This is a genomic window from Streptomyces flaveus (assembly GCF_014647675.1).
Taxonomy (GTDB): Bacteria; Actinomycetota; Actinomycetes; order Streptomycetales; family Streptomycetaceae; genus Streptomyces; species Streptomyces flaveus.
Window position 1 is genome coordinate 545,071 of sequence record NZ_BMPQ01000002.1, and the last position, 96,918, is coordinate 641,988.

Genomic DNA, 96,918 nt, shown 5'->3' on the forward strand with positions numbered 1-96,918 from the left:
CGTGCGGAGCCGATAGACCGTCACCGTGAGCAGCAACGTCACGGCGAGCAGCAGGGCGGAGGCAGCGGAGGCGCCGCCGATGTCGTTGCGGGTGAAGCCGAGGGTGTAGGCGCGGGTCATCCAGACCTCGGTGGAGCCGGCCGGGCCGCCGCCGGTGAGGACGTACACCTCGGTGAAGACGCGCAGGCTGCGGATCACGGCGAGCGTGACGACGATGGCGAGCGCGGGGCGGATGGCGGGCAGGGTGACATGGCGCAGCCGCTGCCAGAGTGAGACGCCGTCCATCGCGGCGGCCTCGTACAGCGTCCGGTCGACGCCCGCGAGACCGGCGAGGATGATCACCATGTTGTACGGAGCGCCGATCCAGACGCCCATGGCCATCACGGACCACAGGGCGGTGTCGGGGTTGTCCAGGAAGGGCACAGGGCCGAAGCCCACCACACCCAGCACGCTGTTGAGGAAGCCGTCGGAGGTGGGGTAGTACAGCAGCCGCCACATCTCGCCGACCACGGCCGTCGCGGTGACGACGGGCAGGAAGACGGCGGTACGGAGGAACTTCAGGGAGCGGGTCTGGCCTTCGAGCAGCAGAGCGAGCACGAAGCCGACGAGGATCGCGCCGGCCGCCTGACCGATGCCCAGGATCAGGGTGTTGTTGATGGCGTCCAGGAAGCGGTGGTCGGTCAGGACCCGGGTGTAGTTGTCGAGGCCGACCCACTTGTCGCCGAGGAAGGGCCGTACTTCGAAGAGGCTGAGCCAGAGGCCCTTGCCCATCGGGACGAACTTGAAGACGAGGGCGAGGAGGAGACCGGGGGCGAGGAACAGCCAGGGGAGCGCGGCCCGCCGATAGCCGCCCCGGCGACGGGACTTGGGCGCCTCGGACTTGGGCCCTGGGGACTTGGGTACGCCCGCGGGGGTCAGGGTTGCGGTCATGAGATCAGGTCCTGGTCCTTGAGATCACCGGTCAGCGTCTCGTTGAGCTCCTGCAGACCGGCGCGGACGTCGCTGCCGCAGTAGGTGAACACCGCGTTGAGGCTGTCGGCGGTGTCCTGCCTGATCGGGGCGAAGTCCAGAGCGGCGGGGAACTGCTTCGAGGCGTCGCGGTACGCCTGCTGCACGGTGGCCCAGCGTTCGTCGTCCCGTACCTGCGCCGCGTCGAGCGTGGTGTTGACGGGGATGCGGACGACGGGCTGGTTCTCACCGGTCATCGCGAGCTGCTGCGCCTCGGGCGTGATGAGGAACTCGGCGAGGGCCTTCTCCTGCTCGGCCTTGCCGGTCTTCGCGCCGAAGTAGATGTTCTCGCCCTCGGCCAGCGCGGTGGCGCCGTCGGGGCCTGCCGGGGCCTGGACGACTTCGTACTTGTCCTTGCCGGGCGTCGCGTCGAAGGTGGCGATGTTGTACGGGCCGGTGAGGTACATCCCGGCGGTGCCGTCCTGGAAGTTGGTGGCGTTGCCCGTGGTGGAGGTCAGGGCGCTGGGCTGGACGATGTTCTTCGCGCCGCAGAAGAGGTTGTCCTTCAGCCAGGACACGGTGCGTACGGCGGCTTCCGAGTCGGCGACCGCGCGGTACTTGCCAACGTTGTCAGGGTCGGGCTCGACGAGTGAGGCGCCGCCCTGCCAGAGGAAGGTGGCGGCCCACCAGGCGGCGTACCCGTTCTGGGCACTGCCGGGGACGACCATGCCGTACGTGTCGTTCTTGCCGTTGCCGTCCGGGTCACGGGTGGCGAATGCCTTGGCGAGGGTGAGCAGGTCCTGCCAGGTCCTGGGCTGCGGAAGGCCGACCTTTTCGCGCCAGTCCTTGCGGACCATGAGGGTCATGGCCTGGCGGGAGTACGGGATTCCGTACGTACGCCCGTCGAGTCCTCGAGCCGTGCCCCAGGTCTCGCCGTCGATCTGCTCGTGGCCGGCTATCGCGTCGGGGTCGATGGGCTTCAGCAGGCCCTGGCGCTGGTAACTGCCCAGCGAGCCGCTGTCGTTGATCATGACGTCGGGCAGGTCCTTGATGGAGGCGCGACTCTGGAGTTGCTGATCGAAGTTGACGATCGGCTGGAAGTCGACCTTGATGCCGGTCTTCTTGGTGAAGGCGGCGAAGACCCGTTCGTAGGTGGCGGCGGCGTCCGGATTGCTCCGGGTCCAGACCTCCAGGGTGTTCGGATCACCGGAGTCCGCGGTGTCCGATCCGGATCCGCAGGCGGCGGCCGAGAAGACGAGTGCCGTGGCGGCGAGTGTGGCGGCTGTGCGGCGGCCCCGTTGCTGTCGCTGAGCCATGCGCCACCTCCATTCACATACGCGAAAGCGATTCATGAATCTAAAAGGTTGCTGCAACGTAGAATGGTTTCGGCCACGTGTCAAGGAATGTACGGTTCCGTATCAGCCGCCAATTCAGCCGTCACCACTGGCCGCACATCTCGGGAGGAGCGCACATGTCCGCCGTCGCGGAGGAGCCGAGGATGGTGAAGTCGGCGCAACGAGCCCTGGTGGTCCTGGAGGTGCTGGCCGACGCGAAGGGGCTCATCCCCGTCACCGAGCTGCACCGGCGCACCGGCTTTCCGCGCTCCAGCCTGCACCAGCTGCTGCACACGATGATCGCGATGCACTGGGTCGAGCCGTCCGCCGACGGTACGTCGGTCCGGCTGGCCAGCAGGGCGCTGCTCGTCGGCACCTCGTACCTCGATGCCGACCAGGCGTTGCCGTACGCCGTCCACACCCTGGAGGAGATCCGCGAGGACACCGGCTACACCGTGCACTACGCCCGGCTGGACGGCTCCCATGTCCTCTACCTCGCGACCCGCGAGACCACCGAACCGCACCGGGCCACTTCACGCGTGGGCCGCCGCCTCCCCGCGTACGCCACAGCCCTCGGCAAGGCCCTGCTCGCCGAACTGACGGCGGCCGAGGCGGACGCCCTGCTGCCGTCGGGCCCCCTCACCGCCCTCACCGAACGCACGGTCACCGACCGGGACACCTTCGCCCGCGAACTGCGGGAGACCCGGGAGCGCGGGTACGCCGTCGAACACGAGCAGAACACCCGGGGCATCGGCTGCGTCAGCGTCACCGTCCCCTACCGCATCCCGGCCACCGACGCGATCAGCTGCTCCATGCCCCTCGCCGACGCCGAAACCGCCGAGGCGACGGCCAAGGTCGCCACGGTCCTCCAGGAGCACGCCCAGCGCCTGGCGACCCGGCTGCGCGCGGAGGGCATCCGCTGACCGGCACCCGAGGGCTCCCTCAGGTCGCCGACTCCCGGTAGGCAGCCGCCTCCTCCAGATCCAGCCGCCGCAGCAGCGTCCGCAGCATCTCGTCGTCGATGAAGCGAGCGTCGCGCAGCTTCACGAACACCTCCCGCTCGGCGCCGATCATCTCGCGCGCCAGGCGGCGGTACGTGTCGTCCACGGTCTCCCCGGTCACGGGGTTCACCGAGCCGAGCCGCTCCCACACCGCGTTGCGGCGCCGCTCCAGAACCGAGCGGAGGCGCTCTTCGAGCGGGGGCGGCAGGGCGTTGCGCTCGTCCGCGAGGAGTTCGTCCAGGTGCCGCTCGGCGGCCCGGGACGCCTGCGCCTGGGCGTTCGCCTCCGCGAGCGTCTCCGCCTGCACGTCGCGCCCGGGCAGCTTCAGCATCCTGATCAGCGGGGGCAGCGAAAGGCCCTGCACGACCAGCGTCCCGATGACCGTCGTGAAGGTCAGGAACAGGATGAGGTTACGTCCGGGAAAGTCCTCGCCGCCGTGCATCGTCAGCGGGATCGAGAACGCGATGGCGAGCGAGACGACACCCCGCATCCCGGCCCAGCCGACGACGAACGGCCCCTTCCAGCTGGGGTTCTCCTCCCGCTTCCGGATCCGCGGGGACAGCATGCGCGGCAGGAAGGTCGCCGGATACACCCACACGAACCGGGCGGCGACGACCACCAGGAAGAGGGCCACCGCGTACCAGGCGGCGCTGACACCCTCGTACTCCCCGAGCCCTCTCAGGACGACGGGCAGTTGCAGGCCGATCAGTGCGAAGACCGCCGACTCCAGGACGAACGCGACCATCTTCCACACCGCCTCCTCCTGGAGCCGGGTGGCGAAGTCGACCTGCCAGGAGCGGTGCCCGAGATAGAGGGCGACGACGACCACGGCGAGCACTCCGGAGGCGTGCACCTGCTCGGCGACCGCGTACGCGAAGAAGGGGATCAGCAAGGAGAGGGTGTTCTGCAGCAGCGCCTCCTTCAGGTGCGTACGTAGCCAGTGGATCGGCACCATCAGCAGGAGCCCGATCCCGATGCCGCCGAGCGCCGCGATCAGGAACTCGCCGATGCCGCCCGCCCAGCTCGCGCCCTCCCCGACGGCGGCGGCGAGCGCCACCTTGAAAGCGGTGATCGCGGTCGCGTCGTTCACCAGGGACTCGCCCTGCAGGATCGTGGTGAGCCGCGAGGGCAGCCCGACCCGGCGCGCGACCGCCGTCGCCGCCACCGCGTCCGGCGGCGCCACCACCGCGCCGAGCACCAGGGCCGCGGTGAGCGGCAGGTCCGGCACGATCAGATACGCGGCCCAGCCGACGACGAGCGTCGCGAACAGCACGTACCCCACCGACAGCAGCGCCACGGGCCGTATGGACGCCCGCAGATCGAGATACGAGCTGTCCGTGGCCGCCGTGTACAGCAGCGGGGGCAGCAGCAGCGGCAGCACCACTTCGGGGTCGAGGGTGTACTCGGGCACCCAGGGGACGTACGAGACGGCCAGGCCCACCGTGACGAGCAGCAGGGGCGGCGGGACCGGGGTGCGGCGGGCCACACCGGCGATCGCGGCGCAGCCCGCGATCAGCAGAAGCAGGGGCATCACATGCATCGGTTCCGGCCCGCCTTCGTTCTTGAAATGTTTTCACCGCGCCCGTCGTAACCTGGCCATCATGAAACAGTGCACGCACACCGCCTCGCTGCCGCGTCCGGAACCCGGACCGCTGAGCGAGACCTGCCTCGAGTGCCGTGCCGCGGGTACGCACCCGGTGCAGCTCCGGCTGTGCCTGGACTGCGGTCACGTAGGCTGCTGCGACACATCGCCGATGCGGCACGCGACAGAGCACCACAAGGAGACGGGACATCCGATGATGCGCTCACTAGAGCCCGGTGAGAGCTGGCGATGGTGCTTCGTCGACCACGTCATCGTGTGACCCCGGATCCGTGAGATTCGACGGTCCGACGCCTGGGTACGTCAACCCGGCGCGCGTTCTTCCCAATTGGGCCCGCAGACCCCCTAGCCACTGTGCGTATAACTATGTTTACTATGAGTGACAACAACGGGGTTGGGGTCCCGGGGACAGAAAACCTGAGAGCGCGGTAGCGTCACCGCTGAACCACGTAGCGCGTTACCCCGAGGGGCGACCCTCGGTCCCCGATAGAGCTTGTACCACCTTGGAGGTGAGGGTGTCCCAGATCGCAGGCGAGCCCGCGACCCAGGACTTCGTGGAAGTCCGGCTGCCGGCTGCGGGTGCCTACCTGTCGGTGCTGCGTACGGCCACGGCCGGCCTCGCGGCGCGTTTGGACTTCACCCTCGACGAGATCGAGGACCTGCGCATCGCGGTCGACGAGGCGTGCGCGATTCTGCTGCAGCAGGCCGTGCCCGGTTCGGTACTCAGCTGTGTCTTCCGCCTGATCGACGACTCGCTGGAGGTGACGGTCTCGGCCCCGACCACCGACGGCCACGCCCCTTCGCGGGACACGTTCGCCTGGACCGTGCTGTCGGCCCTCGCGGGCAAGGTGTCCTCCTCGGTCGCCGACGACAAGACCGTTTCGATCAGCCTCTACAAACAGCGCGGCGCGGGACCCGGGCCGGCGTGAGGAACGGGGACGGGCCGGTGCGGGACGAAGAGCGCGGCACAAGGAAACTTCCCGCTGAGGGCGTCGGCAGCCCCAGCGGGCCCCGACGCATGGCGTCGGAGGGTGTCGACGGCATCCCCGAGCAGCAGGCCCGGCCGCATCCGGAGGACGACTCCTCGGCGGCCGGAGCCCCTCTGCTCGGGGGTCCAGGGGGATCTCCCGGGACGGAGTCTGGGGGATCGCCCCCGGAAGGGCGGCTGCGGGTGACGGGCGGGACTATGAGCGAGCAGCACGAGCGACACTCCGGTAACGGCACCGAGGGCGCCTCGGTCGTACAGCACGTACGGCACGACCATCAGGACCGCAGCGGCGCGCGGGCCAAGTTCATCGAGCTGCGCATGCTGCCGGAGGGCAGCCCGGAGTACGCGGAGCTGCGCAACCAACTGGTCCGGATGCATCTCCCGCTCGTCGAGCATCTCGCGCGCCGCTTCCGCAACCGCGGCGAGCCGCTGGACGACCTCACGCAGGTCGCCACCATCGGCCTGATCAAGTCGGTCGACCGCTTCGACCCGGAGCGCGGCGTCGAGTTCTCCACGTACGCGACGCCGACGGTCGTCGGTGAGATCAAGCGACACTTCCGCGACAAGGGCTGGGCGGTGCGCGTCCCGCGCCGGCTCCAGGAGCTGCGCCTGTCGCTCACCACGGCCACCGCGGAGCTCTCGCAGCAGCACGGCCGCTCCCCCACCGTGCATGAGCTGGCCGAGAAGCTGGCCATCTCGGAGGAGGAGGTCCTGGAGGGCCTGGAGTCGGCCAACGCGTACTCCACGCTCTCCCTGGACGTTCCCGACACGGACGACGAGTCCCCGGCGGTCGCGGACACACTGGGCTCCGAGGACGAGGCCCTGGAGGGCGTCGAGTACCGCGAGTCCCTGAAACCGCTCCTGGAGGACCTGCCGCCGCGCGAGAAGCGGATCCTGCTGCTGCGCTTCTTCGCCAACATGACCCAGTCGCAGATCGCCCAGGAGGTCGGCATCTCCCAGATGCACGTCTCACGCCTCCTGGCCAGGACACTGGCCCAGCTGCGGGAGAAGCTGCTCGTCGAGGAGTAGGAACCGGTACGGGCTTGTTCTCGTACGAACCTGTTCTTGTACGGGCCTGAATGCGCCGGTTACTTCTGGTTCTGCACGTTCCCGGGTCCGCGGATCCCAAGGGCCCGGGTCGTCTCCGGGTTCAGCAGGAGCACCAGCGCCGCGACCGCGACGACGGCCAGGGCGATGCCGCCCGGGATGGCCAGACTGTCGGCCTGGAGGAGCGTCCAGGCCACCGGCAGCGCCATGATCTGCGTGATGATCGCGGGACCCCGGCTCCAGCTGCGCTGCTTGAGCAGACCGCGCGCGGCCAGCAGCGGCAGCAGCGCGAGCACGACCAGCGTGATCCCGCCCGTGACGGCCTGCTGCCGGTCGTCCGGGTCACCGGCCAGACCCATCACCAGGATGTAGACGCCTGCCGCGACCAGGGCGAGGCCCTCAAGGGCGGCCAGCGCCGCCGCGGCGGTCAGCCGTCCGGGGCGGGGGCCTGTCTCGGGGGCGTCCGGGGTGGGGGTCTTCGCAGAGCTCACACCTGAAGGGTAGCCCTCGGCCCCCTTCCCGCGGCTGCCCGATCCCCCTTCCCGATCCCCTCGGTATGGGCCGAGTACACCCAGGTAGGTACGCTGCATCGCATGCGTGCACTTCTTGTGGTCAATCCGGCAGCTACTACCACCAGCGCACGCACGCGTGACGTCTTGATCCACGCCCTGGCGAGCGAGATGAAACTCGAGGCGGTCACCACCGAGTACCGCGGGCACGCCCAGGACCTCGGCCGGCAGGCGGCGGAGAGCAAGGACATCGAGCTGGTCGTGGCCCTCGGCGGCGACGGCACGGTCAACGAGGTCGTGAACGGCCTGCTGCACCAGGGCCCCGCCCCCGACCGTCTGCCCCGCCTCGCCGTGGTCCCCGGCGGCTCGACCAACGTCTTCGCCCGCGCCCTGGGTCTGCCCAACGAACCCGTGGAGGCCACCGGCGCCCTGCTCGACGCGCTGCGCGAGAGCCGGGAACGTACGGTCGGCCTCGGTATCGCGGCCGGCACCGCGGGCACGGAGGACGAGGCGGTCCCGTCCCGCTGGTTCACGTTCTGCGCGGGCTTCGGCTTCGACGCGGGCGTCATAGGCCGGGTCGAGCAACAGCGCGAGCGCGGCAAGCGCTCCACGCACGCCCTTTATCTGCGCCAGGCGGTACGCCAGTTCCTGGACGAGCCCCATCGCCGGCACGGCATGATCACCTTGGAGCGGGCCGGTGAGGATCCGGTGTCCGATCTGGTGATGTCCATTGTCTGTAACACCTCTCCGTGGACGTATCTCGGCAATCGCCCGGTGTATGCGTCACCTAAGGCCTCGTTCGAAACTGGCCTGGACGTACTGGGTCTCAGCCGGATGTCCACGCCGGCGGTCGCCCGATATGCCACGCAGTTGCTCACTTCGTCCCCCGAGAAGGGCCCCCATGGCAAGCACGCCCTCTCCCTGCACGATCTGACGGACTTCACCTTGCATTCGAAGGTGCCACTCCCCCTTCAGATGGACGGCGACCATCTGGGGCTGCGTACGAGCGTGACGTTCACAGGCGTTCGCCGTGCACTGCGTGTGATTGTGTGAGCAGAAGGGGCTAAAGTCCTTTCACTCGAACGTTTAGGCCAGGGTCCACCCCATGGAAGTACGGCTGTGACCTAGTCGACACCGAGGAATCAAAAAAAACTTTCCAGAAGGGGTTGTATCCGCCGCTGAGGTTTGCGAGTCTCTACGTGGCGCTCGGGGCGGCCCGCAGAATCGGCCCCACAGAGAGCCAGAACCCCTCCTCACATCAAGGACGACGCCAGTCCATCTGGTAGTCGACCCTTCACTTGTTGAGGGATTCGTGAAAGCGTTCACATTCACAAGCAACCTGTATGTAATACCAAGGAGAGGTAGCAGCCATGGACTGGCGTCACAACGCCGTTTGCCGCGAGGAAGACCCCGAGCTCTTCTTCCCCATCGGCAACACCGGTCCTGCGCTGCTGCAGATCGAGGAAGCCAAGGCCGTCTGCCGCCGCTGCCCCGTCATGGAGCAGTGCCTGCAGTGGGCGCTCGAGTCCGGCCAGGACTCCGGCGTCTGGGGTGGTCTCAGCGAGGACGAGCGCCGCGCCATGAAGCGCCGCGCCGCCCGCAACCGGGCCCGTCAGGCCTCCGCCTGACAACCCACCCCGCAACAGCCTGAGCTTGGCGGCGCGTACGGCGAGTACGCATCTCCCGCCCCCGAGCCGCAGCGCGCAGTACCCCGCCGATGCGCAAGCGCATAGCACACGAGCACTGGCCCCGGATCACTCAGTGATCCGGGGCTCATTGCTGTGTGTGACCACTGGTGCGACTTCTGCGTCCTACCTCCTGGTCCTACCTCCTGCGTCCGCGTGCGTTACTTACGCACCCGCACCGGGATGTCCAGGATCACCTGCGTACCGCGCTCGGGTGCCGGGACCATGTCGAACGTACCGCCCAACTCGCCCTCCACCAGGGTCCGTACGATCTGCAGGCCGAGATTGCCCGAGCGCTGCGGGTCGAAGCCCTGCGGGAGGCCGATGCCGTCGTCCTGGACGGTGACCAGGAGCCGGGTCTCCGCGGTGGTGCCGCCGCGGACCGCCGAGACCTCGACGGTGCCGCGGTCGCCCTCGCGGAAGCCGTGCTCGAGCGCGTTCTGCAGAATTTCCGTGAGGACCATGGAGAGCGGGGTGGCGACCTCGGCGTCGAGGATGCCGAAGCGGCCGGTGCGCCGGCCCGTGACCTTGCCCGGCGAGATCTCGGCCACCATGGCGAGTACGCGGTCGGCGATCTCGTCGAACTCGACGCGCTCGTCCAGGTTCTGAGAGAGCGTCTCGTGCACGATCGCGATCGAGCCGACACGGCGTACGGCCTCTTCGAGGGCTTCGCGGCCCGTGTCGGAGTCGATACGGCGGGCCTGGAGCCGCAGCAGGGCCGCGACCGTCTGGAGGTTGTTCTTCACCCGGTGGTGGATCTCCCGGATGGTCGCGTCCTTCGTGATCAACTCGCGCTCGCGGCGGCGGAGTTCGGTGACATCCCGCAGGAGTACGAGGGAACCGACCCGGGTGCCCTTGGGTTTGAGCGGGATCGCGCGGAGCTGGATCACGCCGTCGTCGCTCTCGATCTCGAACTCGCGGGGCGCCCAGCCGCTGGCGACCTTGGCCAGGGCCTCGTCCACCGGGCCCCGGGACGGGGCGAGTTCGGAGGTGGTCCTGCCGAGGTGGTGGCCGACGAGGTCGGAGGCGAGGCCCAGGCGGTGGTACGCCGACAGCGCGTTCGGCGACGCGTACTGGACGACGCCGTCCGCGTCCAGCCGGATCAGGCCGTCGCCCACCCGGGGCGAAGCGTCCATGTCGACCTGCTGGTTCGGGAACGGGAAGGAGCCCGCCGCGATCATCTGCGCGAGGTCGGAAGCGCTCTGGAGATAGGTCAGTTCGAGGCGTGAGGGGGTGCGCACGGTGAGCAGGTTGGTGTTGCGGGCGATGACGCCCAGGACGCGGCCCTCCCTGCTCACGGGGATGGACTCGACCCGTACCGGAACCTCCTCACGCCACTCCGGGTCGCCCTCACGCACGATCCGGCTCTCGTCCAGGGCGATGTCCAGCATGGGGCGACGGCCGCGGGGGACGAGGTGGCCGACCATGTCGTCCTGGTACGAGGTGGGGCCGGTGTTGGGCCGCATCTGGGCCACGGAGACATAGCGGGTGCCGTCGCGCGTGGGGACCCACAGGACGAGATCGGCGAAGGAGAGGTCGGAGAGAAGCTGCCACTCCGAGACCAGCAGATGGAGCCACTCGAGATCGGAGTCACCGAGAGCGGTGTGCTGGCGGACGAGGTCGTTCATGGAGGGCACGAGTGCGAGCGTACCTGGGCACTCGGACATGGCCCGAAAACATGGCTAGGCGAGCAAACGGCTGGGGGTCCGGGGGTCGTCCCCGGAATGATGCGGCACCCGCGGGCCGCGGCGCCTGAGAGGGACCCTCAACCCTCCCGGCACCGCAGCCCGGAGCAGCAACGGCCGTGGGGTGTGCGGTCCCGGTCGGCCGAAGGATGAGGAGCCGGCGCAGTCAGGGCAGAGAGCCCCGGTTCCTCGGTCCGCCTTCCTGTGCGGGGAAGGCGGAGGCTTGGTCGGTCAGACTGCTTGATCGTTCCGTTGCGCTTTCAAGCTTGTCTCCGCAATTGTGGACTAGACCACTCCACCGTGTCCATGCGTTGACGGATGTTTGTTGTTGTCTCTTTATCCAACAACCTCGCGCTCAGTATCCACCACGCACCCTAACCCCGGACGGTTCAGAAGCGGGAGCAGATCGCAGTTCTGCTAGATTGGTCTAAACCACAGATGTCGTTGAGTTCGTTGAGTCCCCCTCCTTCAGAACGGCAGGCCCAGCGTGGAAGTTGTCATCGTTCCGGACGCCGCGGCAGGTGGCGAGCTCATCGCCGAGGCCATGACGGCGCTGCTCCGGCGCAAGCCCGACGCCCTGCTCGGCGTGGCGACCGGCTCGACTCCGCTGCCCGTTTACGAGGCGTTGGCGGCGAAGGTGAGCGCCGGAGCCGTGGATGTCTCGCGGGCCCGGATCGCGCAGCTCGACGAATACGTGGGGCTGCCGGCCGAGCATCCCGAGTCGTACCGTTCCGTGCTGCGACGTCAGGTGCTGGAGCCGCTGGGGCTGGCAGCCGGGGCGTTCATGGGGCCGGACGGGGCGGCTTCGGATGTGCAGGGGGCGTGCGAGGCGTACGACAAGGCGCTCGCGGAGGCCGGCGGGGTCGATCTCCAGTTGCTCGGCATAGGGACCGACGGGCACATCGGGTTCAACGAGCCCTGCTCGTCACTCGCCTCGCGTACGCGGATCAAGACGCTGACCGAGCAGACCAGGGTCGACAACGCGCGGTTCTTCGACGGGGACATCAAGCAGGTTCCGCATCACGTCATCACTCAGGGGATCGGGACGATTCTTCAGGCGCGGCATCTGGTGCTGCTCGCCACGGGCGAGGGCAAGGCGGATGCCGTCGCGGCGACGGTCGAGGGGCCCGTGGCCGCGGTGTGTCCCGCCTCGGCGCTCCAGTTGCATCCGCATGCCACGGTCGTCGTGGACGAGGCGGCGGCTTCCGAGCTGAAGCTCGCGGACTACTTCCGGCACACGTACGCCAACAAGCCGGACTGGCAGGGCATTTAGGGTTCGCCTCCGGGCGTGCGAAGGTGCCGGGCCCCTTCCGTGGGGCCCGGCACCTTGTTTGTCGCTTGCCTCGCTCGGGTGGGCGTGGCCGTCGGCTCACGCCCCGGCGATGACCTCCGCCGCCGCCAGACCGCAGACACGGGCCGCCCCGTGCGTGGCGATGTGCAGCGCGCCTCGCGGCGGGGACTGGGGTACGCCCATCTCGACCACGATCGTGTCGGGGCGGGCGGCGAGGAGGGTGTCCAGGGCCCCGGCCATCCAGGCGTGACGGTGAGCATCACGCACCACGGCAACGACCCGCCGGCCCTCCGCGGCCGCGAGCGCATCGGCCCCGGCCCGCTCCCCCGCGAAACGCCCCGTCTCCGTACCCGGCAGCATCCGCCGAAGCTCGGCGGCGACTCCCCACGGCGTCTCGTCACCGACGGCGATATTGGCGACGGGCGTGAAGGCGGCGACGTACGGCGCCTCGGTGAGCGGCACGAAGTGCTCCGCACGTGTCACGGTCAGTGCACGCCGCGCCGCGACCAGGCCCACGTCGGCACGGGGCGACGTCCCGGAGAGCCCGGCCGAAACGGCCCCCGTCCCCGAAGGCGGGCCCGGCACCGAAGCCGTCCAGGCCGCCAGCTCCCGTACTCGTCCCGCCGCGTCCGCCAGCCGTTCCTCCGGCAGTTCGCCCGCACGTACCGCCGAGACCAGTGCGTCCCTGAGGCGCAGTACCGTCGCGTCGTCCGCCAGGCCTCCGCCCACGCAGATGGCGTCGGCGCCCGCGGCGATCGCGAGGACGCTGCCCCGTTCGATGCCGTACGTCGCGGAGATGGCCTGCATTTCCATGCCGTCGGTGACGATGAGGCCGTCGTAGCCCAGTTCCTCGCGGAGCAGACCCGTGAGGATGCGGTGGGAGAGGGTCGCGGGATGCGCCGGGTCCAGGGACGGGACCAGGATGTGGGCACTCATCACCGCGCGCGTGCCCGCCTCGATGGCCGCGCGGAACGGGGCCAGCTCCCTGGAGTGCAGGACCGACAGCTCGGCGTCTATGCGCGGTAGTGCGTGGTGCGAGTCGACCGCTGTGTCGCCGTGGCCCGGGAAGTGCTTGGTGCAGGCCGCCACGCCCGCGGACTGGAGTCCCGATACGTATGCGGCCGTGTGCCGGGCCACCAGGGACGCGTCGGCGCCGAAGGAGCGTACGCCGATGACCGGGTTGCCGGGGTTGGAGTTGATGTCGGCGGACGGGGCCCAGTTGAGGTTGACGCCGCAGGCGGCCAGGCGGCGGCCGAGTCCGGCGGCGACCTCCCGGGTCAGCGCGACGTCGTCCACCGCACCCAGGGCGTGGTTGCCCGGGAACGACGACCCCGTACGCACCTCCAGGCGCGTGACGTCGCCGCCCTCCTCGTCGATGGCGACCAGGACGTCGTCGCGCTCGGCACGCAACTGGGCGGTCAGGGCGGACAGTTGCGCGGGCGAGGCGATGTTCCGGCCGAAGAGGCCGACCGAGGCCAGGCCCTCTCCCAGCCGCCGCAGCAGCCAGGAGGGAGCCGAGGTTCCGGTGAAGCCTGGCTGCAGGACGGCAAGGGCGTCGCGGGTCAGGGTGGAGGTTCCATCGGTGAGTGTCGTCATCGGTGGCGTTATCCCTTCACGGCGCCGGAGGTTAGGCCCGAGGCCATCTTCTTCTGGACGAGCATGAAGAAGACGACAACCGGGAGGGCGATGAGTGTCGAGGCGGCCATCAGCGCGCCGTAGTCGACGCCTCGGGACGTGGTGAAGTTCATCAGCCACACGTTCAGGGTGTACTTGTCGTTGTCCTGGAGCACCACGTAGGCGAGCAGGTACTCGTTCCACGCGTTGATGAGCGAGAAGATCGAGGCCGCGGCGAGGCCCGGAGCGAGCAGGGGGAAGATGACGCGCCAGAAGGCGCCCATCCGGCTACAGCCGTCGACCATCGCCGACTCCTCGAGCTCCTTGGGGATGTTGATGACGAAGCCGCGGATCATCCAGGTGGCGAAGGGCAGCGCGGAGACCAGGTAGATGACGATGACGCCCCAGTACTCGTTGAGCGCGCCCAGGCCGTTGAGCTGGATGTAGATGGGGATGAGCATCGCGGTCGGCGGCAGCAGCTGGATCACCAGAAGCGCGATCATGAACGCCTTGCGGCCGGTGAAGTGGAACCGGCCGATCGCGAACGCGGCGACCGTCGACAGCAGCATCGCCCCGACCACGGCGGTGACGCAGATGATCAGGCTGGATTGGATCGCCGAGCCGAAGTTCGGAGCGTCGATCGCCCGCTTGAAGTTGTCGAAGGAGATCGAGGACGGCCACAGTGTCTGGTCGTAGCTGCGGATCTCGTGGTTGGGCCGCAGCGCGCTGACCACCAGCCAATAGACCGGGAAAGCCATCACGACCAGGGCGAGGACGCCGACGAGGTTGTAGACGTGCCGGCTCTTCTTCTTGCGGTCCGGACGCGGTGCTGGACGGCGCCCCAGGCGGGGCGGTGCCGGGCGGGTGGGCGGCCCGGGGCGCGTGGACGTCGTGGCGCTCACTCGACCTCTCCGATCTTGAGCAGTTGGCGCAGGTAGTACACGGCCACGCCGGAGAGCAGCAGCACCGTGATGAGCGAGATGGCCGCGCCCTGGCTGAAGGAGTTGGACTCGAAGGCCTTCTCGAACGAGTAGATGCCCAGGAGGCTGTACTCGGGCTCCGGTTCGTTGCCGCGCATCAGGAAGACCTGGCCGAAGACGTTGAAGTCCCAGATCACCGAGAGCGTGGCGACCATCTGGAAGACCGGCTTGATGACGGGCCAGGTGACGTAGCGGAACACGCCGAACGCGCCCGCGCCGTCCAGCGCCGCAGCCTCCTCGAGCTCCCTGGGCACCTGGGTGAGGGCGGCGTAGAGGGTGATGGTGACGAACGGGATGGCGCCCCAGATGACGACGGCGGCGATGATCAGGAAGCCCTGCTTGGGGTCGAGCCACCAGTTGTGGCCGCGGAAGTCGAGCCCCAGATACTTCGTCAGCACCATGTTGACGACGCCGTAGTCGGAGTCGGCGAACCAGCGGAAGATCGAGGTCGCCACGAGCAGCGGCATGGCCCAGGCGGCGACCAGTGCGGCGGTCAGGGCGAGCCGGATCCACGTACTCATGCGCTGCATGGCCTGGGCGAGGAACAGCCCGGCGCCCATGGTGGTGACGACGCAGGCGACCATGAACAGCACCGTGCGCCATACGACGTCCCAGAACTCGCCGTCGCCGAGGATGTTGGTGAACTGCTCGAAGCCGACCCACTCGGCAGCCTGACCCGTCCAGAGCTCCCGGCGTCCCACGTCCTGGAAGGACATGATCACCGTTTTGACGAGCGGCCAGACGAACACCGCGGCGATCGCCACGACCGTCGGGGCTATCAGGGCGTACGGCAGATAGGCGCCCGCTCGCTTCTTCGGCGCTCTCCCGGCTGCCGGCCGCGGAGTGTCGTGGTGCGCGGGGGGCGGTGGGACGGACACCGGAGGGGCGGGTGCTTTCATTTCGGCGGCACTCACTGTGCTGGCCTTCCGTTCGAACCGGTAACCGGGGGCGGGGACAGCGGGCTCAGGGGTTGGCCCGCCGTCCCCGACGGATCAAGGCGTCAGGAAGCCTCGTTGATCAGCTCGTCGATCTCCGCGTCGGCGGCCTTGGTGGCCTCCTCGACCGACGTGCCCTTGAGGATGTCGAGCAGCATCAGCTCGAGCGTTTCCTTCTTCTCGACCGCGGCCCAGCCCGGCGCGATGGGCGTGAACCAGGCGTCCGGCACGGCGTTCGCGATCGGAGCCGTCTCCGGCTTCGCCTTCAGCGGCTCCAGCTGCTTGGTGTTGTTCGGCAGGATGTCCTTCTCGGCGAGCGCGGCCTCCGACTTCTCGCTGGTGAAGATAGAGATCCAGTCCTGTGCCAGATCCTGGTTCTCCGACTTGGAGACGGTGGCCAGGTCGGAGCCGCCGATGAAGCTGGGCAGCGCCTTGCCGTTCGGGCCGGGCATGCCGGCTGTGACGATCTTGTCCTTCAGCTTGGGGTTGCCGTTGGCCGCCGGGTCGATGACGCTGCCGGACTCCCAGCCGTTGCCGTAGATCAAGGCCGTCTTCTGGTTGGCCATGACGTTGGCGTGGTCCTGCTCGTCCTTGGTCTGGTCGCCGTTGTTGTACTTCTTGACCAGGTCGACGTAGTGCTGAATGCCCTGCTGCGCCTCGGGAGAGGAGAGCGTGGCCTTCCACTTCTTGCTGCCCTCGTCGTACTCGGCGATCTGGCCGCCGTAGGCGGCGACGTACGACATGGCGGCGTACCAGTAGCGTCCCGGCAGGTAGAGCGGCGAGAACGCCTTGTCCTTCTTGCCGTACTCGGCCTCGAGTTGGCCGAGCGCCTCGGTCAGGTCGGCCTCGGTCTCGGGGATGGTGTCCTTGCCGGTGGCGGCCTTGAACATGTCCTTGTTGTAGATGGCCACGCGCGCACCGGCGTAGTAGGGCACGCAGTACATCTTGCCCTCGTAGGAGCAGGTGTCCTTCAGGCCGTCGATCCAGGTGTCGGAGTTGTCGTACTTCTTCTCATCGATCTCGCCGAGGGCCCCGTTGAGGATGTACGTCATGGTCTCGGTGTTGCCGAGCTCGACCACGTCGGGGAACTTGTCGCCGGACAGGGCGGCGTCGAGCTTCTTCGTCTTGTCGCCCCACTGCTGGTACTGGACGTTGACCTTGACGCCCGGGTACTTCTCGCTGAACTCGGCGTTGGCCTGCTTGACCAGCTCCGGCCAGCTCGTCTGGGCGTCCACCATCAGCCAGACCGTCAACTCGCCCTTGCGGTCCTTCGGATCCTCGGCCGCCTCGCTGCCGCCGCCTCCGCACGCCGCGATGGAGACCATCATGCCCGCGACACCGACGGCCGCGATGAGCTTGCGCTTCATGTCACCCCTCCTCGCCTGGCCCCCAGTGGTGTAGACCAGTTGGCGGGAGCTTGGCCTAGACCTGGAGGGGTGTCAAGGGAAGGCAGACCCGTCCGGACGTCCGTTATGGGAACTACATATTCAAGAACCTTTAAGCAAGAAAGTGGCAAAAAGAGCAGGTGAGTTCACTGACCCCGGGTGGACCACTCCAATGTGGTGGACTAGACCAGAGGGGACAGCGAACGGTATATAGGAGAGATCACGGAGCGTGCGAGGGACACTCGCACGACAGGCCGTGCCACGATGTGAGCCGTGCCGACGCGTACGTCGGCCGCATCGGCACCAGGAGCCGGGAAGGCAGAGCATGAGCACCGACGTCAGCAGTGCGGAGAACGAGGGTGGGTCCCCCATCCGTACCGCGCGTGTGCCCAAGTACTACCGCCTCAAGAAGCACCTGCTCGACATGACGGAGACGCTGCCGCCCGGAACGTCCGTACCCCCCGAGCGCACTCTGGCCGCCGAGTTCGACACCTCGCGCACCACCGTCCGCCAGGCACTCCAGGAACTCGTCGTCGAGGGGCGGCTCGAGCGCATCCAGGGCAAGGGCACCTTCGTCGCCAAGCCGAAGGTCTCGCAGGCGCTCCAACTCACCTCGTACACCGAGGACATGAGGGCCCAGGGCCTCGAACCCACCTCGCAGCTCCTGGACATCGGCTACATCACCGCCGACGACACCCTCGCCGGGCTTCTCGACATCTCGGCGGGCGGCCGTGTGCTGCGCATCGAGCGGCTGCGCATGGCCAACGGCGAGCCGATGGCGATCGAGACGACACATCTGTCCGCGAAGCGCTTCCCGGCGCTGCGCAGGTCGCTCGCCAAGTACACGTCGCTGTACACGGCATTGGCCGAGGTGTACGACGTCCGTCTCGCCGAGGCCGAGGAGACCATCGAGACCTCCCTGGCCAATCCGCGCGAGGCCGGCCTGCTCGGCACGGACGTGGGCCTGCCCATGCTGATGCTGTCGCGGCACTCGCTGGACAAGGACGGGCAGCCGGTGGAGTGGGTGCGGTCGGTGTACCGGGGGGACCGGTACAAGTTCGTGGCGCGGCTGAAGCGCCCTCAGGAGTAGAACCATCAAAGTCCCTGCGGGGCACGCCAGTTCGTGCGGCGCAAAACTACTGGTGCACGCGGTGTGGCGCTGTTCCCTCACCTGCTTTACGGTCCTCCCCGTCATCGCATGGACGGGAGGACGACCCGGTGCGCACTGCGAACACTCGATCCATCGTCATCTGGACGCTCGTCGCGCTGGTGGGCGCGGCCGGCTGGGCCGTACTGGCGCTCTCGCGGGGCGAGGAGGTGTCGGCCGCCTGGATGGTGGCGGCGGCTCTCGGCTCGTACGCCATCGCCTATCGCTTCTACTCGAAGTTCATCGCGAACAAGGTCCTCAAGGTCGACAAGACCCGCGCCACGCCCGCCGAGCGGCTCAACAACGGCATCGACTTCCATCCGACCGACCGGCGCGTGCTGCTCGGCCATCACTTCGCGGCGATCGCCGGCGCGGGTCCGCTGGTGGGGCCCGTACTGGCCGCGCAGATGGGGTATTTGCCCGGCACCATCTGGATCATCGTCGGCGTGATCTTCGCGGGCGCCGTACAGGACATGGTGGTGCTGTTCTTCTCGACGCGCCGCGACGGCAGGTCGCTCGGGCAGATGGCGCGCGAGGAGATCGGGCCGTTCGGCGGGGCCGCGGCCCTGCTCGCCGCCTTCGCCATCATGATCATCCTGCTCGGTGTGCTGGCCCTGGTCATCGTCAACGCCCTCGCCGAGTCGCCCTGGGGCACCTTCTCCATCGCGATGACGATCCCGATCGCCCTGCTGATGGGCTTCTACCTGCGGGTCCTCAGGCCAGGACGGGTCACCGAGGTCTCGCTGATCGGCATCGCGCTGCTGCTGCTCGCGCTGGTCTCCGGGCGGTGGGTCGCGGAGTCGTCCTGGGCCGACACCTTCACGCTGGAACCCTCCACACTCGTGATCTGGCTGGTGGCGTACGGCTTCATCGCCTCGATCCTGCCCGTGTGGATGCTCCTTGCACCGCGCGACTACCTCTCCACGTTCATGAAGATCGGCACCATCTTCCTGCTCGCGCTCGGCGTCGTGATCGCCCTGCCGACGCTGAAGATGGACGCGGTCACGGACTTCGCCTCACGCGGTGACGGCCCGGTCTTCGCGGGCTCGCTCTTCCCGTTCGTCTTCATCACCATCGCCTGCGGGGCGCTGTCCGGCTTCCACTCGCTGATCTCGTCCGGTACGACGCCGAAGATGATCCAGAAGGAGACGCAGGTCCGGATGATCGGGTACGGCTCCATGCTCATGGAGTCCTCGGTCGCGGTCATGGCGCTGATCGCGGCGTCCGTCATCGACCCCGGTCTGTACTTCGCGATGAACGCCCCGGCCGGGGTCATCGGCGACTCGGTGCAGAACGCCTCGCAGGTGGTGGGGAGTTGGGGCTACCAGATATCCCCGGAGGACCTTGCGGCGGCGGCGCGGAACGTCGAGGAGGCGTCGCTGCTGTCGCGGACCGGCGGCGCTCCCACGCTCGCGATCGGTATCTCGGACATCTTCTCCCAGATCACCGGGGACAGTCTGCGCGCGTTCTGGTACCACTTCGCGATCATGTTCGAGGCACTGTTCATCCTGACCGCGCTCGACGCGGGCACCCGCGTGGGCCGCTTCATGCTCCAGGACACGCTCGGAAACCTCTACAAGCCCTTCAAGAACGTGAGCTGGAAGCCCGGGCTCGTCATCACCAGTGCCATCGTCTGCGGTCTGTGGGGCTACTTCCTGTGGGTGGGCGTCCATGAACCGCTCGGCGGCATCAACCAGCTGTTCCCGATCTTCGGTATCTCCAACCAGCTGCTCGCAGCGGTCGCGCTGGCCGTCTGCACGACGCTGCTGGTGAAGTCCGGGCGCCTCAAGTGGGCCTGGGTCACCGGGGTTCCGCTCGCCTGGGACGCCACGGTCACGCTGACGGCAAGCTGGCAGAAGGTGTTCTCCAGCGATCCGCGCGTCGGCTTCTTCAAGCAGCGCTCGGTTTACCAGGACGCCATCGACCGGGGCGAGGTGCTCGCGCCCGCCAAGAACATGGACGACATGCGTACCGTCGTCACCAACTCCACGGTGGACGGCGTCCTTTCGGCGGTTCTCGCGCTGCTCATCGTGATCGTGATCGTGGACGCGACCAGGGTATGCATCAGGCATGTACGCCGTCCCGCGCTGTCCACGCTCAGCGAGGCGCCGTACGTGGAGTCGAAGATCGTCGCCCCGGCCGGGCTGATCCCGACCCGGGAGGAGAAGGAGGAGGAACACGATGCTGTCGGGGCTGCTCCGGGTTCTTAGGTCCGTGCGGTGGTACGTGCGGGAGTTGACCGACGAGTCCGCGTACGACCGTTACGTCACCCATGTCCGTACGGCACATCCGGACGCACTCGTACCGTCCCGCCGCGAGTTCGAGCGGGAGCGCACGGAGCGTCAGGAGTCGGATCCACGGCAGGGGTTCCGTTGCTGCTGATCACACGCGGTCGCCACGGAATGCGCACATTTGCTTCCGTATTCCGGACGGGGGTTCCATGAGGCGGAACTGTCCCTTAGATTTCCTGCGCGTTGCAAGGTGATCAGTGAGGGGACGGAGTCGCCATATGTCAGAAACGTCCGATGCGCCAAGAGCGTCCGAAGTGAAACCACCGGTGGTGACGCCGGTCCGTGTGGTGATCGCCCTCTGCCTGTTCGCGCCGTTCGTGGCGATGCTCTGGGTGGACTCGTACGCGAAGGTCGACCCGGCCTTCATCGGCATCCCGTTCTTCTACTGGTACCAGATGCTGTGGGTGCTCATCTCCACGGCGCTCACGATGATCGCGTACCAGCTGTGGCAGCGTGACCAGCGCGCCCGCAAGGCCGACCGGTCCGAGGCCTCCCAGAACGGGGGTGCGTCGGCATGAACGACGGCGTGAACGGCGTCGCACTCGCCGTCTTCATCTTCTTCTTCCTGGCCGTCACGGTCATGGGCTTCCTGGCCTCGCGCTGGCGCAGGGCCGAGAACGAGCACAGCCTCGACGAATGGGGCCTGGGCGGGCGGTCGTTCGGCACCTGGGTCACCTGGTTCCTGCTCGGCGGCGACCTCTACACGGCGTACACCTTCGTGGCGGTCCCGGCGGCGATCTACGCGGCGGGCGCGGCCGGCTTCTTCGCCGTGCCCTACACGATCCTCATCTACCCCCTGATCTTCACCTTTCTGCCGCGGCTGTGGTCGGTGTCGCACAAGCACGGGTACGTGACGACCTCGGACTTCGTGCGCGGGCGGTTCGGCTCGAAGAGCCTGTCGCTGGCGGTGGCCGTGACCGGCATCCTCGCCACGATGCCGTACATCGCGCTCCAACTGGTCGGCATCCAGGCGGTCCTTGACGTGATGGGTGTCGGCGGCGGCGAGAACACGAACTGGTTCATCAAGGACCTGCCGCTGCTCATCGCCTTCGGCGTGCTGGCGGCGTACACGTACTCGTCGGGGCTTCGCGCCCCCGCACTGATCGCGTTCGTGAAGGACACTCTGATCTACATCGTGATCGCGGTGGCCATCATCTACATCCCGATCAAGCTGGGCGGCTTCGACGACATCTTCGCCGCGGCCGGCGACGCGTACAGCCAGACCAACGAGGCGACAGGGGCGCCGCGCGGTGCGCTGGTCCCGGCCGAGGCGGGCCAATGGACTTACGCCACGCTGGCGTTGGGCTCCGCGCTCGCGCTGTTCATGTACCCGCACTCGATCACGGCGACGCTGTCCTCACGCAGCCGTGAGGTGATCCGCCGCAACACCACGATCCTGCCGCTGTACTCCCTGATGCTGGGCCTGCTCGCGCTGCTCGGCTTCATGGCGATCGCGGCCGGAATCAAGGTGGAGAACGGGCAGCTGGCCATCCCTCAGCTCTTCGAGAACATGTTCCCCGCCTGGTTCGCGGGTGTCGCGTTCGCGGCGATCGGCATCGGCGCGCTCGTACCGGCGGCGATCATGTCCATCGCGGCGGCGAACCTCTTCACCCGCAACATCTACAAGGACTTCATCAAGCCCGATGCGACTCCGGCCCAGGAGACCAAGGTTTCGAAACTGGTCTCGCTCCTTGTGAAGGTGGGCGCGCTGGCCTTCGTCCTGACCATGGACAAGACGGTCGCGATCAACTTCCAGCTCCTGGGCGGCATCTGGATCCTCCAGACCTTCCCGGCCCTGGTCGGCGGCCTGTTCACCCGCTGGTTCCACCGCTGGGCGCTGCTCGCGGGCTGGGCGGTCGGCATGGTGTACGGGACGGTGGCCGCGTACGGGGTCGCCTCCCCGACCCAGAAGCACTTCGGCGGCTCCAACGCGGAGATTCCGGGGCTCGGCGAGATGGGCTACATCGGGCTGACGGCGTTCGTCCTGAACGTGGTGGTGACGGTGGTGCTGACCTTCGTACTGAAGGCGGCGAAGGCGCCGGACGGCATCGACGAGACGTCTCCGGGGGACTACACGGCAGACGCGGGGGATGAGGGAGTGCAGGTGGAGCTGCCTCCGGCTACGGCTGGGGCCGGGCACTAGGTGCCGGGCCGCCAGGGGGAGTTCGCCGCCCCCTGGCGGCCCGGCTGGTCACGGCTACGCTGCCGCCGTGGCCGGGCGTGGGCTGAGATCCCCCCGTACTGACATCCTCGTACGGGAAAACCGCAGGCCGTTGTCGTACCCCTGATGCACACTGCACCGCATGGACATCGCGATCAGGCGGGCAACCCCGGAGGAGTACGAGACTCTCGGCGAGATCACCGCGCAGGCCTATCTCGGGGACGGGCTGCTCGACTTCGGGGAAAGTGACTGGTACCTGGGCGAGCTGCGGGACGTCGTCAAGCGGGCCGCCGCGGCCGAGGTGCTGGTCGCCGTCGAGCACGACCGCGTGCTGGGCGGCGTGACGTTCGTACCGTCCGGCGGGCCGATGGCCGACATCGCGGGCCCCGGGGAGGCCGAGATACGAATGCTCGCGGTCGCCCCGGAAGCCCGCGGCCGGGGCGTCGGAGAGGCGCTCGTACGCGCCTGCACAGATCGCGCACGGGCCACCGAAGGCTGCGTACGCATCGTCCTGTCGACCCAGCGCACCATGCACTCAGCCCATCGCATCTACGAACGTCTCGGCTTCACCCGCACTCCGGAACGCGACTGGAACCCGATCCCGCACCTCGACGACATCAGCCTGCTGGCCTACGAGTTGGAGCTGTAGAGGCCGTCACCACGCACGCGGCTCTTCAACCTCCGCCCGCACTTCGGCGATCTCCGCCTGGTAGGCCGGGTCATTGCGCCACTCGTCCAGCTCGGCGGCTGCGCGCCGGTACTGCTCCCGGACGTACGCCTCGTGCACAGCCATTCCGATGGCGTCCGCCGGCGTGACGCGCCAGGCGGCAGCCAGCTCTTGCAGCTCGCGATACGTCTCTTCGTCCAGGCGCAAGCTGATGGTCTCCGGCGTCATGGAGGCACCGTAACGCAACGCCTTCGCCTGTTGCGTCCCACCGAGGTTCCGCGATGCAACACAACATGTGGGGTTCACTCTCGTAGCCCGACACAACATGTATGCTCATGTTCGCTGTCGCCGCAGGGGAATCCGGTGCGAATCCGGAACTGTCCCGCAACGGTGTACTTGTGCATGCCTGTCCCCGGGACCGGCCGTGCGCGAGCGTCAGTCCGAGGACCTGCCGACAGCGCGCCCAGGCCAATCCGGTCCGGGCGACCATGACCGTCCGGGCCTCGCGGAGTGGGCCGGTGGACGCGGCGTCCCGCTGTCGCAGAGCGCGTACGCCCGTGTGCCCCGAACCCCCTCTCCCCGCAGGCCCCTTGCCGAGCGAGGGAGAGCCCCACGTGACCATCGCGCCAGCCGAACCGGTTTCAGCAGCCCCGGAGACCGACAGTCCCGGAACTGCGCTGTTGCGGACCCTGACCGGCCTCACCGCCGACCTCCCCGACACCGACCCCGGCCGGGTCGCCGCCGCCGCGTTGCGCGGCCGGTCCGCCCGCGCGGACGAGACGGAGTTGCGCGAGCTGGCCACCGAGGCGGCGGCCGGCCTCATCTCCGAGGACCCCGCCTACTCGCGGCTGGCCGCCCGCCTGTTGACCATCGGCATCCGCGCCGAGGCCGCCTCGCAGGGCGTCACGTCCTTCACCGAGTCCGTCGCCGTGGGGCACCGGGAAGGGCTCATCGCCGACCGGACCGCCGAGTTCGTACGCATCCACGCCGAGCGACTCGACTCGCTCATCGACCCCCAGGCCGACGACCGCTTCGGCTACTTCGGCCTGCGTACGCTCCACAGCCGGTACCTCCTGCGGCACCCGATCACCCGCGAGGTCATCGAGACGCCCCAGCACTTCATGTTGCGCGTCGCCTCTGGTCTCGCCGAGGACGGCACCTCCCGGTCCGTGGACGAAGTCGCGGCCCTCTACGGACTCATGAGCCGCCTCGACTACCTGCCCTCCTCCCCCACCCTCTTCAACTCCGGTACGCGGCACCCCCAGATGTCGTCCTGCTACCTCCTCGACTCCCCCAAGGACGAGCTGGACTCCATCTACGAGCGCTACCACCAGGTCGCCCGGCTCTCGAAGCACGCGGGCGGCATCGGCATCGCGTACTCCCGGATCCGTTCCCGCGGTGCGCTGATCCGCGGCACGAACGGGCACTCCAACGGCATCGTCCCGTTCCTGAAGACCCTCGACGCCTCGGTCGCCGCCGTGAACCAGGGCGGCCGGCGCAAGGGTGCCGCAGCCGTCTACCTGGAGACCTGGCACTCCGACATCGAGGAGTTCCTGGAGCTGCGCGACAACACCGGCGAGGACGCCCGCCGTACGCACAACCTGAACCTCGCGCACTGGGTCCCGGACGAGTTCATGCGCCGGGTCGACGAGGACGGCCTGTGGTCCCTGTTCTCCCCCTCCGACGTACCCGAACTGGTCGACCTGTGGGGCGAGGAGTTCGACGCCGCGTACCGCAAGGCGGAAGCGGACGGCCTCGCGAGGAAGACCCTCCCGGCCCGCGATCTGTACGGCCGCATGATGCGCACCCTCGCGCAGACCGGCAACGGCTGGATGACCTTCAAGGACACCGCCAACCGCACCGCCAACCAGACCGCCCTGCCCGGCCACACGGTCCACTCCTCCAACCTCTGTACGGAGATCCTGGAGGTGACGGACGACGGAGAGACGGCGGTCTGCAATCTGGGGTCCGTGAACCTGGGTGCCTTTGTCGACATGGCGACCGGTGATCTCGACTGGGAACGGCTCGACGCCACCGTCCGCACCGCCGTCACCTTCCTCGACCGCGTCGTCGACATCAACTTCTACCCGACCGAGCAGGCGGGCCGGTCGAATGCGCAATGGCGCCCCGTCGGCCTGGGCGCGATGGGCCTCCAGGACGTCTTCTTCAAGCTGCGGCTTCCCTTCGACTCGGCCGAGGCCAAGGCCCTCTCCACTCGCATCGCCGAGCGCATCATGCTCGCCGCGTACGAGGCCTCCGCCGACCTCGCCGAGCGCAGCGGCCCGCTTCCGGCCTGGGAGAAGACCCGTACGGCCCGGGGTGTGCTGCACCCCGACCACTACGACGCCGAGCTCACCTGGCCCGAGCGCTGGGCGGCCCTGCGCGAGCGCATCGCCACCACCGGCATGCGCAACTCCCTCCTGCTCGCCATCGCGCCCACCGCCACGATCGCCTCCATCGCCGGCGTCTACGAGTGCATCGAGCCGCAGATCTCCAACCTTTTCAAGCGCGAGACCCTGTCCGGCGAGTTCCTCCAGGTCAACTCGTACCTGGTGAACGAGCTGAAGGAGCTGGGCGCCTGGGACGCCCGTACCCGCGAGGCGCTGCGCGAGGCGAACGGTTCGGTGCAGGACTTCGCCTGGATCCCCGAGGACGTACGACGGCTCTACCGCACGGCGTGGGAGATCCCTCAGCGCGGGCTGATCGACATGGCCGCGGCCCGCACCCCGTTCCTGGACCAGTCCCAGTCCGTGAGCCTCTTCCTGGAGACGCCGACCATCGGCAAGCTCTCCTCGATGTACGCGTACGCCTGGAAGTCGGGCCTGAAGACGACGTACTACCTGCGCTCGCGCCCGGCGACCCGCATCGCCCGCGCGGCCGGTTCCTCCTCGGCCGCCGCCCCCGTCCCCGTACAGCAGGCCGTCGACCCCGACGCGGTCGCCTGCTCCCTGGAAAACCCCGAGTCCTGCGAGGCCTGCCAGTAATCATGAGTGACAAGAACCTGCTCGACCCGGGCTTCGAGCTGACCCTCCGCCCCATGCGCTACCCCGACTTCTACGAGCGCTACCGGGACGCGATCAAGAACACCTGGACCGTGGAGGAGGTGGACCTCCACTCGGATGTGACAGATCTCGCGAAACTGTCACCCGGCGAGCAGCACCTCATCGGCCGTCTCGTCGCGTTCTTCGCGACCGGCGACTCGATCGTCGCGAACAACCTGGTGCTGACGCTGTACAAGCACATCAACTCCCCCGAGGCGCGGCTCTACTTGAGCCGTCAGCTCTTCGAGGAGGCCGTGCACGTCCAGTTCTACTTGACGCTGCTCGACACCTATCTCCCCGATCCGGAGGACCGCACCGCCGCGTTCGACGCGGTCGAGAACATCCCGTCCATCCGCGCGAAGGCGGAGTTCTGCTTCAAGTGGATGGACTCGGTGGAGAAGATCGACCGGCTGGAGAGCAAGGCCGACCGCCGCCGGTTCCTCCTCAATCTCATCTGTTTCGCGGCATGCATCGAGGGCCTGTTCTTCTACGGCGCCTTCGCGTACGTCTACTGGTTCCGCAGCCGCGGCCTGCTGCACGGCCTGGCGACCGGCACCAACTGGGTTTTCCGGGACGAGACCTGCCACATGGACGCCGCGTTCGCCGTGGTGGACACCGTCCGCAAGGAGGAGCCGGATCTCTTCGACGAGGAGCTGGACCGGCGGATCACCGACATGCTCCGGGAGGCCGTCGAGGCCGAGCTGCAGTTCGCGCGCGACCTGTGCGGTGACGGTCTCCCGGGCATGAACACCGACTCGATGCGCCAGTACCTGGAGTGCGTCGCCGACCAGCGACTCGTACGCCTCGGCCTGGCGCCCGTCTACGGGGCCGAGAACCCCTTCTCCTTCATGGAGCTGCAGGGCGTTCAGGAGCTGACCAACTTCTTCGAGCGGCGGCCTTCGGCGTACCAGGTGGCGGTGGAGGGTTCGGTGGGCTTCGACGAGGACTTCTGATCCTCCGGGTGTCCCTGCTCGGCCTCCCTGAGCTGACGGTCGATGCGCCGGTCGCGCACGATGCCGATCACTGCGGGGAGGACGAGCAGGACCAGGATTCCGAGGACGGTGAGCATTCCGATCAGTGCTTCCATGTGTGTCGTTTCCATGGACACCACTGTCGCGCCGATTGCTCCTTACCGTCAGTGGCAGGACTGCCGCACACCCTCGAATTCCTGCCATCTCTCGGGCATACTGACAGGCATGCTGAAAAACGTGGCCGCAGTCCTGCTCGACGGAGTGCACCCCTTTGAACTCGGCGTCCTCTGCGAGGTGTTCGGCCTCGACCGCAGCGACGAGGGCCTGCCCGTGTACGACTTCGCGATCGTCTCCGCGGAGGGCCCGTCACTCAGCACCCATGTCCCCGGGTTCACGGTCTCCACGCCGTACGGCCTGGACCGGCTCGAAGAGGCCGACCTGATCGCCGTACCGGCCGGGAGCGACTACATCGGGCGCGAATACCCGCCCGAGATGCTCGACGCCCTGCGCCGGGCCACAGACCGCGGCGCCCGCGTGCTCAGCGTCTGCTCCGGCGTCTTCGTGCTGGGCGCGGCCGGGCTCCTCGACGGACGGCGCTGCGCGGTGCACTGGCGGCAGGCGGACGAGCTCGCTCTCCGCCATCCGCGGGCGATCGTCGAACCCGATGTGCTGTACGTCGACGAGGACCCGGTGATCACCTCGGCCGGCACCGCCTCCGGTATCGACGCCTGTCTGCACATCGTCCGCAAGGAACAGGGCACGGAGGTGGCCAACAAGATCGCCCGCCGGATGATCGTGCCTCCGCACCGGGACGGCGGCCAGGCCCAGTTCGTCGAGCGCCCGCTGCCCCTCTCCTCGTGCGACACGGTCGGCGAGGTCCTGGTGTGGATGGAGCGCCACCTCGACGAGGAGATGACCGTCGAGCAGCTCGCCGCCCGTGCGCACATGTCCCCGCGCACCTTCGCGCGCCGTTTCCAGCAGGAGACCGGCACCACGCCGTACCGCTGGATCCTGCGCCAACGGGTGCTGCTGGCCCAGCAGTTGCTGGAGGCGACGGACGAGACGATGGACGCGATCGCGGGCCGCACGGGGTTCGGTACGGCGGCGGCACTGCGGCATCAGTTCGTACGGGCGCTGGGGACCACCCCCAACGCCTACCGGCGCACGTTCAGGGGTCCGCGGGCCGAGCCCGAGGTCGCCTGAACGTGCGCCGTCCGCTGATCGGTGCGCGGTTCAGCGCGGTACGGCCTTCAGCAGCAGCCGGGTGGGCTGGAGCGTGAGGCCGATATGGGTCGAGCGGTCCGCCTCGGGCAGGAACTCGAAGCGAAACTTCGGGATCACCGTCGCCAGGATGATGGCGAGTTCGGCCATGGAGAAGTGGTCGCCGGGGCACTTGCGATTGCCCACGCTGAACGGAACGTTCGCGTACTTCGGGACGTCCTTGGCGCGTTCCGGTAGCCAGCGGTCGGGGTCGAACTCCAGATGCCGCTCGTACGACCTCGGATCGCGCTGGACGGCCATCGGGCTGTAGACGACATCCGCACCGGCCGGAATGCGGTACCCGCCGAGTTCGGTTTCGGCGAATGCCCGCCGGGTCAGTATCCACACCGCCGGGCGCAGCCGGAGTGCCTCGGTGATGACATTGTTGGTGTGCGTGAGCTTCCTGACGTCGCCGATCGTGATCGTCCGGTCACCCACGACGGATTCGACTTCTTCGCGCAGCCGCTCCGCGTGTTCCGGGTGCTCGGTGAGCAGGTCCAGGAGCCACATCAACTGGACCCCGGTCGTTTCGGTGCTTGCCGTGAGAAGCGAAATGACCTGATCGTGCAACTCCTGCTCGCTGATCGGCTCGCCATTCTCGTCCTTCGCCTCGAGCAGGGCCGACAGCAAATCGTGGCCCTCCATGGGGACGCGGCGGCGCTCGGCGATGAGTTCGTCGGCCAGTCGGTGCATTTCGGCCAGCGCGCGGTCGAATTCGCGGTGGGAGGGGAGCGGCAGCCGGTAGAACGGCCCGAACGACAGGCACATCCGCCGGAACATCCGCGTGATCACGATGTTCAGCGCGGCGTTCAGCCGGTTGGCGAGTTCGTCGATGTTCTCGGTCCTGAGCAGGCAGCGGGCCATGATGCGGACGGAGGTACGGAAGGCCTCCGCCGTGACGTCGACGGTGTCTTTGGACTCCCAGCGCTCGGCGAGGGCGCGGGCCTCCTCGACCATCACCGACTCGTACCGCTGGATCGCGTCCATGCGCAGTGGTGGCTGGATCGTCCGCCGCTGGCGCCGGTGCCGGGCACCGTTACTGGTCACGACTCCCTTGCCGAGGAGGACTTCCATGGTGTCCCACAGCGGTCCGCCGATCCCGAAGTCGGGGCTCAGGCCCAGGGCTCCGGTGTGTTCCGGACTGTTGACGGCGTACACCGTCTTCGGTCCCAGCCTGATCCGGACGATGTCGCCGTGGTCGCGCAGCCGGGTGAAGAAACCCACCGGGTCGCGCGCCATCTTCCAGCTGTGGCCGAGAACGGGCAGTGCGCCCCCGGCGAATTCGGGTTCCAGCGGCTTCGAGGCGGCCTCGGTCGCCTCGGGTTGTGCGGACTCGACGGTCATTTCTCACCTGCCGCATCATTGTTGACGTAGGGGGGTGTGGAGCGGTCGTCCCAGCTGTCGACCCGGTACCGGCCGGACTCGTGGTGGAACCAGTACACGGAACTGAACCAGTTCCGCATATTGAACAGACACGCCCTCACGGCAGCCGCTAATGCGGCGCCGCGCGCGGATCCGTTGTCGAGCCGGTCGGCGTACCGCAATACCTCCCTTTCCACGAGGAGGAATTCAGTGATGGTGCCCTGGACTCGACGCCGTACTTCCGTGATGGCCTCGTTCAGCGTCAGCCCCTCGTGGTGAATGAGGCTGATTCCGAGATTGTGGACCTCATCTCCCGCGATTTCCTTGGGGAGTGAGCACAGATCGTTGTACCAGGCGGCGAAATCCTGGCACAGAAGGGCCGCCCGCCGGTATGCGGGATTCTTCAGTACGGCGGTGGGGAGTTCGTATTCCGCGCTCGGCTCCAGCAGATCGAGCCAGATCCAGTGCGCGAACGTCAGCCGCCGCAGTACGAGATAGTCCTCGACGGTGGGCACGGTTCCCGACGTACGGTTGTGGAACTCCCGGTCGTACGCCTCGATGACCGCGTGGAAATGCCGCGCGAAGCGGGCGTTCCACCTTCTGCTCAGGTACGAGTACAGCCGCACCATGCTGTCCGCGAACCCCACGACCAGGGGGTCCCTGTGGCGCAGATAGTCCCTGGGTGAGTCGAGGGCCGCGTGCAGTTGATGTTTAAGACGTCGCCAGGCCACCGGCCTTTTGTGGATCACGTCGCGGTCGTGCCGGTCGTCCCAGACGAAGAACCACGCACTGTAGTCCGCGATCGCCTGGAGGACGTCGTCCGGGGCACCGATGTAGTAGCCGGCCATCAGGTCCGTGTAGCACAGCTCATCGGCGTAAGCCGCCACCTTGTCGGGCGGCATCAGGCGCTTTTCCAGTAGCCAGGCTCGGGTGTTCTCCTGAAGCCTGGGCCAATACGGGTGGAGTTGCCGGGGAAACTCGGTCTCGATCACCGGGAGAGTGAGCGCCGGTGGAACCGCGATCCGGGTGTGCGTTGTTGCGGTGCTCTGTGAGAAAGCAGGCACGAACAAACCCCTCTCAGCCGCCTGTTGACATATGCCCCACTCGCTCTGCTGGAGCATGTGTCGTTTGCGTATCCCCGCCCTTCCATGAAGCACCACAACCGACTGTTAGGGAACAGATCTGCTCCCCGCACTACCCCATGGTGCCGAGAACGCCCTCTTGCGTGACTTGTTTTGGTTCTATGAAGAACAAAAGGGATCGAACGTCCGACGGACACACGAACGACGCCTGGTCGGGAGGGATTCCCGACCAGGCGTCGTTCACGGGGAGATGCGCGGGCCCCAACTGTCGCTTTCTGTCCCGGTCGTTCGGCAGTCGTTCAGTCGCCGTTCACAAGGCGGTCGGCACGGGATCGGCAGCGAGCGCGCAGGGTCAGTCGTTGGCCACGACCGGGTAGCGCGGTTCGTTCTCGGCCATCTGCCGCAGCGCATCCTTGCGTTCACGCTTGGAGAGCCGGTCGATGTAGAGGTAGCCGTACAGGTGGTCCGTCTCGTGCTGGAGGCAGCGCGCGAAGTAGCCCGTGCCGCGCACCTTGATCGGGTTGCCCTTCTCGTCCTGCCCGGTGACCTCGGCGTAGTCGGGGCGGGCGAGCGGCGCGTACGCGGTCGGCACGGACAGGCAGCCTTCGCTGCCGTCGTCGAGTCGGCGCTGGTCGGCGGGCAGGTCCACCAGCTTCGGGTTGCAGACCACACCGACGTGGCGCTTGCCCTCGTCGTCCCCGCAGTCGTAGACGAAGACCTTCAGGTCGACGCCGATCTGGTTGGCGGCCAGGCCCACGCCCTCGGCGGTGCGCTGGCTGGCGAACATGTCGTCGACCAGCTTGGCCAGTTCGTCGCCGAAGTCGGTGACGTCCTTGCACTCCTTGTGCAGCACGGGGTTCCCGACGACCGTGATGGGCCGCGAGGTGCCGCGCTCGCGATACGCCGCCTCGCGCTCCTCGCAGTCCTCCGTGTCGATGACGAAGCCTTCGTCGTCCACGGGGAGCACGCCCGCGTGCTGCTGATCGGTGTCCTGCTGCGCCATGACCGACGTTTGCCTTCCTGGGATCCTCAAGAAAAAGTTCGGGTACAGCCTACGGCGATGACTGAGCGGCTTTCCGCGCCCCGCGAGGCCGCGCAGCCGTCCAGCCCTCGTAAGGTGCGCAGCCGCCTAACAGACCTCTTCCAGATCCCGCCAGTCACGGGTGTCCGGGCTGTCCGCGACCCACCCGTCCAGCAACCCCCTCACCAGCGAGGCCGGCGCAGCCAACCCGCACTCCCGCTCGGGCATCCACAGCGACCCGTCGGTGCGGTGACCGAGCGGCCCGGGATGCCCGGGCTCGCTGTGGTCGTGCGGGTCGAGATGCTCGCCGTCGCCCTCGTCGGACGGCATGCGGGACTCCGAGCACATACGGCACAGCAGCCGCACCGAGGACGACCAGTCCTCGGCGGCGAAGCCGGCGTCGGCCGCGAGCCGCTCCAGGGCGTCCCGGTCGTCCTCGGTCTCCGCTTCCAGGAGTACGACCCAGGTGGGGACCGGTGAGGGTGCCCACAGCTCGATCTCGTCGAACACGGGATACGCGTGCCCGGCAGCGGTGGTCCGCTCACCGTGCGGTACGCCGTCGTGCAGGACGACCTCGCCCCAGCGCCGCCCGGAGGACGGCAGCGGAATGGACAGCACCTCGATCCGGGCCGGGTCCAGCCGGCGCCCCCATACGACCTCGGCCTCGCCCTCGGGCGACAGCCGTACGGCCGCGCTGCCCAGCTCCATCCCGACGGGCTCTCCGGAGGCGGTGGCGCCGCCGGGCACCTTCAGCCCGTACGCCTGCCAGGCCCGGCGGGCGAGGGGCCAGTCCTGCAGGCCGGTGGCCGCGATGCCCACGTTCCACCAGTCGGGCGCCCCGGTCTCCCGGTCGAGCAGCGCCACGGCCCTGAGGCCTGCGGCTCGCGCCTGCTCCCAGTCGTGCCGGAACTTGTGCAGCAGAGCGAGGTTGAACCAGGACTCGGACAGCCAGGGCTCCAGGTCCGCCGCGCGCGTGAGCAGCGCGCCCGCGTCCTCGTACCGGCCGTCGCCGATCAGCGTGAACGCACGGTCGGTGGCCTGCCGCCATGAGGCGGAGGGCCGGTGCCGTCCCTTGCCGAAGATCCTCACGATTCCCGCCTGCCAGTTCGTCGAAGAGCGTGCAGCCTCGGGCTGGACTGTGCCCCCTGTTGTCCTCTTCCTCGCATCCAACCACGTACGGCCGGACGGGCGCTCATTACCCAGGGGTTACCCAGCCTGGACCGGGGTCAGACCGCCTGACCTCCTCTCTCCCCTCCCTCCCCCGGGTCCATGCCGGTCCGGCGGTCGACGAGGCCGCCGAGGGACGGTTCAGTGCGCCACGTCGGAGGCGAGTGCCTTGGTCAACTGTTCCACCGTGGCCGGTGACTCGCGCTGGAACGCGGCGAGATCGAGGCCGTCGTCGCCCTTGACGGTGAGCAGGGCACGGTCGCCGACGGCGACGACGATGACGTGCCCCGAACCGCAGCGGGCCACCACCTCGCGAAGCGCACCCACCCCGGCGGTTTCGGCCATGCGACGTCCCACACCGAGGGTCGCGGCGGCGAGGGCGGCGACCGACTCGGGGTGAACGGTGTCGGTGTCCGCGACGACGAGGAGGCCGTCCACGGTGGACAGGACGCTCTCGGAGACCCCCATCACCCGTTCACGCAGCGAGGCCAGAATGCCGGTCAGGGAATCGGGCGGTGGGATTTCGGTCATGGATCGTGCTCCTAGGGTTCTGGCATATGCGGCGCTGATATGTTCGATACGGGCTCGACGGAGTCAGCCGGAGGAGTCAGCCGTTGCGGTCAGTCGGAATCCGGAAGGTCGCGTAGCGCCCGGCGTACGCGCCGCAGCATTTCGATCGAGGGCGCCTCGGCGGCCAGTTCCTCGGCCGACAGCATCGACAAGAGAGCGGGCGGGAGTGCGGGCGCGACCGGGGGCGGGTTCGCGCTACAGGGTTCCGGGGGCGCGCCACGTCGGGGCAACGGTCGGCGTGCGGGCAACGGTGTCCGCACGGGTAAGGAAGCGGGTTCGGCATCCGGCGGAGGGCGGGCGTCCGTCGTGGCGCTTTCCCGCTTGTGTTCTTGCTCGTCCTTGTGTTCCTGCTCGTCCTCGTGTTCTTGGTCTTGTTCCTGCGAGGGCGCGGCGTCTTCGCGGTCCCGGGACTGTGCCGCTCGGTCGTCGTCGGTGCTCACCACCCTCCCTTCTTCTGCTGTCCGACGTCCTGTGCGGGGGACACACCGCCGGGTCTGCGCTTCGGCAGCGGCGCGGCATCGGGTGCTGCCGGTACGGGGGTGGGCGCCGGTGCGGCGGTGGTCGCGCCTGCCTGCGGCACACGAGGCGCGGTGCTCGGCCGGCCGTCGGCGGTGGTCCTGGTCTCCCACTGGACGAGGTGGAGGGCCTCCATGCGGATCAGGTCCAGCATGACCGCGTACAGTCCGCGGCCCAGCGCGAAGGCGATGTCACGTGGCGTACGACGTCCGTTGACGCTGTCCAGGACGTCCCGGTGCCGACGCGCGAGCCATCCGTCGGAGCCACGGGGCCCCGCCCCGGCGACCGGAGCGGGCCGGACACGTGTCAGCTCGCCCGGCGGCCCCCACAGACGCGACAGCAGCGTCATGCGCCGGGAGGTCTCCTCGGTCAGCTGCCGCGGCTCGACTCCCGGCTCCGCGACGAGCGCGGGCTCCCGGTCGCTCAGCTCCCAACTGCCCGGAGGGCTCAGCGCCATGGCGAACGCAGCGTCGAACACGGCTGCGGTACAGACGACTTCGAGTTCGGCGGCGCCGATCAGGCCCTCGGCCACCAGGTGTCCGGCCAGCCGGTCCGCGTCGGGCTCCGCGGCACACGCGGCCAGCCAGTCCTCGTCACCGATCCGCCCCGAGGTGAGGAGCGCCGATGTGGCGGTCGGCGCCCCCGGCGTCTCGATCGCGCCCACCAGCCCGTTCCGCAGGTGAATCGCTCCGCCCGGCAAACCGGAGACGCGCACCGTTCCGCTGAAGCCCTCTGCGCGGAGCCCCTGCAGCAGCGCGGGCACATTGCGTGCCGTGGGCGCCATCACGCCAGTACCTCCGAGGCCCGGTCGCCCAGACTGCGCAGGGCCAGTGCCATATTGACCCGGTCCCGGTCGAGGCCGGCCGCCAGGATCAGCGGATCGCCCCCCGGTCGCGCCACGGAGAACAGCACATGATGGCGTTTCGTGGTGGTGGTGACCACGCTCTCCAACTCCCCGTCGGCACCTGCCGCGCCCAGCCGTTCGGCGATGAGGGTGGCGAACTCGGAGACCTCCGGCCCGTCCCCCGCCTCGGCGATGTCTCCCGCGGTGGCGTAGGTCAGGCCGGTGACCGCGTCGACAAGAGCGACGCCGGTGACCCCCGGGGAATCGAGGAGCCGGTCCAGGGAAGCCTGGAGCGCCGTAGTCATTTCCCCCATTCGCCCTCCACCTCCCTGGGTCGCACAGTACTTTGAACGACAACTTCCATAACTCACAACAAAGTTGACCGCTTGCGACCCACAAGCACTTGCATCCGATCGTAGATGGCCGGACATCGACCGGTCAGCAGCACCGAGGAATTGGGGCAAGACCATGAACATCGACACCGCGCTCAAGGAAGCCATGGCGGTGGAGGGCGCGATCGGCATCGCCCTCGTCGACTACGAAAGCGGCATGTCGCTCGGCACGCTCGGCGGCGGCCAGGGCCTCGACCTGGAACTCGCGGCGGCGGGCAACACCGAAGTCGTACGCGCCAAGATGCGCACCCTGGCCTCACTGGCCATGGACGACGTGATCGAGGACATCCTGATCACACTGGGCAGGCAATACCACCTGGTCAGGCCGCTCACCAGCAGCAAGGGGACGCTCTTCCTCTACCTGGCACTCGACCGGTCCCGCAGCAACCTGGCGCTGGCCCGGCATGCCCTGAAGCGGATCGAGAGCGGCCTGGAGGTCTGAACAGGCCCTCGATCCGAACCCGCTGACGTACATACGCGTGGACCGTGATCCTGGTGGGATCACGGTCCACTCGTATGTACGTCACGTCTGTACGGCACGTCCGGAGATCAGGACTCCTGCGGCGTCGCCCGGGGAGAGGCCGTCACGTCGTGCTCGGGCACGGTCTCGCCGGAGCGGATCATGTCGATACGGCCCAGGACCTTCGACCGCAGATCGGTCGGCACCTCGTCATGGCCGCAGCACCGCTTGACCAGCTTCTTCACGGCCTCTTCGAGCCCGTACTTCTCCAGGCACGGCGAGCACTCCCGGAAGTGCTGCTTGTACTTGTCGCGATCGGAGGGCGGAATCTCACTGTCGAGGAACTCGTAGAGATGATCGAGTACCTCACTGCAGTCCGTCTCGTGCGGCTCTCCGCAGCTCATGACCCCGAGCCTTTCGTTCCGTCCGACTCTCCGGCGCCAGCCGGGACCAGGCCACGGTCACGGGCGTAGTCCTCGAGCATGCCGCGCAGTTGGCGGCGGCCCCGGTGCAGCCGGGACATCACCGTACCGATGGGTGTCCCCATGATGTCCGCGATCTCCTTGTACGCAAAGCCCTCGACGTCCGCCAGATAGACGGCGATGCGGAACTCCTCGGGGATCGCCTGGAGCGCTTCCTTGACGTCCGAGTCGGGCAGGTGGTCGAGCGCCTGCGACTCGGCGGAGCGCAGTCCGGTGGACATGTGCGACTCGGCGCGCGCCAGCTGCCAGTCCTCGATCTCCTCGGCCGCACTGCGCTGGGGTTCGCGCTGCTTCTTGCGGTACGAGTTGATGAAGGTGTTCGTGAGAATCCGGTACAGCCAGGCCTTGAGGTTGGTGCCCTCGCGGAACTGGTGGAAGGACGCGTAGGCCTTCGCGTACGTCTCCTGCACCAGGTCCTCGGCGTCGGCCGGATTACGCGTCATCCGCAGCGCGGCCGAGTACATCTGGTCGAGGAATTCCATGGCGTCCCGCTCGAAGCGCGCGTTGCGCTCGGCGGTCGACTCCGTACCGCTGCCCTGGCCCTCGGGCTGCTCCGCCTGGCCGTGTTCGGCCCCTGCGTCGGTCCCAGTGACCGGACCCACCTCCTCAAACGATGTAGTAGAACCGAAACCGGTCCCACTCGAATCGGAGGATAGACGACCTGCGGTCGGGGCGGCGTGCCGATTGGGTCCACCCGCTGCCCGTACGGGGACGGTCTTGGCCGCATGCAGGACGGACCAGTCCAGGTCAGTTGCACTGCTGCGGTTCGGGCAAAGGGTCGAACCCATGCGGCGGACTTCCTCTCGTACGAACGGTAAGTACTCGGTGTGAGTACTTCTGCCGCTCTCAACAGAAGCCGCTACGGCAACATTCCCGCCCCGTTACAGGGGCTTATACGAGTGACGCAAGCCACTTCACGACCTCCTCGGTGAGGATGCCCAGCGCCTGCTCCTGACCGATCTCGGCCCGCTTGGGCACGGCGAAACCGTGATCTCCGTACGGCACCTCCACAAGGTCGTACGGACCTTCCGGGAACTCCTCCGGCTTCCCGAACGGATCGTTGCCGCCCTGGACGACGAGGGTGGGCACACCGGCCCCGAGCAGCTCGTCGGCGCGCGACTTCTCCGGCTTGCCCGGCGGGTGGAGGGGGAAGCTGAGCGCGAGGACGGCGACGGCGCCCAGTTCCTTCGCCGTACGACAGGCCACACGGGCGCCCGCGCTACGGCCGCCCGCCACGACCGGCAGACCGGGCCCGGCGAGCGTCGGCCAGATCCCGCGCCAGCCCACGTCGAGCGTCTTCGGCGCGGGCGCCAGCTTCTTTCCCGCCACCCGCCAGGGCTGCTCGACGAGGGCCACGGTCACGCCGTGCGCGGGGAGCTCGGCGGCGAGGGCGCGCAGATCCCGCGCCTCGATGCCGCCGCCGGCTCCGTGGCTCACGGCGAGCACCAGCCGCGCCCGCTGCGCCCGGTGCCAGGTGAGGCGGGCCGTACCCGCGTCGGTCTCGACCGTCTCGCTGTGCGTAGTCACGTCAGACACGTCAGAAGAGTGTGCCCTCTTCGGGCGCCTCCAGCTCCTCCAGCAGCTCGGGGCCGTTGTTGCGTACGTTGCTGACCGCCGTGGAGACGGGGTAGGCGCGCATCAGACCCGGCGGGGGCGGCTCGAGCAGGGACCGCAGGTCCTCGACTTCCGTTCGGGACGGGTCGAGCCAGGAGTCCCAGCGGTCGGGGGTGAGCATCAGGGGCATACGGGGATGGATGTCGGCCAGCGTGTACGGGCCCTCGGCCGGGGCCACCGCGAGGGGCGACTTCTCCGCCTCGGTCGTGATGACGGAACAGGTCACCCACCAGGACTGCGGATGGTCGTCGGGCAGCGTCTTGTCCCGCCAGAACTCGTACAGCCCGGCCATCGCGAAGACGGAGCCGTCGGCGGGCAGCACGAAGTACGGCTGCTTGCGCGGCCGCTTCTTCTTGCCCTCGGCCTCCAGGTCGCGCTCGGCCTTGCCGGTCACCCACTCGTAGTAGCCGTCCGCAGGGATGATGCAGCGCCGGGTGGAGAAGGCCCGCCGGTACGAGGGCTTCTCGTGCACGGTCTCCGCCCGGGCGTTGATCATCCGGGCGCCGCCCTCGGGGGTTTTCGACCAGGACGGGATCAGGCCCCATTTGAGCCGGCGCAGCTGGCGAACCGGCTTGGGGTCCTCGGCGTCCTTAAGAGGACGGTCCAGTACCGCGTAGACGTCCTTGGTGGGAGCCACGTTGTAGTCGGGTTCGAACTGTTCCTCCGGCTCCCACTGCTCGACTTCAAAGATTCCTGCGAGATCCTCAGGCCTACGACTCGACGCATAACGTCCGCACATACGCCCCACCCTGCCAGACTTGGCGGATCCAAGAGGAGACCCACGCAGACAATGGACGCCATCGCAGCCACCTCCCTGGCCACCCTCTGGGACGAGGTGTTCGGCAGCCAGCCCGACCCCGACATCTGGGTGGTCGGCGCCACCATGGTCGCCGCTCTCGCCGTGATCGTCCCGCACGGCCTGTGGCGGCTCTCGCGCAACGCCATCACCATCGCCCACGAGGGCGGCCACGGCCTGGTCGCGCTGCTCACCGGCCGCAGCCTCAGCGGTATACGACTGCACTCCGACACCAGCGGCCTCACGGTCAGCCGCGGCAAGCCGACCGGCCTCGGCATGATCCTCACTGCGGCGGCCGGCTACACCGCTCCCCCGCTGCTGGGCCTCGGCGGCGCCGCGTTCCTCGCCGCGGGTCACATCACCGCGCTCCTGTGGCTGGCCACGCTGCTCCTGGTGGCGATGCTGGTGATGATCCGCAACGCGTACGGCGCGCTCACGGTGCTCCTCACCGGCGGCACGTTCGTGGCGGTGTCCTGGCTGACGGGCCCCCAGGTCCAGGCGGCGTTCGCGTACGCGGTGGTCTGGTTCCTGCTGCTTGGCGGCGTACGCCCGGCCTTCGAGCTGCAGGCGAAGCGAAGCCGGGGCGGGGCGGGCGACTCGGACGCGGACCAGCTGTCCCGGCTGACCCATGTCCCGGCCGGGATGTGGCTGTTCCTGTTCCACGCGGTGAGCCTGTGTTCCCTGATAGGCGGGGGCAGGTGGCTTCTGCAGGTCTGAAGCACGGCGCGCCCGGCGGGGGCGCGACCAGCCACAACGCTCCCGCACTCGAAGCACGGCCGACTACTAGAGTGGGGCCCATGGCCCCGAACCCCGCGAACACCGCCCTCTGGCCCGCCCCGCACGCGAGCGGAGCCGTCGACGCGACCGTCCACGTGCCCGGGTCCAAGTCGGTCACCAACCGGGCCCTGGTGCTGGCCGCCCTCGCGGCCGAGCCCGGCTGGCTGCGCCGTCCCCTGCGCTCCCGCGACACCGTGCTGATGGCCGACGCCCTGCGTGCCATGGGCGTCGGCATCGAGGAGGGCGTGGGCCCGGACGGCTCCGGCGAGGCCTGGCGTGTCATCCCCTCGGGCCTGCAGGGCCCGGCCACGGTCGACGTCGGCAACGCCGGCACGGTGATGCGCTTCCTGCCGCCGGTCGCCACGCTCGCCGACGGCCCCATCCGCTTCGACGGCGACCCGCGTTCGTACGAGCGTCCCCTGAACGGCGTGATCGACGCACTGCGCGCCCTCGGCGCCCGTATCGACGACGACGGCCGCGGCGCGCTGCCGCTGACCGTGCACGGCGGCGGGGCCCTGGAGGGCGGTCCTGTGGAGATCGACGCGTCCTCGTCCAGCCAGTTCGTGAGCGCGCTGCTGCTGTCAGGGCCGCGCTTCAACCAGGGCGTCGAGGTACGGCACACCGGCTCGACGCTGCCCTCCATGCCGCACATCCGGATGACCGTCGACATGCTGCGGTCGGTCGGCGCCCAGGTGGACACCCCGGAGTCGGGCGGCGAGCCGAACGTCTGGCGGGTCACGCCCGGCGCGCTGCTCGGCCGCGATCTGACGGTCGAGCCCGACCTGTCGAACGCCCAGCCGTTCCTGGCGGCGGCCCTGGTCACCGGCGGCCGGGTCGTCGTCCCCGACTGGCCCGCGCACACCACCCAGCCCGGTGACAGGCTGCGCGAAATCTTCACCGAGATGGGCGGTTCCTGCGAACTGACCGACCGGGGCCTGGAGTTCACCGGCTCCGGCGCGGTCCACGGCATCGACGTGGACCTCGGCGAGGTCGGCGAGCTGACCCCCGGCATCGCGGCGGTGGCGGCCCTCGCCGACTCGCCCTCCACCCTCCGGGGCGTGGCCCATCTGCGTCTGCACGAGACGGACCGCCTGGCCGCGCTCACCAAGGAGATCAACGAGCTGGGAGGCGACGTCACCGAGAGCGCCGACGGACTGCACATCCGCCCGCGTCCGCTGCACGGCGGGGTCTTCCACACGTACGACGACCACCGCATGGCCACCGCGGGCGCGATCATCGGTCTCGCCGTGCCGGACGTACAGATCGAGAACGTGGCGACGACGGCGAAGACCCTGCCGGACTTCCCCGACCTGTGGACCGGAATGCTCGGGAACTGACGGGCGGACACGGACCATGCGCCGCTACGGCAAGCACACCGACGAAGACGACATCCGCACCCGCCCGGGCCGCAAGGGCAGCAGGCCGCGTACGAACATCCGGCCCAAGCACGAGGACGCCGCCGAGGGCATGGTCCTCACCGTCGACCGGGGCCGGCTGACATGCCTCGTCGAGGACCGCGTGGTGTACGCCATGAAGGCCCGCGAACTGGGCCGCAAGGCCGCGGTCGTCGGCGACCAGGTGGCCATCGTCGGCGACCTCACCGGCAAGAAGGACACCCTGGCCCGCATCGTCCGCATCGAGCCGCGCACCTCGGTCCTGCGGCGCACCGCCGACGACGACGATCCGTACGAGCGCGTGGTCGTCGCCAACGCCGACCAGCTGGCGATCGTCACCGCCCTCGCCGACCCGGAGCCGCGCCCACGTCTGATCGACCGCTGCCTGGTGGCCGCCTACGACGGCGGACTCGACCCACTGCTCGTGCTCACCAAGTCGGACCTCGCCCCGCCGGACGAACTCCTTGAGCTGTACGGGGCGTTGGGTGTTCCGTATGTCGTGACCAGCCGTACGGAACTGGAGAGCGGGGAGGCGGTGGACCGGGTGCGCAAGCAGTTGGACGGCAAGATCACGGCCTTCGTGGGGCACTCGGGCGTCGGCAAGACGACTCTGGTCAACGCGCTCGTGGCCAAGGAGCGGCGGCGTTCGACGGGGGTCGTGAACGCGGTGACGGGCCGCGGACGGCACACGACGACGTCGGCGCTCGCGCTGCCGTTGCCGGACGACGAGGGGTGGCTGGTCGACACTCCGGGCGTACGGTCCTTCGGGCTGCACCACGTGGACCCGTCCCGGGTCATCCACGCGTTCCCCGACCTGGAGCCGGGGACCGAGGGCTGCCCGCGCGCGTGCAGCCACGACGAACCGGACTGCGCGCTGGACGAGTGGGTGGCCGACGGTCACGCGGATCCGGCCCGGCTCTACTCGCTGCGCCGGCTGCTCGCTACGCGTGAGCGGCGCGAGGGCGACTGACGGCGACTGATCGCCGGTGACCTCAGCTTTGTTTGCATCTCCGCCACGACGGTAAAGGCATAATCGCACCAAGCGGGACCCAAGCCAGACGAAGCGGTCACGGAGCGTGGGAGGGCATCACATGGCGTGGCTGCTGGTTGTCGTCGCCGGACTCTTGGAGACCGGCTTCGCGGTCTGTCTGAAGCTCTCGCACGGCTTCACCAGGCTCTGGCCGACGATCGCCTTCGCCGTCTTCGCCCTGGGCAGCTTCGGCCTCCTCACCCTCTCCCTGAAGAAGCTCGACGTCGGCCCCGCGTACGCGGTCTGGACGGGCATCGGCGCGGCCGGCACCGCGATCTACGGCATGATCTTCCTGGGCGACCTGGTCTCCACCCTGAAGATCGTCTCGATCACGCTGGTGATCGTGGGAGTGATCGGCCTGCAGCTGTCGGGCTCGTCACACTGAGCGCCCCGTAGGGGCGCTGGGCTGTATCGCGGGGGCACGACCAGCCACAACGAGCCCGCAGCTTCGAACTGCCTCAACTAACCACACGCACAGTAGCCAAGGCATCCCGGACCAGCCCCGCGGTCCCCCCCTCCCCGGCGGGAGCCAACACGCACGACAAGCCCAGCCGCACCACCAGCTCACAGGCCCGCGCCAATTCCGCCGACTCGGATTTCGTGGCCCCCGTCGCCGTAAGCACCGCGACCGCCCGGTCCCGTACCAGCTGCACGAAGTCCCCCGGCGACGGCAACGGCCCGTCGGCCCGCCGCTGAGCCGGCACAGCGGACGAGGACGGCACGGCGGACAGCGTCGGCGACGGCAGCCGATCACTCCAGCACCCGGTGAGCACGGCCCGCACCAAGGGGTTCCCGCGAGCCGCCGAAGCGGTCCACTCCGCGATCGCCGCCAACCGCTCACGCGGCTCGCCATGGCTCACCAGAGCGCGCTCCACGCCCGCGAGATACGCGTCGGCCTCGCGCCGTACAAGGGCCCGCGCGAGCCCCTCCTTGCTGCCGAACTCGTTGTAGAGGGTCTGCCGCGAGACCCCGGCCACAGCGGCCACATCGACCATCCGCACCGTGGACCACGGGCGGCGCGCAAGCGACGTATAGGCGGCATCGAGAAGAGATTCCCGGGCTGCAGGCATCGTCGCCTCCCTGGGGCGATCGGCTCTCGCTCAGAGTTGACGCGGACGGGGGCACTGTCAAGGGTTCGCGACGGCATCAAGGGGCGTACGTCGACGTCATGCGCGGACGAAGTGATCACGACTTCGGCGGGGAGGTCCTGTAGCGACCACCCGGACGGTATGGCCCCGGGCCGAACGGGGCAGATACGGTGCGGGCATGCCCGACTATCGCGATGACCTGCGCCTTGCCCATGTCCTGGCGGACGCCGCCGACGCCGCGACCATGGACCGCTTCAAGGCGCTCGACCTCAAGGTCGAGACCAAGCCGGACCTGACGCCGGTGAGCGAGGCCGACAAGTCCGCCGAGGAGCTGATCCGCGGCCACCTGCAGCGGGCCCGGCCGCGGGACGCGGTCCTCGGTGAGGAGTACGGCGTCGAGGGCACCGGCCCGCGCCGCTGGGTGATCGATCCGATCGACGGCACGAAGAACTACGTACGCGGGGTGCCGGTGTGGGCGACCCTGATCGCCCTGATGGAGGCGAGTGAAGGCGGTTACCAGCCGGTCGTCGGCGTCGTTTCGGCGCCCGCGCTCGGCCGCCGCTGGTGGGCCGCGAAGGGGCATGGCGCGTTCAGCGGGCGCAGCCTGTCCTCGGCGACCCGGCTGCATGTCTCGCGGGTCTCGCGCATATCGGACGCGTCCTTCGCGTACTCCTCGCTGGGCGGCTGGGAGGAGCGGAGCCTGCTGGACGGCTTCCTGGACCTGACCCGCGAGGTGTGGCGCACGCGCGCGTACGGCGACTTCTGGCCGTACATGATGGTCGCCGAGGGCTCGGTCGACATCTGCGCGGAGCCCGAGCTGTCGCTGTGGGACATGGCGGCGAACGCGATCATCGTGACCGAGGCGGGCGGCAGCTTCACCGGCCTCGACGGCCGCCCGGGCCCGCACAGCGGCAACGCCGCCGCGTCGAACGGCCTCCTCCACGACGAGCTGCTGGGCTACCTGAACCACCGCTACTGAGACATCCGGGGCGCTAACCGGAAGACAGCGCGCCCCAAAGCGTCCCCACGCGCCCTCTTGTTGACCCACCGTTTAACTGCGACTCTGAGAGTCCCCACACTTGTGAACTTGTGAATCCGTTAACGAACGGATTCGTAGGAGGTGGCTCCGTCCATGCTCGTCCGCGACGCCATGAGCACGGTGGTCCTCACCATCGGGCCCGATCACACCCTCCGGCAGGCCGCCGCGCTGATGTCCGCACGCCGCATCGGCGCGGCCGTCGTCCTCGACCCCGACGGCACCGGGCTCGGCATCCTCACCGAGCGCGACATCCTCAACTCCGTCGGCCTGGGCCAGAGCCCGGACGCCGAGCGGGCACACGCCCACACCACCACCGACGTCGTGTTCGCCGCGCCGTCCTGGACGCTGGAGGAGGCGGCGCACGCCATGGCGCACGGCGGCTTCCGGCATCTGATCGTCCTCGACCACGACGAGCCCATCGGCATCGTCTCGGTCCGCGACATCATCCGCTGCTGGGCCCCGCTGCGGCAGCACGCACCGGCCTGAGCGGCAGACCGGGCCGGACCCGCGCCCCGACCTGTGCAGGGGTCCGGCCCGATCGCGCCGCCACTCTGGGCCACCCTGGGCCACTCTGAATAAAGTCCAAGTCGAGTAGTGCTCCAAAATCACACCCGTTCGGGATTGGCTTCACCTGCTGTTAGACTGCGCCTTATGAGCGACCTGTTGGAACGACTGCGCGGACGCGGCTGGCGTATGACCGCGCAGCGGCGCGTCGTGGCCGAGGTCCTCGACGGCGACCATGTCCACCTGACGGCCGACGAGGTCCATTCCCGCGCCGTCGCCAAGCTGCCCGAGATCTCCCGCGCGACCGTCTACAACACGCTGGGTGAGCTGGTCTCGCTCGGCGAGGTGATGGAAGTCGCCACGGACAAGCGCGCCAAGCGGTACGACCCGAACGCACACCGTCCGCACCACCACCTGGTCTGCGCCCAGTGCGGCGCGATCCGCGACGTCCACCCGAGCGGCAATCCCCTCGCCGACCTCCCCGACTCCGAGCGCTTCGGCTTCTCCGTCTCGGCGGTCGAGGTGACGTACCGGGGAGTGTGCCCGAACTGCGCGGCGGCCTGATCCGCAGGTACGACCCCTTCAAGCCCCGGCACCCAAGACCTTGGGAGCCGGGGCTTTCTGCTGCGCGCGGACTTCCCGAATCTGACGGGTCGTCATATCGTCGACGGCGCCCACCAGTCCGTACCGCACTCCGCGAGGAGACACCGTGGGAGAGCCGCACCCGAAACTCCAAGCCACTGATCTGAGCCGGACCTTCGGCCGGGGCCCCGGCGCCGTGGACGCCCTGGGCCCGCTGGACCTGACCGTCACTCCCGGCGAGTTCGTCTGCATCGTCGGCCCGTCCGGCTGCGGAAAGTCCACGCTCCTGCGGATCGCCTCAGGCCTGTTGCGCCCCAGCACGGGCGAGTTGGCGATCCGCACCACCAGCCCCCGCCCGGCCGCCATGATCTTCCAGGACTACGGCATCTACGACTGGAAGACCGTCCTCGCGAACGTCCGCTTCGGCCTGGACATCCAGCGCCTGCCGCGCCGCGAGGCGAACGCCCGGGCCCGCGACTGGCTCGCGCGCCTGGGCCTCGCGGACTTCGCCTCCGCGTACCCCGCCACGCTCTCCGGCGGGATGCGCCAGCGCGTGGCGATCGCCCGCGCGTTGGCCGTGGAGCCCGAAATCCTGCTGATGGACGAGCCGTTCGCCGCGCTCGACGCCCAGTTGCGCATGATCCTCCAGGACGAGCTCCTGGAGCTCACCCAGACGACCCGCACGACGACCCTCTTCATCACGCACAGTCTGGAGGAGGCGATCGTCCTCGGCGACCGCGTCCTGGTGATGTCCGCGCGCCCGGGCCGCTTCATCGCCGAACGCCGCCCGCCGTTCCCGCGCCCGCGCTCCGGCGAGGTCCGCTCGGCCCCCGAATTCACCGCCCTGAAGAGCGAGTTGTGGCAGCTGCTGCGCCCGGAGGCGGTGCCTGCATGAACACGGCCGTACGCAAGGAATGTACCGATTCGACCGCCGTACTGGTCCGCCGCCCGGGCCCACGGGAGCTGCACCCCGAACGCACCCATCGCAGGCGCCGCGCCCTGGAGCTGTCCCTCGCTCTCGCCGTGCCCCTGGTGCTGGTCCTGCTGTGGCAACTGGCGGCCGCCCAGGCCTGGATCGACGACCGCGTCTACCCGGCGCCCACCACGATCCTGGCCGACGGCTGGGACCGTGCGGCGGCCGGCGACCTGTGGCCGGACGTGTGGGCCACCCTCAAGCGCGTACTGGCCGGGTACGCGATCGGTACGGCCTCGGGCTATGCGCTGGGCCTGCTGATGGGCTCGCTCTCGCTCGTACGCGCGGCACTCGAGCCGCTTCTGGACGCGCTGTACGTCGTACCGAAGCTCGCGCTGCTGCCGATCTTCCTGAACATGTTCGGGCTCGGCGAGGGCCCGCAGGTGGCGCTGGTGGCGGCCACCGTCTTCTTCTTCGTGTGGATCTCCACGATGTCGGCCGTGATGTCGATACCGGCCGGGTATCGCGACGCGGGACAGGTCTTCGGGGCCTCGTCCTGGCAGATGTTCCGGCATGTGCTGCTGCCGGCCTCGCTGCCGGCGGTGCTGGTGGGCGCGCGGATCGCGGCGGGGGTGGCGGTGCTGGTCATCGTCGCCTCGGAGCAGATCGCCGCGGCGAACGGCCTGGGCCATCTGATCTTCGACTCGCGGGCGCTCTTCCAGAACGACGTGATGTTCGTCGGGATCGTCTGCGTCGCCGTACTCGGCGTCGTGTTTTCCGAACTGGTGCGGATTCTGGGGCGGTTGCTCACCCCGTGGGCGCCGCGCGACCGGGGACGGGGGCAGTCATGAGGCGTTTCAGGCATTTCGCATGCAGTGCCGTGCTGGCTGCGGGTGCGCTGCTGGTTTCGGCGGGGTGTGCCGCCCAGGAGTCCGGGGAGGGTGCGGGGGCGTCCGAGCCGCGCACCATCAAGGCGGTGTCCGGCTGCGGGGAGGGGAGCTGGACGGATCCGGCCGACCTGGCGGCGGACCGTGCCCCCGCGCGCTGCGCCGAGGGCACCCCGGCCCCACAGCCTCTGACCGAGCGCCGGAAGCTGACGATCGCGACAGGCACGCTCAGTGCGGAGTACGTGGCTCCGCTTCAAGTGGCCGTGGCGAAGGGCGAGTTCAAGAAGGAGGGCCTCGACGTCACGCTGAAGGTGCTGCCGACGCCGGACGCGCTGCCGCTGCTCGCGAAGGGCGACGTCGACGCCCAGTGGGCCGCTCCCGAGGCCGCCGTGATCAACGGCGTCAACAGCGGCTTCGACATCAAGTGGGTCGCCGGGAACTTCTCGCCCGACCCGAAGTCGAAGAGCGGCCTGTGGGTGCGGCTGAAGGACGGCGAGAGCGCGTCGCACGTCCCCATGGCCGACCGCAAGCTCGGCACGATGATCGGCAAGGGGTCGGTCATCGCGTACCCGATGAACCAGGCCCTGAAGAAGCACGGCGGCGGCCTCGACAAGGTCCAGTTCCAGGCGCTCGGCTCGGCCGATGTCCTCACCGCTCTGCAGAACGGCGGCGTCGACTCCGCCTGGCTCCTCGACCCGGTCTGGCGCAAGGTCGACGGCGACGACCGCTACGCCTTCCTCGGCGGCCAGCCCGCGGGCGAACCGCTGGGCGGCATGCTGTTCGGCCCGAACCTGCTGAAGGACGACGTGGACGCGGGGGTCGCGCTGCTGCGGGCGTACATCCGCACGATCAACACGTACTTCGCCGGCGACTACAAGAAGGACCCGGCCTTCGTGGCCGAGCTGGCCAAGCTCATGAAGACGGACCGTACGGTCCTGGAGTCGACGCCCTCCCTCCGCATGGACTGGGAGATCCGCGCGGGGACGACGAACCGCCTCCAGTCCGCGTACCGCGCGGCGGGCGTCTCGGAGGGCGACCCGCTCCCGGAGTCCCGACTGGTGGACCGTGCGCTGTACGGGGAGGCGGTGGGCCACCGGCCGTGAACACACCCGGTCGCAGACGCGCCATCGCAAACACACCGGAGGGCCGGAACCCTTTCGGATTCCGGCCCTCCGGCCTTCAGTAGCGGGGACAGGATTTGAACCTGCGACCTCTGGGTTATGAGCCCAGCGAGCTACCGAGCTGCTCCACCCCGCGGCGATGAACTGAACACTACGTCAACAGCGTCGACCAGCGCAAATCGCTTTACGGGCGGCCTGTGAGCGGCCGGTTCGCCGGGTCTGTGGGCAGGCGATACCTCCAGACCCGGCGCCCCTGGCAGGCCTCTCAAGCGGACAGTTCGTCCTTCAGCGCATCCCGCAGTCGGGCCGCCCGCTCGGAAACTTCATCGGGCCCCAGGGCGACCGCCCGGTCCGCCCACCGCTGGCCCTCCGCAAGCTCGCCCCGACGCGCGTAGACGAGGGCAAGCCGCAAAGCCGCCCGCCCATGCCCCGCATCGGCGGCCCGGGTCCACCACAGAGCGGCCTCCGGCTCGCTGCCCTCCCGGGCGAGCAGCAGACCGAGGTTGAACGCCCCGTTCCGAGACCCCGCCTCCGCGGCCTCCCGGTACCACCGGGCCGCCTCGACGACGTCCCCGCGGGCGGACGCCAGCATTCCGACCCGCACCTGTGCCCGCCGATGCCCCTGGTAGGCAGCCCGCTCGTACCACTCCTCGCACTCGCTCTTCTCGGTGGCCGGCTCCCCCAGTTCATGTGCGGACGCGGGCGGCCGTCGGGCGTCGAGCACGGCGGCCAGCCGGTACGCCGCCTCCGGGCTGCCCCCGCCGGCGGCGCAGCGCAGATGCCGCTCGGCCTCCTGCTCGTCCCCGTCCCGCAACTGCGCGATCCCGACCTGGAGCGCGGCCTCGGTGTGCCCGGCGGCAGCGGCCCGCTCGTACCACCTGAGCGCCGCGGCGTCCTCGCCCCGGCCCGCGTGCAGGATCCCGAGGTTGAACGCGGCGTCGACGCTGCCGGCCTCCGCGGCCTTGGAGAACCAGGGCTCGGCCCCGGCCGCGTCGCCGACCTGGAGCAGCAGGATCGCCAGCGCGTTGGCGGCCTCGCGGTGTCCCGCGTACGCCGCACGCCGGTACCACTGCTCGGCCTGCCCGGTCCGCCCCTGCTCGACGCAGAGCAGCGCGAGGTTGTACGCGCCGTTCACATCGCCGGCGTCCATGGCGGCCCGGTACCAGCGCTCGGCGGTCTGCGTCTCGCCGCGCCCGGCGTGCAGCGCGCCCAGGGCGTTGGCGGCGTTCCCGTCGCCGTCCTGGGCAGCGCGCAGCCACCACACGGCGGCGCTCTCGGTGTCGCCCGCGTCCCGCAGCAGGAACCCGAGCGCGCAGGCGGCGCGTGCCTCGCCGTCCTTGGCGGACGTCAGATACCAGCGCCCGGCCTCCTTCAGCTTCCCGCGCTTCTCCAGGATGACTCCGAGGTGCAGCGCGGCCCTGCGGTGTCCGCGCGCGGCGGCCTGCCGGTACCACTGCTCGGCCTCGGCCATCAGGGACAGCCCGGCGCTCCTGTCGGCTCTGTCGGCGCCGCCCTGTTCCGTGGACTGTGCGGAGGGTTGTGCGGGCACTGTGGGCTCGCCGGCGGCAGCCCGCCGGTCCAGCGCGCGGGCGAGCCGGTACGCCGCCTCGCGGTGCCCCCGCTCGGCGGCGGCCCGCATCCACTTCTCGGCAGCGGCGTCACCGCGGTGCTCGAGGAGGTCGGCGAGCGCGTACGCACCGAGGGTGTGGCCCTGCTCGGCGGACTGGCGCAGCCAGTACTCGGCGGCGGGCTCGTCCCCGCGCTCACGGTGGTGGCGGCCGAGCGCGTGTGCGGCGGCGGCCGATCCGGCGACGGCGGCGATCCGCCACCAGCCGGCGGCCTCGTCGGCGTATCCGCGCTGATGCAGGAGGACACCCAGGTTGTTGGCGGCGGCACGGTCACCACCAGCGGTGGCAGCACGCAGCTGAGGCTCGGCTCCGTCGAGATCGCCGCGGCGCAGCAGCAGGCTTCCGAGGACGCTCATCGCCTCGACGTCGCCGGCTTCGGCGGCGAGCCGATGGCGTGCCTCCTCCGCAGCCTCGCCGGTCTCGTCCCGGTCGGAGGGCTGCACAAATCGCCCTGTCTCCAACAGAGTTGCCTTGTCCCCCATAACGTCCATCGTCGCACCACCTGCAACCTGGGTACACCTGGTATACCGCAGCCAGTGAGGTCACTTCAGCGTTTTGTCGACATGCCCACAGAGAGACAAGTCAAACACAGATTTCTCAACTCTCCCCGCATGGAGCGGCCTTTGTTGGGGCAGTTCTGCTCGGATGGGGAACACATACACGATCTCCACACGACGAAGGGCCCGAATCCCCTTGAGGATTCGGGCCCTTCGTCTTCAGTAGCGGGGACAGGATTTGAACCTGCGACCTCTGGGTTATGAGCCCAGCGAGCTACCGAGCTGCTCCACCCCGCGCCGTTGTTCGGCAACCGTATCACGGCGCGGGACGGGCCTTTCACTCAGTCGCTGACAGCCGCGCTGGTCAGCCGCTTCCGCCGCTCCCTTCGGGAGTGTCGCCGCTGTTGGCCGCGCCCTCACCACCGGTGTTGTCGGGCTGGGCCTGGGCCTCCTCGGCCCGCTGCAGCGCTTCCTCGAGGTCCTGCTGCGCCCGGCCGTACGCCTCCCAGTCGCCCTTCTTCAGGGCTTCCTGGCCGGCCTCGTAGGCCTCCTGGGCGTCGTCGAGCGCCTGTTGGAGCGTTGTGTCACCCGTTGCCGGTGGTGGCTCGGTGGTGTCGTCACCCTCGTCCGGTGGCGGGGGCGTGGCCTCCGACGCGAAGACCTTGTCGAGCGCCTGGCTGAGGGTGTCCTCGAAGGCGGTGGTGCCTCCGTACGACACCGCGACCTTCTTCAGCAGCGGATACTCGGCGTTGCTGCCCTGTACATAGATCGGTTCGACGTACAGGAATCCGGCGTCCATGGGCACCGCGAGCAGATTTCCGAAGATCATGTTCGACTTCGACGTCTCCGCGTTCCGCGTGAACTCCTGGACCGCCGGCATCGAACTCAACTTGCTCTGCCACTGCACCGGTCCGTCCACCTCGGACTCGCCGGTGACTCTGAGCAGCCGCATCGTGCCGTACTCGTCGCTGTTCGCATCGGCGTCCACCGCCATGTACGCGGCCAGGTTCGGCCGTCCGCTCGGGGTGAACGTGGTCGTCAGCGAGAACCGCTGCTGATCGTCTCCGGGCATCTTCAGCGACAGGTAGTACGGCGGTACGGCGATGCTGTCTTTTCGGCTCGTCGGGTCGTTCGGCACCTGCCACACGTCACTCGCGTTGTAGAACTGGTCGGCGTTGGTGACGTGGTAGATGCCCAGCTGCTCGCGCTGCACCTTGAACAGGTCCTGCGGGTAGCGCAGATGCTCCTTCAGCTCGGCCGGGATGTCGGCCTTCGCCTTGACCGTGCCCGGGTACGCCTTCTTCCACGTCTTCAGGACCGGGTCCTTCTCGTCCCACGTGTAGAGGTTGACGCTGCCGTCGTACGCGTCGACGGTCGCCTTCACCGAGTTGCGGATGTAGTTGACCTGGTTCTGCTGGGCGACCACCGTGCGCGCACTGTCCTCGTCCGTGAGCGCATCCGTGGTGGTGTCGCCGAGTGTCGTGCGCGATGCATACGGATAACCGTTCGTGGTGGTGTAGGCATCGACGACCCACACGACCCGCTTGCCGATGACGGTCGGATAGGCGTCACCGTCGATGGTCAGCCAAGGCGCGACCGCCTCGACGCGCTCCTTCGGCGTGCGGTTGTAGAGGATCTTCGATCCCTCGCCGATGGCGCCTGAGTACAGCATCTGCGGCTCACTGAAAGCGGCCGCGTACGCGGCGCGGTTCAGCGGGTTCGACAGGTCGATACCGCCGTTGCCCTTGTACTGGTACGTCTTCTGGCCGCCCGCCTCCTCGTAGTCGAGCTCCTTCTGGGAGCCACCCACGATCGAGTACTGGGTGGTCTTCTCGCCGAAGTAGATGCGCTGCTCGTAGCCCTTGTTGAAGGTGCCGGTGGTGGGCAGGCCCTGCTCGGTGAAGGCCGGGGAACCCTCGGAACCCGGCTGGATCTCGGTGCCCTTGGCCGCGATGGCGCCGTACCCGTGCGTGTAGATGAAGTGCTGGTTGATCCAGTTCTTCTTGTCGACGCGGTCGAGGTTCAGCTCACGCAGACCGATGATCGTGTCCTGGCCGTTGTACCGGTCGATGTCCAGCGTGGTCGGGAACTGGTAGTACTTCCGCTCCTGCTCCAGCTGTTGGAACGTCGGCGAGACCACGTTCGGGTCGTTCAGCCGGTAGCTCGCGACCGAATCGGCCTGGTCGCGCTGCTGCTTGGCGTCGCCGCCGTTGCCCGTACCCGAGATCTCGTCGATCTTGACGCCGTCGATGCCGTACGCCTTGCGCGTTGCCTCGATGTTCTTCTCGATGTACGAGGTCTCCTTGGCCTGCTCGTTCGGCTTGACCTGGAACTGCTGCACGATCGCCGGGTACAGCCCGCCGATCAGCAGGGCGGAGAGAACCAGCAGACCGAAGCCGATCAGCGGCAGTTGCCAGGTGCGCCGCCACAGCGTGGCGAAGAACAGGAGAGCGCAAATCACGGCGATGCAGAACAGGATGGTCTTGGCCGGCAGGTAGGCGTTGGCGTCGACGTACCTGAGGCCCGTCCAGTTGTCCGTCGCCTTGAAGTCGCTGGATTTCACGGCGAGTCCGTACCGGTCGAGCCAGTACGCGACCGCCTTCAAAGCGACGAACAGGCCAAGCAGCACGGAGAGATGGCCGGTGGCCGCGGCTGTGGCACGCGCTCCGGGGCTGGTGACCCGCAGTCCGCCGTACAGGTAGTGGGTCAGGGCGGCGGCGATCACCGACAGGATCGTGGCGGCGAAGCCGAAGCCCACCAGGAAGCGGTACCAGGGCAGGTCGAAGGCGTAGAAGGAGACGTCGAGGTGGAACTGGGGGTCCTTCTGGTTGAAGGACACTCCGTTCACCCACATCAGCCACGTACGCCACTGGCCTGACGCGGAGGCACCCGCGATCAGCCCGATGAGGGCGGTGATCCCGAACAGGATCCACTTCTTGTACGGGGCCACGCCCATGCGGTAGCGGTCGAGGCTCTGTTGCTCCATCGACATGGCGCTCAGTGGCGGCCTGAGCCGGTGGGCCAGCCAGATGTTCACGCCGACGGCCACGGCCATCAGCAGTCCGAAGACGAAGAACAGGCCGATCTTGGTCCACAGGGTGGTCGTGAAGACTGAGGAGTACTTGACCGATCGGTACCAGAGCCAGTCCGTCCAGAACCCCGCGAACATGACGAACGCCATGGCCAGCACGGCCAGTACGCCCAGTGTCATGAGCAGGGTCCGGACGCGCCGGGACGGTCGGCCCACTCTGATCCGTGGCCCCGTCGGGCCTCCGCCGCGGTCCGGCATCTGGAAAGCCAAGGTGTGCACCTCGAAGTTCGGTCTGGGTCTTTTTGGGCCCTGCGAACACAGGGCCACATCTATGCAACTTACTGATGCTTTACTCGGTTCCCGGTTTCGGGTCCGAACGAGGCAGGATTGTGACCATGTCCAACTCCGCCTCCACAGGCACCCCCATGGCGGCCGGTCCCCTGACCCGTGCCGTCCTCGAAATCGACGAGTACGTATCCGGGCTCGGCTGGGACCAGCCCGCACGGCTCTTCGCGCTGGTCGACACCGCTCAGCTGCGCTCCGAGGAGCCCGGCCTCGCGGCACGTCTCGGTCTCGCCGACGACGCTCCCGCCGGCGCTCTTACCCCCATCGAACAGGAGGAACTCCCCGCGGGCAGCCCTCTGGACGAGTTTCTCGGCACCATCGCCTGGCCGGACGCGGTGGCCGGCTGCGCGCTGTCCGTGGAGCGGCTGATGCTGCCGCCGTCCGCGGAGGCGTCGGTTCCGGAAGGTCTCGACGAGAAGCGTCTGGCGAAGTGGGTCGCCGAGCACCCCGAGCGCCAGGAGGTCCGGATGACCGTCGGCGTGCTGCGCGGCGGGAAGCGCGAGTCGGCGCTGCGGCTGCGCGAGAAGGACGCGGCGACCGAGGTGCTCACCGGCTCCGATCTGGTGCCGGGGCTGGCGGAGGCGCTGGTGGCGACATTCGCCGAGTAGCACTTGTAGTACTTCACGAGCCGGCTCAGCTCTTCGTGCACTGGGGCAGGTCGTCGGTGTTGCCGCCCCGGATGTCCTTGAGGGCGTTCATCGCGTCGTCGAGGGTGTCGACCTTGACGAGGGTGAGCCCGTCGGGGATGTCCCGGGCGGCTGCCGCGCAGTTGTCCTTGGGCGTCAGGAAGTACTGGGCGCCCTGGGCGCGGGCGCCGACCGTCTTCATCTCGATGCCGCCGATGGGGCCGACCTTGCCGTCGTCGTCGATGGTGCCGGTGCCGGCCACGAACTTGCCGCCGGTGAGATCGCCAGGGGTGAGCTTGTCGACGATGCCGAGGGCGAACATCAGACCGGCGCTCGGACCGCCGACGTCGGCGAGCTTGATGTCGATGGTGAACGGGAACGTGTGATCGGTCCCGGCCGCGATGCCGACTATCGCGCGCTCCTCGCCGTCGTCGTCCGACTTCGTCGTGGTGATGGTGATGTCCTCGGTCTTCGTCGCCGTCCGGTTCTCCTTCTCGGCGGCGGCCTGCTCCTTGGCGGGCACGACGGTGAAGACGACCTTCTCGCCGGGCTTGTGCTTGGTGACGAGCTTCGCCACCTCGTCGTACGCCTTGACCGGCGTACCGTCCACGGCCTTGATCACATCACCCGCGTGCAGCTTGTCCTCGGCCGGGCTGTCCTTGAGCACGGAGGAGACGATGGTCCAGGACTTCACCGCGATGTTCCGCTCCTTGAGGGCGGCGACCTTGGCGGTTTCCTGGGACTGACTGAACTCCTCGGCGTTCTCCTGCGTCGACTGCTCCTCCGTCTTGCCGTCGGGGTAGAGCGTGTCGTGCGGGACCACCTTGTTGTCGTGCGCCAGCCAGCCGTAGACGGCCTCGACGAGGTTCATCTTGTAGTCGGCGCTCGTGACACGGACCGTCGTCATGTTGAGATGGCCGCTCGCCGGGTAGGTCTTGCGGCCGGAGATCTGGAGCACCGGCTCGCCGTCGTGCTCGCCGAGCGTGTTCACCGTCGGACCCGGTGACATCTCCGAGTACGGCACATTGATGAAGACCCCTGCGCACAGGAGCGCGATCAGCATCAGGGTGGAGGCGAGCATCGTCGCGGTGCGGCGTGGCATGGAACGACAGTACGGGACCACCCTGTCAATGCACCGTCGGGGCCGCCTGTACGGGACATCGGGGCCGGGGCGCAGACGTCCTCAGGCGGCTTCGGTGCCGGTGGTCAGACGTCGGTGGGCGACTTCTCGGTGGGCTGCTTCTCCGTGTGCTGTTTCTCCATGGCCTCGCGGAAGCGCGTATAGCCCGCGAGTTCGGCGCCGTCCCCGATGGTCCTGCGGTTCCGGCTGGCCCAAGTGCCCCACACTCCGGCACCGATCGCAGCCAAAAGCGGAATCAGCAACCAGGCGAGCGCCGCCATGCCGACCTCCCAACCCCATGAAGCCACCGCAACTGACTGATCAGCAGATTAACCATGCCCGTGTCCAACGCTCACGGCAGGGGTGAGGTTACGCAACCGGAACGCGCGTGTGCGCGGATCAGCAGGCGCCCACCCATTCTTCTGTCCCGTCCGAGAACTTCTGGTGCTTCCAGATCGGCACTTCATGCTTCAGGTCGTCGATCAGCTTGCGGCAGGCTTCGAAGGCCTCGCCACGATGGGGACAGGAAACGGCGACGACGACGGCCAGGTCCCCCACCCTGAGATCCCCCACCCGGTGAACGGCCGCAAGCGCCCGCACCGGATACTCGGCGACAACCTTCTCGGCGACCCGCCGCATCTCCGCCTCGGCACTGGGATGGCAGGAGTACCCGAGCGCGTCGACGTCCGCTCCCCCGTCGTGATTCCTGACGGTCCCGACGAACAGCGCGGTCCCTCCGGAGGCGTCGTCCCCGACAGCGCGGAAAACCTCGTCTACGGAGAGGGCGGTTTCCCGGATGGCCAGGAGCTTGATCGGGTCTTGCGCCGCCTGCTCACCGGGGTGATCGTTCATAGGTGCCATGACCCCATCGTGCCCCACCCCGCTGACAGCACGGAACAGCGTTTTCCTGCCCCACGCCAACTTCAGCCCGTCCGGCGATCGAGGACGAGGCTGTTCAGGCCGATAAGCGGGGCTGGGGACGCAGCCCCAGGGATGGGTAGGGGCGGCGGGGCGAGACAACCCGGCGCACCGGCCGCGTCAGATCCGCCGTCGGGCCTTCCGCGCCCGGCGGACCAGCGCGGCCGTACCCAGCAGCGCGACCGTCGCGCCCGCGGCGCCCGCGGCGGTGGCGTCCTTGCGGCCGAGGCGGCGGCCGGCCACCGTGTGCCGCCCGGCAACCTCCTCCAGGAGCTCGGCGAGGACCTCCTCGTTGGTCCACTGCGGGCGCCATCCGGCGTCGTGGAGCCGGCTCCCGCTGACCACCCAGGGGTACATCGTGTAGGCGAGGTCTCCGGCCGGCGACGGCGTGAGTCCGATCCGGTGGAGCCGGGCCGCAGCACCCAGGGCGACGGCCGAGGGCAGTTCCATCCGCCGGATCCCGCTGAGTTCCTCGACCTCCTCCTGTTCCAGCCATCCGTCGCAGCCCACGGCCAGCTCACCGTCGGCCTTCTCCAGGACGGCGTACTCCAGGGCACTGCACAGGTCCTCGACGTGGCAGAACTGCCAGGCGGGCCGGGACCCGGCGACGACCAGCAGCCGGGGTGACTCGAAGTAGCGCGTGAGGGCCGTGTCGGTGCCGCCGACGAGCACGGCGGGCCGTACGACGGTGACGTTGAGCCCGGGATGCGCGCGGGGCGCCCGCCGGGCGAGCCGTTCGATCTCCAGGAGATCGCCGACGCCAGTGGCCTCCGCGGTGGCGCGCAGTTCGGCGTCTTCGGAGAGGGGCAGTTCGTTGTCGGGCAGCGCTCCGTAGACCATGGCCGAGGTGCACAGCACCACCCGGTGCACTCCGGCGGCGGCCGCGGCGGTGAGCACGGTCTGGGTGCCCCGCACGTTGTACGCGGTGCGCGCCGCGGGATCGGTCTCCAGGTCGAGGTCGAGCGCCAGATGGACCACGACGTCCGCGCCGCGGAGCTTCTCGGCGATCGCCGGGTCTCGTACGTCGAGGATGTGCCAGTGGGCGTCCGCGCACTCACCACGCCGCTCGTCGATGGCGATGACCTGCTTGATCTCGTCGCTGGCGGCGAGCCGCTCGGTGAGCAGAGCGCCGATGCCGTCGGCGGCGCCGGTGACCGCGACGACGGGGCCGCGCAGGGCAGTCGACTCTCCGGCGCGCAGCGCCGTCGTCGAGGGACGGTGGTCGGGCGACGGGTGGGCTGAGAGGTTTCGCGCTGCGCGAACCTGTGGATCTGGGGAACTCACCGGGCGTCTCCAGCGGTTGTCTTCAGTAAGAACGCGCGTGATGCGTACGTACCAGGTGGCATCCATCCTGCCGCAGCCCAGGAGTCGGCGAAGCATCGAGGCCTGAACCGGCCGCGGTGTCTACGCTGGGTGGTGTTGTCGGGCAACCGCGCCGTCGGAGAGAACCGGCGGCCTTACCAGCCGAGGAATCCCGTGAGTGACACCCCATTCGGATTCGGCCTTCCGCCGGAGGAGCCGGACGACGGCGACGAGGGCAAGGAGAAGGACCAGCAGAGCGGTGGTGGCCAGGGACCGGCCAACCCGTTCGGTTTCGGGTTCCCCGGAGCCGGCGGACCCGGCGCCGACAACCCGCTCGCCGCGATGTTCGGTTCCATGAACCCCAACGATCTGGGCGCCGCCTTCCAGCAGCTGGGCCAGATGCTCTCGTACGAGGGCGGCCCGGTGAACTGGGACATGGCCAAACAGATCGCCCGTCAGACGGTGTCCCAGGGCACCTCTGACGGCACGAAGGACTCAAGTGTCGGCCCAGCCGAGCGCTCGGGGGTCGAGGAGGCCGTGCGCCTGGCCGACCTGTGGCTGGACGACGCGACGTCCCTGCCGTCCGGCGCCGGCTCCGCGGTGGCGTGGAGCCGCGCGGAGTGGGTCGAGGCGACCCTTCCCGTGTGGAAGGAGCTCGTCGACCCCGTTGCCGAGCGCGTCGGCGCGGCCATGGGCGATGTGCTTCCCGAGGAGATGCAGGCCATGGCCGGCCCGCTGATCGGGATGATGCGCTCCATGGGCGGCGCCATGTTCGGTACGCAGATCGGTCAGGCCGTGGGCGTGCTCGCGGGCGAGGTCTTCGGCTCGACCGACATCGGACTGCCGCTGGGCCCGGCCGGCCGGGCCGCGCTGCTTCCGGTGAACGTCGAGGCGTTCGGCAAGGACCTCGGCGTACCGAAGGAGGAGGTGCGGCTGTACCTCGCCCTGCGCGAGGCCGCCCACCAGCGTCTGTTCGCGCATGTGCCGTGGCTGCGCTCGCACCTGTTCGGAGCGGTCGAGGGCTACGCACGCGGGATCAAGGTCGACACGGCCAAGCTGGAGGATGTGGTCGGCCAGCTCGACCCGTCCAACCCGGAACAGCTTCAGGACGCGCTCCAGCAGGGCATGTTCCAACCGGAGGACACGCCGGCCCAGAAGGCGGCGCTGGCCCGCCTGGAGACGGCGCTGGCGCTCGTCGAGGGCTGGGTGGACGCGGTCGTGCACGCGGCGGCGAAGCCGCGTCTGTCGTCCGCGGACGCGCTGCGTGAGACGCTGCGCCGCCGCCGTGCGTCGGGCGGTCCCGCCGAGCAGACCTTCGCCACGCTGATCGGCCTGGAGCTGCGCCCGCGTCGGCTGCGGGATGCCTCGCGGCTGTGGGCCTCGCTCACGGACGCGCGCGGTGTCGATGGCCGGGACGCTCTGTGGGCGCACCCGGACATGCTGCCGACCGCCTCCGACCTGGACGACCCGGACGGTTTCGTACACCGCGAGCAAATGGACTTCTCCGAGCTGGACAAGATGCTCGGGGAGGCCGCAGGCGGCTCCACCGAGAAGCCGAACCTCAAGAAGGACGACAACGACAAGAAGGACGACGGCAAGGGCGACGTCGCCGAGTGAGCCTCCATGACGACGCGGTCCTCGTGCTGAAGAGCTACGAGGACCAGGAAGAGCTGCGACAGGCGTATCTGGACCATCTTCAGGCTCATCCGGACGGCATGTGGAAGGCCTGCGAGGCCGGGCACATCACGGCGAGTGCCCTGGTCATCGATCCGGAACAGGGGCGTGTGCTGCTGACGCTTCACAAGAAACTGCGCATGTGGCTTCAGATGGGCGGCCATTGCGAGCCTCAGGACGCGACTGTGGAGGCGGCGGCCCTGCGTGAGGCCACGGAGGAGTCGGGCATCACTGGTCTGACACTGCTCCCGGGCGGGCCCGTACGGCTCGACCGGCACCCGATCCCGCCGCCGTGCCACTGTCACTTCGACGTGCAGTACGCGGTGCTGGCGCCTGCCGCCGCGGTCCAGGAGATCAGCGACGAGTCGCTCGACCTGCGCTGGTTCGCGTATGACGAGGTGGCGGACGTGGCGGACGAGTCCGTGGTGCGGCTGCTCGGGGCCACGCGGGCCAGGCTCTGAATATGTAAGGGGCGGCCGCAATGGCGGCCGCCCCTTACAACTGCCTCCTGGGAGGCTCAACTCCAGACGTTGCCCTGGTTCTGCCCCCGGGCTCCCTGCTGGCCCACTCCGTACTGGGCGCCGAGGCCGGAGCCGATCGTCGCGTTCTGCGGCGGCAGCAGCTCGCTGGGCTGGACGAGTACGTAACCCTGGCCCATGAAGCTGAGCTCCCAGCCCTCACCGGTGTTGCCGCGGCGCCGGAACACTCCGGAGGAGTGTGTCTGGGCCTGCATCTGTACACGCAGACTCGTCGACCAGGCGACGATCGCGTCGGCGTCGCAGTTGACGAAGCGGTCGGGGGTGACCTGCATCATCAGCGGCATCCCCGAGGTCATCAGGGCGGCCTTGCCCCGCCCGGAGATGTTGAGCTGGTACTTGCCGGAGCCGGAGATGCCGTACTGGCTGTCCACGGCGATCACCTCGTGGTGCAGCGAGGAGTCCATGGCCAGGACGTAGCTGCTGTCCACGGTGAGGCCGTCCTGGTCGACGTCCACCACATGGATGTGCTGGGCGAGGTTGGCCAGATAGACGGTGCCCTGCCCATGGCAACGCATCAGGTCGAGGCCTTCTCCCGTCTGTGCGCGGGAGCGCCGCTGACCGGAACTCTGGAACTCGGCGTCGAACTCCACCAGCCCCTGGTAGGCGACCATGGTGCCCTTGCGGGCGAGCACGTCGTCGTGGCCCTCCAGGGCGACGCGCAGCATCTGCTTGTTCTGGAGGCTGTAGCGCTCCTGGGACTGCTGCTCGTTGTAGGCGAAAAGCGGGCTCTGCATGATGTGTGGCTCCCCCTCAGCCCCGGAGTCGGAGGCGGTCGGTGCTGTCCTCGCTGGGCTGGACGACGACGATGCCCTGTCCGGAGAAGGCCATCTGGAACGCCTCTCCGCTGCCCCGCCCGATCAGCGACTGCGCCTTGAAGCTGCGCTTGCCCTTCACCTTGAGGTTCGGGGACCAGGCGACGAGCGCGTCCGGGTCGACGTACGTCTCGTCCTCCCCGCCGCCGCAGTCGACGACGATGGGCTTGCCCCGGGAGGTCAGCGCGACCCAGCCCTGCCCGGAGATCTTGGTGTTCCACAGGCCTTGTCCGGCGAATTTCGCCAGTCCCTTGACGCGTTCGACGCCCCACTGGAGGTGTGCGTCGAAGGCGAGCAGGTTGGTGGCGTTGACGGAGATTCCGTCGCCGTTGAGGTTGATGACGACCACGTTCGCTCCGTAGTCGGCCAGATAGAGCAGACCGTCTCCGGAGCACTTCATCAGGGGCGCGCCCTCACCGGTGGCCCAGTCGCGTGCGATCTGGCGCACGGCCGGCGGATTGGGCTCGTACTGGACGAAGCCTTCGTAGGCGACCATCGACCCCACGCGCGCGAGGAGGTCGCTTCCGCTCTGCATGGCGACCTTGAGCATGTGGTTGCCGTGGTTCTCCATGCGTGCGGCAACGGGTGCCGGGGCGAAGCCCGCGAGCTGCTGGTTCATATGACGGGCTCCCTCAGACCTCGTACGGCTGGACGACGATGAAATTGCCGGGCGCGCCGCGGAATTGGAGGTTCACGCTCTCTCCGGTGTCGCCCGGGTAGGCGTTGCGGCGCATCCGCACCTGGCTGGAGACGATCACCTGGGAGGCGGCGGACCAGGCGACGACGGCGTTGCAGTCGGCGAACGTCGTCGGCGTGACCGGCAGCACCACGGGCGCTCCCTGCGTCTTGACGATGATCGTGCCGGTCCCCTGGAACTGCATCGTGAACAGCGCGCCTCCGGGGATGCCGTGTCCTTCGACGCGGCGGACCTCGTACTGGAGTGTCTCGTCGAACGCGAGAACGTTCTCCGCGGAGACGCAGATGGCGTCGCCCTGCAGCTCGATGGGGTGCAGCATGGCGGACTTCTCGGCGAGGAACACCTGGCCCTTGCCCGAACAGCGCATCAGCTGCATCTCCTGGCCGGTCGCGTTGCCCACGATCCGGCCGGAGAATCCGGCGCTCTTGTAGCTGAAGTCGACCTTGCCCTGGTAGAGCACCATGCTGCCCTGGCGGGCGAGCACTGCCTGATCACCGCCCATGCCGAGGTCGACACGGACCATCTTCTTGTTCTGCTGGGTCCAGCGCTGCCCGGTGGGCGCCTCCTTGTACGGCTGAAGCGCCGCGGCAACACCGGCGCCTCCCTGGGGAGCGCCCTGCGGTACCGCGTACCCGGCAGGCGCGGCCGGAGCACCGGGCTGGCCGGGGACCTGGCCGAACAGCGGCTGCTGCCCGTACCCGGGAGGCGGGGTCGGCTGGCCATAGCCGGGCGGCGGGGCGGGTGCTTGGGGTGCTTGGGGTGCCTGAGGCTGTCCGTAGCCGGGCGGCAGAGGCGCGCTCGGGGCGGGGGGCTGGCCGTACGGAGGCTGCTGCTGGTCCGGCGGCTGCCCGTAGGGCGCGGGAGCGGGTGCCGGAGGCGGTACAGGGCCGCCGCCGGGCGGGGTCATGGGCGCCGCGATGGTCGGTGCGGCGTGCATGGGGGGTGTGGGCTCCGGAGGTGCGGGTGCCTGTGGCGGGGTGGCTGCCGGGGGCGGCGCGAAGCCCTGGGCGGGCTGCAGAGCGGGGGCCGGAGCCGGCGTTGCGGGACCCGACGGGGCGCCGAACGCGGGCGGCGCGGTGCCCTGCGCGGGTGGCGCGAAGGACGGAGCGCCGGCCCCCGGCTGCGGTGCGGCGGCGGGCTCCTCCTGGGCGACCTCGCCGCCGAAGTTCTTCAGCAGCGCGTCGAGTCCGCCGTCGAAGCCCTGACCGACCGCCGCGAACCGCCATACGTCCTTGAGGTAGAAGTCGCCCAGCATCACGGCGCGTTCGGTGGAGAACTCGGCGCCACTGAAGGGGTACCGGGCCACCTCTTCGCCTCCCGCGACGATACGGAGGTATCCGGGGGCGATCTGCGACAACTGCCCGGCGCCATCGAGCGTCGCCGTGAACGACAACCTCTGGATCTGCGGCGGGATCTTGTCGAGCGTGACGCGGAAGGACTCCGTGTCGCCCGCCTGCGCTCCCAGGAGCTGAACGGACTCCTCAGGAGTCTTCGGCTGGTTGAAGAAGACGAAGTACCTGTCGTCCGAAAGCCGTTCGTCGGCGTCCAGACCGAAGCAACTGATGTCGAAGGTCAGCCCGGGGCCGGTGATCTGCACGCCTACGTACAGATCGGTGCCCGCGGTGAGGTCACTGATCTTGGCCTTGTGGCCGCGTTGGAATTCCCTGGCCATGCGTAACGACCGTCCCCCATCCCGATACGAGTGCGTCGCGCGTCAGGCTAACCGCAAAATCCGGCCGCGGACGAAGCCGGTACAGACCCGGTACACAATCCCTGCTTCCGGCCCGTACCAGCACAGTCGCGCCGCCGGACCCCTGTCACTCGTCGTGCGCGGCGGGCAGATGGGGCAGCCGGTCGGCGGCGACCACCCCTTCGAGGTAGCCGCGGGCCCGCTCGGTACGCGGATAGGCATCGAGGAGCTGCCAGAAGCGGGGCCCGTGGCCGGGCACGAGCAGGTGCGCGAGTTCGTGGACGAGGACGTAGTCGACGACGTATTCGGGCATGCCCTGCAAGCGGTGCGACAGGCGGATGCTGCCCTCGGCCGGGGTGCAGGAGCCCCAGCGGGTGTTCTGGTTGGTGACCCAGCGGACCGAGGAGGGCCGGGCGAGGCCGTCGAAGTACTGGTCGGAGAGCCGGGCGGCACGCTCGGAGAGCTCCGCGTCGCCGAGTACCCGTTTGTTCTCCTGGGCGGCGAGCTTGTCGAGCATGACGCCCACCCAACGCTGCTCCTCCGCCTCGGACATCCGGGCGGGGATCAGTACGACGGTACGATCACCCTCGCGATACGCGGAGACCGTTCTGCGTCGGCGAGTGCTCCGGCGGACCTCGATCGCGCTCGCCCCCGAGCCGCTCGGCGGCTCGCTCGTCGTGCTGCGCTGTGGTTTTCCGCGGTTCAGTGGGTCGGCGGACACGCCCCGACGGTACCTGTTGCGCATGGTGGAAGTCCCGCCTCCGGGACGGTTCGATGCCGATCCGCGCTCTGCGCGCCCAGTTTGTCCATACTCCGTACGCCTGGTTTGTACGACGAATGCACCCAGCCTGTGGATAACTTTCGGCACTCGACAGCCGGGACGTGCATGCTGGCAATCCGACCGGCGGAGCAGGACGAGCACCACCGGCACAACGGGGACGTACGGGGGTCTGTCATGCATCCGATGGTGAAACCCGCGCTTCGGCGCGCCTGGCGGGATCTGAACACCGTGCAGTTCGGGATGGCACCGGCACACGCGATGATGCTCGGCCCGATGGACACGGCGACGAGCAGTTTCCTGACCTTGCTCGACGGGACACGTGGGCTTCCTCTCCTGCGCGACGAGGGGCACCGCATGGGTCTGCCCGACGGCCATGTCGACGGGCTCGTGGAGCGGCTGGCCCGAGCAGGACTGCTGGACGACACGACGGGCGGCGGCCCGGACGCGGACGCCCTGCGCGAGAAGAAGGCGGCCTTGGACCGGCTGCGGGCCGATCTCGCGTCCCTCTCCCTGGTCGCCCTCGGACCGGGCGAGGGCATGCGTCGGCTGGCGGCCCGCCGTTCCCTGCGCGTGCAGGTGTGGGGCGCGGGCCGGGTGGGTGTGGCCATGGCCTGCGCGCTGGCAGGCGCGGGCGTGGGCCATGTCGACGTACGCGACGGCGGTTGCGTCGAGCCGTGGGATGTCGCACCGGGCGGACTGCCCGCCGGCTCGATCGGCGAGCGCAGGGAAGAGGCGGCGCGGCGGGCGGTGCGCCGTTCGGCACCGAACCGCCCACCACGGCGCGGCGGCGCACAGTCACCTCCCGACGAACAGGAGCCGGGGCTCTCCCTGGTGATCCTCGCGCCACGGGACGGCCTCGCCGCCCACGCCCCCGACCCGGCCACCGCCGAGCCGCTGATCGCATCCGGGACACCGCATCTGTACGCCGGGGTGGTGGAGGGCACAGGAGTCGTCGGCCCGCTTGTCCTGCCCGGCGACACGGCCTGCGCGGGCTGCCTGGACCGGGGCCGCACCGACCGCGACCCGAGCTGGCCGCGCCTGGTCGCACAGTGGCGCTCCGGACAGCCTCGTCAGGTGCAGGCGTGCGATCTGACACTCTCGGCCACGGTCGCCGGGCTGGCCGCGGGACACGCACTCGCTTTTCTGGACGGGGAGTTGCCGTCCAGCGCGGGTGCTCGTTGGGAGACGTCGGTGCCCGGTTTCGACTGGCATGCACGCCCCGTGTGGCCGCATCCCGCATGCTCGTGCGGGACTGCGGAGAAAGCTAAGGGGGAGCAGACCTCGGAGGACGAGAGGCCGCACGAGACAATGGCCGGGCAACAGCCGCAAGCGACTCGGCTGTCCGGTACTTGGAGGGCGCATGTCTGATCTTCCCCGGAAGGCGGTCACCCGGACCGCCAAGCTCGCCGCCCTACCGCTCGGCTTCGCCGGGCGGGCCACCTGGGGCATCGGCAAACGGATAGGCGGGAAGTCGGCGGAGATCGTGGGCCGCGAGCTGCAACAGCGCACGGCGGAGCAGCTGTTCAAGGTGCTCGGCGAGCTCAAGGGCGGCGCGATGAAGTTCGGGCAGGCGCTGTCCGTCTTCGAGTCGGCGCTGCCCGAGGAGGTCGCGGGACCGTATCGCGCGGCACTGACGAAGCTTCAGGAGGCTGCACCGCCGATGCCGACACGCACGGTGCACACCGTGCTCGAGGAGCGGCTGGGCAAGGACTGGCACGACCTGTTCGTGGAATTCGAGGACAAGCCGTCCGCGGCGGCCTCCATCGGACAGGTGCACCGCGCGGTGTGGCACGACGGCCGGGAGGTCGCCGTCAAGGTGCAGTACCCGGGTGCGGGCGAGGCGCTGCTCTCCGACCTGAACCAACTCAGCCGTTTCGCCCGGCTTCTGGGGCCGCTGATTCCTGGGATGGATGTCAAGCCGCTCATCGCTGAGCTGCGCGACCGGGTGTCCGAGGAACTCGACTACGGCCTGGAGGCACAGGCCCAGCAGGCGCACGCGGAGGAGTTCGCGGACGACCCGGATGTACTGGTGCCGGCTGTGGTCCACCAGTGCGAGCAGGTGCTGGTGACCGAGTGGATCGACGGCATCCCTCTGTCCGAGGTGATCACGGACGGTACGCAGGAGCAGCGGGACCGGGCAGGACAGCTCCTCGCCCGCTTCCTCTTCTCCGGCCCGGCTCGTACCGGCCTCCTGCACGCCGACCCGCACCCCGGCAACTTCCGGCTCCTGCCCGACGAGTCCGGCGACCCCGACGGCAAGGACGGTATGGATGGCTGGCGCCTGGGCGTAATGGACTTCGGCACGGTGGACCGCCTCCCGGGCGGCCTGCCGCCGACGATCGGCGACTCGCTGCGGATGACCCTCGACGGCGATGCCGAACAGGTCTACGAACTGCTCTGCGAGGAGGGCTTCGTCAAGGAGTCGATAGAGCTCGACCCGGAGGCAGTCCTAGACTACCTGCTCCCCATCATCGAGCCGGCCAAGGTCGACGAGTTCACCTTCACCCGAGGCTGGATGCGTAGCCAGGCGGCGCGAATCGGCGACCCCCGCTCCCCCGCGTACCAGCTCGGCAAGCAGCTCAACCTCCCTCCGGCGTATCTGCTGATACACCGGGTGACATTGAGCACCATCGGCGTGCTGTGCCAACTGGGCGCCACGGTACGGCTCCGAGAGGAACTCGAGGAGTGGCTGCCGGGGTTTCTCCCGGAGGACGAAACGGCCCTGGAGGAGGGGGAGTCGGCGGCCGAGGCGTGAGGTCCGGGCGGGGGCTTGAGCGCGTACGTGCGTAAGCCGGGGTCCGACGGGGGCGGGGGGGGTGGGGCCCCCGGAGGTACAACGCACCGCGGGGGCCAGTCCGTTCGGACCAGCCCCCGCGATCAGAGGTTTGCTTCAACTGCCGTTGCCGACACCAAGGCCATTGCGGCTGTTGCGGCGATGCGGCCTTACTGCATGACCGCCATGGCCAGGGCGCGGCGAGCGCGCAGCGACGCGCGCTCGGCGCGGCGCTGCATCCGGCGGGCCGTCACCAGGCGGATCGCCTGGCGCTCGGCCTCGGCGGCGCGCTGCCGCTCGTGCATATGCGCACGAGCCAGGGCTTCTTGGATGAGTTGCATCTCACGGGTCCTGTTCTGACGCGAGTCGTTCGCGCCGGTGGTGGTGAAGTCTGGAGTCGCGGAGCCGGCGGGCTCGCTGTTGGACGGCTTCATCGGGGCCTGATCCTTGGGGTCGTGCGTCAGGGGGCGATCGATCGTTCCTGTGGTGGTCATGCCGCGACCGGGTTCTTGCGCGGGCGACCACGCGGCCGCTTCCGGGCGACAACGACACCCTGGACGAAGAGCTCGCCACCCCAGACGCCCCAGGGCTCACGCCGCTCCTTGGCGCCTGCGAGGCAGGCCTCGATCAGCGGGCAGGTGCGGCAGAGGGACTTGGCGTACTCGACATCTGCCGGCGACTCGGCGAAGAAGACCTCCGGGTCGTTGGAGCGGCAGGGGACGGGCACGCCGAGGTTCTCGATGGCGTCGTCGAGCGCGGTGAGCGCAGTGAGCGGGATCAAGGTGGAGTCCTCCGTGAGGCCGGGCGGGGGGATCGTTTCGGAAGGCGGTACGGACGGGGCGTGCGCTTCGAGTTGCACGGTTCGTCTTCCTCGTCTGGTCGTGCCGGCCGGTTGGCCGGTTGGCGGCTGGTACCGGGTTCTTTTCTTGTCCCGAGGCCCCTTCGCTCTGTCGTCCCTGGTCGGGGACAAACAGAAGGGCCGCGGATCCCGGGTGGGGTTCCGCGGCCCTGAAGGCGCCGGCCTGATCGCCGATCAGGCTGGATCACTCCAGGGTTCAGGCCCACGGAAGGCCCACATCGTGTGGTGCGTCTGCTTGGCGGCTCCGGCACCGGCGGCCGCAAAGGCATAGGCCTGCGCCTGTGCCCCTACTGCTTCCAGTGCCTTCATCGGTCGCTCATTGCGCTCACGGACAGGAAGGACCGCGAGAGACACGGAGGACGCCGGCCGGACAGCAGGAATGCCGGACAGACCGGTGCCCAGGTTCGAGACGCCGAGCAGGCACGTGGAGACGACCGAGCGATCGGTCAATTTGACGGTGCTGATGGAGCTGGTGTTGATGCTGATCACTGGAATCGCCTCCTCTCGGCGTCTTGGGGGACCGGGGTGAGCCAGTCCGACGGTTATTAAGTACAGCACGGAACCAGGGCCTTGGAGAAGGCCGCCGCTTCCGTGCTTAAGAACCTATGGGGATTCCTGGGGCATGCGCAAACTATTTTCTCGACGAGTTTGCGTCAGTCCTCATCGTTTCCCTCTTCAAGCTCCTGACCTGCACAGATGGCAAGAACTTCGGTTCCGTAGCGGTTGAGCTTGCGGTTGAGGACGCCCGGGATGCGGGCCAGTTCAGCCGGAGTGGCCGGTACCGCTTCGGCGATGGCCATCAGTGTCTTGTCCGTGAAGACGCAGAAGTCCGGTTGTCCGCTGCGCTGCGCCTGGGCCGCTCGCCAGTCGCGCAACCGCTCGTACAGCCCCTCGTCCATGTCGGAGGGGCAGTCCTCGCAGCGCATCAGTTTCATCTCACCGGCGTCGGTGAGGGTGCGGCCGCAGACCCGGCAGCGGGCGGGCTGACGGGGCACCCGCCGCACCACGCCCTCGACACCACCGGCGACACCGCGCTCGATGCCGCCGGGGCCGCCTGCGCCGCCTCGGGTCGGGGCGGCGGTGGAGCCAGGGCGCAGTCCGTCGAGAAAACGGCTGGGGCGGCGGTTGGGACGGCTTCCGGGCGAGCGGGACAGCGCCCAGGAAACGGAGAGGTGTTGTCTGGCACGGGTGACGCCGACGTAGAGAAGGCGGCGCTCCTCCTCGATCTGTTCCTCGGTCTTTGCGTAGGTGATCGGCATCATGCCTTCGGCGACGCCGACGAGAAGGACGACGTCCCACTCCAGGCCCTTGGCGGAGTGGAGGGAGGCGAGAGTCACGCCCTGGACGGTCGGGGCGTGCTGGGCGGCGGCACGCTCGGCGAGTTCCGCGACGAGATCGCCGAGCGTGGCGTCGGGCTTGGCGGCGGCGAAGTCCTGGGCAAGGTGAACCAGGGCGGCCAGTGACTCCCAGCGCTCACGGACCGCGCCGGATCCGGCGGGCGGCTCGCTGGTCCAGCCCTCGCTCGACAGGACGGCTCGTACCTGCGCGGGCAGGTCCACGACGTCGTCCAGGAGGGAGTCGTTGCCCCCGAAGCGGCCTGCCGCACGCAGACCGTGGATGGCCCTCTTCACCTCCGGGCGGTCGAAGAACCGCTCGGCGCCGCGCAGTTGGTAGGGCACCCCGGCGTCGGCGAGGGCCTGTTCATAGATCTCGGACTGGGCGTTCGTACGAAAGAGGATGGCGATCTCGCTCGCGGGAACGCCGGAGGCGATGAGGTCACGGATACGGCGGGCGGCGCCCTCGGCCTCGGCGGGCTCGTCGGTGTACTCGGTGTAGACCGGCTCGGGGCCCGAGTCGCGCTGGGAGATCAGCTCCAGACGGTGCTCGGCGGCGCGGCCGCGGGCCTGGGCAAGCAGGCCGTTGGCGAGGTGGACGACCTGGGGCGAGGAGCGGTAGTCGCGGACCAGCTTGACGACCGTTGCGCCGGGGTGGCGGGTGCGGAAGTCGAGTAGGTGGTCGGGGGTTGCACCGGTGAAGGAGTAGATCGTCTGGCTGGCGTCGCCGACGACGCAGAGACTGTCGCGCTCGCCGAGCCACAGTTCCAGGAGTCGCTGCTGGAGGGGGCTGACGTCCTGGTACTCGTCGACCACGAAGTGCTGGTATTGGGCGCGGACCGCATCGGCGATGTCGTGCCGGTCCTGGAGGATGCCGACGGTCAGCAGCAGGACGTCTTCGAAGTCGATGACACCGCGGTCGCTTTTGACGTCCTCGTACGCGGCGTAGAGCTGGGTGATCTCGCCCGGGTGGCGGGGGGCTTCCCGGCCGGTCTTGGCGGCCATCGCCGCGTAGTCGGCGGGGACGGTCCGGGTGACCTTGCACCATTCGATCTCGGCTGTGACATCGCGCAGTTCGCCCCGGTCCAGGCGGATCCCGCAAGCCGCTGCGGCGTCGGCGACGAGCTGTATCTTCCGGTCGACGAGCCGCGGCAGGCTGCCACCGACCGCCTTGGGCCAGAAGTACTGAAGTTGGCGCAGGGCGGCGGAGTGGAACGTGCGTGCCTGGACTCCGGAGGCGCCGAGCTGGCGGAGGCGGCCGCGCATCTCGCCGGCGGCGCGGTTGGTGAAGGTGACGGCCAGCACGCTGGAGGGCTGGAGAATTCCGGCGCGCACTCCGTAGGCGATGCGGTGGGTGATCGCCCGGGTTTTGCCCGTGCCGGCTCCTGCCAGTACGCACACCGGCCCGCGCAGGGCGGTGGCGACTTCGCGCTGCTCGGGGTCGAGGCCTTCGAGCACCGCGTCGGCCCCGCCCGGCGGGGCCGGGTACTGCGAGCTGCCGGAGCCCTGCGGGAAGAGGGTGGAGTGCGTTGCTGCTGTCACCCCGCCATGCTGCCAGTTCGGCGGTGACCGGTGCGCCGGTTGTCCACAGGCAAATGCTCGCAGTCGTACTAATGCGGCAGGCGCTGCGTCGGCCTCCGGGCCCCGCACCGGCGGCGTACGGGAATGGTGGAACGGTCACGTACGTTCCACTCTCTGCGAATACGCACCCTCAGCAGCAAAGGAGCGCGAGACATATGCCGGGCACTGTGACGATGTACAGCACCACGTGGTGTGGCTACTGCCGTCGGTTGAAGGGCCAGATGGACCGCGAGGGCATCACGTACGAGGAAATCAACATCGAGCAGGACCCGGAGTCGGCGGCGTTCGTGGAGAAGGCGAACGGGGGCAATCAGACGGTTCCCACCGTTCTGTTCCCTGACGGTTCGACCCTCACGAACCCTTCGCTGGCGCAGGTCAAGCAGAAGATAGGGGCCTGAGCTCTCTAAAGAGCCGTGCCCGGTTTCGGCAGGGGCTTGCCGTACCAGAGTTCGATCAGGCGGGCCGCAATCGAGATGCCGTAGGGAGGAAGCACCTCCCCGGACTCGAAGGCGGCCCGTAGCTCTTCGCGGGAGAACCAGCGGGCTTCGTGGATCTCGTCGCCGTCGACGTCGATGTGCGCCGAGGTGGCGCGGGCCATGAAGCCCAGCATGAGGCTGGAGGGGAAGGGCCAGGGCTGGCTGGCGATGTACTCGACCTCCCCGACGGTGATGCCGGCCTCCTCCAGGACCTCGCGGCGTACCGACTGCTCGATGGACTCGCCGGGCTCGACGAATCCGGCGAGGGTGGAGAACCGTCCCTCGGGCCAGTGCACTTGGCGGCCGAGCAGGATGCGGTCGTCGTCGTCCGTGACGGCCATGATCACGGCCGGGTCGGTGCGTGGGTAGTGCTCGGCGCCGCAGGCGGGGCAGCGGCGGATGTGGCCGGCCGCTGCGATCACGGTGCGTTCGCCGCAGCGGGAGCAGAAGCGGTGCAGGCGCTGCCAGTTCTCCAGGGCGACGGCGTGCACCATGAGTCCCGTGTCACGGGGCGACAGGAGCAGGCCTGCCTCACGCAGTCCCGCGGCGCGTGCGGACTGGTCCATGCGGCCGGGGAGCGCGTCCTTCTGGAGTGCGAAGTAGCTGACGCCGTCGTCGTCGGTACCCAGGAAGTAGCGGTGTGCCTCGGTGAGGGGTGCTTCGAAGGAGGGGGTCATGACGAGTTCGGTGGTGCCGTCCTCCGTCTCGTCGATGAGGACCTGGCCGCCGGAGACCACGAACGCGCGGGTTGTGGGGTGGCTCCACGCCGCGGCGAGCCAGGCCTCGTCGAGCCGGTGGTGGGCGGCCCGGTCGATGCCGCTCGGGGCGGTGAGCGAGATGGGACGGTCGGCGGTGTGATCGGTCCAGGTGGTCACGGGTGCTTCCAACTCCCCCGGTGGAACGGGTATTTCAGTGGGACGTGCGGCAGGACTCGGCGGCGTTCGGCGGGCTCTTTCAGTGTGCATCGCGCGCGTTGTCCGCTAGGTCGCCACGTCCGCGGCGGGGCCCGCACCGCCCTCGGCGGTCGGGAAGCCGGTCTCCCGGGGTTTCGCGGCAAGCCGGTCGGCGCTGCGCCGTATGTCCGCCGTGCGCTCGGGCCGGGCCGGCACGGACGGGATGCGCGGCCACTCGGTGGGGGCGCCGAGGAAGGCGGCGCGGTGATTCTCGATGTACGGGCGGACGGCGCTGTCCGAAGTCTTGCTCATGCTCACGAGCCTATCGGCCCGCACCGACATGCTGGTCCGGCGGTTCGCCCGAGGACGGCTCCTCCAGGAGCAGCCGCTCCAGTGCGGCCCGGTCCGGCAGATTCTCGGGCCGTACGATCTCGCCGCCGCGTACGTAGAGGAATGCGGCCTTGACGGACTCCAGGGGCACGCCGTTCTGCTCGGCCCAGGCGAGCCGGTAGAGGGCGAGCTGAAGGGGGTCGGCGGTGCGGCTGCGGCTGGTCTTCCAGTCGACGATCTCGTACGTCGCCCCGTCGCCGTCGCTCTCCTTGTAGACGGCGTCGATGCGGCCTCGTACGACTCGTCCGGCGATCTCGAGCTGGAAGGGGGCTTCCACGCGGTAGGGCGTACGGTGGGCGTACGGGGTGCGTTCGAAGGCGTCCTTGAGTGCCTCCAAGTCGCGTTCGTCCGCGATCTCGGCCTCGCTGCCGGGCAGTTCCTCCGGCTCCAGCATGGGCAGCCGCAGCTCTTCGAAGCGGGTCTCCACCCAGGCGTGGAAGCGGGTGCCGCGGCGTGCGGCGCGCTGTGGGGGGCGCGGCATGGGGCGCGCGAGCTCCTGTGCGAAGGCGTCCGGGTCGGCGGCCAGGCTCAGCATCTGGGACGCGGTCAGGGAGATCGGCAGGGGTACGTCCTTGACGCTCTCGCGGGCACGCAGGAGTTCTCCGGTGAGAGCGTCCAGATCGCGGTCCCAGGAGGCGATGGTGCGGGCTTCCTCGGGGGTGAGGGGCGCGGTGTCACGTGGGTGCGGGCGGGCGTCCGGGGCGGGAGCGGGGCGCGGGATCCTCGGCCGGTTCCGGGGCCATGGCTCCGGGAGGGCCGGGGACTCGTCCGCGAATTCGGCCTCTCCGTACAGCCCGTCCGCGAAGTCGGCTTCTCCATATGGCCCGTCGGCGAAACCGGCCTCTTCATGGAAGGCCTCGTCCGCGTACGGAGCTTCGTCGGCGAAGTCACCGTCCCCGTAAGGGGGTTCGTCCTCCTCGGGCGGAGGCGGCCAGTCCGGATCGTCGTACGGGGCGTGGACGTCGTGAGCCGACGAGTGAGCCGCCTCGTGGGAGTGCTCGGACTCCAGGTGGGCCAGCACCGTTGCCGCGGCTGCTCGTCGGCGGGCCAGCGCCGCGTCGTCCAGCGGGAGGGGCCACGCGTGGTCGCCGGTGGCCTCGTGAAGCGCCGGGTTCTCCTCGCCCTCCTCGGGTTCGTCCGCCCAGGCTTCGATCTCACCGTGTCCGGCCTCGCAGTGCTCGTACAGGGCCTGCAGGAAGTCGGAGGGTCCGCGTGGCTTCTTCTGGGAGGGGCCCCACCAGTGACCGGAGCCGAGGAGCAGGGAGCGGGGTCGGGTGAACGTGACGTAGCCGAGGCGGAGTTCCTCGGTGTGCTGGTGGTCCTTCATGGCCTCGTGGAAGGCCTTCATGTTCCTGGAGTCCCACGCTTCGATGTCGGGCAGTGTGTCGGCGTCGCCGCGCAGTTCGTGGGGCAGGACCTTGCCCTGGGCGGTCCACTTCTCGCGACCCTGGGTGCTGGGGAACGTGCCGGTGACCAGTCCGGGGACCGCGACGACGTCCCACTCCAGGCCCTTGGACTTGTGGGCGGTGAGCACCTTGACGGTGTTCTCGCCGCCCGGCAGGGCGTTGTCGAGGCCCTTCTCGTACTGGGCGGCTGTGCGCAGGAAGCCCAGGAAGGCGAGGAGGGTGGCCTCGCCGTCGTTGGCGGCGAAGGACGCGGCGATGTCGAGGAAGTTGGACAGGGTTTCGCGGCGGCGGGCGGCCAGGGCGTGCGGGGACGCGGAGAGCTCCACCTCCAGGCCGGTCGTGGCGAGGACTCGGTGCAGGACGTCCATCAGCGGGTCGGAGAGCGAGCGGCGCAGGTCGCGCAGTTCGGCGGCGAGCCGTGCGAACCGTACGCGCGCGTCCGGCGAGAAGGGCAGCCCGTCGTCGTCCCCGTCGCCTCCCAACGGCGTCTCCAGGAAGGTGTCGAGCGCGTCCGCGAGCGAGATCACCTCGGCCGGGTCGACCCCTTCGACGGCCGCGGCGAGCCGGCGGTCCGGGTCGTCGTCGGCGCCCACGCGTGCGTGGGACACGAGGAGCCGTGCGCGGCGTCCCAGGAGGGCGAGGTCGCGGGCGCCGATGCGCCAGCGCGGGCCGGTGAGCAGGCGGACCAGGGAGGCGTTGGCGCCCGGGTCCTGGAGGACTTCGCAGACGGCGACGAGGTCGGCGACTTCCGGGAGGTGCAGCAGCCCGGAGAGACCGACGACTTCGACGGGGATGTCGCGGGCGACGAGCGCGCCCTGGATCTCGGCGAAGTCGGTCGCGGTGCGGCACAGGACGGCGATCTCGCCGGGCGCCTTTCCGGTGCGTACGAGATGGGCGATGGAGTCGGCGAGCCAGTCCAGTTCCTCGGCGTGGGTGCGCAGCAGCGCGCAGCGCACCATGCCGTCGCGTTCGGCACCGGGGGCCGGGCGGAGGGCCTCCACGCCCGCGTGCCGGGCGCGCAGGGGCTCCGCGAGACCGTTGGCGAGGGTGAGGAGCCGGCCGCCGCTGCGGCGGTTCTCGCTGAGCGCCTGGCGGGTGGCGGGGCGGCCGTCGGTGTGCGCGAAGTGCTCGGGGAAGTCGTCGAGGTTGGCGACGGAGGCGCCGCGCCAGCCGTAGATCGCCTGGCAGGGGTCGCCGACGGCGGTCACTGGGTGGCCGGTGCCGCCGCCGAACAGGCCTGCCAGGAGGATGCGTTGGGCGACGGACGTGTCCTGGTACTCGTCGAGCAGGACCACCCGGAACTCGTCGCGCATGATGTCGCCGACCTCGGGCCGGGTGCGGGCGAGCGTCGCGGAGAGGGCGATCTGGTCTCCGAAGTCGAGGAGGTCCCGCTCACGCTTGGCCGCCCTGTAGTGGCCCACCAGTTCGGCCAGTTCACGGCGCGCGGCGGCCGTCTCCGGGACCTTGCGCAGGTCGGCGTTGGTGAGCTTGGCGCTCTCCAGGTCGCGCAGCAACGTGGCGTCGTACGCGCGCAGTTCCTCGGGGCGTACGAGGTGTTCGGCGAGTTCGGAGTCGAGGGTGAGGAGGTCGCTGACCAGGTCGGGGAAGGAGCGGGTGAGCGCGGGGTAGGGCCCAGGGGCCTCGCGCAGAACTCGGGCGGCGAGCTGGTAGCGGGTGGCGTCGGCCAGGAGGCGTGCGGTGGGTTCGAGCCCGATGCGCAGACCGTGGTCGGTCAGGAGGCGGCCCGCGAAGGCGTGGTACGTGGAGATGGCGGGCTCGCCGGGCGGGTTGTCGGGGTCGATGACCTCGGGGTCGGTGACGCCGGCCTTGATGAGGGCTTTGCGTACGCGCTCGGCGAGTTCGCCGGCCGCCTTGTTGGTGAACGTCAGGCCAAGGATCTGTTCGGGGGCGACCTGCCCGGTGCCGACCAGCCACACCACGCGGGCGGCCATCACTGTGGTCTTGCCGGAGCCGGCTCCGGCCACGATCACCTGCGGGGCGGGCGGTGCGGTGATGCAGGCCGTCTGCTCCGGGGTGAACGGGATGCCGAGGAGCTCCTTGAGCTGTTCGGGATCGGTGATACTGGCGGGCACCTCAGCGAGGCTAGCCGCGCTCACTGACAGCGGGGGCCGCCACAGCCGCCGGGCCGGAAGATGCGCTGGTCAGCACACGTGGTGCGGTACGTCACTTCCGACATCTCTTGACGACGCGGCACCCCGGTGCAGGGTCACTCGACCACGTGGCGTCCCTCGGGTTGTGCGCTGCACGACGCCCGGAACGCGCAGTGTGTGCAGTGCTGTCCTGTGCTCGGGGTGAACCGCTCGTCGAGGACCTTGCCCGCGGCGGTGGCAAGGAGGTCGCCGATCCACTCCCCGGAGAGGGGCTCTTGGGCCTGCACCTTCGGCAGGGTCTCGCCGCCGTCCTTCCTGGGGGCGCCCTGGCGGAGCTGGACGAGTTCGGCGCCGCCCGGGTCGGGGCGCTCGCCTTCGAAGGCCTCGTCGACGGCGCCCTCGCGTACGGCGAGCTGGTAGACGGCGAGTTGGGGGTGGTGGGCCACGTCGGCGGCGGTCGGTGCCTGTTTGCCGGTCTTGAAGTCGACTACGTAGGCGCGGCCTTCGGTGTCCCGCTCGACGCGGTCCATGGAGCCGCGGATGCGTACTTCGTAGGAGCCCGCTTCGAGGGTGACGTCGAAGTCGTGCTCGCTGGCCACCGGCGTACGGCCCGCACGGTCCAGCACATGCCACTTCAGGAAGCGTTCGAGCGCCACGCGTGCGTGCTCCTTCTCCTGCGCCGACTTCCAGGGGGCGTCGAAGGCGAGCGCGTTCCACACGGAGTCGAGGCGCTCCATGAGGACGGCGAGGTCGGCGGGACTGCGTCCGGAGGCGACCTCGTCGGCCAGCACGTGCACCACATTGCCGAAGCCCTGGGCGGCGGTCGCGGGGGCGTCGGCCTTCACCTCGCGGCCGAGGAACCACTGGAGGGCGCAGGTGTTGGCGAGTTGGTCGAGTGCGCTCCCGGAGAGCACGACGGGCTGGTCGCGGTCGCGCAGCGGAACCTTGCTCTCGGTCGGCTCGTACATGCCCCACCAGCGGTAGGGGTGCGCGGACGGCACGAGAGGGCGGCCGTCCTCGTCGCCGAGCGCGGCGAGCCGGGCCAGGCGGCGGGCGGCGGCCTCCCTGAGGGTGTCCGAGACGCGGGGGTCGACGATCGTGGCGCGCAGTTCGGCGACGAGGGCGGCGACGGACAGGGGGCGGCGGGGGCGGCCGGTGACGTCCTTGGGTTCGACGCCGAGTTCGGTGAGGAAGCGGGACGGCTGGTCTCCGTCGTCGGCGGGGGCCTTCACGGCGGTGACGACGAGACGTTCACGCGCGCGCGTGGCGGCCACGTAGAACAAACGGCGTTCTTCGGAGAGCAGCGCCCCTGGGGTGAGCGGTTCGGCGAGGCCGTCGCGTCCGATGCGGTCGGCCTCCAGAAGGGAGCCTCTGCGGCGCAGGTCCGGCCACAGGCCCTCCTGGACGCCCGCGACGACGACCAGGCGCCATTCAAGGCCCTTGGAGCGGTGTGCCGTCATCAGGCGTACGGCCTCGGGGCGTACGGCCCTGCGGGTGAGCGTGTCGGCGGCGATGTCCTCGGCCTCGATCTCCTCGAGGAAGTTGAGGGCGCCACGGCCACCTGTGCGTTCCTCGGCGCGGGCCGCCGTCGCGAACAGCGCGCACACGGCGTCGAGGTCGCGGTCCGCGTTGCGGCCGGCCGCGCCGCCGCGCCGGGCGGCCCGCTCCAGGCGCTGAGGCCACGGTGTGCCGTCCCACAGCTCCCAGAGCGCCTCCTCGGCGGTGCCGCCGCCGGCGAGGCGCTCACGGGCCTTGCGCAGCAACGCGCCCAGACGTTGGGCTCCGCGCGCGTACGAGGGGTCGTGTGCGACCAGCCGCTCCGGCTCGGCCAGCGCCCGTGCCAGCAACTCGTCCGAGGGCGGCGGGACGAGATTGCCCCCGGCACGCTCCTCCTCGCGCAGAGCACGGCCCAGGCGGCGCAGATCGGCGGCGTCCATGCCGGCCAGCGGGGAGGCGAGGAGGGTGAGCGCGGTCTCGGTGTCGAGCCAGGGTGCTTCCGGAACGACGACGGCCTCGGGCTCGGCGGCATCGTCGGTGGGAGCAGGGGTGACGGTGTCCGCGCGCGCGGACTCGGCACTTCCCTCAGCCGACCCCTCTCTGTCGGCACCCGCCCCGGCCCCGGCTCCGGCCCGCTCGGCTGCCCCCGCTGCATCCCGGAGTGCCGCCTCGGCCACCGCCTTGAGAGCCGTCAACAGGGGTGCCACCGCCGGTTCATGGCGCAGGGGAAGGTCGTCGCCGTCTATGTCGAGGGGGACGCCGGCCGCGGTGAGGGTGCGGCGGACGGTCGGGATGGTGCGGTGCCCGGCGCGTACCAGGACGGCCATCTCGCTCCAGGGGACGCCGTCCTCCAGGTGGGCGCGGCGGAGGATGTCCGCGATGTTGTCCAGCTCCGTGCCGGAGGTCGGGTACGTGTAGGCCTCGACGCAGCCATCGTCCTGTACGGGAGTCAGCTCCCGGTGGGCGCGGACCTTCTCCGCCGGGAGGCGAGTCAGAGGCATGCGCCGGGTCAGCAGCCGGGTGGCGGCCAGCAGTCCGGCGCCCGACCGGCGTGACGTCCTCAGGACCTCGACGGGCGCCGGAGTGCCGTCCGCGCGCGGGAAGGCCTCCGGGAACTCCAGAATGCCGTTCACATCGGCGCCCCGGAACGCGTAGATCGACTGGTCGGGGTCGCCGAAGGCTACAAGGGTGTTTCCGCCGCCCGCGAGTCCGTGCAGCAGCCGTACCTGCGCCGGATCGGTGTCCTGGTACTCGTCGACGAAGACCGCGTCGTACTGCGCGACGAGCCGCGCGGCAACCTCGGGACGGCGGGCGAGCAGCACCGCGCGGTGCACCAGTTCCGCGTAATCGAGCACTCCTTGCATATCGAGAACGTCGAGATACTCGGCGAGGAAGGCGGCCGCGGCGCGCCAGTCGGGACGGCCGATGCGGGAGGCGAACGAGTCCAGCGCGTCCGGACCGAGCCCCAGTTCACGGCTGCGGGCCAGCACCGCGCGAACCTCGTCGGCGAAGCCGCGCGTCGTCAGGCAGGCGCGCAGCTCGTCCGGCCAGCGCACATGGGCGAGGCCGAGCCGCTCCAGGTCGGGCTGGCCCGCGAGGAGTTCACGCACGGCCACGTCCTGTTCGGGGCCGGAGAGCAGCCGCAGCGGCTCCACGAAGAGGTTGCTGTCCTGGTGGGCGCGGACCAGGGCGTAGCAGAAGGAGTGGAACGTGGTCGCCTGGGGCGCGCCGGCCGCCCCTATGCGCAGCGCCATGCGGTCGCGCAGCTCCACGGCGGCCTTGCGGCTGAACGTCAGCACCAGGATCCGCTCGGGGTCCGTACCGCGCCCGATCCGGGCCGCCACCGACTCCACGAGTGTCGTCGTCTTGCCGGTGCCCGGACCTGCGAGGACGAGCAGCGGGCCCCCCTTGTGGTCAACCACTGACCGCTGAGCTGCGTCCAAAAGAGGGGGATCCACCCGGACCGGCGGGGTACGCACCAGTCGGTAAGCGCCACGGTTCCCCTGTCGCCCCTGGTGGTGCGACAGGCGCCTGGTGGAGAAAGAGGAGCTCACGTGGTTCGCCGGTCCTGGTGGGTGTGCTGGTTGGCTTACCGCCGCGCGTGGGCGGCGGTGGCCGCGTGGTGAGGGGGATGCGCGCCGTTGACGCTACGCCCGCGAGGACAGCGGAAGGAGGGCTTCCGCTTCTTCCCTCCCATCCCTCAGAACGCTTCTGTCCCCCGCATCACGAACGTACGCCATGCCACGGACGTGCCCAGTTTCCCCCGTACGGGCCGCTGATCCCCCTTTCGGGCGTCCGATGGCGGAAGCTGTCAAGTGTGACGTTCCGCGCGCTGCTCGCCGTCCCACCGCGCTCGCTTCATGTCGACGCGCGGCAGGTGGCCTTCGGAGGCCCTGCTCGCCTCCTTCAGGGGTGTGCCCTCCGCCTGGTAGTGGCCGAGGGCCTGCAGTTCGTGCCCCGGGAGCAGCACGCCGTCCGCGCGTATGACGCGCCACCACGGGACGGCTCCTCCGTAGAGGGCCATCACACGGCCGACCTGGCGCGGCCCCCCTTCCTCGAGCCACTCGGCGACGTCCCCGTACGTCATGACGCGGCCGGGCGGGATCAGCTCGGCGACCTCAAGGACTCGCTCCGCGTACTCCGGCAGGGCGTCCGCCGGAAGACTCTCCTCGCTCATCCGCCCCATCCTGCCCCACCCCACCGACAACGTGACGGAGCGGTTACGGGACGTATACCTCGCCCGGGAGCGGCACTTCGGGCAGACTGTGCGCCCCCGCAATGCCCCCTGATGCCCCTCTGTGTCGGTGGGGCATGCCACCATCATCCGGGCGGTGACTGGTGATACGAGATCAAGAAGAGACGATGAAACAGCAGGGCGTGCACCCCGAAGACGCGGAGGGCACCTCTGAGGTTTCGTCGCGCCCGGACACCGGCGACGACTCGGACGAGCGCACCTCGGACGCACACAAGAAGGGCGACCACACCTCGGACGCGTACAAGAAGAAGGGTGTCCCGGCCGCCGGCATCCCGGACTCCGAAGCCGACGACGTCCACTCCGAAGCGGTCGAGGGCGACGAACCGCTGCTCCCCGCACGCGTGCACCGTCCCTCCGATCTGATGCGTCTCCTGGTGGGCGTCCTCGCGGTCGCGGTGCTGCTGGGGATCGCCGCGTTCGCGCACGGCACGACGTCGGGACTCGCCCAGGACATCAACAAGGGCACCGACGAGGCACCCGACCTGCTGAGCGAGATCGCGGGGCTCGCGTCGAGCATCGCGATCCTCCTGGTGCCGGTCGCCTTCGCCATCGAGCGGCTGATCAAGCGGGACGGACTACGGATCGCCGACGGTGTGCTGGCCGCGGTCCTCGCTCACGGCGTGACACTCGCCACAGACCTCTGGGTCGCCAAGGCCGCCCCGGACTCGATCCAGAAGGCGCTCACGCAGCCCTTGCCGCAGGACATCCACGCCCTCACCGACCCGGTGCACGGCTATCTGGCGCCGGTCATCGCGTACATGACAGCCGTCGGCATGGCACGGCGGCCACGCTGGCGTGCGGTGCTGTGGGTGGTGCTGCTGCTCGACGCCTTCTCCATGCTGGTCACCGGCTACACGACACCCTTCTCGATCATCCTGACGGTGCTGATCGGCTGGAGCGTGGCGTACGGGACGCTGTACGCGGTCGGCTCGCCGAACGTGCGGCCCACGGGGCGGACGCTGATGGCGGGCCTGCGGCATGTCGGCTTCCATCCGGTGAGCGCCTCCCGTGAGGAGACACCGGAGTCCACCGAGAGCGGCGACCGCGGGCGCCGGTACTTCGTGACGCTGGAGGACGGCCGGCCGCTGGACGTCACGGTGGTCGACCGTGAGCAGCAGGCGCAGGGCTTCTTCTACCGCGTGTGGCGGCGTCTGACGCTGCGGGGCATCACCACGCGCCGCAGCCTCCAGTCGCTGCGCCAGGCTCTGGAGCAGGAGGCGCTTCTCGCGTACGCGGCCATCGCGGCCGGAGCCAACGCGCCCAAGCTGATCGCCACCTCCGAACTGGGCCCGGACGCAGTGATGCTCGTCTACGAGCACATCGGCGGCCGCACGCTGGACTCGCTGCCGGACGAGGAGATCACCGACGAGCTGCTGCGCGACACCTGGCATCAGGTGCAGGCGCTGCAGTCGCGGCGCATCGCGCACCGCAGGCTGGCGGGCGACGCGATTCTGGTGGATCGTTCTGGCACGGTGATCCTCACCGATCTGCGCGGCGGTGAGATCGCGGCCGGTGAGCTGCTGTTGCGCATGGACATCGCCCAGTTGGTGACCACGCTGGCCCTGCGGGTCGGCGCGGAGCGTGCGGTGGCCTCGGCGGTCGAGGTGCTCGGCCCCGACACGGTCGCCGACTGCCTGCCGATGCTGCAGCCCATCGCGCTGACGCGCGCCACGCGCGCGACGCTGCGAAAACTGGCCCGGGAGCGGGCGCAGCGGGAGCGTGAGGCCGTGCTGGAGGCCTCTCGGCATGCCAGGCTGGGACGCACCGCCGAGGAAGCCGAGGAAGACACCGGGCCCGTCGTACTCGAAAAGCCCGACAAGAAGGCCGTACGGGCCGAGAAACGCTCCGAGAAGCGGGCGATCGACGAGGCTCTGGAAGAGGCACGCGAGGAGGATCTGCTCACCCAGATCCGCCACCAGGTGCTGCTGATCAGGCCGCAGGCGCCGGTCGAACCGGCCCGCCTGGAGCGCATCCGGCCGCGCACGCTGATCAGCTTCATCGCCGGTGCCATCGGCGCGTACTTCCTGCTGTCGCAACTCACGCACATCGAGTTCGGCACGCTCTTCGACAACGCCGAGTGGGGCTGGGTCGCCGCGGCCGTGCTCTTCTCGGCGCTGAGCTACTTCGCGGCAGCCATGAGCCTGCTGGGCTTCGTGCCCGAGCGGGTGCCCTTCCTGCGGGCTGTGGCGGCGCAGGTCGCCGGGTCCTTCGTGAAGATCGTGGCGCCCGCGGCGGTGGGCGGCGTCGCCCTCAACACGCGCTTCCTGCAGCGCGCGGGAGTGCGGCCGGGCCTGGCGGTGGCGAGTGTCGGTGCCTCGCAGCTGTTCGGTCTGGGCAGCCACATCGTGTTGCTGCTGGCCTTCGGTTACCTGACCGGAACGGAGAAGACGCCGTCGCTGTCGCCGTCCCGCACGGTGATCGCGGGTCTGCTGACGGTCGCGGTGCTGGTGCTGGTGATGAGCTCGATTCCGTTCCTGCGGAAATTCGTCGTCACGCGCGTGCGGTCGCTTTTCGCGGGTGTCATCCCCCGCATGCTCGACGTGCTCCAGCGACCGCAGAAGCTCATCACCGGTATCGGCGGCATGGTGTTGCTGACGGCCTGCTTCGTGATGTGCCTGGACGCGTCGATCCGGGCGTTCGGCGGCGACGACATGCCCGCGCTCAGCCTCGCCAGCGTCGCCGTCGTCTTCCTCGCCGGTAACGCGCTGGGCTCGGCCGCTCCGACCCCCGGCGGCGTGGGCGCGGTCGAGGCGACCCTCACGGTCGGCCTGATCGCCGTGGGCCTGCCCAAGGAGGTCGCGGCGCCCGCGGTGCTGCTCTACCGGCTGCTCACGCTGTGGCTGCCGGTGCTGCCCGGGTGGCTGTTCTTCAACTACCTGACCCGCAAGGGCGCGCTCTAGGGCCTCTCCGGACAGACCCAGCCCTCACCCGCACAGCCCGCGCCCCGAGCGTCCCGTCCTCCACGAGCTCAGGATGGGAACGTGCCGAATCCTTCCCGGCTGCGCGCCGCTGCCCTGACCGCCGTTCTTGTGCTGTCCGTGACCGTGGCCGGGTGCGACAGCGACGCCGCCGACAAGGACGAGGACCCGGCGGCGCAGGAGCTGAGCTGGAAGGACTGCCCGGCACCGTCCGAGTCCCAGGGAGGCGGAGAGGCCCCGTCGGCTCTGCCGAACGACGACCAGTGGCAGTGCACGACTCTGAAGGTGCCCCTCGACTGGGACGAGCCCAAGGGAGACACGATCGGGCTCGCGCTGATCCGGGCGGAGGCGAGCGGCGCCGAGGAGAAGCAGATCGGCTCACTGGTCTTCAACTTCGGCGGCCCCGGATCCTCGGGAGTGGCCTCGCTGCCCGCGTTCGCCAACAAGTTCGCGCACCTGCGCACCCGCTACGACCTGGTCAGCTTCGACCCGCGCGGGGTCGGCCGCAGCGCGGGCGTGGAGTGCTTGAGTGACGAACAGCTCGACGAGTACTTCCAGCAGGACGCCACCCCCGACAACGCCGCAGAGCGGAGAGCACTCCTGGAGGACACGAAAGCGTTCAACTCGGCCTGCGAGAAGAACTCCGGGAAGATCCTCCCGCACCTGCGCACCACCGACGCGGCCCGCGATCTGGAACTGATGCGGCAGGCCCTCGGCGACGACAAGCTGCACTACTTCGGCATCTCGTACGGCACCGAACTGGGCGGTGTCTACGCCCACTTGTTCCCCAAGAAGGTGGGGCGGACCGTCTTCGACGCCGTTGTGGACCCGACACGGAATCCGGAGCAGGGTTCGCTCGGGCAGGCCAAGGGCTTCCAGCTCGCGCTCGACAACTTCGCCGAGGACTGCACCTCGAAGCAGGAGCCATGCCCGCTCGGCGACACCGTGCAGGACGTCAAGGACCGGATCGCCGGGCTGCTCAAGAACCTCGACAGCAAGCCGATCCCGGGCGCCTTCCCGCGCGAGCTGACCCAGACCGTCGCCACCAGCGGCATCGCGCAAGCGCTCTACTCACGGGATTACTGGGAGTACCTCACCCAGGGGCTCCAGCAGGCGTACGCCGGTGACGGCACGGTGCTGATGCTGTTGGCCGACGCGATGAACGGACGGAACGAGAACGGCGAATACAGCAACATCGCCGCCGCCAACGTCTCCATCAACTGCGCGGACAGCAAGCCGCGTTACACCACGGCCGATGTGGAGGAGAAGCTTCCGCAGTTCCGCGAGGCCTCTCCCCTGTTCGGCGACTATCTGGCGTGGGGCCTGCTCGGCTGCACGGACTGGCCCGTGCCGGGAGCCGTCGACGACCCCGCCGTGAGCGCCGCCGGGGCAGCACCGATCCTGGTGATCGGCAACACCGGCGACCCGGCCACGCCGTACGAGGGCGCCCGCAAGATGGCGGACGAGCTGGGCAAGGGCGTCGGCGTCGAGTTGACGTACCGGGGCCAGGGACATGGCGCATACGGCAGCGGGAACAAGTGCGTGCGTGACGCGGTGGACGGCTATCTGCTGGACGGCAGGGTCCCGTCGCCGGGCCAGGTTTGCTCATAAAAGAGCAGGTCACAGAGTTATCCACAGGCTGGCACGGCTTCACTCGCGGTCTGCTTACCATGGCCTGACCGTCATTCGCGGCTCGTGCGGATGACTTGCGAGGGGGTAAGGGGCACATGGTGCGTTTCGTACGATCCACGGCGCTGGCCGCGGCCGCGGTGCTGGTCACCGGGCTTGCGGCGGGTTGCGGTGGCGGCTCGTCCGACGAGGGCAACGACGACGGAAAGGCCAGCGCCCCGCCGACCGCGGCGCCGTCCGGTCCGACGGGGAAGCTTCCGGCCTCGCTCACCTCACAGAAGCTCGACTGGGGCCGCTGCGGGGCCACTGCGGACGGACCCGCGCCGGGCGACGACTGGCAGTGCGCGACGCTCAAAGTCCCGCTGGACTGGGAGAAGCCGACGGGCGAAACGATCGGCATAGCTCTGATCCGCGGCAAGGCCACCGACGAGGACTCACGCATCGGCTCGCTGCTGTTCAACTTCGGCGGCCCGGGCGGCTCGGGCATCTCCATGATGCCGTCGTACGCGGCACTGACGTCACAACTGCAGGAGCGGTACGACCTGGTGAGCTTCGACCCGCGCGGAGTCGCGGCCAGCGAGGGCGTGCGCTGTCGCAGCGACCAGGAGATCCAGGCCGCCGAGTCGGTCGATTCCACGCCGGACACCGCGGCCGAGGAGACCTCCTACCTCAAGGACTCCGCCGACTTCGGCAAGGGCTGCGAGGAGTCGGCCGGCAAGCTCATGGCACATGTCTCGACGACCGACACGGCCCGCGACATGGACCTGATGCGCCACGTGCTCGGTGATCAGAAACTGCACTACTTCGGCATCTCGTACGGCACCGAACTGGGCGGTGTCTACGCCCACTTGTTCCCCAAGAACGTGGGCCGCCTCGTACTGGACGCGGTCGTCGACCCGAGCGCGGGCACGGTCGGCCACGCCAAGAACCAGACGCGCGGCTTCCAGCGCGCCCTGGACAACTACCTCAAGTCCACCGGACAGGACCCCAAGGAAGGCTCTCAGAAGATCGCGGACCTGCTGAAGAAGATCGACGCCGAGCCGCTGCCGACATCGAGCGACCGCAAGCTCACCCAGACGCTGGCACTCACCGGCATCGTCCTGCCGCTCTACAGCGAGCAGACCTGGGCCGGCCTCACCAGCGCGCTGGACGCGGCGGAGCAGGGCGACGGTTCGGAACTGCTGGCCCTCGCCGACAGTTACAACGAGCGTGGCGCGACGGGTCGTTACGGCACGACGACGCATTCACAACGGGTCATATCGTGCTTGGACGACAAGGAGCGGCCGACGATCGAGGAGACGAGGAAGCTGCTCCCTCAGTTCCAGAAGATCTCGCCTGTCTTCGGCGAGTTCATGGGCTGGGACACGGCCGGTTGGTGCCACAACTGGCCGGTGGCCGGTCAGCACGAGACCCCGGAGGTCAGCGCACCCGGAGCGGATCCCGTCCTGGTCGTGGGCAACACCGGCGACCCGGCGACACCGTACGAGGGTGCCCGCAAGATGGCGGACGAGCTGGGCAAGGACGTCGGTGTCGAGCTCACCTGGAAGGGCGAGGGGCATGGGGCGTACGGGAGCAGCTCCTGCGTGGACGACACGGTGAACGCGTACCTGCTGGACGGGAAGGTGCCGGAGGACGGGAAGGTCTGCGAGTCGTAGCCCGGGCTGCAGAAGTTCGGACAGCAGGAAGGGGCCCGGCGCACCCGGTGCCGGACCCCTCTCCGCAAAGCCAAAGCCTGCGTCTAGTACACCGGCTTCTCGGGCTCGATCTGGTTGACCCAGCCGATCACGCCGCCACCGACGTGCACCGCGTCCGCGAAACCGGCGGACTTGAGCACGGCGAGGACTTCCGCACTGCGAACACCCGTCTTGCAATGCAGGACGATCTTCTTGTCCTGCGGGAGGGTCTCCAGAGCGGTGCCCATGAGGAACTCGTTCTTCGGGATCAGCTTGGCGCCGGGGATCGAGACGATCTCGTACTCGTTGATCTCGCGTACGTCGATGATCTCGATCTTCTCGTCGTTGTCGATCCACTCCTTGAGCTGCTTGGGAGTGATCGTCGAGCCGGCGGCGGCCTCCTGGGCCTCCTCGGAGACGACGCCGCAGAAGGCCTCGTAGTCGATGAGCTCGGTGACGGTGGGGTTCTCGCCGCAGACCGCGCAGTTGGGGTCCTTGCGGACCTTGACCTGGCGGTACTGCATCTCCAGGGCGTCGTAGATCATCAGGCGGCCGACGAGCGGCTCACCGATGCCCGCGAGGAGCTTGATCGCCTCGTTGACCTGGATGGAGCCGATGGACGCGCACAGCACGCCGAGGACGCCACCCTCGGCGCAGGAGGGGACCATGCCCGGCGGCGGGGGCTCCGGGTAGAGGCAGCGGTAGCAGGGGCCGTGCTCGGACCAGAAGACGGAGGCCTGGCCGTCGAAGCGGTAGATCGAGCCCCAGACGTACGGCTTGTTGAGGAGCACGCAGGCGTCGTTGACCAGGTAGCGGGTCGCGAAGTTGTCGGTGCCGTCGACGATCAGGTCGTACTGGCTGAAGATGTCCATCACGTTCTCGGCCTCGAGCCGCTCTTCGTGAAGGATCACGTTCACGTACGGGTTGATGCCGAGCACGCTGTCGCGGGCCGACTCGGCCTTGGAGCGGCCGATGTCCGCCTGGCTGTGGATGATCTGGCGCTGCAGGTTCGACTCGTCGACCTCGTCGAACTCCACGATGCCGAGCGTGCCCACGCCCGCCGCGGCCAGGTACATCAGGGCCGGCGAACCAAGGCCGCCGGCGCCGACAGCGAGCACCTTGGCGTTCTTCAGCCGCTTCTGCCCGTCCATCCCGACGTCGGGGATGATCAGGTGGCGGGAGTACCTGCGGACCTCGTCTACGGTGAGCTCAGAAGCTGGCTCGACCAGGGGTGGCAGCGACACGGGGACTCCGTTGGTCGGTCAATCACTACGGTTGTTCTCCGCGTAACACTGCCACGCCCCTCTTCATTCCGAGACACCCGTTCCGAGGCGCGAGACGATTTCGTCCCAGTAGCCGGGCATGGTTTCCCAGGGGTCGACGCGACCGCCGCGGTCCGTGCGGTCGGTGAAGTAGATCGTCGAGGCGCCCTGCCAGCGGGCTATGCGCAGCGCTTCCTCGAGATGGCCGCGGGGCACGCTGTGCACGAAGTGGCAGAAGCGGTCGGCCGGGTGGTCGGCGGTCCACTCCGCCACCTGCGACCAGCGGTATTCGCTCCAGGGGCCGGAGAAGGTCACCAACTGGTCGGCGGCTTCGGCATATCCGGGATGCGGGTGGGAGCCATGTCCGAGGACGATATGGCCCTCGCCGAGGAACGCGCGCAGGGTCGTGGCCGTACGGCTGACCTCGGGAAGCGCTGTCCGATCCGTGGGACAGCGGTCCAGAAAGAAGCCGTCGACCCTGTACCAGTCGAGATACCGGTGCGCGTCCGATATCAGCTCGGCGAAGGTACGTGCGCCGTACCTCACATCCAGGTGTCCCAGGACCCGGATGCCCGCGTTGCGCAGTCGCCCCGCTGCGGCGAGGCAGTGCGGGTCGGGCCGGGTGCCGGGGCCGTCGGCGACATTGAGGACGACCCAGTGCAAGGGGGTGCCGGGGCGGGTGAGTTCGCCCCATTCGAGAGGGGCGAGGAGGGGGTGTGCATAGCCGGGGACGCCGAAGCCGAGACGTATGTCGGTGCTCGCGGTGCCCACAGCGGTGCTGGTCAGATGCGGCATGCCGCCTCCATCCAGATATCGGCGAGGGACTCTTCGAGGTGGATGCGGGGTCGCCAGCCGAGCCGGTCGCGTGCGGTGCGCACATCGGCCTGCTGCCAGCTGCCGCAGCCGTCGGGATAGGGGTTCGCGGCCGGAGCCGTGTGGTCGGGTTCGGAGCGGGGGTGACCGATGGATGGCCTGACGATTCCGGGCGGGCTGTCGAGTTCGTGCAGCGCGCCGCCGTAGCCGGCCACGCGTGCGAGGACGGCGGCCGCGTCCCGGAGGCGTACGGCACGTCCGGAGCCGATGTTGATGACACCCTGCGCGGCGGAGAGGGAGGCGGCGTGGACGGCGCGCGCGACATCGCGTACGTCGATGAAGTCGCGCTGGATACCGAGTCCGCCCACCTTCAGTTCGCCGTCGCCGGACTGCATGGCCCGGCGCATGGCCTCGGCGAGGCGGCCGAGGGGCGAACCGGCGGGGGTGCCGGGTCCGGCGGGCGAGAAGACCCGCAGGACAACGGCGTCCAGGCCGGAGCCCAGGACGAGTTCGGTACCGGCGAGCTTGCTGACGCCGTACGGGCCGCCGGGGCGCGGCACGGCGTCCTCGGCCGTGCAGGAGCCGGGCTGGCTGGGGCCGTACTCCGCGCCGCAGCCGATCTGCACGAGGCGCGCGTGGCAGGCGCTGCGGCGCATGGCCTCGCAGACGGTGGCGACGGCGACGGTGTTGTGCCGGGTCAGTTCGCGCGCGCCGCCGCGGATGGCGCCGGCGCAGTTGATGACGACGCCGGGGTGCACCGCGTCCAGGAAGCGGGTCAGTGCGCCCGGGCTGCCACTGGCGAGGTCGAAGCGCACATCCGCGTCGTCGCCCCGGCCGAGCGCGGTGAGCTGCACGGCCGGGTCGGCGAGGAGGCGGTCGGCGACGTACCGGCCCAGAAATCCGTTGGCTCCGATCAGCAGCACCCTCATCGGGCGGCTCCCGGGGTGAATTCTCCGATACGGAGGGTGATCATTTCGTGTCTCCTTCAAGGGTGTTGCCATGGTTCGTCAGGGAGGCCCGCGGTGTCGGCCCCGCGGGAGGGTTGCGCTCGGCACGAGGGCCGGGCGCCGGTGCCGGGCTCGGGGTGCGGTTCACGGTGTCCCACCGTGGTCCGCGTGGGCCGAGGCCCGGGTGAGGGTCCTGGTCGCGTGGACCAGGAGTACGAGCGCCGCGGCCCCGCAGACGAGGGCCGGCACGACACCGGCCCCCCATGCGCCGACCACGGTCTCGACGGGAACAGCGAGGAACGAGCAGCCGGACAGGCGGCCCGCGAAGGCACTCGCCACAGCCGTCGCCTCGGCCGCGCCGGCGGCGGCCAGGATGACGGCCGGGGCATGCGTGAAGCCGTGCACGGTGAGCAGCCGGGCGAGCAGCAGGAGCGCGCCGAGGGCGCCGGTTCCGGCGTACGCGGCGGGATCGACGGGCTCGTCCAGCAGCACCTCGCACAATGCGAGCAGTCCGCTCAGAACGCAGAGGAACAGCCCGAATACGCCCAGGAGCAAGGGCCGTGCGGAGGCGGCGAACTCCTCCAGAGTTCGGCTGGCGGCCAGCCTGCGCCGGGCGCGTACGGCGAAGAGGTGGGCGAACCAGACCGCCGGGGCACAGGCCAGGCCGAGCGCCAGTACGGAACCGAGGCGCACCGGCCAGGGACCGTCGAGGCCACCGTTCGGCCAGCCGTCCGGGCCACCCGCGAGGGCGGCGCCGAGCAGGCCGTCGCCGAGGAGGGCGTACGCGAGGATCCAGCACGTCCACGCGCGCGTGCCCTTTGTCGTGCGCCACGCGCGCGTGGTGTGCAGGGAGCCACGGCTCAGGGCCAGACGCAGGCTCAGGGCGATGGCGAGTACACCCATGACGGCGATCACGACGGCGAGGCGCGGCCGGTCCTCGGTGAGGCGCAGCCCCGTCACCGCCGCCGCGCACGCGGCGCCCGGCAGCAGGGCGAGCACGGCCCAACCGGCGCGCACCTTGGGGAGTTTGACGGCAGCCACCGCTGGACCCGTCTCGCCGTCACGGGGCACGCGCGCGTACATCTCCTCGGCCAGCGAGAACACGTCGCGGTGCCGGAAGCGGGCCACGGTCCGGTCGGTCACCCCGTGCGCCTCCAGCCCCGCCGCGATCTCCAAGGGATCCACGGCCCGTTCGCACAGCTCGCGGTGACGCTGCATCAGGGCTTTCACGGGGTCCGCGGGAGCCCGGCTGCTGGACTCGTCCGACGAACCCGGCAGCCCCGGAACATCAGGCGCATCAAGTGCATCAGGCGCGTCGGCAGTCACCAGCCACTCGTCCGACCCCGCATTCCACACCGCGGCACTGCCCGGCACCCCGGGCAGGTCCACGTCCTGCCGCCGCCCGCTCATCGCGTTCCCTCCCCGGCGGGCACCCGCTCCTGAGCCGAGTCGGAAAGGGCGCCCGCCGCCCCGGCACCTGCCGCCCCGGGCCCCGACGGAGTCCCAGCAGCCCACCGCGGACCGCTCGCCGCCACGGACCGGGTCCCGGACTCGGCCCAGCGACCTCGCACATGAGCCTCGGCCGGTACGGCGAAGGGCAGTGGTTCGCCGGTGCCGTCGGCGGCAGCTCGGCGGACCGGGCAGTGCGAGACGATCTCCAGGTAAATGCCGTGAAATGCCGCGACGTTCTGCTCGACCGTGAACAGTTCGAGGGCACGCGCGCGTGCCGCCGCGCCGAGGAGTGCACGGCGCTCGGGGTCGCGCAGCAGGGCGACGCACACCTCGGCGAGCGCCCTCGGATTGCGCGGCGGCACCACCAGACCCGTACCGCCGATGACCTCCACGACCGCGCCGACGTCCGTGGACACCGTGGCGCGCCCGCAGAACATCGCCTCGACGAGACTGATCGGGAAGCCCTCGACGACGCTCGACAGAACGACCACGGCCCCGGCCGCGTACGCCTCCGCGAGGCTCGGCAGGTCCGGCCCGCCGATCTCCTCGAACGACACCGGCGGCACCGGCGGCACCGGGTCGTCGCCCAGTTCGCGTACGCCCTCCGCCTCATCGGCGAAGAGCTGTACGGCCAGCGCCTTGCACTGAGCCAGATACGCAGCCCCGACCGGCCCTCCCGCAGGCACGCCGACAATCCGCAGCCGCGCCTTCGGCCGCGCCTTGCGGACCTCCACGAAGGCCTGCAGCAGCGAGACGAGGTCCTTGCCGGGCTCGATCCGCCCGACCCAGACCAGCGTGTCCGGATCGGCGCACTCCGCCCGCTCGCCCACGTCCCGGAAGCGGGACGCGTCCATGCCGGGATAGACCGTACGGAGCTTGGCGCGGTCGGCGCCGCAGCGCTCCTGCCAGCGGCGGGCGTGCGTATTGCCGGGCGTGATGAGCGCGGCCTGCCGGTACACCTCGGCCGCGAGCCGGCCGTGGAACGCCGCGAGCAACGCCCGCGCCGGGCCGGACTCCTCGCGCGAGCCCAAGTAGTGCGCCCGCAACTGCACGCCATACTCCGTGACCAGCAGCGGCACACCCCAGAAGTGCCGTGCGAGCAGCCCGGGCAGAGCCGCGGCTCCCCCGGACGTGGCGTGGCACAGGTCGACGGAGCCGAGTCCGTCCTCCTCGTCGTACCAGTCGAGCGACAGGGGCCGCAGGGCGCGCTCGATGCGGTCGGCGACGGTGAGCAGATCCGGGATGCGCGCGCCCCGCGCGGCATGCAGTGCGCCGGGCGCGCGGCAGGCGCTCTCCAGGGCGCGCACGGCGGTTTCGGAACGCAGGGCTCCGGTCAGGCCGCGGCCCTCCTCCCGGACGAGTTCGGCAAGCCCGTACAGCGCACTGCCGAAACGGTCCGCCGCACTCGATGAGCCACCCCCGGAAGCCTCTCCGGCGGCGTCCCTCGCGACGGCGTCTCCCGCACACACAGCCGCCGCCAACTCCCCGTAGCACTCGGCGAACCGCCGCCGCGCCCGGCGCCCGTACCCCGCGCCGTCATCGCCCGCGGTCCATAACGGCGCCGTGCGTACGCGGCCGACCTGGGGCGGAAGCTCGATCCAGCCCTCGCCCCGCTGCCGTTCGCTCCTGCTGAGCGCGTAGACGTCGAAGTCGTGCTGCCCGAGCCCGCGTACGAGCCGGTCGCACCAGAGCCTGGCGTCACCGCTCACATATGGATAGCCACCCTCCGTAAGCAGTCCGATGCGCACGAGTGCACCCCTGATCTTCCGTATGGGGAGCCGCCGTTGACCCGGCGACTCACAGCGGAACGAACGTACGCGGACATGACCGTGGCGCGATGGACGGTTGTCCATCGCGCCACCAAAAGGGGTGAACGGGCGTAACTTTCCCGTACGGATCGCGTTCCGTCGCGCTAAGAGATCAATCGAGTACGCATCGCGCGAGTCTCAAGCTCCGGGAAACGGCCAGGGGTTGGCCCGGCACTTGATCCCGTCGTACTCGAGGAACTTGCTCTGCTGTTGCATGACGGGCGCGAGTTCGCCGTTCTTGTCGCAGGTCACATGGCCGTAGCCGAGCCGGTGGCCGATCTCGTGGTTGATCAGCATCTGCCGGTACGCGTACATCTTGTCGCCGTACGTCTTGGCACCCTGGGCCCAGCGATACGCGTTGATCATCACGCGCTCGGTGGCCGCGGAGTCGCAGGAGACGTTGTCCACGGTGGTGTCCAGGCCCGACTTGGCGCACCAGAACGCGGTGGTGCCGGGGCTGGCCAGCGTGATGACGAAGTCGGGCCTCCCGGTGGAGACCCGCTCGAAGGTACGGCCGCCGTCGTGGGCCCAACTCCGGTCGTCGTTCAGGGTCTTGTGCACGGCCTGTGCGAAGAGTCCGCCGTCGAGACCGAGGCCCTTCTCGACGTCTACGCGGTAGGTGAATTTCTGCCCCGTGCCGGGCGCCTGGTCGAATCCGCGGATCGCCTCGAATTCCCCGTCGGCCTTGAGATTCGCGTCCAGCGGGTACTTCTTCGCCATCAACTGGTTGTACGTCGGCGGAGCCGCGCCCTCCACCTCGGACGGGGGCGTCGGCCTGGTGTCGCCGCGCGCCGCGGAGCCCTTGACTTCCCGGTCCGCGCCGCTCGAAGCCTGCGGGCTCGCGGAGGTGTCCTCGCGCCCCTCGGTGACCTGCCCGGCCACGACGACGGCGAGCACGGTGGTGACGGCGGCGGCCGCGATCCCGGTGAAGGTCCAGCCCTTACCGCCCTTGGCCTTCTCCGGCAGATCGGGCGCCGGGGGCGCCTTGTGCTCGGTTTCCGCGGGGTCGGGGTCCCAGTCGGTTGCGGAGTAGTACGGGCCCGAGCGGAGCGCCTGGTCGGCGGAGTGCGGCTCGAACACGTCGTCGCCCTTGCCGAAGGCGTCGACATAGGCCTGGCGGGGACCCGGCTGCTGCGCCTGCCGTTGCCGCGGAACCGTGTGCCCCGGACCAGCACCCTGCGACACTCCCGGGTACGACCCCTGAGGCGCGCCGTATCCGGGCGCCCCGCTGAACATCCCCCAGCCACCGCCGGGTTCCCGCTGCTCGGGATGCGCGCCACGGACCCCGGGGACACCGTGGGCAGGGGTGCCGTCGGCGTACCGCGGGACGCCATGAGCGGGCGTACCGTCGGGGAGCCGAGGCACGCCATGAGCAGGCGTACCGTCAGAAACCCGCGGAACCCCACGAGCCGGAGTGCCGTCCGGCAGCCGAGGAACCCCACGAGCCGGAGTGCCGTCGGCGTACCGCGGAACCCCGCCCGCAGGCGTCCCGTCGGGGAAACGTGGAACCCCGTTCGCATCCGGACGCGGCACCCACCCCTCGGGCAGCCGTGGAATCCCACCCGCCGGAGTGCCGGGGCCGCCGCCCCTCGGTGGCGGCTGCGGCTGGGGCTGCGGCCCGGAGGGAACCCGGCGTTGTCCCGTGCTCGGTTCCGGGCGGCCCCCCGGAACCACGGGTACTTCGGCGGTGTCGCCCTTGCGGGCCGACCCACGTCGGCTGTGACGTCCCACGCGCCGCCTCAGCTCCCCGCGCTCTTCATGGTGTCGGTGTCGGCCAACTCGCCCGCTTCCGCGAGAAATTCACGAATGGCGGTGGCCACGGTACCGGGATACTCCATCATCGCCACATGCCCCGCGTCCGGCAGCGTGAGCAGCCGGGAATCGCGGAAGGCCCGCGCCGCCCGCTGGGCCATCCGGAACGAGACGAGCTGGTCACGGCCGCCGTAGATGAGCAGCGTCGGGGCCAGCACCCGCTCCGCCTGACGCCACAGCCGGTGCTGGCCGCCCAGCGTGTACGCGTTCACGACGCCGCGGGCCGAGCGCGCCAGGGCGTCCCAGAAGTACGGGAGGGCGAGCCGCCGTTCCATCTCCTCGACGGCGTTGCGGAACCCCTCGGGCGTCACCATCGCGGGATCCCCGTAACAGAGCGCCATGACGCCCCGTACACGCTGCTCGGCGGACCAGTCCTTGGTGTAGCGGGTGAAGGCTTTCGCGACCCCGGGCAGCGCCAGCAGCGCCGTCGGCACCGCCTGGCGCTGCACCAGGATCTCCGGCAGCGCGGGCGACACCAGCGTGAGCGTCCGGACGAGATCGGGACGTACGGCCGCGACGCGCGTCGTGATCGCGCCGCCCAGCGAGTTCCCGACGAGGTGCACCGGCCCGCGGTCGGCCGAGTCGAGATAGCGGATGACCGCGCGCGCGTGCCCGGTCACGGAGTAGTCGCCGTCGTCCGGCGGCGGTGAGTCGCCGAAGCCCGGCAGATCGACGGCCTCGCTGTCCACGAGGCCGTCGAGGAGCGGCATCAGCGCCGACCAGTTCTGCGAGGAACCGCCCAGCCCGTGCACGTACAGCGCGGGCGGCAGCCCCTCGCGGGCCGGCGGTCTCGACCGGATCGTCAGCGTGATCCCGGGCAACCCGACCGAACGCAGCCGCTCTCCCGCCGCCACCCTGACGGCACCGACCTTCGGTGCGGCAGAGGTGGCCAGAACGGACGGCAGTTCGGTCGAAGACATGCGGCAATGTTACGAGACGATCACGTGCTGGATCGTGTGTTCGCCATCACAAGTCCCCCTCGAATTCCACGACAAGCCCACCCGGACCGCCATCGCACGCCCCGCCGTACCGGCGACGGGTCGCCCTGGGATCGCATAGCGACTCGATCCGCGCTCTCATACGCTTCGTAAACGAGGGCACACGTACTCGTGCAAGCAGGCACTCGCACCGACCGCTCGGGAAGAGGACTTATGACCTTCGACCCCACCGACCCCGAGACTCTCGCCGAATCCGATTCCACGGAATCCACCGAATTCGACGTGGAGGCTCCCGAGGCCGACGCCGCCGAACAGCACGCGGATCTCGCACCCCACCGGGACGACCCGCTGACCGGCGCGGACACGGACAACGCGAACGAGGCGGACCGCGCGGAGCAGGCAAGGATCGTCGAACTCGACGAGGACGACTACCGGTGAAGACGACTGCCGGTGCCGCCTCGGTGACGGCCACCGGGGAAGTCGAGGCCAGCCATCGGTGAGCCGACCATCGGTGAGGCGAATGCGGCCCGATGACCGGTGACCTCTCAGAGGCGCGCATCGGCGGGTCGGCCTGCCCGTAGTGCTCCTTTTTGATGCGCTCTGCGCGGTTTTCTCCGGCATCCGGTCCGTGAAATTCTGCGCTCGCACCGCGCACACCACGGTTACCGAAAAGTACGATGGCCGCGCGGCGCACACCGCACGTGGACGATTTTGGGAGGCGGCGTGACAGCCATCGAGCAGACAGAGGCGGCACGCCCGCGGGGCACACGCCTGCCGCGCCGTGCCCGACGCAACCAACTCCTCGGCGCAGCCCAGGAAGTGTTCGTCGCGCAGGGATATCACGCGGCCGCGATGGACGACATCGCCGAGCGCGCGGGGGTCAGCAAACCGGTGCTCTACCAGCATTTCCCGGGCAAGCTCGACCTCTACCTGGCTCTGCTGGACCAGCACTGCGAGTCCCTGCTTCAAGCGGTCCGGGGCGCTCTGGCCTCGACCACCGACAACAAGCAGCGCGTACGGGCCACGATGGACGCGTACTTCGTGTACGTCGAGGACGACGGCGGTGCGTTCCGGCTGGTCTTCGAGTCGGACCTGACGAACGAGCCCGCGGTGCGTGAGCGCGTGGACAAGGTCACATTCGAGTGCGCGGAGGCGATCAGCGAGGTGATCGCGGGGGACACCGGCCTGTCCAAGGACGAGTCGATGCTGCTCGCCTCGGGTCTGGGCGGGCTCGCGCAGGTGGTGGCGCGTTCCTGGCTGCACAGCGACCGCAGCGTGCCGCGTGACCAGGCTGTGCAGTTGCTGACCTCGCTGGCCTGGCGCGGCATCGCCGGTTTCCCGCTGCACGGCAGCGAGCACCACTGACGGCGGGCATGCGGCGAGGGCCGTCTCTTTGTTCCCGTCCGTTGTTCGCTCCTGGCGTTCTTGGACGCAGCGTGCACGTCCCCTCACCGGGCTAATGTGTGCTGCGTACGGCGCGGACGAACGCGCACATCAGTGACCGTCGGAGGGACATAGCCGTGGAGGTCAAGATCGGCGTGCAGCACGCGCCTCGCGAGATCGTTCTGGAGAGCGGTCAGACCGCCGAGGAGGTCGAGCGGGCGGTGTCCGAAGCGCTGGCCGGCAAGTCGCAGCTGCTGAGCCTCGTGGACGACCACGGCCGCAAGGTCTTGGTCCCGGCCGACCGTCTGGCGTACGTGGAGATCGGCGAGCCGGCCCCGCGCAAGGTGGGCTTCGGCGCGCTGTGAGG

The 96,918-nt window shown here is 69.4% G+C and carries 88 protein-coding genes, 2 tRNA genes and 1 riboswitch; of the genes, 39 read left to right on the forward strand and 51 right to left on the reverse strand.

Features of this window, described 5'->3' with window-relative positions:
- Together IEZ21_RS05750 and IEZ21_RS05755 are read right to left on the reverse strand one after the other, a co-directional pair.
- The coding region (locus tag IEZ21_RS05750; protein ID WP_189320756.1) for a carbohydrate ABC transporter permease at positions 1-930 on the reverse strand (930 nt) is incomplete at its 3' end.
- On the reverse strand, positions 927-2,264 hold the full coding sequence (locus IEZ21_RS05755) for a sugar ABC transporter substrate-binding protein (RefSeq protein ID WP_189320757.1): 1,338 nt from the start codon (positions 2,262-2,264) through the stop codon (positions 927-929). The genes IEZ21_RS05750 and IEZ21_RS05755, both read right to left, overlap by 4 nt.
- Before the next feature lie 155 nt (positions 2,265-2,419).
- Here IEZ21_RS05755 and IEZ21_RS05760 point away from each other — a divergent pair, with 155 nt between their 5' ends.
- Entirely contained in the window at positions 2,420-3,205 is a 786-nt protein-coding gene (locus IEZ21_RS05760) for an IclR family transcriptional regulator (protein ID WP_189320758.1), read from the forward strand.
- Positions 3,206-3,224: 19 nt separating this feature from the next.
- On the opposite strand, the gene IEZ21_RS05765 is transcribed toward IEZ21_RS05760, so the two are convergent.
- Complete coding sequence (locus tag IEZ21_RS05765) at positions 3,225-4,823, reverse strand: Na+/H+ antiporter (protein WP_189320759.1); 1,599 nt, start codon at positions 4,821-4,823, stop codon at positions 3,225-3,227.
- Positions 4,824-4,884: 61 nt separating this feature from the next.
- On the opposite strand from IEZ21_RS05765, the gene IEZ21_RS05770 reads away from it, so the two are divergent.
- The 3 genes from IEZ21_RS05770 to IEZ21_RS05780 all read left to right on the forward strand — a co-directional run bounded on the left by IEZ21_RS05770 (position 4,885) and on the right by IEZ21_RS05780 (position 6,900).
- Positions 4,885-5,145 (forward strand): UBP-type zinc finger domain-containing protein, encoded by a 261-nt coding sequence (locus IEZ21_RS05770; RefSeq protein ID WP_165341782.1) that lies wholly within the window; start codon positions 4,885-4,887, stop codon positions 5,143-5,145.
- Positions 5,146-5,398: 253 nt separating this feature from the next.
- Positions 5,399-5,812: an ATP-binding protein gene (locus IEZ21_RS05775; RefSeq protein WP_033320057.1), complete on the forward strand. Its 414-nt coding sequence runs from the start codon at positions 5,399-5,401 to the stop codon at positions 5,810-5,812.
- Positions 5,809-6,900: an RNA polymerase sigma factor SigF gene (locus tag IEZ21_RS05780; protein ID WP_189320760.1), complete on the forward strand. Its 1,092-nt coding sequence runs from the start codon at positions 5,809-5,811 to the stop codon at positions 6,898-6,900. The genes IEZ21_RS05775 and IEZ21_RS05780 overlap by 4 nt, the downstream gene beginning before the upstream one ends.
- 59 nt (positions 6,901-6,959) lie before the next feature.
- On the opposite strand, the gene IEZ21_RS05785 is transcribed toward IEZ21_RS05780, so the two are convergent.
- The gene (locus tag IEZ21_RS05785) at positions 6,960-7,409 is read right to left on the reverse strand and encodes a hypothetical protein (protein ID WP_189320761.1); all 450 of its coding nucleotides are present in this window, start codon (positions 7,407-7,409) and stop codon (positions 6,960-6,962) included.
- Positions 7,410-7,511: 102 nt separating this feature from the next.
- Here IEZ21_RS05785 and IEZ21_RS05790 point away from each other — a divergent pair, with 102 nt between their 5' ends.
- Positions 7,512-8,480: a diacylglycerol/lipid kinase family protein gene (locus IEZ21_RS05790; protein WP_033320054.1), complete on the forward strand. Its 969-nt coding sequence runs from the start codon at positions 7,512-7,514 to the stop codon at positions 8,478-8,480.
- A 317-nt stretch (positions 8,481-8,797) separates the two neighbouring features.
- Positions 8,798-9,055 (forward strand): WhiB family transcriptional regulator, encoded by a 258-nt coding sequence (locus IEZ21_RS05795; protein ID WP_016639615.1) that lies wholly within the window; start codon positions 8,798-8,800, stop codon positions 9,053-9,055.
- A 218-nt stretch (positions 9,056-9,273) separates the two neighbouring features.
- Here IEZ21_RS05795 and IEZ21_RS05800 read toward each other — a convergent pair whose 3' ends face one another.
- The gene (locus IEZ21_RS05800; RefSeq protein WP_033320136.1) at positions 9,274-10,740 is read right to left on the reverse strand and encodes a sensor histidine kinase; all 1,467 of its coding nucleotides are present in this window, start codon (positions 10,738-10,740) and stop codon (positions 9,274-9,276) included.
- A gap of 544 nt (positions 10,741-11,284) precedes the next feature.
- On the opposite strand from IEZ21_RS05800, the gene nagB reads away from it, so the two are divergent.
- Entirely contained in the window at positions 11,285-12,070 is a 786-nt protein-coding gene (gene nagB, locus IEZ21_RS05805) for a glucosamine-6-phosphate deaminase (RefSeq protein WP_189320762.1), read from the forward strand.
- Between the two features lie 96 nt (positions 12,071-12,166).
- Here nagB and IEZ21_RS05810 read toward each other — a convergent pair whose 3' ends face one another.
- The 4 genes from IEZ21_RS05810 to IEZ21_RS05825 all read right to left on the reverse strand — a co-directional run bounded on the left by IEZ21_RS05810 (position 12,167) and on the right by IEZ21_RS05825 (position 16,984).
- Entirely contained in the window at positions 12,167-13,684 is a 1,518-nt protein-coding gene (locus IEZ21_RS05810) for a glycoside hydrolase family 3 protein (protein WP_189320763.1), read from the reverse strand.
- An 8-nt stretch (positions 13,685-13,692) separates the two neighbouring features.
- Positions 13,693-14,547, reverse strand: a complete 855-nt coding sequence (locus tag IEZ21_RS05815) for a carbohydrate ABC transporter permease (RefSeq protein WP_189320944.1) — start codon at positions 14,545-14,547, stop codon at positions 13,693-13,695.
- Positions 14,548-14,600: 53 nt separating this feature from the next.
- On the reverse strand, positions 14,601-15,596 hold the full coding sequence (locus tag IEZ21_RS05820; RefSeq protein WP_189320764.1) for a carbohydrate ABC transporter permease: 996 nt from the start codon (positions 15,594-15,596) through the stop codon (positions 14,601-14,603).
- An 86-nt stretch (positions 15,597-15,682) separates the two neighbouring features.
- Positions 15,683-16,984, reverse strand: coding sequence for a sugar ABC transporter substrate-binding protein (locus IEZ21_RS05825; protein ID WP_189320765.1), 1,302 nt, complete (start codon positions 16,982-16,984; stop codon positions 15,683-15,685).
- A 343-nt stretch (positions 16,985-17,327) separates the two neighbouring features.
- On the opposite strand from IEZ21_RS05825, the gene IEZ21_RS05830 reads away from it, so the two are divergent.
- From IEZ21_RS05830 to IEZ21_RS05855, 6 genes are all read left to right on the forward strand, one after another.
- On the forward strand, positions 17,328-18,092 hold the full coding sequence (locus IEZ21_RS05830; protein WP_189320766.1) for a GntR family transcriptional regulator: 765 nt from the start codon (positions 17,328-17,330) through the stop codon (positions 18,090-18,092).
- A gap of 128 nt (positions 18,093-18,220) precedes the next feature.
- Complete coding sequence (locus tag IEZ21_RS05835) at positions 18,221-20,359, forward strand: carbon starvation CstA family protein (protein WP_189320767.1); 2,139 nt, start codon at positions 18,221-18,223, stop codon at positions 20,357-20,359.
- Complete coding sequence (locus IEZ21_RS05840) at positions 20,331-20,531, forward strand: CstA-like transporter-associated (seleno)protein (protein ID WP_189320768.1); 201 nt, start codon at positions 20,331-20,333, stop codon at positions 20,529-20,531. The genes IEZ21_RS05835 and IEZ21_RS05840 overlap by 29 nt, the downstream gene beginning before the upstream one ends.
- Before the next feature lie 127 nt (positions 20,532-20,658).
- Positions 20,659-20,958: a DUF3311 domain-containing protein gene (locus IEZ21_RS05845; protein ID WP_189320769.1), complete on the forward strand. Its 300-nt coding sequence runs from the start codon at positions 20,659-20,661 to the stop codon at positions 20,956-20,958.
- On the forward strand, positions 20,955-22,583 hold the full coding sequence (mctP, locus tag IEZ21_RS05850; protein WP_189320770.1) for a monocarboxylate uptake permease MctP: 1,629 nt from the start codon (positions 20,955-20,957) through the stop codon (positions 22,581-22,583). The genes IEZ21_RS05845 and mctP overlap by 4 nt, the downstream gene beginning before the upstream one ends.
- A 160-nt stretch (positions 22,584-22,743) precedes the next feature.
- Positions 22,744-23,250, forward strand: a complete 507-nt coding sequence (locus IEZ21_RS05855) for a GNAT family N-acetyltransferase (RefSeq protein ID WP_189320771.1) — start codon at positions 22,744-22,746, stop codon at positions 23,248-23,250.
- A 6-nt stretch (positions 23,251-23,256) separates the two neighbouring features.
- Here the strand turns inward: IEZ21_RS05855 and IEZ21_RS05860 are convergent, their stop codons facing one another.
- Positions 23,257-23,496 carry a hypothetical protein gene (locus tag IEZ21_RS05860; RefSeq protein WP_189320772.1) on the reverse strand — a complete coding sequence of 80 codons (240 nt, stop codon included), beginning with the start codon at positions 23,494-23,496 and terminating at the stop codon, positions 23,257-23,259.
- A 101-nt stretch (positions 23,497-23,597) separates the two neighbouring features.
- Positions 23,598-23,738: riboswitch (cobalamin riboswitch) on the forward strand.
- Between the two features lie 144 nt (positions 23,739-23,882).
- Between IEZ21_RS05860 and IEZ21_RS05865 the strand changes: the two genes are divergently transcribed.
- The gene (locus IEZ21_RS05865; protein WP_189320773.1) at positions 23,883-26,252 is read left to right on the forward strand and encodes a ribonucleoside-diphosphate reductase subunit alpha; all 2,370 of its coding nucleotides are present in this window, start codon (positions 23,883-23,885) and stop codon (positions 26,250-26,252) included.
- Between the two features lie 2 nt (positions 26,253-26,254).
- Entirely contained in the window at positions 26,255-27,262 is a 1,008-nt protein-coding gene (locus tag IEZ21_RS05870) for a ribonucleotide-diphosphate reductase subunit beta (RefSeq protein WP_189320774.1), read from the forward strand.
- Here IEZ21_RS05870 and IEZ21_RS05875 read toward each other — a convergent pair.
- Entirely contained in the window at positions 27,175-27,411 is a 237-nt protein-coding gene (locus IEZ21_RS05875; RefSeq protein WP_189320775.1) for a hypothetical protein, read from the reverse strand. The two genes, IEZ21_RS05870 and IEZ21_RS05875, sit on opposite strands and share 88 nt — an antisense overlap.
- A gap of 94 nt (positions 27,412-27,505) precedes the next feature.
- Here IEZ21_RS05875 and IEZ21_RS05880 point away from each other — a divergent pair, with 94 nt between their 5' ends.
- Positions 27,506-28,483, forward strand: coding sequence for a GlxA family transcriptional regulator (locus IEZ21_RS05880; RefSeq protein ID WP_189320776.1), 978 nt, complete (start codon positions 27,506-27,508; stop codon positions 28,481-28,483).
- Between the two features lie 30 nt (positions 28,484-28,513).
- Here the strand turns inward: IEZ21_RS05880 and IEZ21_RS05885 are convergent, their stop codons facing one another.
- The 7 genes from IEZ21_RS05885 to IEZ21_RS05920 form a co-directional block, all read right to left on the reverse strand.
- On the reverse strand, positions 28,514-29,884 hold the full coding sequence (locus IEZ21_RS05885) for a bifunctional albaflavenone monooxygenase/terpene synthase (RefSeq protein WP_189320777.1): 1,371 nt from the start codon (positions 29,882-29,884) through the stop codon (positions 28,514-28,516).
- On the reverse strand, positions 29,881-30,966 hold the full coding sequence (gene cyc1, locus IEZ21_RS05890) for an epi-isozizaene synthase (RefSeq protein ID WP_189320778.1): 1,086 nt from the start codon (positions 30,964-30,966) through the stop codon (positions 29,881-29,883). Before cyc1 ends, IEZ21_RS05885 begins: the two co-directional genes overlap by 4 nt.
- 370 nt (positions 30,967-31,336) lie before the next feature.
- Positions 31,337-31,987 (reverse strand): peptide deformylase, encoded by a 651-nt coding sequence (def, locus tag IEZ21_RS05895; protein WP_189320779.1) that lies wholly within the window; start codon positions 31,985-31,987, stop codon positions 31,337-31,339.
- 126 nt (positions 31,988-32,113) lie between these two features.
- A complete protein-coding gene (locus IEZ21_RS05900; RefSeq protein ID WP_033320035.1) occupies positions 32,114-33,094 on the reverse strand; it encodes a tetratricopeptide repeat protein in 981 nt (326 codons plus the stop codon).
- Between the two features lie 219 nt (positions 33,095-33,313).
- Positions 33,314-33,703 (reverse strand): roadblock/LC7 domain-containing protein, encoded by a 390-nt coding sequence (locus IEZ21_RS05905; protein WP_189320780.1) that lies wholly within the window; start codon positions 33,701-33,703, stop codon positions 33,314-33,316.
- Between the two features lie 475 nt (positions 33,704-34,178).
- Positions 34,179-35,045, reverse strand: a complete 867-nt coding sequence (locus IEZ21_RS05915; RefSeq protein ID WP_189320781.1) for a DUF4388 domain-containing protein — start codon at positions 35,043-35,045, stop codon at positions 34,179-34,181.
- Positions 35,042-35,416, reverse strand: a complete 375-nt coding sequence (locus tag IEZ21_RS05920) for a hypothetical protein (protein WP_246567298.1) — start codon at positions 35,414-35,416, stop codon at positions 35,042-35,044. The genes IEZ21_RS05915 and IEZ21_RS05920 overlap by 4 nt, the downstream gene beginning before the upstream one ends.
- A 154-nt stretch (positions 35,417-35,570) precedes the next feature.
- On the opposite strand from IEZ21_RS05920, the gene IEZ21_RS05925 reads away from it, so the two are divergent.
- On the forward strand, positions 35,571-35,936 hold the full coding sequence (locus IEZ21_RS05925; RefSeq protein ID WP_189320782.1) for a hypothetical protein: 366 nt from the start codon (positions 35,571-35,573) through the stop codon (positions 35,934-35,936).
- A gap of 107 nt (positions 35,937-36,043) precedes the next feature.
- On the opposite strand, the gene rsrA is transcribed toward IEZ21_RS05925, so the two are convergent.
- From rsrA to IEZ21_RS05945, 4 genes are all read right to left on the reverse strand, one after another.
- The gene (gene rsrA, locus IEZ21_RS05930) at positions 36,044-36,358 is read right to left on the reverse strand and encodes a mycothiol system anti-sigma-R factor (RefSeq protein ID WP_189320783.1); all 315 of its coding nucleotides are present in this window, start codon (positions 36,356-36,358) and stop codon (positions 36,044-36,046) included.
- Positions 36,355-37,038: an RNA polymerase sigma factor SigR gene (gene sigR, locus IEZ21_RS05935; protein ID WP_033320030.1), complete on the reverse strand. Its 684-nt coding sequence runs from the start codon at positions 37,036-37,038 to the stop codon at positions 36,355-36,357. Before sigR ends, rsrA begins: the two co-directional genes overlap by 4 nt.
- A gap of 289 nt (positions 37,039-37,327) precedes the next feature.
- Positions 37,328-37,972, reverse strand: a complete 645-nt coding sequence (locus tag IEZ21_RS05940) for an alpha/beta hydrolase family protein (protein ID WP_189320784.1) — start codon at positions 37,970-37,972, stop codon at positions 37,328-37,330.
- 1 nt (position 37,973) lies between these two features.
- Positions 37,974-38,789 (reverse strand): SOS response-associated peptidase, encoded by an 816-nt coding sequence (locus IEZ21_RS05945; RefSeq protein WP_189320785.1) that lies wholly within the window; start codon positions 38,787-38,789, stop codon positions 37,974-37,976.
- A gap of 51 nt (positions 38,790-38,840) precedes the next feature.
- Between IEZ21_RS05945 and IEZ21_RS05950 the strand changes: the two genes are divergently transcribed.
- The 4 genes from IEZ21_RS05950 to IEZ21_RS05965 all read left to right on the forward strand — a co-directional run bounded on the left by IEZ21_RS05950 (position 38,841) and on the right by IEZ21_RS05965 (position 42,432).
- Entirely contained in the window at positions 38,841-39,563 is a 723-nt protein-coding gene (locus IEZ21_RS05950; protein WP_189320786.1) for a M50 family metallopeptidase, read from the forward strand.
- A gap of 80 nt (positions 39,564-39,643) precedes the next feature.
- Positions 39,644-40,960, forward strand: coding sequence for a 3-phosphoshikimate 1-carboxyvinyltransferase (gene aroA / locus IEZ21_RS05955; protein ID WP_189320787.1), 1,317 nt, complete (start codon positions 39,644-39,646; stop codon positions 40,958-40,960).
- Positions 40,961-40,976: 16 nt separating this feature from the next.
- On the forward strand, positions 40,977-41,987 hold the full coding sequence (gene rsgA, locus IEZ21_RS05960) for a ribosome small subunit-dependent GTPase A (protein ID WP_033320025.1): 1,011 nt from the start codon (positions 40,977-40,979) through the stop codon (positions 41,985-41,987).
- 121 nt (positions 41,988-42,108) lie between these two features.
- A complete protein-coding gene (locus IEZ21_RS05965; protein WP_033320024.1) occupies positions 42,109-42,432 on the forward strand; it encodes a DMT family transporter in 324 nt (107 codons plus the stop codon).
- Positions 42,433-42,505: 73 nt separating this feature from the next.
- Here IEZ21_RS05965 and IEZ21_RS05970 read toward each other — a convergent pair whose 3' ends face one another.
- Entirely contained in the window at positions 42,506-43,117 is a 612-nt protein-coding gene (locus tag IEZ21_RS05970) for a TetR/AcrR family transcriptional regulator (protein ID WP_189320788.1), read from the reverse strand.
- A 196-nt stretch (positions 43,118-43,313) separates the two neighbouring features.
- Here IEZ21_RS05970 and hisN point away from each other — a divergent pair, with 196 nt between their 5' ends.
- From hisN to IEZ21_RS06000, 6 genes are all read left to right on the forward strand, one after another.
- On the forward strand, positions 43,314-44,114 hold the full coding sequence (hisN, locus tag IEZ21_RS05975; protein ID WP_189320789.1) for a histidinol-phosphatase: 801 nt from the start codon (positions 43,314-43,316) through the stop codon (positions 44,112-44,114).
- Between the two features lie 153 nt (positions 44,115-44,267).
- Positions 44,268-44,660 carry a CBS domain-containing protein gene (locus tag IEZ21_RS05980; RefSeq protein WP_033320021.1) on the forward strand — a complete coding sequence of 131 codons (393 nt, stop codon included), beginning with the start codon at positions 44,268-44,270 and terminating at the stop codon, positions 44,658-44,660.
- A gap of 165 nt (positions 44,661-44,825) precedes the next feature.
- Positions 44,826-45,242, forward strand: a complete 417-nt coding sequence (locus IEZ21_RS05985; RefSeq protein WP_189320790.1) for a Fur family transcriptional regulator — start codon at positions 44,826-44,828, stop codon at positions 45,240-45,242.
- A 145-nt stretch (positions 45,243-45,387) separates the two neighbouring features.
- Positions 45,388-46,155, forward strand: a complete 768-nt coding sequence (locus tag IEZ21_RS05990; protein ID WP_189320791.1) for an ABC transporter ATP-binding protein — start codon at positions 45,388-45,390, stop codon at positions 46,153-46,155.
- Positions 46,152-47,024, forward strand: coding sequence for an ABC transporter permease (locus tag IEZ21_RS05995; protein ID WP_189320792.1), 873 nt, complete (start codon positions 46,152-46,154; stop codon positions 47,022-47,024). The genes IEZ21_RS05990 and IEZ21_RS05995 overlap by 4 nt, the downstream gene beginning before the upstream one ends.
- On the forward strand, positions 47,021-48,163 hold the full coding sequence (locus tag IEZ21_RS06000; protein WP_189320793.1) for an ABC transporter substrate-binding protein: 1,143 nt from the start codon (positions 47,021-47,023) through the stop codon (positions 48,161-48,163). Before IEZ21_RS05995 ends, IEZ21_RS06000 begins: the two co-directional genes overlap by 4 nt.
- 80 nt (positions 48,164-48,243) lie before the next feature.
- Here IEZ21_RS06000 and IEZ21_RS06005 read toward each other — a convergent pair.
- From IEZ21_RS06005 to IEZ21_RS06020, 4 genes are all read right to left on the reverse strand, one after another.
- Positions 48,244-48,317 (reverse strand) — tRNA-Met (locus tag IEZ21_RS06005).
- Positions 48,318-48,446: 129 nt separating this feature from the next.
- A complete protein-coding gene (locus IEZ21_RS06010) occupies positions 48,447-50,300 on the reverse strand; it encodes a tetratricopeptide repeat protein (protein WP_189320794.1) in 1,854 nt (617 codons plus the stop codon).
- Between the two features lie 229 nt (positions 50,301-50,529).
- Positions 50,530-50,603: transfer RNA gene (locus tag IEZ21_RS06015), tRNA-Met, on the reverse strand.
- Between the two features lie 67 nt (positions 50,604-50,670).
- Positions 50,671-53,595 carry a UPF0182 family membrane protein gene (locus IEZ21_RS06020; RefSeq protein WP_189320947.1) on the reverse strand — a complete coding sequence of 975 codons (2,925 nt, stop codon included), beginning with the start codon at positions 53,593-53,595 and terminating at the stop codon, positions 50,671-50,673.
- Between the two features lie 137 nt (positions 53,596-53,732).
- Between IEZ21_RS06020 and IEZ21_RS06025 the strand changes: the two genes are divergently transcribed.
- Positions 53,733-54,290: a PPA1309 family protein gene (locus IEZ21_RS06025; RefSeq protein WP_189320795.1), complete on the forward strand. Its 558-nt coding sequence runs from the start codon at positions 53,733-53,735 to the stop codon at positions 54,288-54,290.
- Between the two features lie 25 nt (positions 54,291-54,315).
- Here IEZ21_RS06025 and IEZ21_RS06030 read toward each other — a convergent pair whose 3' ends face one another.
- From IEZ21_RS06030 to IEZ21_RS06045, 4 genes are all read right to left on the reverse strand, one after another.
- Positions 54,316-55,410 (reverse strand): YlbL family protein, encoded by a 1,095-nt coding sequence (locus IEZ21_RS06030; RefSeq protein ID WP_033320014.1) that lies wholly within the window; start codon positions 55,408-55,410, stop codon positions 54,316-54,318.
- 104 nt (positions 55,411-55,514) lie between these two features.
- Complete coding sequence (locus IEZ21_RS06035; protein WP_189320796.1) at positions 55,515-55,709, reverse strand: hypothetical protein; 195 nt, start codon at positions 55,707-55,709, stop codon at positions 55,515-55,517.
- 118 nt (positions 55,710-55,827) lie between these two features.
- Entirely contained in the window at positions 55,828-56,289 is a 462-nt protein-coding gene (locus IEZ21_RS06040) for a molybdenum cofactor biosynthesis protein MoaE (protein ID WP_033320012.1), read from the reverse strand.
- Between the two features lie 177 nt (positions 56,290-56,466).
- Positions 56,467-57,630 (reverse strand): SDR family oxidoreductase, encoded by a 1,164-nt coding sequence (locus IEZ21_RS06045; RefSeq protein WP_189320797.1) that lies wholly within the window; start codon positions 57,628-57,630, stop codon positions 56,467-56,469.
- A 192-nt stretch (positions 57,631-57,822) separates the two neighbouring features.
- Between IEZ21_RS06045 and IEZ21_RS06050 the strand changes: the two genes are divergently transcribed.
- Entirely contained in the window at positions 57,823-59,265 is a 1,443-nt protein-coding gene (locus IEZ21_RS06050) for a zinc-dependent metalloprotease (RefSeq protein ID WP_189320798.1), read from the forward strand.
- A complete protein-coding gene (locus IEZ21_RS06055; RefSeq protein ID WP_189320799.1) occupies positions 59,262-59,783 on the forward strand; it encodes an NUDIX hydrolase in 522 nt (173 codons plus the stop codon). The genes IEZ21_RS06050 and IEZ21_RS06055 overlap by 4 nt, the downstream gene beginning before the upstream one ends.
- Positions 59,784-59,839: 56 nt before the next feature.
- Here IEZ21_RS06055 and IEZ21_RS06060 read toward each other — a convergent pair whose 3' ends face one another.
- From IEZ21_RS06060 to IEZ21_RS06075, 4 genes are all read right to left on the reverse strand, one after another.
- A complete protein-coding gene (locus IEZ21_RS06060) occupies positions 59,840-60,595 on the reverse strand; it encodes an AIM24 family protein (RefSeq protein ID WP_189320800.1) in 756 nt (251 codons plus the stop codon).
- A gap of 16 nt (positions 60,596-60,611) precedes the next feature.
- Positions 60,612-61,292: an AIM24 family protein gene (locus IEZ21_RS06065; RefSeq protein WP_189320801.1), complete on the reverse strand. Its 681-nt coding sequence runs from the start codon at positions 61,290-61,292 to the stop codon at positions 60,612-60,614.
- A 13-nt stretch (positions 61,293-61,305) separates the two neighbouring features.
- The gene (locus IEZ21_RS06070; protein WP_189320802.1) at positions 61,306-63,042 is read right to left on the reverse strand and encodes a TerD family protein; all 1,737 of its coding nucleotides are present in this window, start codon (positions 63,040-63,042) and stop codon (positions 61,306-61,308) included.
- Positions 63,043-63,187: 145 nt separating this feature from the next.
- Positions 63,188-63,781 carry a M48 metallopeptidase family protein gene (locus IEZ21_RS06075; protein ID WP_189320803.1) on the reverse strand — a complete coding sequence of 198 codons (594 nt, stop codon included), beginning with the start codon at positions 63,779-63,781 and terminating at the stop codon, positions 63,188-63,190.
- Positions 63,782-64,015: 234 nt separating this feature from the next.
- On the opposite strand from IEZ21_RS06075, the gene IEZ21_RS06080 reads away from it, so the two are divergent.
- Both IEZ21_RS06080 and IEZ21_RS06085 read left to right on the forward strand, forming a co-directional pair.
- Positions 64,016-65,209: a TOMM precursor leader peptide-binding protein gene (locus tag IEZ21_RS06080; protein WP_189320948.1), complete on the forward strand. Its 1,194-nt coding sequence runs from the start codon at positions 64,016-64,018 to the stop codon at positions 65,207-65,209.
- The gene (locus IEZ21_RS06085; RefSeq protein WP_189320804.1) at positions 65,202-66,596 is read left to right on the forward strand and encodes an ABC1 kinase family protein; all 1,395 of its coding nucleotides are present in this window, start codon (positions 65,202-65,204) and stop codon (positions 66,594-66,596) included. Before IEZ21_RS06080 ends, IEZ21_RS06085 begins: the two co-directional genes overlap by 8 nt.
- Before the next feature lie 188 nt (positions 66,597-66,784).
- Here IEZ21_RS06085 and IEZ21_RS06090 read toward each other — a convergent pair whose 3' ends face one another.
- From IEZ21_RS06090 to IEZ21_RS06105, 4 genes are all read right to left on the reverse strand, one after another.
- Positions 66,785-67,108 carry a putative WhiB-interacting protein gene (locus tag IEZ21_RS06090; protein WP_189320805.1) on the reverse strand — a complete coding sequence of 108 codons (324 nt, stop codon included), beginning with the start codon at positions 67,106-67,108 and terminating at the stop codon, positions 66,785-66,787.
- Positions 67,105-67,473, reverse strand: coding sequence for a WhiB family transcriptional regulator (locus IEZ21_RS06095; protein ID WP_033320002.1), 369 nt, complete (start codon positions 67,471-67,473; stop codon positions 67,105-67,107). Before IEZ21_RS06095 ends, IEZ21_RS06090 begins: the two co-directional genes overlap by 4 nt.
- Positions 67,474-67,647: 174 nt before the next feature.
- Entirely contained in the window at positions 67,648-67,962 is a 315-nt protein-coding gene (locus tag IEZ21_RS06100) for a hypothetical protein (protein WP_189320806.1), read from the reverse strand.
- A 164-nt stretch (positions 67,963-68,126) separates the two neighbouring features.
- On the reverse strand, positions 68,127-70,349 hold the full coding sequence (locus IEZ21_RS06105; protein ID WP_373302176.1) for an ATP-dependent DNA helicase UvrD2: 2,223 nt from the start codon (positions 70,347-70,349) through the stop codon (positions 68,127-68,129).
- A gap of 194 nt (positions 70,350-70,543) precedes the next feature.
- Here IEZ21_RS06105 and IEZ21_RS06110 point away from each other — a divergent pair, with 194 nt between their 5' ends.
- Entirely contained in the window at positions 70,544-70,786 is a 243-nt protein-coding gene (locus IEZ21_RS06110; protein ID WP_189320807.1) for a mycoredoxin, read from the forward strand.
- Between the two features lie 5 nt (positions 70,787-70,791).
- On the opposite strand, the gene nudC is transcribed toward IEZ21_RS06110, so the two are convergent.
- The 5 genes from nudC to IEZ21_RS06135 form a co-directional block, all read right to left on the reverse strand.
- Positions 70,792-71,739, reverse strand: a complete 948-nt coding sequence (gene nudC, locus IEZ21_RS06115) for an NAD(+) diphosphatase (protein WP_189320808.1) — start codon at positions 71,737-71,739, stop codon at positions 70,792-70,794.
- Between the two features lie 105 nt (positions 71,740-71,844).
- Positions 71,845-72,069, reverse strand: coding sequence for a hypothetical protein (locus IEZ21_RS06120; RefSeq protein ID WP_189320809.1), 225 nt, complete (start codon positions 72,067-72,069; stop codon positions 71,845-71,847).
- Positions 72,070-72,079: 10 nt separating this feature from the next.
- Positions 72,080-75,646, reverse strand: coding sequence for an ATP-dependent helicase (locus tag IEZ21_RS06125; RefSeq protein ID WP_189320810.1), 3,567 nt, complete (start codon positions 75,644-75,646; stop codon positions 72,080-72,082).
- A gap of 134 nt (positions 75,647-75,780) precedes the next feature.
- A complete protein-coding gene (locus IEZ21_RS06130) occupies positions 75,781-79,215 on the reverse strand; it encodes an ATP-dependent helicase (protein ID WP_189320811.1) in 3,435 nt (1,144 codons plus the stop codon).
- A gap of 257 nt (positions 79,216-79,472) precedes the next feature.
- Positions 79,473-79,838 (reverse strand): MGMT family protein, encoded by a 366-nt coding sequence (locus IEZ21_RS06135; RefSeq protein WP_189320812.1) that lies wholly within the window; start codon positions 79,836-79,838, stop codon positions 79,473-79,475.
- Positions 79,839-80,023: 185 nt separating this feature from the next.
- On the opposite strand from IEZ21_RS06135, the gene IEZ21_RS06140 reads away from it, so the two are divergent.
- From IEZ21_RS06140 to IEZ21_RS06150, 3 genes are all read left to right on the forward strand, one after another.
- Positions 80,024-82,816, forward strand: coding sequence for a lysylphosphatidylglycerol synthase transmembrane domain-containing protein (locus IEZ21_RS06140; protein ID WP_189320813.1), 2,793 nt, complete (start codon positions 80,024-80,026; stop codon positions 82,814-82,816).
- 81 nt (positions 82,817-82,897) lie between these two features.
- Positions 82,898-84,445, forward strand: a complete 1,548-nt coding sequence (locus IEZ21_RS06145) for an alpha/beta hydrolase (protein ID WP_189320814.1) — start codon at positions 82,898-82,900, stop codon at positions 84,443-84,445.
- Between the two features lie 116 nt (positions 84,446-84,561).
- Complete coding sequence (locus IEZ21_RS06150; protein ID WP_189320815.1) at positions 84,562-86,118, forward strand: alpha/beta fold hydrolase; 1,557 nt, start codon at positions 84,562-84,564, stop codon at positions 86,116-86,118.
- Between the two features lie 83 nt (positions 86,119-86,201).
- Here IEZ21_RS06150 and moeZ read toward each other — a convergent pair whose 3' ends face one another.
- The 7 genes from moeZ to IEZ21_RS06185 form a co-directional block, all read right to left on the reverse strand.
- Complete coding sequence (moeZ, locus tag IEZ21_RS06155) at positions 86,202-87,380, reverse strand: adenylyltransferase/sulfurtransferase MoeZ (protein WP_033319990.1); 1,179 nt, start codon at positions 87,378-87,380, stop codon at positions 86,202-86,204.
- A 63-nt stretch (positions 87,381-87,443) separates the two neighbouring features.
- Positions 87,444-88,193: a spherulation-specific family 4 protein gene (locus IEZ21_RS06160; RefSeq protein WP_189320816.1), complete on the reverse strand. Its 750-nt coding sequence runs from the start codon at positions 88,191-88,193 to the stop codon at positions 87,444-87,446.
- The gene (locus tag IEZ21_RS06165) at positions 88,181-89,140 is read right to left on the reverse strand and encodes an NAD-dependent epimerase/dehydratase family protein (RefSeq protein ID WP_189320817.1); all 960 of its coding nucleotides are present in this window, start codon (positions 89,138-89,140) and stop codon (positions 88,181-88,183) included. Before IEZ21_RS06165 ends, IEZ21_RS06160 begins: the two co-directional genes overlap by 13 nt.
- A gap of 162 nt (positions 89,141-89,302) precedes the next feature.
- Entirely contained in the window at positions 89,303-90,568 is a 1,266-nt protein-coding gene (locus IEZ21_RS06170) for a hypothetical protein (RefSeq protein WP_189320818.1), read from the reverse strand.
- Entirely contained in the window at positions 90,565-92,358 is a 1,794-nt protein-coding gene (locus tag IEZ21_RS06175; RefSeq protein WP_189320819.1) for a DUF3492 domain-containing protein, read from the reverse strand. Before IEZ21_RS06175 ends, IEZ21_RS06170 begins: the two co-directional genes overlap by 4 nt.
- Before the next feature lie 198 nt (positions 92,359-92,556).
- The gene (locus IEZ21_RS06180; protein ID WP_189320820.1) at positions 92,557-94,149 is read right to left on the reverse strand and encodes a DUF3152 domain-containing protein; all 1,593 of its coding nucleotides are present in this window, start codon (positions 94,147-94,149) and stop codon (positions 92,557-92,559) included.
- An 8-nt stretch (positions 94,150-94,157) separates the two neighbouring features.
- The gene (locus tag IEZ21_RS06185; RefSeq protein ID WP_189320821.1) at positions 94,158-95,150 is read right to left on the reverse strand and encodes an alpha/beta fold hydrolase; all 993 of its coding nucleotides are present in this window, start codon (positions 95,148-95,150) and stop codon (positions 94,158-94,160) included.
- A 231-nt stretch (positions 95,151-95,381) separates the two neighbouring features.
- Between IEZ21_RS06185 and IEZ21_RS06190 the strand changes: the two genes are divergently transcribed.
- The 3 genes from IEZ21_RS06190 to IEZ21_RS06200 all read left to right on the forward strand — a co-directional run bounded on the left by IEZ21_RS06190 (position 95,382) and on the right by IEZ21_RS06200 (position 96,916).
- Positions 95,382-95,606, forward strand: coding sequence for an Rv3202a family protein (locus IEZ21_RS06190; protein WP_189320822.1), 225 nt, complete (start codon positions 95,382-95,384; stop codon positions 95,604-95,606).
- Positions 95,607-95,891: 285 nt separating this feature from the next.
- The gene (locus IEZ21_RS06195; RefSeq protein ID WP_033319984.1) at positions 95,892-96,533 is read left to right on the forward strand and encodes a TetR/AcrR family transcriptional regulator; all 642 of its coding nucleotides are present in this window, start codon (positions 95,892-95,894) and stop codon (positions 96,531-96,533) included.
- A gap of 155 nt (positions 96,534-96,688) precedes the next feature.
- Positions 96,689-96,916, forward strand: coding sequence for a DUF3107 domain-containing protein (locus tag IEZ21_RS06200; RefSeq protein ID WP_033319983.1), 228 nt, complete (start codon positions 96,689-96,691; stop codon positions 96,914-96,916).
- The last annotated feature ends 2 nt before the right edge of the window (positions 96,917-96,918 follow it).

Coding starts and splice junctions, on each gene's coding strand:
- IEZ21_RS05795 (WP_016639615.1), top strand. CDS start 8,798: ATGGACTGGCGTCACAACGCCGTTTGCCGCGAGGAAGACCCCGAGCTC.
- IEZ21_RS06080 (WP_189320948.1), top strand. CDS start 64,016: ATGCATCCGATGGTGAAACCCGCGCTTCGGCGCGCCTGGCGGGATCTG.
- IEZ21_RS05885 (WP_189320777.1), bottom strand. CDS start 29,884: ATGACCGTCGAGTCCGCACAACCCGAGGCGACCGAGGCCGCCTCGAAG.
- IEZ21_RS06040 (WP_033320012.1), bottom strand. CDS start 56,289: ATGGCACCTATGAACGATCACCCCGGTGAGCAGGCGGCGCAAGACCCG.
- IEZ21_RS06085 (WP_189320804.1), top strand. CDS start 65,202: ATGTCTGATCTTCCCCGGAAGGCGGTCACCCGGACCGCCAAGCTCGCC.
- mctP (WP_189320770.1), top strand. CDS start 20,955: ATGAACGACGGCGTGAACGGCGTCGCACTCGCCGTCTTCATCTTCTTC.
- hisN (WP_189320789.1), top strand. CDS start 43,314: ATGCCCGACTATCGCGATGACCTGCGCCTTGCCCATGTCCTGGCGGAC.
- IEZ21_RS05870 (WP_189320774.1), top strand. CDS start 26,255: ATGAGTGACAAGAACCTGCTCGACCCGGGCTTCGAGCTGACCCTCCGC.
- IEZ21_RS06010 (WP_189320794.1), bottom strand. CDS start 50,300: ATGGACGTTATGGGGGACAAGGCAACTCTGTTGGAGACAGGGCGATTT.
- IEZ21_RS06150 (WP_189320815.1), top strand. CDS start 84,562: ATGGTGCGTTTCGTACGATCCACGGCGCTGGCCGCGGCCGCGGTGCTG.
- IEZ21_RS05800 (WP_033320136.1), bottom strand. CDS start 10,740: ATGAACGACCTCGTCCGCCAGCACACCGCTCTCGGTGACTCCGATCTC.
- IEZ21_RS05945 (WP_189320785.1), bottom strand. CDS start 38,789: ATGTGCGGACGTTATGCGTCGAGTCGTAGGCCTGAGGATCTCGCAGGA.
- IEZ21_RS06135 (WP_189320812.1), bottom strand. CDS start 79,838: ATGAGCGAGGAGAGTCTTCCGGCGGACGCCCTGCCGGAGTACGCGGAG.
- IEZ21_RS06030 (WP_033320014.1), bottom strand. CDS start 55,410: ATGCCACGCCGCACCGCGACGATGCTCGCCTCCACCCTGATGCTGATC.
- IEZ21_RS06060 (WP_189320800.1), bottom strand. CDS start 60,595: ATGCAGAGCCCGCTTTTCGCCTACAACGAGCAGCAGTCCCAGGAGCGC.
- IEZ21_RS05970 (WP_189320788.1), bottom strand. CDS start 43,117: ATGCCTGCAGCCCGGGAATCTCTTCTCGATGCCGCCTATACGTCGCTT.
- IEZ21_RS06070 (WP_189320802.1), bottom strand. CDS start 63,042: ATGGCCAGGGAATTCCAACGCGGCCACAAGGCCAAGATCAGTGACCTC.
- IEZ21_RS06160 (WP_189320816.1), bottom strand. CDS start 88,193: ATGCCGCATCTGACCAGCACCGCTGTGGGCACCGCGAGCACCGACATA.
- IEZ21_RS06120 (WP_189320809.1), bottom strand. CDS start 72,069: ATGAGCAAGACTTCGGACAGCGCCGTCCGCCCGTACATCGAGAATCAC.
- IEZ21_RS05790 (WP_033320054.1), top strand. CDS start 7,512: ATGCGTGCACTTCTTGTGGTCAATCCGGCAGCTACTACCACCAGCGCA.
- IEZ21_RS05825 (WP_189320765.1), bottom strand. CDS start 16,984: ATGAAGCGCAAGCTCATCGCGGCCGTCGGTGTCGCGGGCATGATGGTC.
- IEZ21_RS05985 (WP_189320790.1), top strand. CDS start 44,826: ATGAGCGACCTGTTGGAACGACTGCGCGGACGCGGCTGGCGTATGACC.
- IEZ21_RS05950 (WP_189320786.1), top strand. CDS start 38,841: ATGGACGCCATCGCAGCCACCTCCCTGGCCACCCTCTGGGACGAGGTG.
- aroA (WP_189320787.1), top strand. CDS start 39,644: ATGGCCCCGAACCCCGCGAACACCGCCCTCTGGCCCGCCCCGCACGCG.
- rsrA (WP_189320783.1), bottom strand. CDS start 36,358: ATGAGCTGCGGAGAGCCGCACGAGACGGACTGCAGTGAGGTACTCGAT.
- IEZ21_RS06165 (WP_189320817.1), bottom strand. CDS start 89,140: ATGAGGGTGCTGCTGATCGGAGCCAACGGATTTCTGGGCCGGTACGTC.
- IEZ21_RS06140 (WP_189320813.1), top strand. CDS start 80,024: ATGAAACAGCAGGGCGTGCACCCCGAAGACGCGGAGGGCACCTCTGAG.
- IEZ21_RS06035 (WP_189320796.1), bottom strand. CDS start 55,709: ATGGCGGCGCTCGCCTGGTTGCTGATTCCGCTTTTGGCTGCGATCGGT.
- IEZ21_RS05875 (WP_189320775.1), bottom strand. CDS start 27,411: ATGGAAACGACACACATGGAAGCACTGATCGGAATGCTCACCGTCCTC.
- IEZ21_RS06170 (WP_189320818.1), bottom strand. CDS start 90,568: ATGAGCGGGCGGCGGCAGGACGTGGACCTGCCCGGGGTGCCGGGCAGT.
- IEZ21_RS06065 (WP_189320801.1), bottom strand. CDS start 61,292: ATGAACCAGCAGCTCGCGGGCTTCGCCCCGGCACCCGTTGCCGCACGC.
- IEZ21_RS05995 (WP_189320792.1), top strand. CDS start 46,152: ATGAACACGGCCGTACGCAAGGAATGTACCGATTCGACCGCCGTACTG.
- IEZ21_RS05845 (WP_189320769.1), top strand. CDS start 20,659: ATGTCAGAAACGTCCGATGCGCCAAGAGCGTCCGAAGTGAAACCACCG.
- IEZ21_RS05880 (WP_189320776.1), top strand. CDS start 27,506: ATGCTGAAAAACGTGGCCGCAGTCCTGCTCGACGGAGTGCACCCCTTT.
- IEZ21_RS06025 (WP_189320795.1), top strand. CDS start 53,733: ATGTCCAACTCCGCCTCCACAGGCACCCCCATGGCGGCCGGTCCCCTG.
- IEZ21_RS06190 (WP_189320822.1), top strand. CDS start 95,382: ATGACCTTCGACCCCACCGACCCCGAGACTCTCGCCGAATCCGATTCC.
- IEZ21_RS06020 (WP_189320947.1), bottom strand. CDS start 53,595: ATGCCGGACCGCGGCGGAGGCCCGACGGGGCCACGGATCAGAGTGGGC.
- IEZ21_RS06110 (WP_189320807.1), top strand. CDS start 70,544: ATGCCGGGCACTGTGACGATGTACAGCACCACGTGGTGTGGCTACTGC.
- IEZ21_RS06185 (WP_189320821.1), bottom strand. CDS start 95,150: ATGTCTTCGACCGAACTGCCGTCCGTTCTGGCCACCTCTGCCGCACCG.
- IEZ21_RS06000 (WP_189320793.1), top strand. CDS start 47,021: ATGAGGCGTTTCAGGCATTTCGCATGCAGTGCCGTGCTGGCTGCGGGT.
- IEZ21_RS05905 (WP_189320780.1), bottom strand. CDS start 33,703: ATGACCGAAATCCCACCGCCCGATTCCCTGACCGGCATTCTGGCCTCG.
- IEZ21_RS05810 (WP_189320763.1), bottom strand. CDS start 13,684: ATGACGACACTCACCGATGGAACCTCCACCCTGACCCGCGACGCCCTT.
- IEZ21_RS05830 (WP_189320766.1), top strand. CDS start 17,328: ATGAGCACCGACGTCAGCAGTGCGGAGAACGAGGGTGGGTCCCCCATC.
- IEZ21_RS05765 (WP_189320759.1), bottom strand. CDS start 4,823: ATGCATGTGATGCCCCTGCTTCTGCTGATCGCGGGCTGCGCCGCGATC.
- IEZ21_RS05770 (WP_165341782.1), top strand. CDS start 4,885: ATGAAACAGTGCACGCACACCGCCTCGCTGCCGCGTCCGGAACCCGGA.
- IEZ21_RS05755 (WP_189320757.1), bottom strand. CDS start 2,264: ATGGCTCAGCGACAGCAACGGGGCCGCCGCACAGCCGCCACACTCGCC.
- IEZ21_RS05925 (WP_189320782.1), top strand. CDS start 35,571: ATGAACATCGACACCGCGCTCAAGGAAGCCATGGCGGTGGAGGGCGCG.
- IEZ21_RS05920 (WP_246567298.1), bottom strand. CDS start 35,416: ATGGGGGAAATGACTACGGCGCTCCAGGCTTCCCTGGACCGGCTCCTC.
- IEZ21_RS05840 (WP_189320768.1), top strand. CDS start 20,331: ATGCTGTCGGGGCTGCTCCGGGTTCTTAGGTCCGTGCGGTGGTACGTG.
- IEZ21_RS05855 (WP_189320771.1), top strand. CDS start 22,744: ATGGACATCGCGATCAGGCGGGCAACCCCGGAGGAGTACGAGACTCTC.
- IEZ21_RS05965 (WP_033320024.1), top strand. CDS start 42,109: ATGGCGTGGCTGCTGGTTGTCGTCGCCGGACTCTTGGAGACCGGCTTC.
- IEZ21_RS05760 (WP_189320758.1), top strand. CDS start 2,420: ATGTCCGCCGTCGCGGAGGAGCCGAGGATGGTGAAGTCGGCGCAACGA.
- IEZ21_RS05860 (WP_189320772.1), bottom strand. CDS start 23,496: ATGACGCCGGAGACCATCAGCTTGCGCCTGGACGAAGAGACGTATCGC.
- rsgA (WP_033320025.1), top strand. CDS start 40,977: ATGCGCCGCTACGGCAAGCACACCGACGAAGACGACATCCGCACCCGC.
- IEZ21_RS06090 (WP_189320805.1), bottom strand. CDS start 67,108: ATGACCACCACAGGAACGATCGATCGCCCCCTGACGCACGACCCCAAG.
- def (WP_189320779.1), bottom strand. CDS start 31,987: ATGGCGCAGCAGGACACCGATCAGCAGCACGCGGGCGTGCTCCCCGTG.
- IEZ21_RS05980 (WP_033320021.1), top strand. CDS start 44,268: ATGCTCGTCCGCGACGCCATGAGCACGGTGGTCCTCACCATCGGGCCC.